The 115,343-nt window shown below is 55.4% G+C and carries 108 protein-coding genes and 1 pseudogene (1 of these 109 running past the window's edge); 94 read left to right on the top strand and 15 right to left on the bottom strand.

The features are described 5' to 3' along the window. From nusG to HMPREF3164_RS11185, 10 genes are all read left to right on the top strand, one after another. A protein-coding gene (nusG, locus tag HMPREF3164_RS04215) for a transcription termination/antitermination protein NusG (RefSeq protein ID WP_070449086.1) crosses the window boundary here: on the top strand, positions 1-469 show its 3' portion. Its footprint begins 260 nt before the window's first position; 469 of the gene's 729 nt are visible here — the last part of the coding sequence; its start codon lies off the left edge, out of view; the stop codon is at positions 467-469. Between the two features lie 233 nt (positions 470-702). Continuing rightward, the gene (locus HMPREF3164_RS04210) at positions 703-1,248 is read left to right on the top strand and encodes a peptidoglycan recognition protein family protein (protein ID WP_004005334.1); all 546 of its coding nucleotides are present in this window, start codon (positions 703-705) and stop codon (positions 1,246-1,248) included. Positions 1,249-1,644: 396 nt separating this feature from the next. Further along, a complete protein-coding gene (gene rplK, locus HMPREF3164_RS04205; protein WP_070449083.1) occupies positions 1,645-2,073 on the top strand; it encodes a 50S ribosomal protein L11 in 429 nt (142 codons plus the stop codon). Between the two features lie 122 nt (positions 2,074-2,195). Continuing rightward, positions 2,196-2,900, top strand: coding sequence for a 50S ribosomal protein L1 (rplA, locus tag HMPREF3164_RS04200; RefSeq protein ID WP_070449081.1), 705 nt, complete (start codon positions 2,196-2,198; stop codon positions 2,898-2,900). A gap of 358 nt (positions 2,901-3,258) precedes the next feature. Next, positions 3,259-4,242 carry a dicarboxylate transporter/tellurite-resistance protein TehA gene (gene tehA / locus HMPREF3164_RS04195; protein WP_070449078.1) on the top strand — a complete coding sequence of 328 codons (984 nt, stop codon included), beginning with the start codon at positions 3,259-3,261 and terminating at the stop codon, positions 4,240-4,242. An 82-nt stretch (positions 4,243-4,324) separates the two neighbouring features. Beyond that, positions 4,325-5,452 (top strand): ABC transporter ATP-binding protein, encoded by a 1,128-nt coding sequence (locus HMPREF3164_RS04190; protein WP_070449077.1) that lies wholly within the window; start codon positions 4,325-4,327, stop codon positions 5,450-5,452. Between the two features lie 438 nt (positions 5,453-5,890). Next, positions 5,891-6,421: a 50S ribosomal protein L10 gene (gene rplJ, locus HMPREF3164_RS04185; RefSeq protein WP_004005327.1), complete on the top strand. Its 531-nt coding sequence runs from the start codon at positions 5,891-5,893 to the stop codon at positions 6,419-6,421. Between the two features lie 116 nt (positions 6,422-6,537). Beyond that, the gene (rplL, locus tag HMPREF3164_RS04180; protein ID WP_004005325.1) at positions 6,538-6,915 is read left to right on the top strand and encodes a 50S ribosomal protein L7/L12; all 378 of its coding nucleotides are present in this window, start codon (positions 6,538-6,540) and stop codon (positions 6,913-6,915) included. 319 nt (positions 6,916-7,234) lie between these two features. Next, a complete protein-coding gene (locus HMPREF3164_RS04175) occupies positions 7,235-8,770 on the top strand; it encodes a glycoside hydrolase family 32 protein (protein ID WP_070449075.1) in 1,536 nt (511 codons plus the stop codon). A 189-nt stretch (positions 8,771-8,959) separates the two neighbouring features. Beyond that, the gene (locus HMPREF3164_RS11185; RefSeq protein WP_168160750.1) at positions 8,960-9,106 is read left to right on the top strand and encodes a hypothetical protein; all 147 of its coding nucleotides are present in this window, start codon (positions 8,960-8,962) and stop codon (positions 9,104-9,106) included. A gap of 94 nt (positions 9,107-9,200) precedes the next feature. On the opposite strand, the gene HMPREF3164_RS04170 is transcribed toward HMPREF3164_RS11185, so the two are convergent. Further along, positions 9,201-9,554 carry a hypothetical protein gene (locus HMPREF3164_RS04170; RefSeq protein WP_070449073.1) on the bottom strand — a complete coding sequence of 118 codons (354 nt, stop codon included), beginning with the start codon at positions 9,552-9,554 and terminating at the stop codon, positions 9,201-9,203. Positions 9,555-9,698: 144 nt separating this feature from the next. Here HMPREF3164_RS04170 and HMPREF3164_RS04165 point away from each other — a divergent pair, with 144 nt between their 5' ends. Then, on the top strand, positions 9,699-10,076 hold the full coding sequence (locus HMPREF3164_RS04165; RefSeq protein ID WP_256370665.1) for a PTS sugar transporter subunit IIA: 378 nt from the start codon (positions 9,699-9,701) through the stop codon (positions 10,074-10,076). 304 nt (positions 10,077-10,380) lie between these two features. Then, the gene (locus tag HMPREF3164_RS04160; RefSeq protein WP_070449071.1) at positions 10,381-11,088 is read left to right on the top strand and encodes a GNAT family N-acetyltransferase; all 708 of its coding nucleotides are present in this window, start codon (positions 10,381-10,383) and stop codon (positions 11,086-11,088) included. A 161-nt stretch (positions 11,089-11,249) separates the two neighbouring features. Here HMPREF3164_RS04160 and HMPREF3164_RS04155 read toward each other — a convergent pair whose 3' ends face one another. The 5 genes from HMPREF3164_RS04155 to moaA all read right to left on the bottom strand — a co-directional run bounded on the left by HMPREF3164_RS04155 (position 11,250) and on the right by moaA (position 16,043). Then, entirely contained in the window at positions 11,250-12,272 is a 1,023-nt protein-coding gene (locus HMPREF3164_RS04155; RefSeq protein ID WP_070449068.1) for a LacI family DNA-binding transcriptional regulator, read from the bottom strand. A gap of 183 nt (positions 12,273-12,455) precedes the next feature. Then, positions 12,456-13,724, bottom strand: a complete 1,269-nt coding sequence (locus tag HMPREF3164_RS04150; protein ID WP_070449066.1) for a molybdopterin molybdotransferase MoeA — start codon at positions 13,722-13,724, stop codon at positions 12,456-12,458. A 28-nt stretch (positions 13,725-13,752) separates the two neighbouring features. Next, positions 13,753-14,442, bottom strand: coding sequence for a molybdenum cofactor guanylyltransferase (locus HMPREF3164_RS04145; RefSeq protein ID WP_246822601.1), 690 nt, complete (start codon positions 14,440-14,442; stop codon positions 13,753-13,755). Between the two features lie 107 nt (positions 14,443-14,549). After that, a complete protein-coding gene (locus HMPREF3164_RS04140) occupies positions 14,550-14,816 on the bottom strand; it encodes a MoaD/ThiS family protein (RefSeq protein WP_004005316.1) in 267 nt (88 codons plus the stop codon). 3 nt (positions 14,817-14,819) lie between these two features. Continuing rightward, positions 14,820-16,043, bottom strand: coding sequence for a GTP 3',8-cyclase MoaA (gene moaA / locus HMPREF3164_RS04135; RefSeq protein WP_070449065.1), 1,224 nt, complete (start codon positions 16,041-16,043; stop codon positions 14,820-14,822). Positions 16,044-16,223: 180 nt separating this feature from the next. Here moaA and modA point away from each other — a divergent pair, with 180 nt between their 5' ends. From modA to tuf, 23 genes and pseudogenes are all read left to right on the top strand, one after another. Next, positions 16,224-17,045, top strand: coding sequence for a molybdate ABC transporter substrate-binding protein (gene modA / locus HMPREF3164_RS04130; protein ID WP_070449062.1), 822 nt, complete (start codon positions 16,224-16,226; stop codon positions 17,043-17,045). Positions 17,046-17,122: 77 nt separating this feature from the next. Next, positions 17,123-17,989: a molybdate ABC transporter permease subunit gene (locus tag HMPREF3164_RS04125; protein WP_048751145.1), complete on the top strand. Its 867-nt coding sequence runs from the start codon at positions 17,123-17,125 to the stop codon at positions 17,987-17,989. A gap of 30 nt (positions 17,990-18,019) precedes the next feature. Further along, positions 18,020-19,399: a molybdopterin molybdotransferase MoeA gene (locus tag HMPREF3164_RS04120; protein WP_070449060.1), complete on the top strand. Its 1,380-nt coding sequence runs from the start codon at positions 18,020-18,022 to the stop codon at positions 19,397-19,399. Positions 19,400-19,443: 44 nt separating this feature from the next. Continuing rightward, on the top strand, positions 19,444-19,950 hold the full coding sequence (gene moaC, locus HMPREF3164_RS04115) for a cyclic pyranopterin monophosphate synthase MoaC (RefSeq protein WP_070449058.1): 507 nt from the start codon (positions 19,444-19,446) through the stop codon (positions 19,948-19,950). A gap of 72 nt (positions 19,951-20,022) precedes the next feature. Further along, on the top strand, positions 20,023-20,541 hold the full coding sequence (locus HMPREF3164_RS04110) for a MogA/MoaB family molybdenum cofactor biosynthesis protein (RefSeq protein WP_070449056.1): 519 nt from the start codon (positions 20,023-20,025) through the stop codon (positions 20,539-20,541). Next, positions 20,531-21,019, top strand: coding sequence for a molybdenum cofactor biosynthesis protein MoaE (locus tag HMPREF3164_RS04105; RefSeq protein ID WP_070449054.1), 489 nt, complete (start codon positions 20,531-20,533; stop codon positions 21,017-21,019). Before HMPREF3164_RS04110 ends, HMPREF3164_RS04105 begins: the two co-directional genes overlap by 11 nt. Positions 21,020-21,056: 37 nt before the next feature. Further along, positions 21,057-22,265 (top strand): ThiF family adenylyltransferase, encoded by a 1,209-nt coding sequence (locus HMPREF3164_RS04100; protein ID WP_048754772.1) that lies wholly within the window; start codon positions 21,057-21,059, stop codon positions 22,263-22,265. Positions 22,266-22,344: 79 nt separating this feature from the next. Continuing rightward, positions 22,345-26,067: a nitrate reductase subunit alpha gene (locus tag HMPREF3164_RS04095; protein WP_070449052.1), complete on the top strand. Its 3,723-nt coding sequence runs from the start codon at positions 22,345-22,347 to the stop codon at positions 26,065-26,067. Further along, positions 26,067-27,680 (top strand): nitrate reductase subunit beta, encoded by a 1,614-nt coding sequence (gene narH / locus HMPREF3164_RS04090; protein ID WP_070449050.1) that lies wholly within the window; start codon positions 26,067-26,069, stop codon positions 27,678-27,680. Before HMPREF3164_RS04095 ends, narH begins: the two co-directional genes overlap by 1 nt. Positions 27,681-27,683: 3 nt before the next feature. Further along, positions 27,684-28,430, top strand: a complete 747-nt coding sequence (narJ, locus tag HMPREF3164_RS04085; RefSeq protein ID WP_041321532.1) for a nitrate reductase molybdenum cofactor assembly chaperone — start codon at positions 27,684-27,686, stop codon at positions 28,428-28,430. 23 nt (positions 28,431-28,453) lie between these two features. Continuing rightward, positions 28,454-29,287, top strand: coding sequence for a respiratory nitrate reductase subunit gamma (gene narI, locus HMPREF3164_RS04080; protein ID WP_048751151.1), 834 nt, complete (start codon positions 28,454-28,456; stop codon positions 29,285-29,287). Positions 29,288-29,322: 35 nt separating this feature from the next. After that, positions 29,323-30,567 carry an MFS transporter gene (locus HMPREF3164_RS04075; RefSeq protein ID WP_048751152.1) on the top strand — a complete coding sequence of 415 codons (1,245 nt, stop codon included), beginning with the start codon at positions 29,323-29,325 and terminating at the stop codon, positions 30,565-30,567. Between the two features lie 193 nt (positions 30,568-30,760). Further along, positions 30,761-30,886 (top strand): annotated as a pseudogene (locus HMPREF3164_RS11500) (MFS transporter); the annotation flags it as partial. 203 nt (positions 30,887-31,089) lie between these two features. After that, positions 31,090-33,942 carry an aminomethyl-transferring glycine dehydrogenase gene (gene gcvP / locus HMPREF3164_RS04065; protein ID WP_070449046.1) on the top strand — a complete coding sequence of 951 codons (2,853 nt, stop codon included), beginning with the start codon at positions 31,090-31,092 and terminating at the stop codon, positions 33,940-33,942. 195 nt (positions 33,943-34,137) lie between these two features. Beyond that, on the top strand, positions 34,138-35,256 hold the full coding sequence (gene gcvT, locus HMPREF3164_RS04060) for a glycine cleavage system aminomethyltransferase GcvT (RefSeq protein WP_070449044.1): 1,119 nt from the start codon (positions 34,138-34,140) through the stop codon (positions 35,254-35,256). A 359-nt stretch (positions 35,257-35,615) separates the two neighbouring features. Beyond that, positions 35,616-37,112 carry an L-serine ammonia-lyase gene (locus tag HMPREF3164_RS04055; RefSeq protein ID WP_053088938.1) on the top strand — a complete coding sequence of 499 codons (1,497 nt, stop codon included), beginning with the start codon at positions 35,616-35,618 and terminating at the stop codon, positions 37,110-37,112. 101 nt (positions 37,113-37,213) lie between these two features. Beyond that, complete coding sequence (locus tag HMPREF3164_RS04050; RefSeq protein ID WP_246822600.1) at positions 37,214-37,732, top strand: DUF6985 domain-containing protein; 519 nt, start codon at positions 37,214-37,216, stop codon at positions 37,730-37,732. Between the two features lie 346 nt (positions 37,733-38,078). After that, positions 38,079-41,588: a DNA-directed RNA polymerase subunit beta gene (gene rpoB, locus HMPREF3164_RS04045; protein WP_070449042.1), complete on the top strand. Its 3,510-nt coding sequence runs from the start codon at positions 38,079-38,081 to the stop codon at positions 41,586-41,588. 100 nt (positions 41,589-41,688) lie between these two features. Beyond that, complete coding sequence (locus HMPREF3164_RS04040; protein ID WP_070449040.1) at positions 41,689-45,594, top strand: DNA-directed RNA polymerase subunit beta'; 3,906 nt, start codon at positions 41,689-41,691, stop codon at positions 45,592-45,594. Between the two features lie 547 nt (positions 45,595-46,141). After that, complete coding sequence (gene rpsL, locus HMPREF3164_RS04035) at positions 46,142-46,516, top strand: 30S ribosomal protein S12 (RefSeq protein WP_004005292.1); 375 nt, start codon at positions 46,142-46,144, stop codon at positions 46,514-46,516. Further along, the gene (rpsG, locus tag HMPREF3164_RS04030) at positions 46,516-46,986 is read left to right on the top strand and encodes a 30S ribosomal protein S7 (RefSeq protein ID WP_004005291.1); all 471 of its coding nucleotides are present in this window, start codon (positions 46,516-46,518) and stop codon (positions 46,984-46,986) included. Before rpsL ends, rpsG begins: the two co-directional genes overlap by 1 nt. 72 nt (positions 46,987-47,058) lie before the next feature. After that, positions 47,059-49,173, top strand: coding sequence for an elongation factor G (gene fusA, locus HMPREF3164_RS04025; protein WP_048751161.1), 2,115 nt, complete (start codon positions 47,059-47,061; stop codon positions 49,171-49,173). 205 nt (positions 49,174-49,378) lie between these two features. Next, on the top strand, positions 49,379-50,569 hold the full coding sequence (gene tuf, locus HMPREF3164_RS04020) for an elongation factor Tu (protein ID WP_004005289.1): 1,191 nt from the start codon (positions 49,379-49,381) through the stop codon (positions 50,567-50,569). Positions 50,570-51,018: 449 nt separating this feature from the next. Here the strand turns inward: tuf and HMPREF3164_RS04015 are convergent, their stop codons facing one another. Next, positions 51,019-54,456 (bottom strand): hypothetical protein, encoded by a 3,438-nt coding sequence (locus HMPREF3164_RS04015; protein ID WP_246822599.1) that lies wholly within the window; start codon positions 54,454-54,456, stop codon positions 51,019-51,021. Between the two features lie 601 nt (positions 54,457-55,057). Here HMPREF3164_RS04015 and rpsJ point away from each other — a divergent pair. From rpsJ to glmM, 36 genes are all read left to right on the top strand, one after another. Further along, positions 55,058-55,366 (top strand): 30S ribosomal protein S10, encoded by a 309-nt coding sequence (gene rpsJ, locus HMPREF3164_RS04010; RefSeq protein ID WP_004005287.1) that lies wholly within the window; start codon positions 55,058-55,060, stop codon positions 55,364-55,366. 13 nt (positions 55,367-55,379) lie between these two features. After that, positions 55,380-56,036 carry a 50S ribosomal protein L3 gene (rplC, locus tag HMPREF3164_RS04005; protein WP_070449038.1) on the top strand — a complete coding sequence of 219 codons (657 nt, stop codon included), beginning with the start codon at positions 55,380-55,382 and terminating at the stop codon, positions 56,034-56,036. 6 nt (positions 56,037-56,042) lie between these two features. Further along, complete coding sequence (gene rplD / locus HMPREF3164_RS04000; protein WP_004005285.1) at positions 56,043-56,660, top strand: 50S ribosomal protein L4; 618 nt, start codon at positions 56,043-56,045, stop codon at positions 56,658-56,660. Beyond that, positions 56,660-56,962, top strand: a complete 303-nt coding sequence (gene rplW / locus HMPREF3164_RS03995) for a 50S ribosomal protein L23 (RefSeq protein WP_004005284.1) — start codon at positions 56,660-56,662, stop codon at positions 56,960-56,962. Before rplD ends, rplW begins: the two co-directional genes overlap by 1 nt. Before the next feature lie 42 nt (positions 56,963-57,004). Beyond that, positions 57,005-57,841, top strand: coding sequence for a 50S ribosomal protein L2 (gene rplB / locus HMPREF3164_RS03990; RefSeq protein ID WP_004005283.1), 837 nt, complete (start codon positions 57,005-57,007; stop codon positions 57,839-57,841). Positions 57,842-57,853: 12 nt separating this feature from the next. Then, positions 57,854-58,135: a 30S ribosomal protein S19 gene (rpsS, locus tag HMPREF3164_RS03985; RefSeq protein ID WP_004005282.1), complete on the top strand. Its 282-nt coding sequence runs from the start codon at positions 57,854-57,856 to the stop codon at positions 58,133-58,135. Positions 58,136-58,193: 58 nt separating this feature from the next. Beyond that, positions 58,194-58,559, top strand: a complete 366-nt coding sequence (gene rplV / locus HMPREF3164_RS03980) for a 50S ribosomal protein L22 (RefSeq protein WP_004005281.1) — start codon at positions 58,194-58,196, stop codon at positions 58,557-58,559. Then, positions 58,560-59,357, top strand: coding sequence for a 30S ribosomal protein S3 (gene rpsC / locus HMPREF3164_RS03975; protein WP_004005280.1), 798 nt, complete (start codon positions 58,560-58,562; stop codon positions 59,355-59,357). It begins immediately after the preceding gene. Further along, on the top strand, positions 59,358-59,774 hold the full coding sequence (gene rplP / locus HMPREF3164_RS03970) for a 50S ribosomal protein L16 (RefSeq protein WP_004005279.1): 417 nt from the start codon (positions 59,358-59,360) through the stop codon (positions 59,772-59,774). A gap of 5 nt (positions 59,775-59,779) precedes the next feature. Beyond that, on the top strand, positions 59,780-60,019 hold the full coding sequence (gene rpmC, locus HMPREF3164_RS03965) for a 50S ribosomal protein L29 (RefSeq protein WP_013397613.1): 240 nt from the start codon (positions 59,780-59,782) through the stop codon (positions 60,017-60,019). Further along, complete coding sequence (gene rpsQ, locus HMPREF3164_RS03960; RefSeq protein ID WP_004005278.1) at positions 60,016-60,288, top strand: 30S ribosomal protein S17; 273 nt, start codon at positions 60,016-60,018, stop codon at positions 60,286-60,288. The genes rpmC and rpsQ overlap by 4 nt, the downstream gene beginning before the upstream one ends. Before the next feature lie 307 nt (positions 60,289-60,595). Further along, entirely contained in the window at positions 60,596-62,593 is a 1,998-nt protein-coding gene (locus HMPREF3164_RS03955; RefSeq protein WP_070449036.1) for an S-layer homology domain-containing protein, read from the top strand. A gap of 999 nt (positions 62,594-63,592) precedes the next feature. After that, on the top strand, positions 63,593-63,964 hold the full coding sequence (rplN, locus tag HMPREF3164_RS03950; RefSeq protein WP_004005276.1) for a 50S ribosomal protein L14: 372 nt from the start codon (positions 63,593-63,595) through the stop codon (positions 63,962-63,964). Positions 63,965-63,967: 3 nt separating this feature from the next. Then, positions 63,968-64,303 carry a 50S ribosomal protein L24 gene (rplX, locus tag HMPREF3164_RS03945; protein WP_048754762.1) on the top strand — a complete coding sequence of 112 codons (336 nt, stop codon included), beginning with the start codon at positions 63,968-63,970 and terminating at the stop codon, positions 64,301-64,303. Further along, positions 64,303-64,863: a 50S ribosomal protein L5 gene (rplE, locus tag HMPREF3164_RS03940; protein WP_070449034.1), complete on the top strand. Its 561-nt coding sequence runs from the start codon at positions 64,303-64,305 to the stop codon at positions 64,861-64,863. The genes rplX and rplE overlap by 1 nt, the downstream gene beginning before the upstream one ends. Before the next feature lie 73 nt (positions 64,864-64,936). Then, positions 64,937-65,335, top strand: coding sequence for a 30S ribosomal protein S8 (gene rpsH, locus HMPREF3164_RS03935; RefSeq protein ID WP_004005273.1), 399 nt, complete (start codon positions 64,937-64,939; stop codon positions 65,333-65,335). Between the two features lie 27 nt (positions 65,336-65,362). Beyond that, the gene (rplF, locus tag HMPREF3164_RS03930; RefSeq protein WP_004005272.1) at positions 65,363-65,899 is read left to right on the top strand and encodes a 50S ribosomal protein L6; all 537 of its coding nucleotides are present in this window, start codon (positions 65,363-65,365) and stop codon (positions 65,897-65,899) included. A 2-nt stretch (positions 65,900-65,901) separates the two neighbouring features. Continuing rightward, positions 65,902-66,264, top strand: coding sequence for a 50S ribosomal protein L18 (rplR, locus tag HMPREF3164_RS03925; RefSeq protein ID WP_004005271.1), 363 nt, complete (start codon positions 65,902-65,904; stop codon positions 66,262-66,264). Between the two features lie 29 nt (positions 66,265-66,293). Then, entirely contained in the window at positions 66,294-66,935 is a 642-nt protein-coding gene (rpsE, locus tag HMPREF3164_RS03920) for a 30S ribosomal protein S5 (RefSeq protein WP_172461391.1), read from the top strand. Further along, positions 66,935-67,141 (top strand): 50S ribosomal protein L30, encoded by a 207-nt coding sequence (gene rpmD, locus HMPREF3164_RS03915; RefSeq protein WP_004005265.1) that lies wholly within the window; start codon positions 66,935-66,937, stop codon positions 67,139-67,141. The genes rpsE and rpmD overlap by 1 nt, the downstream gene beginning before the upstream one ends. A 1-nt stretch (position 67,142) precedes the next feature. Continuing rightward, on the top strand, positions 67,143-67,589 hold the full coding sequence (rplO, locus tag HMPREF3164_RS03910) for a 50S ribosomal protein L15 (RefSeq protein ID WP_013397609.1): 447 nt from the start codon (positions 67,143-67,145) through the stop codon (positions 67,587-67,589). A gap of 272 nt (positions 67,590-67,861) precedes the next feature. Continuing rightward, the gene (secY, locus tag HMPREF3164_RS03905) at positions 67,862-69,169 is read left to right on the top strand and encodes a preprotein translocase subunit SecY (RefSeq protein WP_013397608.1); all 1,308 of its coding nucleotides are present in this window, start codon (positions 67,862-67,864) and stop codon (positions 69,167-69,169) included. Continuing rightward, a complete protein-coding gene (locus HMPREF3164_RS03900) occupies positions 69,166-69,729 on the top strand; it encodes an adenylate kinase (protein ID WP_048779670.1) in 564 nt (187 codons plus the stop codon). The genes secY and HMPREF3164_RS03900 overlap by 4 nt, the downstream gene beginning before the upstream one ends. A 117-nt stretch (positions 69,730-69,846) precedes the next feature. Continuing rightward, positions 69,847-70,683, top strand: coding sequence for a type I methionyl aminopeptidase (gene map, locus HMPREF3164_RS03895; RefSeq protein WP_070449032.1), 837 nt, complete (start codon positions 69,847-69,849; stop codon positions 70,681-70,683). 67 nt (positions 70,684-70,750) lie between these two features. After that, positions 70,751-71,980 carry a 23S rRNA (adenine(2503)-C(2))-methyltransferase RlmN gene (rlmN, locus tag HMPREF3164_RS03890; protein WP_004005259.1) on the top strand — a complete coding sequence of 410 codons (1,230 nt, stop codon included), beginning with the start codon at positions 70,751-70,753 and terminating at the stop codon, positions 71,978-71,980. A gap of 207 nt (positions 71,981-72,187) precedes the next feature. Beyond that, positions 72,188-72,409: a translation initiation factor IF-1 gene (gene infA, locus HMPREF3164_RS03885; RefSeq protein ID WP_005505018.1), complete on the top strand. Its 222-nt coding sequence runs from the start codon at positions 72,188-72,190 to the stop codon at positions 72,407-72,409. Between the two features lie 126 nt (positions 72,410-72,535). Beyond that, positions 72,536-72,649, top strand: a complete 114-nt coding sequence (gene rpmJ, locus HMPREF3164_RS03880) for a 50S ribosomal protein L36 (RefSeq protein WP_004005257.1) — start codon at positions 72,536-72,538, stop codon at positions 72,647-72,649. 173 nt (positions 72,650-72,822) lie between these two features. After that, positions 72,823-73,191: a 30S ribosomal protein S13 gene (gene rpsM / locus HMPREF3164_RS03875; protein WP_005505026.1), complete on the top strand. Its 369-nt coding sequence runs from the start codon at positions 72,823-72,825 to the stop codon at positions 73,189-73,191. A gap of 68 nt (positions 73,192-73,259) precedes the next feature. After that, the gene (gene rpsK / locus HMPREF3164_RS03870) at positions 73,260-73,664 is read left to right on the top strand and encodes a 30S ribosomal protein S11 (RefSeq protein WP_004005255.1); all 405 of its coding nucleotides are present in this window, start codon (positions 73,260-73,262) and stop codon (positions 73,662-73,664) included. A 137-nt stretch (positions 73,665-73,801) separates the two neighbouring features. Beyond that, the gene (locus HMPREF3164_RS03865) at positions 73,802-74,794 is read left to right on the top strand and encodes a DNA-directed RNA polymerase subunit alpha (protein ID WP_070449030.1); all 993 of its coding nucleotides are present in this window, start codon (positions 73,802-73,804) and stop codon (positions 74,792-74,794) included. Positions 74,795-74,894: 100 nt separating this feature from the next. Next, positions 74,895-75,614: a 50S ribosomal protein L17, sunset domain variant gene (gene rplQ, locus HMPREF3164_RS03860; RefSeq protein WP_070449028.1), complete on the top strand. Its 720-nt coding sequence runs from the start codon at positions 74,895-74,897 to the stop codon at positions 75,612-75,614. A 221-nt stretch (positions 75,615-75,835) separates the two neighbouring features. After that, positions 75,836-76,786 carry a tRNA pseudouridine(38-40) synthase TruA gene (gene truA, locus HMPREF3164_RS03855; RefSeq protein WP_210398367.1) on the top strand — a complete coding sequence of 317 codons (951 nt, stop codon included), beginning with the start codon at positions 75,836-75,838 and terminating at the stop codon, positions 76,784-76,786. 210 nt (positions 76,787-76,996) lie between these two features. Then, entirely contained in the window at positions 76,997-77,440 is a 444-nt protein-coding gene (gene rplM, locus HMPREF3164_RS03850; RefSeq protein ID WP_004005251.1) for a 50S ribosomal protein L13, read from the top strand. Positions 77,441-77,473: 33 nt separating this feature from the next. Continuing rightward, positions 77,474-77,971, top strand: a complete 498-nt coding sequence (gene rpsI / locus HMPREF3164_RS03845; RefSeq protein ID WP_004005250.1) for a 30S ribosomal protein S9 — start codon at positions 77,474-77,476, stop codon at positions 77,969-77,971. Between the two features lie 169 nt (positions 77,972-78,140). Continuing rightward, complete coding sequence (gene ppk2, locus HMPREF3164_RS03840; RefSeq protein ID WP_070449026.1) at positions 78,141-79,196, top strand: polyphosphate kinase 2; 1,056 nt, start codon at positions 78,141-78,143, stop codon at positions 79,194-79,196. 101 nt (positions 79,197-79,297) lie between these two features. Beyond that, the gene (gene glmM / locus HMPREF3164_RS03835) at positions 79,298-80,656 is read left to right on the top strand and encodes a phosphoglucosamine mutase (RefSeq protein ID WP_070449024.1); all 1,359 of its coding nucleotides are present in this window, start codon (positions 79,298-79,300) and stop codon (positions 80,654-80,656) included. Between the two features lie 210 nt (positions 80,657-80,866). Here glmM and mscL read toward each other — a convergent pair whose 3' ends face one another. From mscL to coaA, 3 genes are all read right to left on the bottom strand, one after another. Then, on the bottom strand, positions 80,867-81,232 hold the full coding sequence (gene mscL, locus HMPREF3164_RS03830; protein ID WP_070449021.1) for a large conductance mechanosensitive channel protein MscL: 366 nt from the start codon (positions 81,230-81,232) through the stop codon (positions 80,867-80,869). A gap of 202 nt (positions 81,233-81,434) precedes the next feature. Then, positions 81,435-82,424, bottom strand: coding sequence for a D-alanyl-D-alanine carboxypeptidase family protein (locus HMPREF3164_RS11320; RefSeq protein ID WP_246822598.1), 990 nt, complete (start codon positions 82,422-82,424; stop codon positions 81,435-81,437). A gap of 55 nt (positions 82,425-82,479) precedes the next feature. Continuing rightward, complete coding sequence (gene coaA / locus HMPREF3164_RS03815) at positions 82,480-83,436, bottom strand: type I pantothenate kinase (RefSeq protein WP_070449018.1); 957 nt, start codon at positions 83,434-83,436, stop codon at positions 82,480-82,482. A gap of 185 nt (positions 83,437-83,621) precedes the next feature. Between coaA and glmS the strand changes: the two genes are divergently transcribed. The 3 genes from glmS (at position 83,622) to HMPREF3164_RS03800 (ending at position 87,782) form a co-directional block, all read left to right on the top strand. Next, a complete protein-coding gene (gene glmS / locus HMPREF3164_RS03810; RefSeq protein ID WP_048751174.1) occupies positions 83,622-85,505 on the top strand; it encodes a glutamine--fructose-6-phosphate transaminase (isomerizing) in 1,884 nt (627 codons plus the stop codon). Positions 85,506-85,705: 200 nt separating this feature from the next. Further along, on the top strand, positions 85,706-86,140 hold the full coding sequence (locus tag HMPREF3164_RS03805) for a holo-ACP synthase (RefSeq protein WP_004005243.1): 435 nt from the start codon (positions 85,706-85,708) through the stop codon (positions 86,138-86,140). A 40-nt stretch (positions 86,141-86,180) separates the two neighbouring features. Continuing rightward, on the top strand, positions 86,181-87,782 hold the full coding sequence (locus HMPREF3164_RS03800; RefSeq protein ID WP_070449016.1) for a bifunctional ADP-dependent NAD(P)H-hydrate dehydratase/NAD(P)H-hydrate epimerase: 1,602 nt from the start codon (positions 86,181-86,183) through the stop codon (positions 87,780-87,782). A 98-nt stretch (positions 87,783-87,880) separates the two neighbouring features. Here the strand turns inward: HMPREF3164_RS03800 and HMPREF3164_RS03795 are convergent, their stop codons facing one another. The 3 genes from HMPREF3164_RS03795 to HMPREF3164_RS03785 form a co-directional block, all read right to left on the bottom strand. Next, a complete protein-coding gene (locus HMPREF3164_RS03795) occupies positions 87,881-89,389 on the bottom strand; it encodes a sugar transferase (protein WP_037231129.1) in 1,509 nt (502 codons plus the stop codon). A 469-nt stretch (positions 89,390-89,858) separates the two neighbouring features. Further along, entirely contained in the window at positions 89,859-90,644 is a 786-nt protein-coding gene (locus HMPREF3164_RS03790; protein ID WP_048754752.1) for a phosphatase, read from the bottom strand. 93 nt (positions 90,645-90,737) lie between these two features. Then, positions 90,738-92,051 carry a glycosyltransferase gene (locus HMPREF3164_RS03785; RefSeq protein WP_141744103.1) on the bottom strand — a complete coding sequence of 438 codons (1,314 nt, stop codon included), beginning with the start codon at positions 92,049-92,051 and terminating at the stop codon, positions 90,738-90,740. 237 nt (positions 92,052-92,288) lie between these two features. Here HMPREF3164_RS03785 and alr point away from each other — a divergent pair, with 237 nt between their 5' ends. The 5 genes from alr (at position 92,289) to tsaD (ending at position 96,900) form a co-directional block, all read left to right on the top strand. Next, positions 92,289-93,602, top strand: coding sequence for an alanine racemase (gene alr / locus HMPREF3164_RS03780; protein WP_070449013.1), 1,314 nt, complete (start codon positions 92,289-92,291; stop codon positions 93,600-93,602). A gap of 64 nt (positions 93,603-93,666) precedes the next feature. Next, a complete protein-coding gene (gene tsaE / locus HMPREF3164_RS03775; RefSeq protein WP_070449011.1) occupies positions 93,667-94,293 on the top strand; it encodes a tRNA (adenosine(37)-N6)-threonylcarbamoyltransferase complex ATPase subunit type 1 TsaE in 627 nt (208 codons plus the stop codon). A gap of 119 nt (positions 94,294-94,412) precedes the next feature. Next, on the top strand, positions 94,413-95,198 hold the full coding sequence (gene tsaB / locus HMPREF3164_RS03770) for a tRNA (adenosine(37)-N6)-threonylcarbamoyltransferase complex dimerization subunit type 1 TsaB (RefSeq protein WP_070449009.1): 786 nt from the start codon (positions 94,413-94,415) through the stop codon (positions 95,196-95,198). Positions 95,199-95,211: 13 nt separating this feature from the next. Next, positions 95,212-95,775 carry a ribosomal protein S18-alanine N-acetyltransferase gene (gene rimI, locus HMPREF3164_RS03765; protein ID WP_070449007.1) on the top strand — a complete coding sequence of 188 codons (564 nt, stop codon included), beginning with the start codon at positions 95,212-95,214 and terminating at the stop codon, positions 95,773-95,775. Positions 95,776-95,778: 3 nt separating this feature from the next. Further along, positions 95,779-96,900 (top strand): tRNA (adenosine(37)-N6)-threonylcarbamoyltransferase complex transferase subunit TsaD, encoded by a 1,122-nt coding sequence (gene tsaD, locus HMPREF3164_RS03760; RefSeq protein WP_210398366.1) that lies wholly within the window; start codon positions 95,779-95,781, stop codon positions 96,898-96,900. 80 nt (positions 96,901-96,980) lie between these two features. Here the strand turns inward: tsaD and HMPREF3164_RS03755 are convergent, their stop codons facing one another. Both HMPREF3164_RS03755 and HMPREF3164_RS03750 read right to left on the bottom strand, forming a co-directional pair. Further along, positions 96,981-98,129 carry a glutamate--cysteine ligase gene (locus HMPREF3164_RS03755; RefSeq protein WP_070449003.1) on the bottom strand — a complete coding sequence of 383 codons (1,149 nt, stop codon included), beginning with the start codon at positions 98,127-98,129 and terminating at the stop codon, positions 96,981-96,983. A 167-nt stretch (positions 98,130-98,296) separates the two neighbouring features. Then, positions 98,297-99,745: a THUMP-like domain-containing protein gene (locus tag HMPREF3164_RS03750; RefSeq protein ID WP_070449115.1), complete on the bottom strand. Its 1,449-nt coding sequence runs from the start codon at positions 99,743-99,745 to the stop codon at positions 98,297-98,299. A 243-nt stretch (positions 99,746-99,988) separates the two neighbouring features. On the opposite strand from HMPREF3164_RS03750, the gene groES reads away from it, so the two are divergent. From groES to guaA, 15 genes are all read left to right on the top strand, one after another. After that, positions 99,989-100,276 carry a co-chaperone GroES gene (groES, locus tag HMPREF3164_RS03745; RefSeq protein ID WP_004005229.1) on the top strand — a complete coding sequence of 96 codons (288 nt, stop codon included), beginning with the start codon at positions 99,989-99,991 and terminating at the stop codon, positions 100,274-100,276. A gap of 129 nt (positions 100,277-100,405) precedes the next feature. Then, on the top strand, positions 100,406-101,995 hold the full coding sequence (gene groL / locus HMPREF3164_RS03740; RefSeq protein WP_070449001.1) for a chaperonin GroEL: 1,590 nt from the start codon (positions 100,406-100,408) through the stop codon (positions 101,993-101,995). A gap of 265 nt (positions 101,996-102,260) precedes the next feature. Continuing rightward, positions 102,261-103,778 (top strand): IMP dehydrogenase, encoded by a 1,518-nt coding sequence (guaB, locus tag HMPREF3164_RS03735; RefSeq protein WP_048751688.1) that lies wholly within the window; start codon positions 102,261-102,263, stop codon positions 103,776-103,778. A gap of 201 nt (positions 103,779-103,979) precedes the next feature. After that, a complete protein-coding gene (locus HMPREF3164_RS03730; protein WP_048754743.1) occupies positions 103,980-105,110 on the top strand; it encodes a GuaB3 family IMP dehydrogenase-related protein in 1,131 nt (376 codons plus the stop codon). 271 nt (positions 105,111-105,381) lie between these two features. Then, entirely contained in the window at positions 105,382-105,960 is a 579-nt protein-coding gene (locus HMPREF3164_RS03725) for a hypothetical protein (RefSeq protein WP_070448999.1), read from the top strand. A 93-nt stretch (positions 105,961-106,053) separates the two neighbouring features. Beyond that, positions 106,054-106,518, top strand: a complete 465-nt coding sequence (locus HMPREF3164_RS03720) for a hypothetical protein (protein WP_210398365.1) — start codon at positions 106,054-106,056, stop codon at positions 106,516-106,518. Positions 106,519-107,125: 607 nt separating this feature from the next. Then, complete coding sequence (locus HMPREF3164_RS03715) at positions 107,126-107,548, top strand: hypothetical protein (RefSeq protein WP_070448997.1); 423 nt, start codon at positions 107,126-107,128, stop codon at positions 107,546-107,548. 490 nt (positions 107,549-108,038) lie between these two features. Then, on the top strand, positions 108,039-108,365 hold the full coding sequence (locus tag HMPREF3164_RS03710) for an NTP pyrophosphohydrolase (RefSeq protein WP_202976109.1): 327 nt from the start codon (positions 108,039-108,041) through the stop codon (positions 108,363-108,365). Positions 108,366-108,566: 201 nt separating this feature from the next. Then, positions 108,567-109,115, top strand: a complete 549-nt coding sequence (locus HMPREF3164_RS03705) for a DUF6301 family protein (protein ID WP_070448996.1) — start codon at positions 108,567-108,569, stop codon at positions 109,113-109,115. A 217-nt stretch (positions 109,116-109,332) separates the two neighbouring features. Further along, positions 109,333-109,758: a hypothetical protein gene (locus HMPREF3164_RS03700; protein ID WP_070448994.1), complete on the top strand. Its 426-nt coding sequence runs from the start codon at positions 109,333-109,335 to the stop codon at positions 109,756-109,758. A 151-nt stretch (positions 109,759-109,909) separates the two neighbouring features. After that, positions 109,910-110,551 (top strand): SMI1/KNR4 family protein, encoded by a 642-nt coding sequence (locus HMPREF3164_RS03695; RefSeq protein ID WP_070448992.1) that lies wholly within the window; start codon positions 109,910-109,912, stop codon positions 110,549-110,551. Further along, positions 110,535-111,200 (top strand): DUF6301 family protein, encoded by a 666-nt coding sequence (locus HMPREF3164_RS03690; RefSeq protein ID WP_371440313.1) that lies wholly within the window; start codon positions 110,535-110,537, stop codon positions 111,198-111,200. The genes HMPREF3164_RS03695 and HMPREF3164_RS03690 overlap by 17 nt, the downstream gene beginning before the upstream one ends. 180 nt (positions 111,201-111,380) lie before the next feature. Beyond that, positions 111,381-112,403 carry an SURF1 family protein gene (locus HMPREF3164_RS03685; protein ID WP_070448990.1) on the top strand — a complete coding sequence of 341 codons (1,023 nt, stop codon included), beginning with the start codon at positions 111,381-111,383 and terminating at the stop codon, positions 112,401-112,403. Positions 112,404-112,441: 38 nt separating this feature from the next. Further along, positions 112,442-113,026: a DUF3817 domain-containing protein gene (locus HMPREF3164_RS03680; RefSeq protein WP_070448988.1), complete on the top strand. Its 585-nt coding sequence runs from the start codon at positions 112,442-112,444 to the stop codon at positions 113,024-113,026. Between the two features lie 136 nt (positions 113,027-113,162). Beyond that, positions 113,163-114,755, top strand: a complete 1,593-nt coding sequence (gene guaA, locus HMPREF3164_RS03675; RefSeq protein ID WP_048754737.1) for a glutamine-hydrolyzing GMP synthase — start codon at positions 113,163-113,165, stop codon at positions 114,753-114,755. Positions 114,756-115,343: the final 588 nt, after the last annotated feature.

Raw genomic sequence — 115,343 nt, 5'->3', positions numbered from 1 at the left:
GGCCGAGGACGAAATTTTCGAAGTTCAGGTTCCAATGGAGACCGTCGTCGAATACAAGAACACGGTCAAAAAGACTATTCGTCGCGTGCGTGTGCCCGGTTATGTGCTGGTGCGTATGGATCTGACCGACCACTCGTGGGGCGTGGTGCGCCACACTCCCGGCGTGACCGGTTTCGTGGGTCAGGATGCGTACAACCCGGTGCCGTTGCGCATGGATGAAGTTTTTGACATGCTCCTGCCCGTGTTCGAGGAAGACCAGCAGAGCAAGGGACTGCCGACCCCGCAGCCCGTGGTGGAATCCGATTACACGGTGGGCGAGAACGTGCGCGTGAAGTCCGGCCCGTTCGAGGGTATGGATGCTACTATCTCCGAGATCAAGCCGGAGTCGCAGCAGGTTGTAACCCTGATCTCGGTCTTCGAGCGCGATACCCCGGTGACCCTGGAATTCAACCAGATCGAAAAGATCTAATCTTTCATTTTTCACCACGAGAAAGGCTCTTTATTCAATATAAAGAGCCTTTCATATGTTTAAGAGAACTCTAAAAATTTAGGATACTCACCGAATAAACGTTACATATCAGCATGATAAATTCCTTGCATCTGGAAGGGTGAACTGGCAGGGTGGGTAGTGTCTGCCATAGAGAATACTCCCGCCTTGAAAATCGCTTCGCCATGTGAGCGGACAGAGATAAGGAGAAATAGATGAGTTATGAGCTTTTGACGAACCGTAAAACCGAGAATCGTCATAAAAATTACCGCCAGGTCAACGATATTTTCTTCCTTGTTGTTCACTGGTGGGACGATAAAAAAGGACTGTCTTTTGATAGCAATGTGAATTTTTTGTGTAAGAATAACAATAAAGTTTCCGCACACTATGTTTCGGAGGGCGGTCGCGTAGCGCAGATCGCAGAAAACGAGGATGTAGCGCTTCATGCGGGTAACTGGAATATGAACGTTGCCTCAATCGGAGTCGAGAACCGTCCTGAGGCCGACTCCGATGACTTTGCAACCCTTGCCGAACTTATCGTAGATATTGAAACCAAGATTGGGCATACGCTCTATATCATCGGGCATCGGGATGTTGTCAGCAGGTTATGCCCCGGTGTGTACTATCCACGCATTCCAGAGCTGATTAACCGTGTAAATACCATCAAGTCTCAGCGCGGAAACGCTCCCGCTCCTTTGACCGAAGAACAACGTGCAGATATGCTTTCTCGACTGCAGAACATTAAAAATAACCCCGGGTAGCTGTTATCGTGAGCGGTGGTGGAAGCCCCATTTTCAATGCTCACCGTGCTTTAGTCGTAACATCATGCTCATAGATACGAAGGTGTACCGTTGTCCGCAAAAACGGTACACCTTCGAGCTCTGTGATAACCAAGAGTTTTCCTGAACCTGCGTGCACTCCAAGCTAACCAGGTCAGGTGCGCACTTCGCCTCTGCACCCTAGAGAACGAGCCGTCGGCTAAAAGGCTCGTCACAAGAAAATCCAGTGGATTTAAAGCTGCTTTAACGCTAGAATATTCGTTTGTGTATGCGCATGCTCACGCTTTCATGCGCCCGCACGGGTGACCGCGCCACGGTCACCGTCTGCTGGCGTACGCTCCTGTACGTCAGTTTCCCAGCTAAGAAAAGGACCTAACATTGGCTCCCAAGAAGAAGGTCACCGGCCTTATTAAGCTGCAGATCCAGGCAGGCGCCGCTAACCCGGCTCCGCCCGTCGGCCCGGCACTGGGCTCGCACGGCGTGAACATCATGGAGTTCTGCAAGGCATACAACGCTGCTACCGAATCGCAGCGCGGTAACGTGATCCCCGTTGAAATTACCGTATACGAGGATCGTTCCTTCACCTTTATCACGAAGACCCCTCCGGCTGCTGAGCTTATCAAGAAGGCTGCTGGCGTTGCTAAGGGCTCGGCTGTTCCCCACACCACGAAGGTTGGTTCTATTACCGAGGCTCAGGCACGCGAAATTGCTGAGACCAAGATGCCCGACCTGAACGCGAACGACCTAGACGCCGCAACTAAAATCGTTGCCGGTACCGCTCGTTCCATGGGTATTAACGTCGAGTAATTAAGCCGTTTTCGGCACCGCGGTTTTCCGCATTTTAACTTGTAAATGCCCACGTTTGGACGTGGGATGTGGCAGAGTCGAGCGCGGCTCACGAGACCACAACTGCATAAGGAGATAAGCAGATGGCAAAGCGCAGCAAGGCGTACAAGGCGGCTGAAGCCAAGATTGAAGAGGGTAAACTTTACACCCCCGCTGAGGCAGTAGCCTTGGCGAAGGAGACTTCCTCCGCTAAAACTGATGCAACCGTTGAGGTGGCTCTGCGCCTCTCGGTTGACCCCCGTAAAGCCGATCAGATGGTTCGCGGCACCGTGAACCTGCCCAATGGCACCGGTAAGACCGCTCGCGTGGTTGTTATCGCAGCTGGCGATAAGGCTGCCGCAGCTGAGGCAGCGGGCGCTGACTTCGTGGGGTCGGACGAACTGATCGCTAAGATCGCTGGCGGCTGGACCGACTTCGATGCGGCAGTTGCAACCCCCGATATGATGGGCAAAGTTGGTCGCCTAGGTAAGGTTCTGGGTCCCCGTAACCTCATGCCGAACCCCAAGACCGGCACCGTGACCATGGACGTTGAGAAGGCTGTTGCAGACATCAAGGGCGGTAAGATCGACTTCCGCGTTGATCGCAACTCGAACCTGCACTTCATTATCGGCAAGGCTTCCTTCTCTGCTCAGCAGCTGGAAGAGAACTTCAACGCCGCTCTGGAAGAGATCAACCGTTTGAAGCCTTCCTCGGCTAAGGGGCGCTACATCTCGAAGGCTACCGTTGCGACCACCTTCGGCCCCGGTATTCCGGTTGATCCCGCATCCGTAGTTTCGGCTGCAGCCTAAGGCTGGGATTCTAGGAAGCCTGTGGGCTTCTCAGACGTGAAAGAACCCGTCGCCCATGCGTATTGCACGCACAGGCGGCGGGTTTTCTTTATTCTGGCACCGTATCCCACAAGATTTGTAGAAGAACCACCCAGCCTGAAGCAGGCTTAGAGGAACACGCTTCCGATCCATATTTCCGCTCCCATGGTATTTCCCAGCGGTTCTGCCGACATATCTATTCTGGATGAAGCCGCCGGGAATAAACGGAGCTTCTTTCCCCTTATGTTTCGTGGCGTTAAAACGCTGACACACGATCTTCGCATCGCTCTCGAAGGGGCGAGCGCCGCCGTATACTGTGCATATAACCCGGGAGGATTACATGAGTGCTGCCGCCGCGCATCCCGTACCTTTGGGTACGCCCACCACCACAAAACCGTTCCCTATTCCGACGAGCTATTTTTCGGTAGCGCTGGGAACGAGTGCGCTGGGGTTGTCGTGGCGGTACGGTGCCACCGCACACCTGGTACCGTCCTGGGTGGGGGAGAGTATACTGGCGCTTGCCTCGGCAACCTGGCTGGCGCTGATCGCGGCGTTTGCCGTCAAACTTATAACCCGTCGCGATGCGCTCCAGAACGAACTTCGCGACCTCGTGATGTGCTGCTTTCTGTCGCTGGTTCCGGTCACCACCATTGAGGTCGGGATATCCGCGTACCCCTATGCGGCACCGCTCGGGTATGCATTGATTCTTATCGGTGTGCTGGGGCAGCTGGCATTTTCGATGTACCGCACCGCCGGACTCTGGCGTGGAACGCATACAGTTGCGGCGACAACCCCGGTCATCTACCTACCAACGGTGGCCGCGAACTTTGCCTCCGCGTCCGGGTTAGGGGCGTTGGGGCACCGCGACTGGGCGATGCTGTTCTTCGGTATGGGTCTTCTCTCGTGGTTTAGCGTGGAGGCCGCAATCCTAGGCCGCCTGCGCACCGAACCTGCGTTGGATCCTGCAGTACGCGGCATTATAGGGGTTCAGCTGGCCCCTCCGTTTGTGGGCGGTAATGCCTATCTGGCAGCTAATGGCGGGCACGTGGACTGGGTTTTCCTAGTGCTCACGGGTTACGGTGTGCTTCAGCTGCTGTTCCTGCTTCGCTTAGTGCCGTGGATTCTCAAAGCCGGGTACACCATGAGCCTGTGGGGATTCTCCTTCGGGCTGGGCGCTATGGCGGGCACCGGAATGCACCTGGTCGCGGTTTCTCAGCTCGTGCAGCTCGGCTGGGCGCTGTGGATTCTTGGCACCGCACTGATCGCGGTGCTTTGGCTCGGGATGCTGATGCTGGCAATACGCGGCAGGCTTTTAGTGCGGTAGCTTCATCGAACACGGATCCTCAGGCACGTGCGGGCTATAGCGCTGCTTTTCGGGTAGAATGTCGGGACGTCATAATAGAAGCATGACAACTCAAGGTTCAACACCTCAGCCTTCCTCAACGACAACTCACGGCGGGCTTCAGATTCGTGGTGTCGCGAAGAGTTTTGGGACGGATACTCATGTTCTGCGTGAGATCGACCTTGAGGTGGAGCCGGGCGAGATGGTGTCGCTGGTGGGTGCATCCGGAACCGGTAAATCTACGCTTTTGCGCATTATTGCGGGGCTTGAGGAAGCCAACGCCGGGCGCATTACCTATGCGGGTCAGCCGTTGAGCGCCGGGCAGGTAGGGTTCGTTTTTCAGCACCCGATTCTGTACCCGCATCTGTCGGTTCGTAAGAATATTCTTTTTCCAACTACCCTGCGCGGCTACCGCCAAAAGGCCGATAAAAATTACTATACGGATCTTATGGATGCGCTCCAGATTGGCGAGCTTCAGCGCCGCAAACCCCAGGAACTCTCAGGCGGGCAGGCGCAGCGTGTGGGTATTGCGCGCGCCCTCATTCGCAAAGCACCTGTAATCCTTTTCGATGAGCCGCTGGCGAGTGTTGATGAGGAACTGAGCGCAAGTATTCGGGCGGATATTGCGCGTCTGCACGTCGAATACAAGTTCACGGGGCTGTACGTGACACATGATCAGAATGAGGCACTGCAGCTTGGGCAGCGCGTGGCGGTCATGGATGCCGGGTACCTGGTGCAGGTCGATACCCCCGAGCATTTGCTGGCAAATCCGCATACGCTGCAGGCGGCGCGGCTGACAGCATCGCCAGCCCTGAACGAACTGACTCTCACGGAAGGGCAGCATCTTCCGGAAGGGGCTTCGCTCTATGTGCGTGCAACCTCGCTGCGGCGTGTAGAGGGCATTGTTGAGAACCCCTTGGAGAATACGATACCGGTGCAGATTCAGGGCGTACTCCCGCAGGTGGGCGGCACACTCTACCGTGCTGTAACACTGGCAGAGGTGACTTTATATGCCGCGTCGCATGACGGTTCGGCGCGAGTTCCTCTGCAGGTTCCCGGTGGGCAGCCCCTCGAATTTTTTGAGCCGGATGCGCTCGCCCTGCCCGTCCTTACATCGGGGGAACGGGTACAGGTGCAGGTTCCCCCGCATCATTGCTTTATCTTTGCCGACGGCACGCGGCACTATCTGTAAAGCACAAAGTCCTAGAACTTCACCGGCCTCATGGACATAATGAGCTAAAGCAATCAGAACAGGCCTGGTCAGAAAATTGTTTTTATGGACGACAGGCCAAAGAATGATTTTTCGCATAGGTATGCTTTCTGGGAAGGAAGAACTTGCTTTTGCCGATTTAACCTGTCATGATGATTAGACCAAAGACCGCCGGTCTAGAGCTATGTGCTGTGCAAATTTCGGTATCTTACTGTCACGAAATACAGCATAATCTCTGATAAGAGCAGATTTCCTATCGGGAAATCGCCGCCCGCGCAGGTGCCCGATGTGACAGTTGCATCCTATATGGATGCATTTTCATGCTGTCTGCCTCGTACGTCTGCGCGTCGGGGCATTTTTTATTGCCCCAAATACTGCACTTATTCGGCGACCTTACAAGAATCGGAAGAAGGAACTACCATGGCGACTCAGGAAAAGATCGCTGCAGTATCCGAGCTGAAGGAACTCTTCGAAGCCTCGAACGCAGTCATCCTGACCGAATACCGCGGTCTCACGGTGGCACAGCTCAAGGAGCTGCGCCGCGCACTTGGTGCTGAGACCGAATACGCCGTGGTGAAGAACACGCTTGCTGCTATTGCAGCAAAGGAAGTTGGCATCAACTCGTTTGAGGGTCAGCTTCAGGGTCCTTCCGCGCTGGCATTCATCAAGGGTGACCTCGTTGATGCCGCTAAGGGACTGCGTGACTTTGCCAAGGCAAACCCCCAGCTTATCGTGAAGACCGGTTACTACGAGGGTGAAACCCTGACCGAGGACGATGTGAAGCGCTACGCTGACCTCGAATCTCGCGAGGTTCTGCTGTCCAAGGTTGCCGGTGGCGCAAAGGCTGCTATTGCCCGCGTTGCCCAGGCTGTGGACGCACTGCGCGTCAAGCTGGAAGAGCAGGAAGGCGCAGCCCCCGCTGCAGCCGAGGAGGCTTCGGAGGAAGCATAAGCTCCCCGCACCTCACCGCGTGAAAACGCACCAAAACTTCAACCCGCCCGCCCGGGCAGGGTACTAATAAACCAGACCGCGGGCAAGACCCGCACCTGATAGTGAAGGAGCCACACATGGCTAAGCTGTCCATCGAAGAACTCATTGCAGCTTTCAAGGAACTGTCCCTCGTAGAGGTTTCTGAGTTCGTTAAGGCATTTGAGGAAGAGTTCGACGTTACCGCTGCAGCTCCCGTTGCAGTTGTAGCAGGCGGCGCTGGCGGCGGCGACGCTGCTGAAGAGAAGTCCGAATTCGACGTTATCCTCGAATCCGCTGGCGACAAGAAGATCGCCGTGATTAAGGAAGTTCGTGCCCTGACCTCCCTCGGCCTGAAGGAAGCAAAGGACCTCGTTGACGGCGCACCCAAGCCCATCCTCGAAGGTGCTTCCAAGGAAGACGCTGAGAAGGCTAAGGAACAGCTTGAGGGCGCAGGCGCAACCGTTACCCTCAAGTAATCGATTTCTTCTCGATTCTTATTACGCTGGGCGGCGCATCCACCACGGATGCGCCGCCCAGCGGCTTTTAATCCTTAAACACGAAACGTGTTGTTCTTACAATACGCAGGAAGGAATCTAACCCCGGAGAAACCTTTAAGCTGTACGCCAGCTGTGGCGATGCTGAGTCTGCCTGTACATCAGACGATAAAAGGCGCATGACCCTAGGGAGGGCGCTCATGGGCTGGTATGATAAACGCTTGAACCCCCACTCAGAGGTATATTGCCAACAGTCGGGGGAGCAGAGCACAGATATCTGAGAGTTGGAAAGATCGAGACCATGAGCCCGAAGAAAACCAAGACCTCAAAGAAGGCATCGAAAGCACGCCCCGAACGAGACCTAGCCCTTGAGGCACAAGACGTTCTGGATACCTTCGGCGCTGCTGTTCGATCTGACCGCGACTATCCGGCGCTGCATTTAGCGCCTCCGGTAGGAAGACTGAATGACCCCAACGGACTGGTCTATGACGGGCACAACTACCACGCCTTCTACCAGTACTCGCCGCTTCACCCCGAACGCAAAGTGTACTGGCGCCACGCCGTGAGTACCAACCTCGTAGACTGGAAAGACGTGGGGACCGCGCTGGTTCCGAATACCCGCTACGACTCCCACGGATGCTACTCGGGTTCGGGTATTCGCGTGAAGGGCGGTTTCGAGTTCTTCTACACGGGCAACGTCAAAGACTCCAAGAATAAGCGTGAATCCTACCAGATTCTTGCCACCGCGGGTAAAGATGCGAGCCCCGTTCGCCAGCTTCCGCCGCTTATTTCTGGTCCTCACGATGGTTACACGGCTCATTATCGTGACCCTCACGTATTTGAGCGTGACGGAAAATGGTGGATGGTCATCGGCGCGCAGCGCAAAGATAAGACCGGTGCCGTGGTTGTGTACACCTCGAAAGATCGCCGCGACTGGAAATTCAAGGGCGAGCTGGGTATCAAGGCTAAAGAGCTTGAGAAATGCTACATGTTCGAGTGTCCTTCTCTGCTGCAGCTGCGTGACGAAGTCACCGGCGAGATACGGGATGTGCTCATCTTCAGCCCGCAGGGTTTAAAACCGATGGGAGAGAAGTACCTCAACATCTACCAGAGCGGTTATATTGTGGGTGAGTTCAACCCGAAACCCCTCAAGTTCAAGGTAGAAACCCCCTTTACCGAGCTGGATGCGGGCTTCGAATTCTACGCCCCGCAGACTATCTCGGGCACCGGAATCTCAGCGGCTCAGGATGCGCCCCACGAGGAGACCGTGATGATCGCCTGGTTCGGCAATGCCGAGCAGGACGACCAGCCGTCCTGGTCGAAACGCTGGGTGCATATGATGACCTTCCCCCGCGAACTGCACTTGCGCGATGGTAAGCTCTATCAGCATCCCGTGCCTCAGCTTGACGACGCCATGCCGCTTCAGCCAATCGAGCCAGACGAGAAAGGTAAGCTCAAAGAGCTTAAGGATGCGCGCGTCTTCCGCCTGCGTGGCCGCGTGAACGTTGCCGATGAACGCGTGAAAATCAAGATTAAGGATACGCACGGCGTGGCGCTGAGTATCGTACTGGATCAGGATTTCGTGCAGATGGATCGCGGCGGAACCCGCTACACCGAGGGAGGCAGCCTGCGCCGCCGTACCCTCAAACGTGCTAAGACCCGCCAGTTCGAGCTGCTCGTCGATGGCTCGGCTGCCGAACTCTTCGTGGGCGGTAAGCTTGCGGCTTCGCTGGGTGCAGAGGTATTTAGTGCCCGCACCTTCTTCAAAGGTGAGAAACGCCGTGTTCGTCTGACCGGCGGGAAGGTTCTTTCGCTTGAGTATGCCCGAAAAAACTAGCCCCATTAGGGAGTTTCATAAGTAGAAAAAATATATTGTGCAGGAGCCTGGGATTTCATGGTCCCAGGCTCCTATCTTCGGGTACACTGCATACTAACATGTCAAGCGATTGACATATCACGAAACGGTGATTTTTCACCGCCTTTAACACAGACAGCACCTTGGGGTGCCAATCCAAAGGAGAGTAGCGTGGACCACAAATTAGTGGCAGAGCGCGTGCTGCAGGATGTCGGAGGCGTGGACAACATCCGCGCGGCGGCTGCGGCGGCTCCTTTTGGGCTGCTAGCACTTTACTCCTGCGATCATCCTCAAAGCAAAGGTAGCAAAAACATGTGAATTGGATTTGGAACATCCAAAACAAGGAGGGTTAATGTATTAGGAAGTAACTTCCTAATACATTAACCCTCCTTTATTATCCGTATTCTAACTCTTACATGTGTCCAGAACCATCTCCTGCGAACACATACTCACACCTAAAATTAGTGGTGAAGCCAACATTGTCTACTTGGTTAGTCACGACATGCTGATCAAAGGTGATATTGTACACACCTAATCGATTAATGTTTCCGTATTTTTCTTCGCATGCTTTACGGCCAGGACCTATAATCTGTTGCCAATCTGGTCCTTCAAGAAGCTCCCGACCGCTATAGATTTCAGTAATGTCGGAGTAAATGCGCCATGGTGGAGTGTAAGTTACTGCATTAGCAGACGGTATGCCCCCTAAAATAGAGGCTACTGACAATCCAGCGATTAAAGTAAAACTCTTGAGATTTACGCGAGCCATGGTACCTCCTAAGGTGGAATATCCTTACCTAAAACCCAAGCTATATAAGATAAGTTCTTCGCGCAATATTTTTGATAGTATTACAAGATATTAATTGTGCTTGAAAAGTAAAATATTTAATTTACCTATGTATTTTGTCTATTTATAAATGACCAGAAATACCTTGTGGCGCCCGCCGACGGTAAGATTACTGTGGCATTTCCCACCGGTCACGCCTACGGCATGCGCACCGAAGACGGGCTGGATCTGCTCATGCACATCGGTATGGATACCGTCGAGCTGGACGGCAAGCACTTTACCCCCAAGGTTGCCAAGGGCGATACCGTCAAACGCGGCGATATTCTCGCCGAGTTCGATATTCCCGCCATCAAGGATGCCGGGTATGTGCTGGTGACCCCGCTGGTCATCACCAACGCGAAGAAACTCACCACCGCCGTACGTGATGCACAGACTTCGGGTGCCTCGGTTGCTGCCGGTGACAACCTGCTTCAAGTTGGCCTCAAAGAGAAAACTTCGGCATAGATTTCACTGAGCGAGACATAAATTTACGCTCAGAGGTGCATAAAGTGCGTGGCACCCCATCATGAAAATCTCTGATGGGGTGCCACGTTTTTCGTTGTGGTGACAATGGTTTCGCAGAATTCCGCGTTACATTGAACGGGGTGTGACGCTGTGCGGAAATGTGTCGTACCTCCTTGTTCGCCTCTGGTGAGTTAGATAACGTTATATATGTCAGTGTTTTCTGCATAAAAATGCAGAGATTGAGAGGGGATGAGAACCCAGCCCAGCCGATAGCTAGTACCCAACCACATGAAAGGTGATCATCATGAATACCACCCCATACACCGTCCGCCAAGCTCGTCCAGAAGAAATATCGCAGGTTCTTGATACGCTCACCGAGGCGTTCCTGAACGACCCCTATATGTACAAGGTCTTGGGCGAAAAACCGCAGGAAGATAAACTGCGCGCACGTTTTGAAGTCCAGCTCGAAGGCACTTATATGCCTCGCGGATGTGTAGACGTCGCCGTTGATCTCGACGGAAAGATTTTGGGTACTGCCCTGTGGCTTTCCCCCGAAAATCAGCAGACCGATGTCAAACAAGAGCTTCGAGATAACGCGAAGTTCATGAGGATCTTGGGACCGCGTACTATGCGGCATGTGATGGCTGAGAATCGTGAACTGCACAAGTACCGTCCGAAGTTTAAGCACTGGTATCTGCACACGATTGCGGTGCGGAAGGCCGCTCAGGGTCTTGGGGTTGGAACGGAGCTTCTGCGTCACGCGATTGACCGCTTTGACGGTACCGCCGCATATTTGGAGGCGTCCACCCCGCGTAGTGCCGCTCTGTACGAGCGTCTTGGTTTCATTCCTATGGGCACCTTCGCCTCGGGAGACCCCTATATGGGCATGCTGTACCCCATGAATCTTGAAACCGCTCAGGATGATGAGCACAGCGTATCTGTCCGTGAAGAAGACTCTCATCACGATGAGGGACATTTCATGATGCGGGAGCTCGTCGGCTCCTCCTCATAGAACGTACCCAATTCATCGCCGCGTGTCTTGAGCACTCGCAATTCTAACGTTGCGAGGGTTCAAGACACGTATTTTTATCTGAAATATTTGAGAGGAAATACCTTAAAGCTTGAGCGGTCGTTTGGGCATATTAGACACGTGATACGGCGTATGCACAACGCTCAATCTCGTGCAGACCGCACCGTGCCGCCCAACCGCAGGGTTACCGGCAGAATATCCTCACCGCCCCTAGCGTCTGCGGGTTCTGCATCTTCCTCGGTCTCGGCTGCGATCGCCTCCGTTAAACGCTGAACGGCACGCTCGGCAAGAGCATCAATCGGTTGCACCACGCTCGCAAGTTCGGGCAGAAGTGTGTGAACCGTATCCGTACCGTCAAAACCTATAACCTGAAATTCCTCGGGCACCTGCACCCGGCGGCTCTGAGCCCAAGCCAAGGCGAGCGACGCATAGGTATCATTCGATGCGAAAACCGCCTCAACGGGTTGGGTGCCGCGACGCGCATCAAGATATTTGTACAGCATGTTGCGCTGATGCTCCGCTGACTCGTGAAACCCAAGCTCCAGAAAATCCGGCGACAGCCCGGCGGCGGTGAGCGCATCCGCATAACCTCTCTGCCGTAAATTCTGTTCACCTAGGGTCGAGGTAATGTGCAGTATACGTCGCGCCCCAGTGCCGATCAGATGCTCGGTCGCTTGCCGTGCCCCCGCATAATTATCGGAACGAATATTGGGGTAAGGGCCGGTTTCGGGGCGATCGATAGCCACCAGCGGCGCCTGTACCTGAGGAAGCTGCGCGACGGCCTGCGAATGAGAGCCGGTAATAATTCCGTCCACCTGGTGGGCAAAAAGCATATCTAAATAACGGTGCTCAAGCTCTGGTTGCTCATCGCTATTGCACAGAATCACCCGGTAACCCGCGTTCGCCAAACGCGACTCCAAACGGTACACCATTTCGCCATAAAAAGGATGCGCCACGGTCGGAAAAATAAGCCCGATAATATGCGAACGCCGCTCCTGAAGCGAACGGGCAATGGCATTAGGACGGTAGCCTAGCTCGCGGATAGCCGCAAAAACCTTGTCACGAGTCTTCTGGCTCAAATAGCCGCGGTTATTCAACACTCGCGAGACTGTCGTGGGCGAAACCCCGGCACGGGCGGCGACATCGCCGAGTTTGGGCTGTGCCATAGCGCGTCCTTTCGCGTGTCAGATAATCTCCCAACACTATACAGCCTCCCGGATGCACCGAGAACCCTGTGCGAGCCCGTGTTTACAGTACGGCATATCTTCCCTCATGCGGCAAGTTTTTTTACTGAGCGGGGTTCCGGGGTACTTAGGTAATCCGGCCTGTACAGCAGAACGATGTGCGGGCTAGAAAACAGGCACGAGAATTGCGTGCGTGCCCGCCCTCTGTCCGGTCGCATCCACGAGAGCAAAGTGGGTCGCCTGAGCCAGCCCTGAAAGCATATGAGAGGCTAGAGCGTCCAGAGGATACGCCTTACCTTCAGAAACCCGCACCGGCATGAGACGATGCTGAGAACGCTTGCGCAGAGGCGGAATATCCGTAGCGAGTTCGGCCCGATCAAGCGCCGGAATCGGCAGACCGCGCAGCCCCGCCAGGATTACGGGAAGATACGAATATAACGCCGTATACGCTGCCAACGGGTTACCGGGAAGGCCCAGCACCAAACGCTCTTGTCCCGCATTCATGCCCTCTTCGGGGGCGGGAATCTTCGCCGCCAACGCTGGATGCCCCGGTCGCACCCGCACCGACTCGAAAATATACTCGGCACCAATATCGGTAAGCGTCTGCCGCACCATGTCTATCCCGGATGTGCTCGACCCACCCGTAAAAATCAGGATGCGTGCCGTCGAGGTCGTCACAAAGGTGTGGAATTCTTCGGCGATATCCGCAAGCCGCGCGGAAGGACGCACCTCGCACCCGGCCGCTGCGAGAGAGACCTCCAGAAAACCGCCGAACGCATCCCGAACCTGGCCGGGAGAGGGCATACCAAAGGTAATAACCTCGTTCCCCGTGAAGGCACACCGCACCGGAACGTTCTTAAGCACGGGAAGCTCGTCAAAACCGTTGACTCCCAAGAATGCCGCGCGCTGCGCCGTCATAAGATCGCCGCGAGAGCTTAGAATCGCGCCGGGAGAAAGCTCCGCGCCCGCATAGCGGATATCCGTTCCGGGCTTCGGGACGGTATAACCCTCCGCCATGTCAAGATAGTGAATTCCCGAACCGAGCGCACCAGCACCCTCGTACCGGTGGGAATGCTCCTCACGCACAATCGCCTCGGTTCCCTCGGGCAGAAGCCCGCCCGTGAGAATCGGGGTTGCCTCCCCAGCGGTAATGGGCACCGCCAGACGGTGAACGTTTGTGCGCGCATCTTCGGGGTAATCCGGCGATACGAGACGCCAGGGCGGTGCACCGGCGATAGCATACCCGTCCATCGCCGAAGAACTATAGTGCGGCACAGGCATACGCGCCGTCAGGTCTTCCGCCACATACCTGCCGATGGTCGCCTGCAGGGGGAGAGCCTCGGTGCTCAGCGTTGGGGTGAGCGCGCTCGCGGCGGTGTGAAGCAGTTCGCGTGCTTCATGCCAGGAAACGGCGGGTGGATGGTGGTGAGACATGGAATCCTCTGCTGAAGTTGATGGGTTATTAGTAGTCGAGCCAGCGTGGAGTGCTGTAGCCGAGTTCGTGTGCCTGTTCCCAGGTATCGACGTCGGCAGTATGCGCGGGATCGAGCTCGACGGCGACCGGCGCAAGACGCTTCACAAAAGAGCGCACGGAGGCGTTTGTGCTGCCCTCTGCAAAGACTTCGCGTAGGGGTGCGAACCGGTAGATGCCAACGAGCGGTTGGAAGACTCCCTCCGCTACGCCCCAGTACCCCAGAGTTTCGGTCGGTGCGTCTACTGTGTGCGCGAGAAGTTTCTGCACTGCGGGCGCTATCTGCGGGGTATCTACCCCCAAAATAAGGCACCACGCGGGAGGGGCCTTCTCGCGCGCCGCATAGGCTGCCGCTAGTTTTTCGAGTCCGGCATGAAGCGCCGCCGCAGGACCGGAATAGGGAGGGTCTTCGCGCGTATGCAGTGCGTCCGATGGCACCGGCAAGGTTTCGGGGCCTACGACTACGCGCAGCTGTGCCTGCCCGGCGGCATCAAGCGCGCGTTCCAAAAGAGTGTGGGAACCATTGGAAAGTCCGGCCTTCGGGGTGTGATTGAGACGCGAAGATTTACCGCCCGCCACAATAATGGCGCAGAACGCGGGAATCTGGGCGGTGCGGGTCACCGAATGCTGGGTTCGTGTACCGTTATCCGGCGCACGTAATGGGTCATGCGGTGTGTGCACAGAGGTGAGACCTTCCGGGATGATGGCAGCAAGGGTAGCGTGGTGCGCATCCTGGCGGAAAACATGAAGCAACCGTCAAAAGCGAACGACAGCCCATAAGTCTGAGTTTACCCGCCAGCAAAGGGCGGCAGAACGTCTACGCGCGCATTATCGGTGAGCACGGTATCGAGCTCGGAACGGGTACCGTCGATCAGGAACGAGCACTGGTGCATAACCTGCGCGAGCGTCATGCCGGAGGCAGTTTTCCCGGTAAACGCCTCACCCAATTTTTCGACGAGCGCACGCAGGGTCGGCTCGACCAAATCTGTAAGGCTCACCTGTGTCTCGGCAACGCCGGATGCGGCACGTGCGGCAGCGAAGAAATGTATCTGCACGTTTTAACCTCCGATAGCGCTCATTGAGCGGCTTGCTTGAGCGAACTCTTCAATATCGAAATCAGCGTCTTCTTTGCCGTGAGCGCGCGGTTTGAACCACATACCTTCGCGCCACCTCAAGGCAATCTCGCGGTCGCTGGCGCCCGAACGCAGCAGGTCGAGCAGGTCGGTTTCGGAATCCGAGAAGAGGCAGGAACGGATTTTGCCGTCGGCGGTCAGGCGGGTGCGGGTGCACGCTCCGCAGAATGATTCGGTGACTGAGGCGATAATACCCACACGCCCGAGCGAAGCGGTATCTTCGCGCGGGAACCCGGCACTGTCGAGGGCGGTACCCAGCGGGTAGACCTCCCAAAGCTGGGCGGGGGAGTCGCCGCGTTTTTCGGCGACTGTGCCCAGAACGAAGTGTTCGGAGAGCATCGTGCGAATCTGTGCCGCCGTAATCGTTCCTTCACGCGTCCATTTGTGATCGGCATCTAGCGGCATCTGCTCGATAAACCGCAGCTGGTAGCCGCCGTCAAGCGCCCATTGCAGAAGTTCGGGAGCCTGAGCGTCGTTGATACCGGGCATGAGCACAGCGTTAATTTTGATGGGTTTTAGACCCGCTGCTGCCGCGCCGTCAATACCTTTAAGAACCGACCCCAGCTTATCGCGGCGGGTCAACTCGGCGAAGGTTTCGGGGCAGATAGTGTCGAGTGAGACATTGATGCGGCTTAATCCAGCATCGGCGAGCGCCTGCGCACGTTTTTCAAGCCCTATGCCGTTGGTGGTGATCGCCAGCGGAATCGTGGGGTGTTCGCGGTGAATTCGCCCGATAATATCGACGAGGTCTGCGCGCACCAGGGGCTCCCCGCCGGTAAAACGAATTTCTTCGACTCCAAGTTCACGAATGGCGATGTCGGCAAGGCGTGCAATTTCAGCGGATGTTAGTAGATTATTTTTAGGCAGCCACTCCAGACCTTCGGCGGGCATGCAATAAATGCAACGAAGATTACATTTATCAATCAGCGAAATCCGCAAATCGGTGGCGATGCGCCCCCACCTATCTAAGAGCGGACCGCGGTTTGTAATATATGGGGTCTTGCGTGCGGGTTTATGTAAGGGCTTTTGGGCGTCACCAGAATTTTCGGGCGTAACAAAAGCCGTGTTCGCATCCTGCTCAGAAGCTAAGGTGCGTAACACGGGGCCCGCAATAAGCTGTGTCCGACCTGAACCGGCGGTGTATGCCATGGAATGACCTCAAAGAAAATTCGTATATTAGAGGTGACAATTAGATTATTCCATGTCTGCGGGTATGAGGATAGTGTGCGTACCTTAAGTTACATCGAGCGCAAACGTACGGCACATTATTATCGCGGCGGGAATGCACGTTATTGTGCGTCATCACACCACAGGAAAGAAACATACACTATGAAAACTTCGTTGAAGGTTGCCAGTGCCAGCGCGGCACTTTTTGCCTCTGTCGCCATGACCGGATGCGGCTCCAACTCCTCTAACACCGATGCGTCTGCCTCTGCTTCTTCGGCAGCATCCGGATCCGTGTCTGGCAAGGTTGAGGTCTATGCGGCTGCTTCCTTGCGCAATGCGGGTGTCGAGCTGAAGGAAGCGTTCGAGAAGGAAAACCCCGGCGTTGAGATCACCTACTCCTTCGAAGGTTCCTCCAAGCTGGTGCAGAAGATCGAGCAGGGCGCAAGCCCGGATCTCCTGATTACCGCCGATACCCAGAACATGGATAAGGCGGCTAAACTCGACGAATTCAAGGATGCCAAGCGCGAGGTTATCGCCACCAACAAGCTGGTACTGGTCACCGCCGAGGGTAACCCCGGCAAGATTAACTCGCTGGACGATTTGAAGAACACCGAAGGCGTTGTCGCCGTATGCAAGGTAAACGTACCCTGCGGTACCCTGGCGGATGAAGAGCTCAAGAAACACCATATTGAGCTTAAGAACGCGACCACCGAAGGCAACGTGAGCGAAGTGACCACCAAGGTCACTACCGGTAACGCGGATGCTGGCTTCATCTATACGACCGACCTTGCCGCCGCTAAGAAAGACGGCAAGAACCTGGGTTCGGTAGACCTGCCGGATGTTCCCAAGAACGAGTACCCCGCAGCACTGACCACCAAGGGTTCTTCCTCAGACGCAGCGAAGAAGTTCAACGAATGGCTCTCTTCGGATGAAGCCCAGAAGATTCTGACGAAGTACGACTTCGAGTCTCCTCAGGCAAACTAGAATCTTCAGCGCATAACAGCTGTCACGTAACGGTCGCCTCCTGAAAGAACCTTGCGAGATTCTTACAGGAGGCGGCTGTGTCGCCGCAGATTCCGAAAGACGTACCCGTGAAAAAACATACTGCTTTCACTGCCGTTCCCCGTTATTTTGCCGTTCCCGCGCTCCTGGGTTTCCTACTTATTCTGGGCCCGCTCGTGGGTTTGCTGTACAACATCCCCTGGATGCGCCTGCACGACATTATCGACAAAGAAGTTCTCGACGCCGCGCGTCTCTCGCTCACCACTGCCAGTATTTCGACGCTGATTTGCGGGCTTTTAGGTGCTCCCTTAGCGCTGGTGCTCTCTAAAGTGCTCAGCCGCTCTCGCCTGAAAAAATTTGGGGGAGTACTGTACGCGATTATTTATACGCCCGTGATCCTCTCCCCGGTGGTTTCGGGTTTGGGGCTGCTCTTCTTCTGGGGACGTAAGGGTATGATCGGTGAGCATCTGTACCACGCGGGCATTATGATTCCCTTTACACCCACCGCAGTTATTCTTGCCCAAACTTTCGTGGCTCTGCCTTTCTTCGTGGCGACCGCCGTAACAACCCTGCAGGTTATCCCTGAAGAATACGAACAGATAGCTCGGGTGGAAGGGGCAAAATCCTCCGAAATTACATATAGGGTGCTCCTTCCCTTAGCGGCACCGGGAATTGCTACCGCTTTCCTGCTTTCCTTCGCACGAGCGCTCGGCGAATTCGGTGCCACAGTCACCTTCGCGGGTAATGTGCAGGGCAAAACCGAAACTATTCCGCTCGGTATCGAATTGGCGATCGCTGGTGGAAGCATGAGCTCCGCATTGGGCAATGCTCTCATGCTCATAAGCCTGTACGTGTGCATCTTTGGTCTGCTCGGCCTATTTTCCGTGGTGAAGAAACTGCGTGCCAAAGCCTCTTACAATAGCTAGTAGATAATTCATCACCATTTGGGAGTACAGATGCACAAGCCCCAGTTCGATGGCACCCCCAGCACCGAAGAGTATCGCGCCTATCTGGCGCTTTTACTGCGTGATACTTTTATTGGTCGCGCCGAAAACCTGCCGCTGGCGCGTGCTACCGACCGTATCCTTGCGCAGGATGTGCTGGCCAGGCTTGATGTACCGAGTTTCGATAACTCCCAGATGGATGGTTACGCCCTAACCGCCGAGGGTGCCAGCCGTGAGAACCGCATCTTTACGGTGGGGCGTGAAATTCCGGCGGGACGGCCGCTGCAGCGTTCGCGCGCATCCGACGATTTAACCTACCCGATTATGACCGGTGCCCCCATTCCTAAGGGATATGTTGCGGTGGTGCCGGTTGAGCATTCTGAGCGCATCGAATATCCAGACCTACCCGAATCCTTCGGGCGTCCCAGCGAAAAAATTAGGCTCCCTCAGGCGCCCAAAGGGCAGTTTATACGTCGCCGTGGCGAAGACGTGGTGGCTGGGCAAATTATGGCGCGCTCTGGTGAGCGCGTGACCCCCGCACTGCTGGGTACACTCGCCGCGCAGGGGTATACCCGCGTGACGGTTGCCTGCGGGCCGCGCGTGCTGGTGTGCACCGGCGGCGACGAGATTCGCCCCACCCTCACCGAAGACGGTGACGATACGGCTACAGAGCTTGCCTATGGCCAGATTTATGATGCTAACGGTCCCATGCTCACCTCAATGCTGGTCGAGGACGGCGCCGTGGTGCGGCGCATCTCGATCGGAGACGATCCGGAGCTTCTGATCGAGCACTTGCGGGAAGAATATGAGACTTTCGCACCGGATATTATTATCACCTCCGGCGGGATCAGCCACGGCAAATACGAGGTTGTGCGCAATGCCATCGCTATGGCACCGTCTTTGGGGCTGCCAATTCCGCTTAGTTGGTTCGGACATGTGAGCCAGCAGCCCGGCGGACCGCAGGGCGTGAACGTGCTGGATTTCAACGGGCATCGCCTGCCCATGATTTCTTTCCCCGGCAACCCCGTCAGTACCCTTATTTCCTATGTGCTGATGCTTCGCCCCTACCTGCGTGCGGGCGGACCTTACGGCACCCCGCACGAGGTGGCCTCGCGCATGGCGACTCTCGAAAATGCCCCGCGCGGCGTGCTCGTCATTGATAAACCGCTGACGGCACCGGCCAATAAACGCCAATTTTTGCGCGGTAACCTGGCGATGGTTGAATCCGAACCGGGAACCTATCGGGTGGAGCTATACCCCGATGTTTTGCCCGGATCGCATTTGCTGCATCACGCTGCGACCGCCGATGTGCTCATCGAGCTGGCGCCGGGCACCACGTACACTGGGGGAGAAGCGGTGCGGTACCACCGCATCCGGCTTACGGATAACTGAACGTGGCTGAACCCTCACCCCAACACAGATCTTAAGGACATATCGTGACTGAGAAGAATCTTCACCCCGATGCGGCACAGCCAGCCCAAGACTTGACTCATGTGCGCGCCGACGGGTCGGCCCATATGGTTGATGTGACTTTGAAAGACGTCACCACACGCACGGCGCTCGCTGAGGGAACCGTGCACACTCGCGCCGATGTGATCGCCAAGATTTTTGATGCCGATTTGCCTAAGGGTGATGCCCTGCCGGTTGCACGTGTAGCGGGTATTATGGGCGCTAAACGCACCCCGGATATTATTCCGCTGTGCCACCCGTTGCCGCTGGGTAAAATTACCCTGGATTTTGAGCGTGGCGAGGACTATGTGCGCATCGTGGCGTCGGTGAAAACCCGGGGTGTTACCGGGGTTGAGATGGAGGCGCTAACCGCTGTTTCAACCGCAGCGCTGACGATTTTCGACATGATTAAGGCGGTCGATAAATACGCCGTGATCAGCAATATTCGGGTACTAGAGAAATCCGGCGGAAAATCCGGCGACTGGGCTGTTTAGCGTTCCCCACTTTGCTGCTTTGTGAAGCCCAGAAGGAAAACCTATGAACAACAGCACGAGAGGGAGCACATCGTGAGTGCAGAAGAAATCCAGCTTCCCGAGAATCTGACCGGGCTTGTTATCGTGGCCTCCACCCGAGCCGCCCGCGGTATCTATGAGGATAAATCGGGGCCTATTGCGGTCGAATGGCTGCGTTCGCGCGGGTTCAAGACCCCGGACGCCGTCGTGATCGAAGACCGGCAGATTATCGACTACTTCAACACCCTCATTGCCGAGGGGAAGAAGAATAATAACCTGCCCACATTTATTCTCACCAGCGGCGGTACCGGGCTGAACACGGACGATCAGACCGTGGAGGCGGTGCGCCCGCATTTGGATAAAGAAATCCCCGGAATCATGCACGCTTTCTGGGCGAACGGCCTGCAGAACGTATCTTCCGCAGTGCTCTCACGTGGGGTTGCGGGCGTGATCGATAAAACCTTCGTGATGACTCTGCCCGGGTCGCGCGGCGGGGTTAAAGATGGAGTGAAAACCCTAGACCCACTCGTGGAGCACATTTGCCGCCAGATGGAGGACTATCATGATCACTAAGCCGCAAGGGCTCGACCACAGCGGGGCGCATGGCGCTGAGCCCACCGGTTCGGTTGTCATTTTCACCGATATTACCGAGGAAGCCTTAGAGCCGCTTGCCAACGCCGCGAGGTCCGAGGTTATGACCGAAGCCATGGGCGCCCTTGTTGTGTTCGACGGCATTGTACGCAACCATGATCACGGCAGCGCGGTGCGCGGGCTTTCCTATAGTGCGCATCCGCAGGCAAAAGAATATATTGCGCGTGTTGTGCAGTCTGTAGCGGATGAGCTGGAGGGGGTTCGTCTGTGGGCAGTTCACCGCGTCGGTCCTATCGCTATAGGAGAGTCTGCGCTGACGGTGCTTGCCGCTGCGGCACATCGTGGGCGGGCCTTCGAGGCCTGCGAGGCGGTGGCTGACCGTGTGAAAGCCCAGGTTCCCATTTGGAAAGAACAGGAGCTGACAGACGGCAGCACCGAATGGGTGGGCATAGACACCTAGAGACTCAACACGTATTCCCGCGAAAGATACCATCAGGATGAGCTTTATCCCAGACCCCGAAACCGCGCCGGATCCCGTAACTCAGCTGAGCGCGGCCGAACGTGCCTTCTATGCACGTCAGCTGATTCTGCCCGAGATCGGCATGGCGGGGCAGCTGAAGCTGAAGGCGGCACGGGTTGCGGTGCTCGGTGCCGGCGGGCTTGGTGCCCCCGCCCTGCTCTATCTTGCGGGAGCCGGGGTGGGCGAGATTATCATCATCGACGATGATTCCATTGAGATCTCAAACCTGCACCGGCAGGTCATTCACAGCTACGCACGGGCGGGAAACTCGAAGGCAGAGTCGGCTGCCGAAACGATGCGCGCGCTCAACCCCTTCATCACGGTGACCGTTATCCGCGAACGCCTCACTGACAGTAATGCTTTGACGCTCCTTAGCGGTGCGGATGCGGTGCTTGACGGCAGCGATAATTTTGAGGCTCGCTATGCGGTTTCGGCTGCGGCACAACAGTTGGGCATCCCACATATTTGGGCGGCAATCCTGGGTTTCGACGCGCAGCTCAGCGTATTCTGGGCAGGTCATGGGCTGGTCTATGAGGACCTCTACCCGCAGGCCCCCGCACCGGGAAGCGTTCCTTCGTGCAGTACCGCCGGGATTATCGGGGCGCTCGCCGGGGTAGTGGGCTCAGCGATGGCAATGGAGGCTATTAAGGTCATCACGGGTTCCGGAAAGCCGCTGCTAGGTGAGGTTGGGCTATACTCCGCGTTAACAGGAAAATGGGAATATATACCTCTCTTAGCTTCGATGCAAGCAAAACCTAAGAAATCGGTAGAAACTCACCCTCAAGAGAGTCAAGACACTAAAAATCACTTAATATTTCGTCATAATTCAGGAAAATTGACGGGTAACCATCACACGCAAAAGTTAGAAGACATAACCCCTGTTCAAGCCCGGCAGCTTTCGCAGCACGAAAAAATGACCCTTATAGATGTTCGTGAAGCTATCGAGTTTTCTTCTTTTGCGATCGATGGGGCAATTAATCTGCCGCTGACAGAAATCTTGGAAGCTGCCCGTGAAGGCCGTCTTGCCGCGAAAATTCGCGAAAAAATTGACCCCGCATCGAAATATCTTGTGGTCTACTGCACGGGATATACACGGGCGTTGGAGGCAGCACGGGATATTGCTGCCGCTACAGATACTCCCGTGCGTGTTTTAGTGGGTGGAATTTCCGGATGGCTTACGGTCTGAATAACCCTATGAATTTCCTGGATTAGAGAATATTTTTATATCGTATTTGGCATACCAATTTTTGCGATATATTGGCTGTATGGAACAAGCATCACAGACCAAAGGTCCGGATGGACCCCTTACCGATCAGCTGATCAAATTCGGTAAGTTCTTCTCTCGCTGGGACGAGACTGATGACGGTCGTGCGGTTTTCCGTGAAGGTGGTCGCAAAGGCGATACCTTCTACCGCGACCGCTGGAGCCATGATAAAGAAGTTCGCTCAACCCACGGTGTGAACTGTACCGGCTCCTGCTCATGGAAGGTGTATGTCAAAGACGGCATTATCACCTGGGAAGCACAGCAGACCGACTATCCCACAGTCGGTCCCGACCGCCCCGAATACGAACCGCGCGGATGCCCCCGTGGCGCTGCATTCTCGTGGTACACCTACTCGCCGACCCGCGTGAAATACCCTTATGTGCGCGGTCTGCTCCTCGAAATGTACCGCGAAGCAAAAGCCCTGCACAGCGACCCGGTTGAAGCATTCCACTCCATCGTCTCCGACCCCGTCAAACGCAACCGCTACATCAGCGCGCGCGGTAAAGGCGGATTGGTGCGCTCCACCTGGGCAGAAGCACTCGAAATCGTAGCCGCCGCCCACGTGCACACCATTAAGTACTACGGACCCGACCGCTGCACCGGCTTCACCCCGATTCCCGCAATGTCGATGGTCTCCTTCAGTGCCGGTGTGCGCTTTATCCAGCTCATCGGCGGCGTGATGACCAGCTTCTACGACTGGTATGCCGACCTTCCCGTAGCATCGCCGCAGGTCTTCGGCGACCAGACTGACGTGCCCGAATCCGGTGACTGGTGGGATGCTTCCTACCTCATCATGTGGGGGTCAAACATCCCCGTCACCCGTACCCCGGATGCCCACTGGGTTGCCGAGGTGCGCTACCGCGGTACCAAGGTTGTCTCAGTCAGCCCTGACTATGCCGACAACACCAAATTCGCCGACGAATGGTTGCCCGCACAGGCAGGTACCGATGCTGCGCTCGCAATGGCTATGGGTCACGTGATTCTCAAGGAAAATTACGTGGATCAGCGCGTGGAGTTCTTCGAAGACTTTGCCCTGACCTACACCGACCTGCCCTTCTTGGTTACCCTCGAAACTCGTGAAGACGGCACGAAGGTTCCCTCGAAGTTCCTGACCGCCGCATCCCTGGCGGGGGAGCAGCACCAGGAAAACGCCGATTTCAAGACCGCCATGATGGATCGCGAAACCGGCGAGGTCTTTGTTCCCAACGGTACGATGGGTCACCGCTACTCCGAATCCGATCAGGGTAAATGGAACCTTGAATTGGACGGGCGCAAACCCATTCTCTCGATTCGCGATCTGCCGCAGGGCGAGTCCGCCGCTGTCGAGATCAAGATGCCGACCTTCGATAACCCCAAGGGCCACGGCGACATCATGACCCGCGGCGTGCCCGTCACCTACGTTGAGGGTCAGGAAGTTACCACCGTCTTCGACTTGATGCTTGCTACCTACGGTATCGGTCGCCCCGGCTTGCCCGGCGACTGGGCCAAGGATTACGAAGACTGGTCGATTCAGAACACCCCGGCATGGCAGGAGCAGATTACTTCAGTTCCGCCGGAGGCCGTTATTCGCGTGGCGCGCGAATTTGCGCAGAACGCTATTGACTCTCACGGTCGTTCTATGATTATCTTCGGTGCCGGTATTTGCCAGTGGTACCACGCGGATACAACCTACCGCGCTATCTTGGCTCTGCTGAACCTGACCGGCTGCCAGGGCCGCAACGGCGGCGGCTGGGCTCACTACGTGGGTCAGGAGAAGGCACGTCCGCTCACCGGTTTGACCAATATGGCAAACGCTTTGGACTGGAGCCGCCCGCCGCGTCATATGATCGGCACCGGTTTCTGGTACATGCATACCGACCAGTTCCGCCAGGACGGTTACTCCACCGATTACCTGCAGTCCCCGCTGGGCACCGGCGAGCTCAAGGGAGTACACACTGCGGATGTTGTCGCGCGCTCCACCCGTATGGGCTGGATGCCGTTCTACCCGCAGTTCCCCGAGAACTCGCTCGACCTCGCCGATAAGGCAGAGGCGGCAGTAGCGCGCGGAGAAGCCAAGGATAACGCCGATTATGTGGCACAGCGCCTGAACTCCGGCGACCTTGAATTCTCTGTTGAAGACGTCGATAATCCCGTGAACTGGCCGCGTACCCTGATGCTGTGGCGCTCAAACCTCTTCGGTTCCTCCGCTAAGGGTGAGAGCTACTTCCTCAAGCACCTTGTCGGCAGCATGGACAACGTGCAGGGCGCCGATCATGAGGAATCCATTCCGCGTGAGGTCACCTGGTACCAGGAAGCACCGCAAGGCAAGCTCGATCTGCTGGTCACCTCGGACTTCCGCATGACCACCACGACCCTGCTTTCGGATGTTGTGCTCCCCACCGCTACCTGGTACGAGAAGCACGATATTTCCTCGACCGATATGCCCCCCTTCCTGCACGCGTTCTCGCCTGCTATCGACCCGCCGTGGGAAGCACGAACCGATCACGATACCTTCAAGGCTCTCTCATACGAGTTCACACGCCAGGCCAAGAAACACCTGGGCACCCGCAAGGATATTGTTTCGGTTCCGCTCCTGCACGATACCCCCGGTCAGATCAAGCAACCCGGCGGTCATGCACCCGACTGGAAGAGCACTCCCGGCATGTTAGGTGTTCCCGGTAAGAACATGCCGAACTTCATGACTGTCGAACGCGACTACAGCGCGATGTACGATATGTACACCTCTGTAGGCCCGCTTTTCGACAAGGTTGGTGCCACCACCAAATACGTGACGTACGATCTGAAGGACGAAGTCGCTCAGATGGCGAAGGAATTTGGTGTAATGGACTCCGGTAAGGGCGCGGGTCGTCCTGCACTGGATACCGACACCAAGCTCGCCGAGTCGATTTTGCGCATCTCTGGTACTTCCAACGGTGAGGTGGCCCTTAAGGGCTTCAAGGAACTTGAGAAGCAGACCGGTCTGCACCTGATGGATCTTGCCGAGGGTAACGAGGAACGTAAGATTACCTTCCCCATGACCCAGGCAGCCCCACAGTCCGTGATGACCTCTCCCGAGTGGTCCGGTTCGGAAACCGGCGGCCGCCGTTATGCGCCGTTCACCGTGAACATTGAAAAGAAGAAGCCGTTCCATACCCTAACCGGTCGTATGCACTTCTTCTTGGATCACGACTGGATGCACGAAATGGGCGAGGCGCTGCCGATTTACCGTCCCCCGCTGGATATGACCGGGCTCTTCAAAGAACCCGAAATCGGTACTACCGACGGCGTTTCGGTTGCAGTGCGTTACCTAACCCCGCACAACAAGTGGGCTATCCACTCCCAGTACTTCGACAACCAGCATATGCTGACCCTCTTCCGCGGTGGTCAGACTGCCTGGATGAGCCCCCAGGATGCCGAGAAGATCGGCGTCAAGGACGGCGAATGGATCGAATGTGTGAACACCAATGGTGTGTTCGTGGGTCGTGCGGTTGTCTCGCACCGTATGCCTGAGGGCGTGTGCTACGTGCACCACGCTCAGGAGCGTATGATGACGCCGAAGACCGAGACCACCGGCAAACGCGGCGGTATTCACAACTCGATGACCCGCATCCTACTCAAGCCGACCCATATGATTGGCGGCTACGCACACCTGGCATTCGCTTTCAATTATCTCGGACCGACCGGCAACCAACGTGACATTGTCTCGTACATTCGCCGTCGCAAGTCGCAGGAGGTTACATTCTAATGCGTGTTATGGCACAAGTTGCAATGGTGATGGCGCTTGATAAGTGCATTGGCTGCCACACCTGCTCCGTGACCTGTAAACAGGCATGGACAAACCGTTCCGGTACCGAGTATGTGTGGTTCAACAACGTTGAGACCCGCCCCGGTCAGGGCTACCCGCGCCGCTACGAGGACCAAGAAAAGTGGAAGGGCGGCTGGGTGCTGAACAAGCGCGGTCGTCTGGAGCTCAAGAGCGGTAACCGCTTCCAGAAGCTCTTCTCCATTTTCGCCTCGCCGATTCAGCCCGAGCTCAGCGACTACTATGAGCCCTGGACTTACGATTATCAGAATCTCACCACCGCGCCCCTAGGCGATGACTTCCCCGTGGCTAAGCCGGTGTCGATGATTACCGGTCAGGACGCCAAGATTCAATGGGGTCTGAACTGGGATGATAGCCTGGGCGGAGCTCCCGAGTACGGTCACCTTGACCCGCTTGTGGAGAAGGTGCGCAAGAAGGCCGAGGACAAGATTAAATTCGAGTTCGAGCAGACCTTCATGTTCTACCTGCCGCGTATTTGTGAGCACTGCCTGAACCCGTCCTGTATGGCGGCATGCCCCTCCGGCGCTATCTACAAGCGAGCCGAGGACGGCATCGTGCTGGTCGATCAGGATCGCTGCCGTGGCTGGCGTCAGTGCATTACCGGCTGCCCCTACAAGAAGGTGTACTTCAACCACAAGACGGGTAAGGCAGAGAAATGTACGTTCTGCTACCCCCGTATCGAGGCCGGTATTCCGACCGTATGTGCCGAGACCTGCGTGGGTCGTATGCGCTATATCGGTATCTTCCTCTACGATGCAGACCGCGTGACTGAGGCAGCATCCGTTGCCGATGAGAAGGATCTGTACGAGTCGCAGCTTTCGCTTATGCTCGATCCTTCGGATCCCGAGATTATTCGTTTGGCACGCGAGAACGATATTCCCGAGGCGTGGATTACCGCAGCCCAGAAGTCGCCCGTGTACAAGCTGGCAAAGGAATGGAAGGTTGCACTTCCGCTGCACCCCGAATACCGCACCATGCCGATGGTCTGGTACGTTCCGCCGCTGTCGCCGATTGTGGATCTGCTCAAGGACCAGGGACACGATGCTGAGAACAGCCAGAACCTGTTCGGCGCGATCGAGGCGCTGCGCATCCCCGTTGAATACCTTGCTGAGCTGTTTACCGCTGGCGATACCGAGGTCGTAACCTTCGTGCTCAAGCGCCTAGCCGCAATGCGCGCCTACATGCGTGACATTAATTTGGGCGGCGAAGGCAATGAGGAGATCGCAAACTCGGTGGGTATGACCGGTGCACAGATGTACGAAATGTACCGTCTGATGGCGATTGCTAAGTACAACGAGCGTTATGTGATTCCTCCGGCTCATATGGAAGATGCGCATAACCTCGAAGAGATGGGATGCTCGCTGAGCGTTGATGGTGGTCCCGGCATGTACGGTGACGCATTCAACGACATGGAAGGTCGCCCGACCCCCGTCTCAACTGGCGTATATGAGAGCTCTAACAAGGTGAGCCTCTTTAGCTGGGATGGGAACTCGCGTCCGGATGGTCTGTTCCCGAATACCACCGGAAAGAAGTAAGTAGTGGCTGGATTCTTTTCCAAGCTTATGGGCAAAGCCGATTCCGGGAATACCCCGGAATCGGCGCAAGCCGCGCACGATAACATTGATCCGTTTGATCGTGACTATGGTGCAGGTGAAGACCGAGACTCGGTGATTTACCAGGTCAGCGGCATGCTGTTGAGCTATCCGACGGAAGAAACTCTTGATCTTCTGCCGGAGTTTACGCGCTTGGCGCAGGCAACTGAGAATCCCGATTTCGTGCAGGCCGTGCAAACCGTTGCGGATTGGCTTACGGCTCGCGAGCTTGAAGAAGTTCAGAGTGACTACGTGCAGGAATACGACCTCTCCCGCAGGCACGCTCTGCACCTTTCTTACTGGACGGATGGCGATACTCGCCGTCGCGGCGAAACCCTTCTTCGATTTAAGAAAATGTATCGCGATTCGGGGATGCTCACCCGCCTTAACGGGGAACTTCCCGACTATTTACCTCTCGTCTTGGAGTTTGCGGCGCTGGTGGATCGTCGCCAGGGTCGCGCAGCGCTTCAAGCATACCGTCCCTCATTAGAGCTGCTTCGTTTAGCGCTTCGGGACGGAGACCTCCCACACTACGGGTTATTACAGAGTATCTGCAATACCCTCCCCGGTGTCTCTCCCGAGACCCAGGAACAGGTGCAGCAGATGGCGGGTTATGGCCCGCCCGTTGAGACCGTTGGTCTGAGCGGGTATGCCGATCCGCGGCTGACCCAAGTTAACCCTAATAATATTTAGACCCCTCAAATTAGGAGTACATCGTGTACGCACTCGCATCCGAGCACGCAGCACATGCGGTGCCTGTCGGCGAGCCGGGGATTGTAGACACCCTCCTGTGGGGCGTGCTTCCCTATGTCACTATTCTTGTTCTGATCGGCGGCACTATTTGGCGTTACCGTACCGATCAGTTTAGCTGGACCACTCGATCATCACAGATTTATGAATCCAAGATGCTGCGTCTGGGATCACCTCTATTCCACTATGGTCTAGCCGCCGTGTTTATGGGACACGTGGGCGGTCTAGTGGTGCCTAAGATGCTAACAGACCTCGTGGTGGACGACCACACTTATCACATTGTCGCTTTGGTGGGCGGTTCCGCAGCCGCTGCAGCAACTATTCTTGGTTTGTTCCTGCTTCTGTGGCGTCGTCGTCGTAACGCACAGGTTTTCTCTGCAACGACGATGAACGATAAGTTTATGTACCTTGTGCTGGTCGCCGTCATTCTGGCGGGTACCGCCGCAACTTTGATTTCCGCTTTTGACCCCTCGGGCGGTCTGCCCCCGGTTAACGGGCATGAGGTGGAGTTCAACTACCGCACCTCCATTGCGGTGTGGTTCCGTTCTATCTTCTACTTCCACCCAGAGGTAGCGTTGATGGTGAATGTGCCTGTCGCCTTCAAGATTCACATCATTGTGGCTATGGTGCTGTTCATTATCTGGCCTTTCACTCGTTTGGTGCATGCACTGACCGTGCCGCTGCACTACCTGTTCCGTCCCTACACCATCTACCGTTCTCGCGGCAATGAGCGCGTGGGCGCACGTCGTGGTTGGGACAACCCGCAAGAGGCGCTCCCACGTGAGCGCGTCAATCGCTAACAATATACACACAACACATAACACAAAGAGGAATCATGAGTGCTCCCACTGCTGAGAGTTACGACCTAAAAAAGGGGCAGCTTTTTAACCTGCTGCTGGTTACCTTCGCCTCAACCGTTGGGTTCTGGGCATGGACGATTGTTGGTCCGCTTGCGAAGTATTACGCCAAGCCGGATCAGATGCATTTGAACCCGGGAACTACGAGTTTGCTGGTTGCTATGCCTATCTTTATTGGTGCGATTGGGCGTATTCCGGTTGGTGGTCTAACCGATAAGTACGGTGGGCGCATCATGATGAGTCTGGTACTTGCCGTCAGCACTCCGCTGGTGCTCTTGGTCGGTGTTGCCGGCTCGATGAAGTCGTTCCCCCTGATATTGGTCTTCTCGTTCCTGCTGGGTATCGCCGGTACCGTGTTCGCGGTGGGTATTCCGTTCAGCTCCGCTTGGTACCCGCCCGCTCGTAAGGGCTTTGCAACCGGTGTTTTCGGCGCTGGTATGGTCGGTACCGCTCTGTCAGCGTTCTTTACTCCGCGCCTGATGAACCTCGTGGGTTATATGAATACCCACTACATCATTGCGGCTCTGTGCGCGGTAACCGCCATTATCTCATTCTTGTTCCTGCGTGATTCACCGGCTACCGCTAACCGCGAGGTTACCCCGCTGATGCCGAAGATCATTAGGGCGTTCAAGGTGAAGTCAACCTGGCAGCTGTGCTTCCTGTACTCGGTAGTATTCGGTGGCTTTGTGGCGTTCTCGAACTACCTGCCGACCTACCTGAACAATATCTACAGTTTCAACCCTGAAGATGCTGGTGCTCGTGCCGCAGGCTTCGCGGCGGCTGCCGTGATCGCTCGTCCCTTCGGCGGTATCTTGGCTGATAAGTTTGGTCCGAAGATTATTACCTTCATTGCGTTGGGCGGTGTGTCGGTTTTGGCTCTGGTTACCGCATTTCAGCCGGATGCTGAGCATGTCTACGGTCCCATCTTCTTGGCGATGGCAGCTCTGCTGGGCTTGGGTTCCGGCTCGGTCTTCGGTTGGGTTGGCCGCGCGGCTGACCCGAAGAACGTGGGTGCGGTCTCCGGCGTGATCGCTGCTGCCGGCGCTTTTGGCGGCTTCTTCCCGCCGCTGGTGATGGGTGCAACCTACGATGCCGCACATCGTAACTACTTTATCGGTCTAACTCTGTTGGCTGTAACTGCAGCTGTGGCCTTTGCCTCGGCATTCTTGGTCAAGCATGGCGGTAAGCCGGAACATCATAAGGCTGATGCCGTAGCGAAGTAGTAGCTGAGTTTTTCACTCAATTGTTTGTTTCCATGGCTCTGGCCGTTCCCTACTCTGAGGGAGAGCGGCCAGAGCTTTTTACGTGAGTTTCGTACCCTAAAACCAATATGGGGTGGCGGTCACAAATTCGGAACAGATGGCTCTGAACGTAAATACCTCTAATTTATTGATTACAATGCAGGTTTTGGCTGACGCTGCCGGTGGTCTAGGCGGGTTCTTCCCGCCGCTGGTGATGGGTGCAGCCTATGACGCTGCCGCAAACAGCTATTTTAACGGGCAGATGCTCTTGTCTGTGACGGCTGCCGCCAGAGGGGGATGACGCTCCTGTATGTGGCGGTAAGAAATCGCTCGCCGTGCCGTAACAGGTGGTCGCATGTATGCCGATAAACCCTTATAACATACGTGTCACAGGGCATATGTAGCTAGAAGTTTGAGCCCACAATATGGGAAAATTAGTACTGTATATACACAACAGCACCGTTGTGAACCGCTAACGGTTTGCGCCGAATAGGAGAAGATATTATGTCTTTCATCGATCGTCATCTCGGCCCCCGTTCCGCAGACGCTGAGCAGATGCTCAAAGCCCTGGGATATGATTCCCTGGGAGCTCTGATGGACGACGCTGTCCCGCCTCAGATTCGCCTTCACGGCGAGCTTGATCTTCCCGATCCGTTGACAGAGCAGGATGCACTCGCCAAGATCGCCGAGTATGCCGCCGAGAACAAAGTTTATACACAGATGATTGGCGAAGGCTATTACGATGCCGTAACCCCCGCCGTTCTGCGCCGCAACATTCTTGAAAACCCCGGATTTTACACCTCGTACACCCCCTACCAGGCTGAAATTTCGCAGGGTCGTCTGGAGGCTCTGCTGAATTTCCAGAACGTGGTTATGGAACTCACCGGTCTGGATATTGCGAATGCTTCCCTACTCGATGAGGCAAGCGCGGTTGCGGAGGCGGTTGTGATGATGCACCGCGCCAACCGTAAGGTTAAGAACGGTTTCTTCGCGATTGATTCTCGGTGCCTACCGCAGGTTCTTGCCGTGGTACGCGGTCGTGCCGAACTTCTTGACATTCCGTTCGTGGTCACCGATTTCTCGGAGGGGCTGCCCGAGGGCGATCTGTACGGTGTGGTGCTCGCATACCCCGCATCCGACGGGGAAATTCGTGATATTGAGCCGCTTGTGAAGGCGGCTAAGGAACGTAACGCCCTAGTGACCGTGGATGCCGATCTTCTGGCGCTCACCCTGCTGAAGTCTCCGGGGGAACTCGGTGCTGATATTGCCGTGGGCAATACCCAGCGTTTCGGTTTGCCCTTCTTCTTTGGTGGTCCGCATGCCGCCTACATGGCCGTGCATAAGGGTATGGAACGCACTATGCCGGGCCGTCTGGTCGGTGTGTCGCAGGATTCCGCCGGTAAGCCTTCGTACCGTTTGTCTCTGCAGACCCGCGAACAGCACATTCGTCGCGAGAAGGCTACCAGTAACATCTGTACCGCCCAGGCTTTGCTGGCGATTGTTGCCGGTGCTTACGCTATGTATCACGGTCCCGAGGGGCTGCGCGCTATTGCCGAACGTCTGCATACTAACGCGGCTCGTGTAGCGACAGCCTTGGAAAGCGCCGGATACGGTATTGCCTATGAGCATTTCTTTGACACCGTGGTGGTTGAGACACCGGCTCGCGCAGACGATCTTGTAGCCAAGGCGCTTGAGGCTGGCATTAATATTCGCCGTATCAACGAGAACCGCGTGGGTATTTCGGTCGGTGAATCTCATGATGACCGAGTTCTGGAGCGTCTGGTAAAGGCATTTGGCGCAGAACTTCCCTCCGAGGCAGATGCCAAGTTCAGCATTCCCGCAAATCTGCTCCGTACCGATGAGTACATGCAGCACCCCGTCTTCCATAAGTACCGTTCCGAGACCGAGATGATGCGCTACCTGCGCCACCTCTCTGATAAGGATTTGGCTCTGGACCGCACGATGATTCCTCTGGGCTCGTGCACTATGAAGCTCAATGCCGCGGCGGAAATGGAGCCGATTTCCTGGCCCGAATTTGCGAATATTCACCCGCTCGCACCCGCCGATCAGGCTCAGGGCTGGCATAAGCTCATCAAGGAACTTTCCGACTGGCTGGTTGCTATCACCGGATACGATGTCGTGTCTTTGCAGCCGAACTCCGGTGCAACCGGTGAGTACGGTGGTCTGCGTGCTATTCGTGCCTACCACGAGGCTAACGGTGATCACGAGCGTGATACCGTGCTTATTCCGCTTTCGGCGCACGGCACGAATGCCGCATCCGCAGCGCTTGCTGGGCTCAAGGTTGCGGGTGTGGCGACCGCATCCGACGGCTCGATCGATGTTGAGGATCTGAAGGCGAAGATTGAGAAGTACGGCGATAAGATCGCTGGCATCATGATTACTTATCCCTCGACGCACGGCGTGTTTGAGCCTCAGGTATCTGAGGTTTGCGAGCTTGTGCATGCCGCGGGCGGTCAGGTTTACCTGGATGGTGCAAACCTGAACGCGCAGATGGGCTTCGCACAGCCGGGTAAGTTTGGCGGCGATATTTCCCATCTGAACCTGCACAAGACCTTCTCCATTCCACACGGCGGTGGCGGTCCCGGTGTTGGGCCTCTTGCTGCTCGTGAGCATCTGGCGAAGTACCTTCCCGGCGATGCCGCGACTGCGGATGCCGAAGGCAAGCTGCCTAGCGGCGCGGCACTTCCGATTGCGCAGGCGTTCTTTGGCTCTGCCGGTGTGCTTCCCATTAGCTGGATGTACATTGCTATGAGCGGTGCTGAGGGCTTGAAAAAGTCCTCGGAGTACGCAGTGCTGAACGCGAACTACGTGGCGAAGAAACTGAACGATAAGTTCCCCGTACTGTACACCGGCCCGGGCGGGCTGGTGGGTCACGAGTGCATCCTGGATGTGCGTGAGCTGACCGACCGTTCGCATGTGACCGCTGAGGACGTGTGCAAGCGCCTGATGGACTTCGGCTTCCACGCCCCCACCCTGGCGTTCCCGGTTCCGGGCACCCTGATGATGGAGCCGACCGAGTCGGAGTCGAAGGAGGAACTCGACCGTTTCATTGAGGCGATGGAGACCATCTACGACGAGATTCTTGAGGTCGCAGACGGCAAGGTCGCACTGGAGGATTCGGTACTTCGTAACGCCCCGCACACTGTGGAGGTCGTCTCTGCTGACGAGTGGGATCGCCCCTACACCCGCACGCAGGCGGCGTACCCGGTGAAGTCTTTGCGTCTGAATAAATACTTCACCCCGGTGGGCCGTATTGATGGTGCCGGTGGTGACCGCCACTTCGTCTGTGAATGCCCTCCGATGGAGGCATTCGATCTTGAAGCTCACGCCGAGTAGCTTCGATGATTCGATGAACTTCTGTGTGTCCCGCGTTTTTCGCCTGTTTGTTAGAAGGCGGGGGAGCGGGGCACTCGGAAGGCTTACCGTACACACATAAAATAGAATGAATGTTCTTAAAAACAAGAATAATCGTTCTAGTATAAAACCATTCTGGCACAAAGCAGTGTATCTGACTATGTACTAAGGAGAAACATGTCACCCAAGAAGACCGCACTCTACCCCGTCCACGAAAAGCTAGGAGCCGCATTCACCGACTTCGGCGGCTGGGATATGCCGCTCAAGTACGCCAACGATGTTGCCGAGCACGAGGCTGTGCGCACCCGCGCCGGTATTTTCGACCTCTCTCACATGGGCGAGTTCCGCATTACCGGCCCCGATGCCGCTGCATTCCTCGACTACGCTCTGGTCTCCAACATGTCCGTACTCAAGCCCGGTCGCGCCAAGTACTCGATTCTCGCCAACGACAAGGGCGGCGTGATTGACGACCTTATCACCTACCGCTTGGGTGACGAAGAATTCTTGGTTGTGCCCAATGCCGCCAACATTGATAACGATTTTGCGGCCATGAGCGAGCGTCTGGGCAATTTTGACGTGAAGTTCGTCAACGAATCTGACGACACCTCCCTAATTGCTGTGCAGGGACCGCGTGCCGAAGAAATTCTGCTTGCGGCTGGTGCCTCAGATGAGGATGCGGTACGTGAGCTCAAATACTACGCCTCCGTTCCGGTCACCATTGCCGGGGTAGATGTACTTCTGGCACGTACCGGCTACACCGGCGAGGACGGTTTTGAGCTCTTCGTACCGAATGCTAACGCTGTGAAACTGTGGGATGCGCTCTCCGCCGCAGGTGAGCCCTTCGGCTTGACCCCGGCAGGTTTGGCGGCACGCGATTCGCTGCGTCTGGAAGCTGGTATGCCGCTTTACGGTCATGAGCTGGGCCTGGATATTACCCCCTTCGAGTCCGGCTTGGGTCGCCTAGTTGAGATCGCTTTGGAGAAGAAGGCCGTCGATTTCGTGGGTCGTACCGCCCTGACCGAACTGGCGAAGTCCCCGTCGGAGCGTATCCTGGTTGGGCTGAAAGCTCAGGCAAAGCGCCCGGCACGTGCGGGTTCGTTCCTCGTCGATGCCGAGGGTAATCAAATCGGTGAGGTAACCTCCGGTATTCCTTCCCCGACCCTGGGTTACCCGATAGCAATGGCACTGGTGAAGCGTGAATTCTCTGAGGTCAGTTCCGAGGTGGATGTGGATATTCGCGGTAAGCGTGCAACTTTCGACGTGGTCTCGCTTCCGTTCTACAAGCGCGAGAAGTAAATACTGCTTCATCTCAGGTAACCCGAGCAAGAGGCATAGGGCGGGTGAATGTGCTGAGGTATATTTACCCGCCCTTCAGCATGCCTGTGTCGGTATATCGACTCGAAGTTTATCGCACAGGCAAGCCCGGGCGCGCACGCAAACATAATCTCGCCTTAGTTTATCCATGACTTGAAGTAAGCTAGGATGAACTCAGCAGGTTGCAAGATGCTCGGTGAGCATAAACCTCAGGGAAAATCAGCAGACAATGAAGGCTGCATACCGTCTTCGGGCGGTTACACCGTGAGAATATAAACGGACGAACCGCCGCATATAAAACCTGGCGGGTAAGCGCATACTCACATAGATGAAGGAATAATGTGGCACTAGATACTGGCGTTCCAAGTAGTGTGCAAAAACAGGCTGAAGCGCTCGAATACGATATCAGCGTGTTCGAGCTCTTTAGCATCGGCATAGGTCCTTCCAGCTCCCACACTGTAGGGCCGATGCGCGCCTCCAACCGTTTTATCGCCGAACTTATTGACACCAACCTGCTCTCGCGCATCACGAAAGTGCATATTGACCTGTATGGATCACTCGCCGCAACCGGGGCAGGGCACGGCACCATGAGCGCGGCGCTCAAAGGGTTGTGCGGGCATGTGCCCGAAACTATCTGCCTCACCGAGGCAGACGCCATGATCGAGCGTAATAGCGTGGACGGCACTCTGCCGCTCGCCGGGTATCCTTCCAGTATGTACGGTGCGACGGCTCCCTGTGGCGAGGAGGGCAAAGTTTACGGACCGGTTCTGAACTACCGAGAACTCGATATAACCCTGCGCCCCTTGACCGTGCTTCCGCGCCACACAAACGGTATTAAGATCTCCGCATTCGAGGGCGAGAAGATGCTTTTGGAGCGCACCTATTTTTCCATCGGTGGTGGATTTATTGTCGAAGGTGACGAGCCCGCAACCGGGGGAGCATCCCTGGAGCACCCACCCTACCCGTTCGGTTCCGGTGCCGAACTCCTAGATATGGCGAACGAGGCCGGGATGAGTATTGCCCAACTCAAAATGACGAACGAATGTTCGCTTCGCAGCGAGGCCGAGGTACGCCAAGGAATTCTGCACATCTACAAGGTTATGAAGGAATGCATTGGGTCTTCACTATCGCGTGTCGGTTACCTGCCTGGACCCCTCAAGGTACGCTGCCGCGCCGGGGCATGGCACCGCGACCTAATGACCGAAGACCCCAATAAATCACCCGAATACGCCATCGACTGGGTGAACCTAATCGCGCTCGCCGTGAACGAAGAGAATGCGTTTGGCGGCCGCGTAGTGACGGCGCCGACGAATGGTGCATCCGGCATTATTCCGGCGGTTTTGCACTATGCGATGAACTATACGCCCGGAATACGGCATTGCGGCCGGGGCAAGCGTGAGGATGCGGTGATCGACTTTTTCTTGGCCGCCGCCGCAATCGGGGTGCTGTATAAGAAGCGTGCCTCGATTTCCGGTGCCGAGGTGGGATGCCAAGGAGAGGTAGGCAGCGCCAGCTCGATGGCCGCTGCCGGTCTTGCTCAGGTTTTGGGCGGCACGAACGAGCAGATTGAAAACGCCGCAGAGATTGCGATGGAACATAACCTGGGGCTGACCTGTGACCCCGTGGGCGGGCTGGTGCAGATTCCGTGCATTGAACGCAACGCGATGGCCGCGTCGAACGCAGTCACGGCGGCACGCATGGCGCTGCGCGGTGATGGTGCGCATCGTGTTTCCCTAGACCAAGTGATCGAAACGATGCGCCAAACCGGCATGGATATGTCGCACCGTTACAAGGAAACCTCAATGGGTGGCCTGGCGGTTAACGTGGTGGAGTGTTAGCTCCAAAACGGTGGGGGAGCGCTCGCCCGGAAGCCGCAGGGGCATTCAGGGCGAGCGTTTTCTTGATCTTTTATTGTGCAGTCGGCTAGAACACCGGTCGAGTGGTTACTGGTACGGCGAAAGACTGGCGATCTCCCACCCAACCGTTTGTTGGTACCATGCTCTATGTGAGCGATCCGGTAGACGTGCCTGCGCTCAAGAAGGCATCGGTAACGTTTAGTTTCGATATGCAGACTATTGACTCTGCCGGGTGGCAGCGTATTCGTGCCGCGATTGATAACTTCCGCTCACCCGATACCGATATTTTTGCCCAGGCAACCCCTTACGTGTACCAGTTCTACCGTATGTATTTTGATATGGCGGATGAGTATGGCTGGGAACAATACTTGCCGGATATTCCCGAATCTCAGGTGTGGACTCTTGTGGATCCTATCTGGGATCGGTGCACGGTTGCCTGGGATAATAACAATGTGCTGATTGTGGTGGAAGCCGAGACTGAGTGGGATGTTGAGCACGGTATGATGATGGTGCTCCAAAACGGCACGAAACTGGTGAAAGTGGGTATGGCGGTTGAGTCTTACACCAACCCTAACGGCAGTATTTTCTTGCGCGAAGAATAGGATTAGCGGAGGAGCGTAAGAGGGCGCTCATACACGATGTCAAAAGCCTAGGAAATATACCGCGGAAGCTTCCGGAAGGGCTATAAAAAGCTCACTTAAACCCGGCGCTTGCATCTGCTGTACGGGTGTGGTAGACAAACGCGCGAGCATAGTGTATCGTTAATATTTACGCTTTCCCTGACCTTTGTGCCTTCATATAGCGGTGGGCACGGGCTGAAGGTGACGTTAAACCGTTCGACATCTACTAGCTTTGCACACCGTTTTCGGGGTCTTCATCATGATGTCTTACGGCTCTGTCGCCGGGAGGCAGATTGCTAACAGACATGTCTGTGGAAGGATCCCCATTTTGGTCGCTTCGAGCACCTCTAACCATGACGCCGCTAACGGTGCGGAAAACAATTCCGACCGTCGTATCTCATTCGCAAAAATTAGTGAACCGCTCAAGGTTCCCAACCTGCTGGCTATCCAGACCGACAGCTTCGACCGCCTCGTGGGTAACGAGCGCTGGGCAAAGCGTCTGGAAAATGCTCAGGCAACAGGTGACACCTCCGTACCTGAGAAATCCGGTCTTGCCGAAATCTTCGAGGAGATTTCCCCGATTCGTGATTTCCAGGAAACCATGCAGCTGTCCTTCTCGGATCCGGAATTCTCCGATCCCAAGTACACCATGGAAGAGTGCAAGGACCGTGACGCAACCTATGCGGCACCCCTGTACGTTAAAGCTGAATTCATGAACCTGACCACCGGTGAGGTTAAGCAGCAGACCCTCTTCATGGGCGACTTCCCGCTCATGACCGAATCCGGTACCTTCGTCATTAACGGTACCGAGCGTGTGGTCGTTTCCCAGCTGGTGCGTTCACCCGGTGCATACTTCGAGAAGGCACCCGACCGCACCTCCGATAAGGACATCTACTCAGCACGCGTTATTCCTTCGCGCGGTGCATGGTTTGAGCTTGAAATAGACAAGCGCGATCAGGTGGGTGTGCGCCTGGACCGCAAGCGTAAGCAGTCCGTGACCGTGCTGTTGAAGGCTCTGGGATGGACCGAGGCAAAGATTCTTGCCGAGTTCGGGAACTATGATTCTATTCGTGCAACCCTAGAGAAGGACTCCGTCTCAACCCGGGACGAGGCTCTGCTCGATATCTACCGTAAGCTCCGCCCGGGCGAGCCCCCGACGGTAGAGGCCGCACAGGCGTTGCTCGACAACATGTACTTCACCCCGCGCCGCTATGATCTGGCGAAGGTTGGCCGTTACAAGGTGAACCGTAAGCTCGGTGTAGATGTTCCTCTTGATTCTCCCGAGGCATCGGTACTCAGCCAGGACGACATCGCTCAGATGATCCACTACCTGTGCGCCCTGCACGCTCAGGAGAGCAGCATCCCCGGTAAGCGTGACGGCAAGGAAATTTCCGTTAAGATCGATATCGACGATATTGACCACTTCGGTAACCGCCGCATCCGCACTGTGGGCGAGCTGATTGAGAACCAGATTCGCACCGGTCTTTCTCGCATGGAGCGTGTGGTGCGTGAGCGCATGACCACTCAGGACGTTGATTCCATCACCCCGCAGTCCTTGGTGAACATCCGTCCCGTGGTTGCAGCGATTAAAGAGTTCTTCGGTACTTCGCAGCTTTCGCAGTTCATGGATCAGAACAACCCGCTGGCTGGGCTAACCCACAAGCGTCGTCTTTCGGCGCTGGGCCCCGGCGGTCTTTCCCGCGACCGCGCGGGCATGGAAGTGCGCGACGTGCACCCCTCGCACTACGGTCGTATGTGCCCCATCGAAACCCCTGAAGGTCCGAACATTGGTCTGATCGGTTCGTTGGCAACCTACGGGCGTATCAACTCTTACGGCTTTATCGAGACTCCCTACCGCGTGGTTGAAGATGGTAAGGTCACCGACAAGGTGCGTTACCTGACTGCCGACGACGAGAAGAGCGTTATTATTGCGCAGGCAAACGCCCCGCTGACTAACGAGCGTACCTTTGCTGAGGACGAGGTTCTCTGCCGTGCAGGCGATGGTTCTGGTGAGGCCGTGCTGGTTGCTCCTGGCGCTGTGCAGTACATGGACGTTTCCCCGCGTCAGATGGTGTCTGTGGCAACCGCTCTAATTCCCTACCTTGAGCACGATGACGCAAACCGTGCGTTGATGGGCGCTAACATGCAGCGCCAGGCTGTGCCGCTGTTGGAGTCTGAGGCTCCTGTCGTTGGTACCGGTATGGAGAAGTACGCTGCGCTTGACTCCGGCGATTCCGTGCTGGCGAAGAAGGCTGGCGTGGTATCCGAGGTATCGGCCGATCTGGTGTTGGTCCGCAACGATGACGGCACCACCAGCTCGTACCCGATCATGAAGTTCTCCCGTTCGAACCCGGGCAACTGCTACAACCAGCGTGTTGTGGTGAAGGTCGGTCAGCGTGTGGAGGAGCGTGACGTTATCGCGGACGGCCCTTCGACCGACGGCGGTGAGCTCGCTCTGGGTAAGAACCTGCTCGTGGCATACATGCCCTGGGAAGGTCTGAACTATGAGGATGCGATTATCCTCTCCCAGCGCATGGTTTCCGAGGACGTGCTGACCTCGATTCATATCGAAGAGCACGAAATCGACGCTCGTGACACCAAGCTGGGTCCCGAAGAAATTACCCGCGATATTCCCAACGTTTCTGAGGAAGTTCTCTCTGCACTGGATGACCGCGGTATTATCCACATTGGTGCCGAGGTTGAGGCTGGCGACATCCTGGTCGGTAAGGTAACCCCCAAGGGCGAGACCGAGCTGACCCCTGAAGAGCGCCTGCTGCGCGCAATCTTCGGCGAGAAGTCCCGCGAAGTTCGTGACACTTCTCTGAAGGTTCCCCACGGTGAATCCGGTACCGTGATCGGCGTTCGCATCTTCGACCGTGAAAGCGACGATGAAGACGATCTGCCCCCGGGCGTTAACAAGCTTGTGCGCGTGTACGTTGCGCAGAAGCGTAAGATTACCGACGGCGACAAGCTCGCAGGTCGCCACGGTAACAAGGGCGTTATTTCCAAGATCCTGCCGGTTGAAGACATGCCCTTCTTGGAAGACGGTACTCCCGTTGATGTCATTCTGAACCCGTTGGGCGTCCCCGGTCGTATGAACATCGGCCAGGTGCTTGAGGTTCACACCGGCTGGCTCGCTAAGCAGGGTTGGAAGATTGAGGGTGACCCGGCGTGGCTGAAGAATATGCCGAACTTCCCGAAGGAATCCGGACCCACCCGCCTGGCAACCCCTGTGTTCGACGGCGCTCATGAGGACGAGCTCTTCGACTTGATGGATCACGCGAACCCGAACCGTGACGGCGATCGTCTGATTACTCGCTCCGGCAAGGCACGTCTGATTGATGGTCGTTCGGGTGAGCCGTTCCCTGACCCGATTTCGGTGGGTTACCAGTACATCCTGAAGCTGCACCACCTGGTGGACGACAAGATTCACGCTCGCTCCACCGGTCCTTACTCGATGATTACCCAGCAGCCGTTGGGCGGTAAGGCACAGTTCGGTGGTCAGCGCTTCGGTGAGATGGAAGTGTGGGCGCTGGAAGCATACGGTGCCGCCTACACCCTGCAGGAAATCTTGACCGTCAAGTCTGACGATGTGGCCGGTCGTGTGAAGGTTTACGAGGCGATCGTCAAGGGCGAGAATATCCCCGAGCCGGGTATCCCCGAATCCTTCAAGGTTCTTATTAAAGAAATGCAGTCACTGTGCCTGAACGTCGAGGTACTTTCTACCGACGGGAAGACCATTGAAATGAGCGACTCGGAGGAAGAAGGCTTCCGGGCAGCAGAAGATATGGGCGTGAGCCTAACCCACGAGGAGCCCAGCTCTGTGGACGAGCTCTAATCACAGCCCCTCCTTCGCGGGCAGGGCGTAGTCACGCACGATTTTCGCCCCGCCCATCAACCCCAAGTCTTCGAAACTACAGAAAGAGATTAGGACCGATATGTCCAACGAATCTTCGCTTGGTTTGATGCGAATTGGTCTTGCCACCGCCGACGATATCCGTCGTTGGTCTTATGGCGAGGTCAAGAAACCCGAGACCATCAACTACCGTACCCTGAAGCCGGAGAAGGAAGGCCTCTTCGACGAGCGCATCTTTGGTCCCACCAAGGACTGGGAGTGCTACTGCGGTAAATACAAGCGCGTGCGCTTCAAGGGTATTGTGTGTGAGCGCTGCGGCGTTGAAGTGACCCGCTCTAAAGTGCGCCGTGAGCGCATGGGCCATATTGAACTGGCTGCACCCGTCACCCACATCTGGTACTTCAAGGGCGTTCCTTCACGCCTGGGCTACCTGCTTGATTTGGCACCGAAAGACCTGGAAAAGGTCATCTACTTCGCCGCCTACATGATCACGAGCGTGGATGAGGAAGCTCGTCACGAGGATCTGCCGAACCTGCAGGCGGCACACGACCGTGAAAAGCGTGAGCTGGAGTCTCAGCGTGACGCCGATATTGCCGCTATTTCCCGCGAAGTTGAGCAGGAATTGGCCCGTATTGAAGCCGAGGGCGGCAAGAAGACAGCCGAAAAGCGTAAGCTACGCGATAATGCAGAGCGTCAGATGGCTTCTGTTCGTAAGCGCGCCGACCGTGAAATTGAGCACCTGGAGAAGGTTTGGGATCGCTTTAAGAACCTGAAGGTTGCTGACCTTGAGGGTGATGAGGCGCTCTACCGCTCCATGATCGATAAGTACGGCCTGTACTTTGAGGGTGCAATGGGTGCTGAGGCTATCAAGAAGCGCCTGGAAACCTTCGATCTAGAGGCCGAAGCTGAGGCCCTGAAAGAGGTCATTCAGACCGGTAAGGGTCAGAAGAAGACCCGCGCGCTCAAGCGTCTGAAGGTTGTAAACGCCTTCCTGACCACTAATAACTCCCCGCTGGGTATGGTGCTGGATGTTGTTCCGGTTATTCCGCCGGAGCTGCGCCCGATGGTTCAGCTCGATGGCGGTCGCTTTGCGACTTCCGATCTGAACGACCTGTACCGTCGTGTGATCAACCGTAACAACCGCCTCAAGCGTCTGCTGGAGCTTGGCGCTCCCGAGATCATTGTGAATAACGAAAAGCGTATGCTGCAGGAAGCTGTGGATTCGCTCTTCGATAACGGTCGTCGTGGTCGCCCCGTGACCGGTCCCGGTAACCGCCCGCTGAAGTCGCTCTCCGATATGCTCAAGGGTAAGCAGGGTCGTTTCCGCCAGAACCTGCTCGGTAAGCGCGTGGACTACTCCGGCCGTTCCGTGATCGTGGTTGGTCCGCAGCTGGAAATGCATCAGTGCGGTCTGCCGAAGCAGATGGCGCTGGAGCTGTTCAAGCCCTTCGTCATGAAGCGCCTGGTGGAGCTTTCGCACGCGCAGAACATTAAGAGTGCTAAGCGTATGGTTGAGCGTTTCCGCCCGCAGGTGTGGGATGTTCTCGAAGAGATCATTACCGAGCATCCTGTGCTGCTGAACCGTGCACCTACCCTGCACCGTCTGGGTATTCAGGCGTTCGAGCCGAAGCTGGTTGAGGGTAAGGCTATTCAGCTGCATCCGCTCGTGTGTTCTGCGTTCAACGCTGACTTCGACGGCGACCAGATGGCGGTTCACCTGCCGCTCTCGCCCGAGGCTCAGGCTGAGGCACGCATCTTGATGCTCTCCTCGAACAACATCTTGAAGCCTTCGGACGGTCGTCCGGTAGCTGTGCCTTCGCAGGATATGATCATTGGCTTGTACCACTTGACCACCACACGCGAAGGTGAGAAGAACGAGGGTCACGCATTCTCGTCGATCGCTGAAGCTCTGATGGCGATGGATCGTCACGATATTGAGCTGTACACCAAGATTAAGGTGCGTCTCTCTGGTGATGAGTTTGTAGCGCCCGAGGGTTGGGAAGCCCCTGAGGTTTACACGCCTGGCGATCCGATTCTGCTGGAGTGCACTGTCGGTCAGATTCTGTTCAACCAGACTTTGCCGAAGGATTACCCGTGGTTCTCTGGCGTCGCAGATAAGAAGGGGCTGGGCAAGCTCATTAACGATCTTGCTGAGAAGTACCCGATGGATATCGTGGCGCGTACCCTGGATAACCTCAAGAACGCTGGCTTCTACTGGGCTTCGCGTTCGGGCGTGACCGTCGCCGTTTCTGATATCGCGACCCCGGCGACTAAGCCCGCGATTATGGAACGCTACGAAAAGCAGGCCTCCGCGATTGAGGATGAGTTTGATGTCGGTATGATTGGCGACGACGAGCGCCGTGAGGAACTCATCAAGATTTGGACCGAAGCTACCGATACGGTCGCTGAGGCTATGCGCGAGAATCTGAGCGACAACGGTGGTCTGAATACCATCTACCGCATGGTTACCTCTGGTGCACGTGGTAACTGGATGCAGGTTCGTCAGATTGCGGGTATCCGCGGTCTGGTGTCTAACCCGAAGGGCGAGATTATGCCCCGCCCGATTAAGTCCTCCTACCGTGAAGGGCTGTCGGTGTTGGAGTACTTCATCGCAACTCACGGTGCTCGTAAGGGTCTTGCCGATACCGCGCTGCGTACCGCTAACTCGGGTTACCTGACCCGCCGTCTGGTGGACGTTTCGCAGGATGTGATCGTGCGTGAACACGACTGCGGTACTCGCCGTGGTTTGGTACTTCCGCTGATCGATGCCGACGGCAACCTCCACCCGGATGTTGAGACTTCTATCCACGGTCGTACCTTGGCAATTGATGTCAAGGATTCTGACGGTAACGTCATCGCATCCGCTGGTGAAGATGTTTCGGATGTGCTGATCGAGAAGCTGTTCAAGGCTGGCGTGAAGGAACTGCGTGTTCGTTCTGTGCTGACCTGCGAGTCCAGCATCGGCGTATGCGCCCTGTGCTACGGACGCTCGATGGCATCGAACGTTCTGGTTGATATTGGCGAGGCTGTGGGCATTATCGCGGCTCAGTCCATTGGTGAGCCCGGTACTCAGCTGACTATGCGTACCTTCCACACCGGTGGTGTTGCATCGGCTGACGATATTACCCAGGGTCTGCCCCGTATTCAGGAGCTCTTCGAGGCTCGCACCCCTAAGGGCGTGGCACCGATTTCTGAGGTTTCCGGCCGTGTGACCATTGAGGACACCGAAAAGTCGTACAAGATCGTCGTTACCCCGGATGATGGTTCCGAACCGCAGTCTTACACGGTTCTTCGCCGTGCGGCTTCGAAGCTGCAGACCGGCGACCACGTTCAGGTGGGCGATCAGCTGGCTGCTGGTGCGGTTGATCCGAAGGAGGTTCTGCGTATTCGCGGTCCTCGTGAGGCGCAGAAGCACCTGGTGAGCGAGGTTCAGGGCGTGTACAAGTCTCAGGGTGTAGAGATCCACGATAAGCACGTTGAGGTTATTGTGCGTCAGATGCTCCGCCGTGTGACCGTCATTGAGTCTGGTGATACCGAGCTGCTGCCCGGTGAACTCGTGGACAACATTGTGTTCCAGAAGGCTAACCGTAAGGCGCTCGTTGAGGGCAAGAAGCCTGCCGCTGGCCGTCCTGAGATGATGGGTATTACCAAGGCGTCGCTGGCCACCGAGTCCTGGCTGTCTGCCGCATCCTTCCAGGAGACCACTCGCGTTCTCACCCAGGCTGCTATGGAGGCTAAGACCGATCCGCTGCTTGGTCTGAAGGAGAACGTCATCATCGGTAAGCTGGTTCCCGCCGGTACCGGTTTGGCTCGCTACAACGATATTGAGGTTGAGCCCAGCCAGAAGGCGCGTGAGGAGCAGATGCAGGCGTTCGATGGCTTCGGCTACCAGAGCGCGTTTACCCAGCTGGGTGAAGATCCGTACCCCTACGCCAACAGCGGCTACATGGCTGTTCCCTTGGATGAGTACGGTCGCGGTCTTGAGTAAGAATCACATGTGGGGTTCGTAAAGACTCGATCATGAATCGGGCCTAGTAGCCTAGATGATGGAGGCGGTTTCGGGAAGTTCCCGAGACCGCCTCCTGACGTTAGCTAGGGGAGAGGAGCATCCTATCCCAGTATTAAGTGATGAATACCATAATATATTTACTATGCTGGGCGGTGTTCTCTCCGAGTTCAGCTAGATTAACAGGATTTTAACCTGTATAGTCTTTATCCGAAGTACCTAGCCTCGGCGTGGAATTCACCACCGTGATTCCTTGTGATAGTTAATCGTGAGGTCTTGGGTCAACGAATCAATGGCAGTATGGATACCGTCCTTTGGTGTTGCCTGTGTGCTGACACCTAAATGCCATTTTTAAGTGTGCCCAAAAACTTTTTCATCAGAAATAAGTTTAAACTCGCTGAGAGCAAGAACCCGTATGCCTAGATGGGCTGAGGGCTTCTGTAACCGAGAGCATTTCGTGGTAACACAAAATGCCAGTAAGTTCCCAAGGACTTGAAGACAGATAAGTCCACATAGTAACGGAGAAAACGTGCCTACTATTCAGCAGCTGGTCCGTAAGGGCCGGACTCCCAAGGTCGTTAAGACCAAGGCGCCCGCACTGAAGGGCAATCCTATGAAGCGTGGCGTGTGCACCCGTGTGTACACCACCACCCCGAAGAAGCCGAACTCGGCACTGCGTAAAGTCGCTCGTGTCAAGCTTAACGGTGGTATCGAGGTTACCGCATACATTCCCGGTGAGGGTCACAACCTGCAGGAGCACTCGATTGTGCTCGTTCGCGGTGGCCGTGTGAAAGACCTCCCTGGTGTTCGTTACAAGATCGTTCGTGGTGCTCTGGATACCCAGGGTGTTAAGGGTCGCGGCCAGGCTCGCTCCCGCTACGGCGCTAAAAAGGAGAAGAAGTAATGCCTCGTAAGGGTCCCGCTCCCAAGCGTCCCCTCGTAAACGATCCTGTTTACGGTTCTGCGCTGGTTACCCAGCTCATTAACAAGGTTCTGTTGGACGGCAAGAAGTCCGTGGCAGAGCGCATCGTATACGGTGCTCTTGAGGGTGTTGAGAAGAAGACCGGCTCTGATCCGGTCGTCACCCTGAAGAAGGCTATGGACAATATCAAGCCCTCGCTTGAGGTTCGTTCCCGCCGTGTTGGTGGTGCAACCTACCAGGTGCCGGTCGAGGTCCGCCCCGGCCGTTCCACCGCTCTGGCTCTTCGCTGGTTGGTTGGCTTCTCGAAGCAGCGCCGCGAAAAGACTATGACTGAGCGTCTGATGAACGAGATCCTGGATGCCTCCAACGGTCTCGGCGCCGCTGTCAAGCGCCGCGAGGACACTCACAAGATGGCCGAGTCCAACAAGGCCTTCGCACACTACCGTTGGTAATTCTCTGTTCATAGCTTGTCGAGGTTATGGAGCCTGGCAGGCTTTCGGAGTATCTCATTTAGGGAGAAAAACGTGGCACTTGATGTGTACACTGACCTGAACAAGGTCCGCAACATCGGTATTATGGCGCATATTGACGCCGGTAAGACCACTACTACTGAGCGCATCCTGTTCTACACCGGTATTAACCACAAAATCGGTGAGACTCACGATGGTGCGTCAACTATGGACTGGATGGCTCAGGAGCAGGAGCGAGGTATTACTATTACCTCCGCAGCTACTACCTGCTTCTGGAAAGGCAACCAGATCAATATTATCGACACCCCCGGTCACGTTGACTTCACCGTTGAGGTGGAGCGTTCGCTGCGCGTGCTTGACGGCGCGGTAGCGGTATTTGACGGTAAGGAAGGTGTTGAGCCTCAGTCTGAAACCGTGTGGCGTCAGGCTGATAAGTACGACGTTCCTCGCATCTGCTTCGTTAACAAGATGGACAAGATGGGTGCGGACTTCTACTTCACCGTTCAGACTATTATTGATCGTCTGGGCGCTAAGCCGATCGTTATTCAGCTACCCATTGGTGCTGAGAGCGATTTCGTTGGCGTGGTTGACCTGCTCGAAATGAAGGCATACGTATGGCCCGGCGACTCTAAGGGCGACGTGACCATGGGGGCAGAGTACGAGACTCGGGAGATCCCTGCTGACCTGCAGGCTAAGGCTGAAGAGTACCGCGCAGAGCTGATCGAGGCTGTTGCCGAGTCCAGCGAGGAACTTATGGAGAAGTACCTCGAAGGTGAAGAACTCACGATTGATGAGCTCAAGGCTGGTATTCGCCAGCTGACCATCAACGGCGAGGCATTCCCCGTGCTCTGCGGTTCCGCATTCAAGAACCGTGGTGTTCAGCCCATGCTGGATGCTGTGATCGACTACCTGCCTTCCCCGCTGGATGTTCCCGACGTTGAGGGGTCCAACCCCGCCGATGAGGAAGAGAAACTGTCTCGTAAGGCTTCCGTTGATGAGCCTTTCGCGGCCCTGGCTTTCAAGGTTGCAGCTCACCCGTTCTACGGTCAGCTCACCTATACCCGCGTGTACTCTGGGCACGCGTCTCAGGGTCAGCAGGTTCTTAACTCGACTAAGGGTAAGAAGGAACGTCTCGGTAAGCTCTTCCAGATGCACTCCAACAAGGAGAACCCGGTTGAGGAAATCACCGCGGGTCACATTTATGCGGCAATCGGTCTGAAAGATACGACTACCGGTGATACTCTGTGCGATCCTGCAAACCCGATCGTGCTTGAGTCGATGACCTTCCCCGCTCCCGTGATCTTCGTGGCTATTGAGCCTAAGACCAAGGGCGACCAGGAGAAGATGTCGACCGCAATTCAGAAGCTCTCCGCTGAGGATCCCACCTTCACCGTGTCGCTGAACGAAGAGACCGGTCAGACCGAAATCGGTGGTATGGGCGAGCTTCACTTGGACATCATCGTTGACCGTATGAAGCGTGAGTTCAAGGTTGAGGCTAACGTTGGTAAGCCTCAGGTTGCATACCGCGAGACCATTAAGAAGACCGTTGAGAAGGTCGACTACACCCACAAGAAGCAGACCGGTGGTTCCGGTCAGTTCGCGAAGGTGCAGGTTTCCTTCGAGCCGCTGCCTCTGGATGGCGAGGAACTGTACGAGTTTGAGGATAAGGTGACCGGTGGTCGCGTGCCTCGCGAGTACATTCCTTCTGTCGATGCTGGTATTCAGGACGCTATGAAGTTTGGTGTTCTGGCCGGTTATCCGATGGTCGGCGTGAAAGCAACCCTGATCGACGGCGCCTACCACGATGTCGACTCCTCTGAAATGGCGTTCAAGATCGCTGGTTCTATGGTCTTCAAGGAAGGCGCTAAGCGCGCTAACCCTGTTCTGCTGGAACCACTGATGGACGTTGAGGTGCGTACCCCCGAGGAATACATGGGCGACGTTATCGGCGACCTAAACTCTCGTCGTGGTCACGTGCGTTCCATGGAGGATGCATCCGGCGTCAAGATCGTCAAGGCTCTCGTACCGTTGACCGAGATGTTCGGTTACATTGGCGACCTGCGTGGTAAGACCCAGGGTCGTGCAGTGTTCTCGATGGCATTCGACAGCTACGGCGAGGTTCCCAAGAACGTCGCTGACGAGATCATTCAGAAGAGCCGCGGCGAGTAATTTCCCGTCTCTTCTCTGAGGGTCGCGGGTTGAGATGCCCGTGACCCCTCACTAAAATTTTTAAATAAAAATCCACCATTGAAGGCATGGACAGTTTCATCTCTGCCGCGTAATCCGCTATTCTAGACGCTAGACCGTTTTTTGCGGGTTGCGCCGGAGCGAAGATCCGGGTGCATGTTTTCAATACGTTCTAGGAGGAACACTCTTGGCTAAGGCTAAGTTCGAGCGCTCCAAGCCTCACGTTAACGTCGGTACCATTGGTCACGTTGACCACGGTAAGACCACCCTGACCGCTGCTATCTCCAAGGTTCTGGCTGACAAGTACCCGGACCTGAACGAACAGCGCGACTTCGGTATGATCGACAGCGCTCCTGAGGAGCGCCAGCGCGGTATTACCATTAACATCGCTCACATTGAGTACCAGACTGAGAAGCGTCACTACGCACACGTTGACGCTCCCGGTCACGCTGACTACGTCAAGAACATGATTACCGGTGCTGCACAGATGGACGGCGCAATCCTCGTGGTTGCTGCTACCGACGGTCCCATGGCGCAGACCCGTGAGCACGTGCTGCTCGCTCGCCAGGTTGGCGTTCCCACCCTGCTGGTGGCACTGAACAAGGCTGACATGGTTGATGACGAAGAGCTTCTCGACCTCGTCGAGATGGAGGTTCGTGACCTCCTCTCCTCGCAGGAGTTCGACGGTGATGACGCTCCCGTGATCCGCGTGTCTGCTCTGAAGGCTCTCGAAGGTGACCCCGAGTGGGTTGCTAAGGTCGAGGAGCTTATGGAAGCAGTTGACACCTACATTCCGGATCCGGTTCGTGAGACCGACAAGCCCTTCCTTATGCCCATTGAGGACGTCTTCACCATTACCGGTCGCGGTACCGTTGTGACCGGTCGTGCAGAGCGCGGTACCCTGAAGATCAACTCTGAGGTTGAGATCGTTGGTATCCGCCCCATCCAGAAGACCACCGTGACCGGTATCGAGATGTTCCACAAGCAGCTCGACGAAGCATGGGCAGGCGAGAACTGTGGTCTGCTTCTGCGTGGTCTCAAGCGTGACGATGTTGAGCGTGGTCAGGTTGTTGTGGAGCCGGGTTCCATCACCCCCCACACCGAGTTCGAGGCAAACGTCTACATCCTCTCCAAGGATGAGGGCGGCCGTCACAACCCGTTCTACTCGAACTACCGTCCTCAGTTCTACTTCCGTACCACTGACGTGACCGGTGTTATTAAGCTGCCCGAGGGCACCGAGATGGTTATGCCCGGTGACAACACCGAGATGACCGTTGAGCTGATCCAGCCCATCGCTATGGAAGAGGGCCTCGGCTTCGCTATCCGTGAGGGTGGCCGCACCGTTGGTTCGGGCCGCGTTACCAAGATCATCAAGTAATTGCCGTAGCAACGACAATTCGCTGATGATGCGTTGAACAGTTTGATCTTTCAACGCTAGCGATTTTAGAAGTCCCCCTGCATCATTGAATGCAGGGGGACTTCTACGTTTAACACTCCGCAGTCCTGGAGAGAGGGTGCTTCTATGAGCGATAGTTTATGTTTGGCATCTAACCCCAGTGGCAGTACACCCCCTGACCATAAGCACGGCTGGGGAGGGCGTGCCAGGGTGGATTGGGCACCTTCTTTTAGCGTGTCCTGCTTGGGCAGGCTTTTCTAGAACACGCTAAAAGGCAACGGGGTAAATAGTCCGGGATTGCATTACTTCACTTTACCCGTGCCTCCCTTATCCTCTCCATAAAAAGAGTCTTGATAGTGAATGAAGCAAAGTTTCCAATGCTTTGTTCACCATCACGGCTCTTTTGTAGGAGCTAGAACATCAGGAATATTCTAGGCTTGACTATTTCCGTTCGGATTGTTGTGCTGTTGTGAATATCCAGGATACTGTGCCTGACTATTGGGCTGGTTATAGCCTTGGTAAGGTTGCTGCCCTGCCCATGGAGCCTGTCCGTAAGGTGCGGATGCGCCATTCGGAGGAACGAATCCGGCAGGCGCGCCCTGATACGGGTTCTGCGGAAGAATGGGAGCCTGCTTATCCGCTGAAGGCCCCTGATCGCGAGCCAGCAAACGCCATACAACACCAGCAATGAGAAGTACCGAGATAATCATAAGCGTGAGCGGGTTGAGCCCGTTAAGTAGAAGCGCAAGATCTACCGTAACAAGAGCCGCGCTGACAAATACCCAGATACGGTCAAGAACAACGCTGACGAGTGCAGTCAGGAGAATGCCCAAGAGCATGATGACCGCACCTTGCTGAAGGTAACCAGTGCCCCATGCCATGATGGTGAGGAGCCCCTGTAATCCTATAGCCGTGTAGAGCAACGCCGCAGAGATACCCTGCTGAGCGGGGCGTTTCTCGATGAGGTTTCGGAGTATCTTAGAAGCCACGACAGCAAGCAGAATGAGGATCGCAGCTTCCAAAAGGCTCTGGAAGAACCCTGTCACCGAGAAATCCAGAAGAATTCGTGTAGTAAATGCCACCGGCGCGGCAACGATGGCTGTTGGCAGCATGCGCTTAGTGCTGACGGAAGCAAAGCTCAAAGCTGTAAGACCCCACAGCAGAGCGCTCTGTACCATATCTTCGGAAGCAATCGAAGCAAAAGTCCAGAAGGCGATAGCTATGATCGCCGGAACCATCAAAAAGGTGTTGTGCGGGCCGTAGAATCGGGTGCTGTCATTGCGCTGAGAAACCAAATAGTTTTTCGAGGATCGGGTAGGCCCGTGGAGCGGAAGTTGAATAACCTTTGCTGAGTTCTCCAACTGCACGTTGAGAGGCTGAAGCGAATCATACTTGCCGGGGATCTCGCGCTTCAGCAGGGTTGTTAGACCGTAGAGGACCGCACCGCATAGGGTAGCGGCAAGACCCTGGTAGATAACATATTCAGAGAACCGTGCATGATTGAGGTTCAGCATATGATTGGTAACGGTATAACCTGTCAAAAGCAACGCGATAGAGGCGCATACTCGGAGCATAGCCAGGTTTGCTGCTTCCCCGAGCCCCCACAGCACTAGAACAGCAAGGGGGCAGAAGATGGCGGTGAACAGAGCGTTGTCTGAGTACACAAAGGGAGCAATGAAACCGGGCAGGCACGCTGTGTAGAAGATAATGTAAAACACAGTTCGTTCGCGTGGCTGGCGGCGAGTCATGTACAGAATTCCACTCAGCAGACCTTGAATAAGGAGCAGCCCAGAGGCAGTGAGGAACACCTGATCAGAGGCAATGCTATTGGAAGCCCACAGCACAATGACTGACCACAACATCGGGAACCTAGACGTCATAAACATAATATGACGTTCCGAGGTTTCTTGAGGAATAATGTAAGACATTCCAAACATATAGATGCTGGTCAGAACCAGAACCCCGACTGCCCACCAGTCCCCAGTGGGGAAGAGGTAGTTCATCGATGTTGCTGCAACGCCTAAACCGCATAACGTGAGATAGATGCAGATGAGAGGCACAATCTTTTGATCTTTATACGCACTCGATGCTCGGAGCGTCAAGAAGCCAAGAGCCAGAACCGCGAGAAGAGCGACAACATAGAGCGAGGTATCAAGGGTTGGGTCAACAATCTCGCGGGGAGTCCACGTGAAGATCGAACGCAGCAGAAAGAATACAACTGCCATGACAAGGTACACCAGAATTTCCCAGAAGGCCGTCTGAGAACGTTTCTGGGGCAGCATCTCGTAACGGAGCGCAGCGAACAACCCAAGAGCGGTAATGGTGAGAGCACCTGCTAGGAGGATACCTCGTACGCCCCATCCGAGCTGAAGCGTGAAGAGCAGGTGCATGGTACCTAGAAAGAGGAATATCTTCGTTGTACTCGATACAAGGAGTTGAGGCAGCTGAAGCTTGCGGGCGGTAAGCATGAGAATGCCCGCTGTTACGAAGTACAGGTAGAAAGCGGATTCGTGCTGGCCTAGCAACATCAGGCTTAACCCACTGCTTATTCCAGCGATCAGGTATACGTATTCTTGCGCGGAGAGGTATTTACGGTATGCAGTAATAATACCCACGCAAAGCACAGCAAATACCCATGCACGCGGAAAGGTAACACCGTCTAGATGTACAAGCAGCATAAATTCTAGCCCAGTTGGGAAAGAATCTATATTGGTCAGAAGTGCATGTGGCATTTCGATAAAAGTGACGAATGCAGCAAAAATAATGCTTATATAGGTATCAATCCGAACATCCCAGCGCATGATGGGATGCTTAGGTAGATTCGCCTTCATTTCACGCTGCATAAGGGGGTACCCTACCAAGACTGCGAGAAGGTGCAGCGCATATAGGCCCATAAGGACTATTGTGACGGTAATAGGCCTCTCTAAACCCCAGCCGAAACTGATCAGGGCGATGAATGGGTAGAGGCGAGCCTGAATGTAGTAGTCAAGCTTGCGTTCCAGAGCGGTAAAGACGAAAGCATGAGCCGACATAACGGAGAAGACTATGCCCATATCAGAGCTACTCATCTGCGGTATAAAGAAGAGCACCACGATCGCTGTGACGGGAACGAAAATACGGGAGGATTCTAAAAGACCCTCACGCAAACCAATAGGTACAAGGCGCGAATTCAGGCGTATGAGCAGGCCCAGGATAATGGCGAGTACTGTGAGCGCGACGAAGTACCACACAAAGGGGAGAGCAGCCACGTTCGTGGCGGCAAGCGCATCCGAGACGAAGAATGAAATAAGAACATAAGCCATCACCCTGTTGCGCATAAAAGAGCAGGCCAGAATAATTGCGGCTGTACCTATGAGTGAGACCAGCAGCCAGATGAGGCTTCCATCATTCCAAAGCCCCAGAACATAGGTTGCGATACCGGTAAGAGGTAAAAGTGCTAAACCTGTGGCGGTGAATGAGTAGGATGCGATGCGCAAACGTGCCACGGTTTTGTAGGTAATAAGACCTGCGCTGTAGAAAAGTAAACTACCTAATCCTAGACCAGCTACACGAAGAATAACGCTGGTCCTATCCTGCGAGGTGATCGAAGTGATGAACAGCGCCGCAGAACCGATGAGGAGCAATGAGCCCAAGTAAAGCAGAACATTAAGGAAAAGGTCTTCGGCACGGCGGCGTGTCAAAGAACGGGTGGTCTGCTGGGGAGCCTGCATCGTTGCCTGTGATGGATCAGAATACCACGTTGTTTGTGGGTTTTGGCCCTGCCAAGGCATCTGTGCCTGAGGGTATGAATACCCGGCTGGTGTCTGAGGAGACTGCCCTGAACCCTGTGGCTGAGTGCCGGAGGGGAATTCGTGGTTGGGGGTAGACATGATATTTACTCCTTTAATGATTTACCTATTTTCACCATAGACGAATGCGGAGCATAGATTCTTTGATTTGATGCTTTATTCGGCATAGAGGTTTCTGGAAAAAGAATGAGAGAATCCTGAATGTGAAATAACCGCATTTTTAAGGAGTAATTCTGGTTTTCGAGATTTCCTCTTGATAAATTCTCTGGACACTCAAACGATATGAAAAAATAAAATAATGAACCTCAGCATGAGAGTCAGGCAGGACTGCGAAGCAAAGGCATGTATCCTTGCCAGTAATTGTGTTTTTAACAACAACCTTTGAATCTGCTTGCGTGAGATGGTGAGTTTTGAGAGAATGGACGACGTTGTAAAAGCGTTTATCTGTTCTAGATAAGCCCACATATGACCCGGTCCGAGGAATGAAGGGACGAGTCTGTCTTACGGCAGGCGACACGCCCGAGTTCGGGGGTCGGTGCCCATGCGGGGGGAGGAACCCGGTTTCACCGGATTCAGTCCGTGGTGGGCGGCGCACGTGATGAATATATCGCGTTCCTTAAGCGCCATGATAAGGGGCACAAGCTCCGATACAGGGAATACATCAAGAAAGAGAGTCCGACAGATGGCGGGACAGAAAATCCGCATCCGTCTGAAGTCCTATGATCACGAGGTCATTGATTCTTCGGCACGGAAAATCGTCGAAACGGTAAAGGGTGCAGGCGCAACTGTGGTTGGCCCCGTGCCGTTGCCGACCGAGAAGAACGTATACTGCGTTATTCGTTCTCCCCATAAGTACAAGGACAGCCGCGAGCACTTCGAGATGCGTACGCACAAGCGTCTGATCGACGTTGTTGATCCGACCCCTAAGGCTGTTGATGCCCTCATGCGTCTTGACCTGCCGGCAGACGTGAACATCGAGATCAAGCTGTAGAGGATCGCATCTCATGACTAACAAATTCGAGCGCCAGGTGAAGGGTCTGCTGGGTACTAAACTTGGCATGACTCAGGTCTGGGACGAGGACGGCAAAGTTGTGCCGGTGACCGTCGTCAAGGCCGATTCTAACGTTATTACTCAGATCCGTAACCAGGAAACTGACGGCTACCACGCTGTGCAGATCGGTTTCGGTTCCATCGATTCTCGCAAGGTTACCAAGCCTCTGGCTGGTCACTTCGAGAAGGCCGGTGTTACTCCCCGTCGTCACCTCGTCGAACTGCGCACCGCAGACGCTGCTGAGTATTCCCTCGGTCAGGAATTGACCGTTGAGATGTTCGAGCCCGGTCAGAAGGTAGACGTCGTTGGCAAGACCAAGGGTAAGGGTTTCGCAGGTGTTATGAAGCGTCACGGCTTCAAGGGTGTTGGCGCATCGCACGGTCAGCACAAGAACCACCGTAAGCCCGGTTCCATTGGTGGTGCATCCTATCCCGCACGCGTGTTCAAGGGTATGAGCATGGCTGGCCGTATGGGCGCAGCTCGTCACACCACTTTGAACCTGACTATCCAGGGTGTGGACGCAGAGAACAATGTCCTGCTGATCAAGGGTGCAATCCCCGGTCCTAAGGGCGGCGTTGTTCTGGTTCGTACCGCTGTGAAGGGAGCCTAGTACATCATGGCTGTCAAAACCCTTAAGGTAGATCTGCCCGCAGAGATTTTCGACGCGCAGGCATCCGTACCCCTGCTGCACCAGGTTGTCGTTGCACAGCTTGCTGCCGCACGTCAGGGTACCCACAAAACCAAGAACCGTGGTGAAGTTTCCGGTGCAGGCCGCAAGCCCTTCAAACAGAAGGGTACCGGTAATGCACGTCAGGGCTCCATCCGCGCTCCGCATATGACCGGTGGTGGCGTGGTGCACGGTCCGACCCCGCGTAACTACGCACAGCGCACCCCCAAGAAGATGATCGCCGCAGCACTGCGTGGCGCTCTCTCTGACCGCGCTCGTCACGACCGCATCCACGTGGTGGAGAACTTCATCTCTGGTGAGACTCCCTCAACTAAGGCTGCTAAGGCTGCATTCGCAGAGCTTACCGATCGCAAGAATGTTCTGTTCGTTATCGATCGTGCAGAGGATGTGCTGGCACTGTCCGCACGTAACCTGCAGAAAGTTCACGTGCTCTACGCAGATCAGCTCAACACCTACGATGTGCTGGTTTCGGATGACGTAGTCTTCACCAAGGCGGCATACGACGCATTCGTAGCTGCTAATCAGAAGAAGGAGGGCGCTAAGTAATGAGCGTTTCCACCAAGTCTGTGTACGACGTAATTATCGCTCCTGTTGTTTCTGAAAAGAGCTATGGACAGATCGACGAAGACAAATACACTTTCGAGGTCGCTCCGGACTCAAATAAGCTTGAAATCAAGCAGGCTATCGAAACAATCTGGGACGTCAAGGTTGCTTCCATCAATACTATGAACCGTAAGGGCAAGCGGAAGCGCACCCGTTTCGGTTGGGGCTCTCGTAAGGACACCAAGCGTGCCATCGTGACCCTCAAGGAAGGCCGTATCGACATCTTCGGCGGTCCGCAGGCATAAGGCTTGCGGAGACCACTTTAACGAAGGAAAGAAATATCTCACATGGGTATTCGTAAGTATAAGCCGACGACCCCGGGTCGCCGCGGTTCGAGCGTTGCTGATTTCGTTGAAATCACCCGCTCCACCCCGGAAAAGTCCCTGCTTCGTCCGCTTCACAAGACCGGCGGCCGTAACAACACCGGTCGTATCACCACTCGTCATAAGGGTGGCGGACACAAGCGTCAGTACCGTCTGATCGACTTCCGCCGTCACGATAAAGACGGGGTGAATGCACGCGTTGCGCACATCGAGTACGATCCAAACCGTACCGCACGCATCGCACTTCTGCACTACTTCGATGGTTCTAAGCGCTACATTATCGCTCCGAACAGGCTCTCTCAGGGCGACATCGTCGAGTCTGGCCCTTCAGCCGACATCAAGCCCGGCAACAACCTGCCCCTGCGTAACATCCCCGTAGGTACCGTGCTCCACTGTGTTGAGCTCCGTCCCGGTGGTGGCGCAAAGCTGGCACGTTCCGCTGGTGCTTCGGTTCAGCTGGTTGCTAAGGAAGGCAAGTACGGTCAGCTCCGTCTGCCCTCCGGCGAAATCCGTAACGTGGATGTTCGCTGCCGTGCAACCGTGGGCGAGGTTGGCAACGCAGAGCAGTCCAACATCAACTGGGGTAAGGCAGGCCGCAACCGCTGGAAGGGCATCCGTCCGACCGTTCGCGGTGTGGTTATGAACCCGGTTGACCACCCGCATGGTGGTGGTGAGGGTAAGACCTCCGGTGGTCGTCACCCGGTTAACCCCAATGGTAAGCCCGAGGGTCGTACTCGTCGTCCCAATAAGGAAAGCGACAAGCTCATCGTTCGTCGCCGTCGTACTGGCAAGAAGCGCTAAGGAGCCTGACACATGCCTCGTAGTTTGAAGAAGGGCCCTTTCGTTGATCAGCACCTCTACCTGAAGGTAGCGGCTCAGAACGAGAAGGGCACCAAGAATGTTATTAAGACTTGGTCCCGTCGCTCGATGATTATTCCCGATATGCTCGGGCACACCATCGCAGTGTACGACGGACGCAAGCACGTACCGGTATTCATTACCGAGTCGATGGTTGGGCACAAGCTCGGCGAGTTTGCACCCACCCGCACTTTCCGCAGCCATGTGAAGGACGACCGTAAGGGTAAGCGTCGCTAATCGGATAATCCGATCAGTTACGTTTCCTTTTCGGCATAAGACGAAAGAGAGATAGGCAATGGAAGCCAAGGCATCAGCGCGTTTTGTTCGCGTTACGCCTATGAAGGCCCGCCGTGTCGTCAACCTGATCCGTGGTAAGCAAGCGGAAGAGGCTCTGGCGATTCTGAAATTCGCACCCCAGGGTGCTTCAGAACCGGTATATAAAATCGTTGCTTCGGCAGTAGCAAACGCTCGCCAGAAGGCGACCCAGGAAGGTCTGCCGTTCCGCGAGGAAGAGCTGTTCATCAGCGAAGCATTCGTGAATGAAGGTCCGACCATGAAGCGCATTCAGCCCCGCGCGCAGGGTCGTGCATACCGTATCAATAAGCGCACCAGCCACATCACCGTGGTAGTTGCTACCCCGGAGAAGGAGGAGGACCGCTAAATGGGTCAGAAAATTCACCCGAACGGTTTCCGACTGGGCATTACCACCGAGCACGTCTCCAAGTGGTTCGCTGATTCCAACAAGCCCGGCGAGCGTTACGCAGACTTCGTTCGCGAAGATGTGAAGATCCGCGAGCTTTTGGCAAAGAACCTGGATCGTGCGGGCGTTGCAAAGGTTGAGATTGAGCGTACTCGTGACCGTGTGCGTGTGGATATCCACACCGCTCGTCCCGGTATCGTCATCGGCCGCCGTGGCGCTGAAGCAGACCGCATCCGTGGCGAGCTTGAGAAACTGACCGGCAAGCAGATTCAGCTGAACATTCTTGAGGTTTCTAACCCCGATCTGTCAGCTCAGCTGGTTGCCCAGAGTATTGCAGAACAGCTTGCAGCGCGTGTTGCATTCCGCCGTGCTATGAAGAAGGCAATTCAGTCCGCACAGCGTGCAGGCGCAAAGGGTATTCGTATCCAGTGCTCCGGTCGCTTGGGCGGCGCTGAAATGTCCCGTTCCGAGTTCTACCGTGAAGGTCGTGTGCCCCTGCACACCCTGCGTGCGAACATCGATTACGGTTTCTTCGAAGCCAAGACTACCTTCGGTCGTATTGGTGTGAAGGTCTGGATCTACAAGGGCGATTTGACCGACAAGGAACTGGCAGCTCAGCAGGCAGCCAACAACCGTCGCGGCAACCGCCGTGATGGTGATCGCCGCCGCTCCGGTGGCCGTGGTCCCCGTCGTGAACGCCGCAACGAGAATGCTTCGGCAAACACCGAAGCCAAGACTGCAGAGAACGGTGAGGCATAAATGCTTATTCCCCGTCGAGTAAAGTTCCGTAAGCAGCACCACCCCAAGCGTCATGGTCTCGCAAAGGGCGGCACCGAGGTTAGCTTCGGTGAATGGGGCATTCAGGCTCTTTCGCCCGCATATGTGACCAACCGTCAGATTGAGGCTGCACGTATCGCAATGACCCGTCACATCAAGCGTGGCGGTAAGGTCTGGATCAACATTTACCCGGACCGTCCGTTGACCAAGAAGCCTGCCGAAACTCGTATGGGTTCCGGTAAGGGTTCACCCGAGTGGTGGGTCGCTAATGTTAAGCCCGGTCGAGTCATGTTTGAGATCGCCGGTGTATCCGAAGAGGTGGCTCGCGAGGCGCTGCGCCTGGCAATCCACAAACTCCCGATGAAGGCACGTGTTGTGCGTCGCGAAGGTGGTGAATAAGCGAGATGGCAGTTGGATCCAAGGATCTGAGCATCGATAAGCTCGCAGAGCTCTCCAACGAAGAGCTGGCTGCAAAGCTGAGCGAATCGAAGAAGGAACTCTTCAACATCCGTTTCCAGGAAGTCACCGGTCAGGCTAACGCTGGTCGTCGCCGCACCATCAAGCGTGATATCGCACGTATCTACACCGTGCTGCGTGAGCGCGAGCTCGGTATTCGTCCCGCAACCGAAGGTGAGTCCAAGTGAGTGAAGTAAAGAACGAAGAGCGCGGCTACCGTAAGTCCCGCCGCGGCTACGTTGTCTCCGACAAGATGGACAAGACCGTTGTCGTCGAGGTCGAGGATCGCGTGAAGCACGCACTCTACGGCAAGGTTATGCGCCGTAGCTCTAAGATCAAGGCACACGACGAGCAGAATGTCTGCGGTGTTGGTGACTATGTTCTGTTGGCAGAGACCCGTCCGCTGTCCGCTACCAAGCGTTGGCGTGTCGTGGAGATCCTAGAGAAAGCTAAGTAAGCACCTGGGACTCTGCTTGAGCACTATATGAGGTAGGGCCTCTTCCCCATAATTCCGTGGGGGAGAGGCCCTACCTCTATGTTCTATACGTCTCTTATATGAAAGATGTACAGATGATGAAACGAAATATGTTCACAGTACTTTATGAAAACTTTACTTTTTGAATATGGTTGAAAATCCGCTCTAGTATTGCTTACTATCTAAGGTACGCTTACTAAGTAAAACCTATATTTGACGTGGTTTCGCTGATTAGTGAGCCTCTAGGGCGTTATGCCCTCCGACACACTGCATACTGAGGAACACAGACATGACTCCTTCATCTAATCACGGCGTATCTCGACCCACGCAGAGAGCACTAGCATCTGCTGGAACCGTATCGCTTGTGGTGGCATCGTTAAGCGCGATACCTGCATCGTTTGCTAATGAGCAACAGCCCGCTCCCCACGACACCAGTTCTGGTTGCCGTAATATTGCGATCACCGCTGATCGATACCAGGGGCTTCCGGGCGAATATCAGCTGGCATATTCCAACTACACCCGGAACCTTTATACAACATTCTCAAATGGACGTCCGCCCGTTTACACCGGCGGCGTTGGGGTGTGGACAACCTACGGCGAAATCCCAACCCTCGATGAAGTTATGCTGCCGGGAACCGTAGATTTTGTACCCAGCGGGCAGACCGAAGCGACAAGTAAGCAGCTTGCTTCTCCTGACGGTATTGCGATTGATGATGCACACGGCACCATCTGGGTAACCCAGACTCGTACCAACTCGGTAACCGTGTACGATCTGTACACCAAGAAGGAACTGTGGACCAGCTACGATGCGCAGAATCCGGAAAACGGGGCTGTATCGCGTCCTCGTGAGGTTAAGGTTGATGCGAAGTCAGGGAAAGCATTCGTATCTGGTTCTGGCGGCGTTACTGTGTTTGACCTGAAGAGCCACCAGGTTATTCAGAAGATTAACTTTACTAGGTCCGATGGCTCTGCTGATACGGGTATGAATATGGAGCTGGATTCCGAAGGCGGTCGCCTCTACGTACCTTCGCTGAATTCGGGAACGTTGAAGGTTATTAATACCGAAACTCTCGCCGTAGAGCAGACTATCGAGCTGCATAAAGAAGTGGCGGACGCGCAGCTGCGTCCCTCCGACGTAACGATTGATAAGTCTCTGGGTGAAATCTATGTGTCGTCCCAGGGGGATATGGACCGTGAGACGAAAGTTTCTAAGGGAAACTCCGGTGTCACGGTTTACGATTTGAAGACGGGCGAATATAAGAAGAGCATTAACTTCGGGAAGCAGACGCTTGCGGTTACTGCCGACGAAGAGCATGACGTGGTTTACGCTACCGATTTTGCCACCGGAAAGATTGGAGTTATTGACGGCCGTACTGGTTCCATCACGCATGAAGTGAGCACGGGTGCAGAAGGTGGAGCTAACGACGTTCTCGTAACCCCCGAAGGCGAAGTCTACGCGGTTGTCAGAGACAAGTTTGCCGATAACGTGACGACCGGGTACACGCTGGATCCCACCACGGGTAAATTTAAAGAGGCGGCAAGCACTGAACCCAAGGGTGAGAACGGGGCAGATACTCCGATCGTGGTAAATTCCCTTGTCAAGATTACTCCGACGTTTACTCCTGTTCCAAACATCCCTCAGTGTGATCCCGTGCAGACTCAGCAGGTTGTCGCCACGACTTCAACAGCAGGCGTTGTATATCCTAGGGGCACCAGCACTGCTCCCTCACAAACCTCTAATGGTGATACCCCCGTTTTCTCGGATGTTCCTGAAGGGTATCCCTTTTACGCCGATATTCAGTGGTTGGCGCATCAGCGGCTTTCTTTTGGGTGGGCTGATGGTACCTATCACCCCCAGCAGCCGGTAGATCGTGGGGCTATGGCAGCATATTTTTACCGCATGGCGGGCTCTCCTGAGGTAGCACTTCCTGAGACCTCACCTTTTAAAGATGTCGATTCGTCACATCCTTTCTATAAAGAGATTGTGTGGATGTCTCAACAGGGCATTACAACCGGATATGAGGATGGATCCTACCGTCCCAATGCATCGGTAAATCGTGGAGCGATGGCGGCTTTCTTCTTCCGTTATGCGAAGGTGACAAACTATGAGGCACCGCAGACTCCTCAGTTCAAGGATGTCGATCGCAATAATCCGTTCTACCGCGAGATTTCCTGGTTTAAAGACCAGCACATCACGACTGGCTGGGGTGACGGCACTTTCCGTCCGAACGAGCCTATCCAGCGTGCTGCGATGGCAGCTTTCATCCACCGATTCGCCGTCAAATAAATAAGAGGCGACACAAGCGAATACGTGGTTACTGAGGCGGTGCTTACCCCATGGTCGTGGGGTGGGCGCCGTCTTGTTACTGTTATTTGGAGTACTTGAGATGGATTCATTGCTTAAGTGAATGTGGGCATGAGAAAACCATGATCTTGAGTGAGTACCGCTGCTATTTTGCCTAAATAGTAGAGAATAACGCCGCGACCTTCGACGGTGGCGGCGTTATTTGACAGTTAAAAGCGGTTCGGCTCCTGCAGACGGACTAGCAAGGAATATGGGACCCAAGAAATCTGTCTGATAAGAGCCGAACCTGTAAAATGACGCAAGCGTCTTAACCATTATGATGCAAACTGTTAGATTTTGCATCATGTTCGCGAGTAAAAGAGAAAAAATCTTGTTAATTCATGAAGTTATCTACCTTTATATCCGTAATGTGTCTAATATGCAGGTACACGAGTCTTAAGCGTCATGAGCCAGTTTCATTCAGGAAGTACAGAGCTGCGGGTGTTTTATAGATTATGTTGCGTTATGGTGCTGGTAGGAACTTACCTAAGGGGAACCTGAAGGGTCTGACAGTGATACTCTCGCTGCGACGGTTGCGGTAACCCGCAAGATGGTGCCATGCAGCGGATGCCCCCGCACTGTTTTTTCTAATAATCTGAGAATGTGTGCATTGAAGCCCGGTATGATGCGCTATGCCTCACGATAAATCCTTTGAAATATCAGGAAAATTCCGGTAAAGTTTTAAGACTGTGTGGCTATACCCAGATATAGTCTCATAACCACGGGTTTCTCGTGCCAGTGCATAATGCCGCTATAACGGGTGGATACGCCCGCTTACGCGGGTCCAAATGCTCCTGGCATGGGTTACCCCAGGCGTTTCCGCTAACCCGCACATTTTTATGATGCTGTGGGCCCGGGGCGTCAATCAATCCCGTAAAAATGTTCCGCAAGGCTGGCTCGCGCCTGAAGGCGAGTCGGAACCGGCGAGACGACAGGAGAAATATGATTCAGCAGGAGTCGCGACTGAAGGTCGCCGATAACACTGGTGCGAAGGAAATCCTGACCATCCGTGTGCTTGGTGGTTCCTCGCGTCGCTACGCAGGCATCGGCGATATTATCGTCGCAACCGTCAAGGATGCAATTCCTGGCGGCACTGTTAAAAAGGGTGACGTTGTGAAAGCAGTCGTCGTCCGTACCAAGAAGGCAACCCGTCGCGCAGACGGATCCTACATCAAGTTCGACGAGAACTCAGCAGTTATTCTGAAGAACACTGATGGTGATCCCCGTGGTACCCGTATCTTTGGTCCCGTTGGTCGTGAACTTCGCGATAAGAAGTTCATGAAGATTGTTTCGCTGGCTCCGGAGGTGCTCTAACTCATGGCTAAGATCAAGTCCGGCGACCTGGTTCAGGTTATTTCCGGTGCAGACAAGGGTAAGCAGGGTAAAGTTCTGAAGGTTATCCCCAGGGAAAACCGCGTGATTGTTGAGGGCGTTAAGGTCGTCACCAAGCACACCAAGGCAAACCCCGTAACCGGCGCAGCAGGCGGTATTCAGAAGGTGGAGGCACCGATTCACGTTTCGAACGTGGCAATCGTTGATCCTGAGACCGAGAAGCCGACCCGTGTTGGTTTCCGCGAAGAGACTGTAGAGCGTAATGGCAAGCAGCGTACCGTTCGCGTGCGCGTTGCTAAGCGTTCGGGGAAGGATATCTAATGAGCGAGACCAAGATTACCCCCCGCTTTAAGACCAAGTACGCTGAGGTTGTCGTCCCCGCGCTGCAGGAAGAGTTCAAATACCAGAACGTCATGCAGACCCCGAAGTTCGTTAAGGTCGTTGTAAACATGGGTGTTGGCGAGGCAGCTCGCGATGCAAAGCTCATGGACGGCGCTATCCGCGATCTCACCGCTATTACCGGTCAGAAGCCGGTTGTAACCCGTGCCAAGAAATCCATCGCACAGTTCAAACTGCGTGAAGGCATGCCAATCGGCGCACACGTTACCCTGCGTGGCGACCGCATGTGGGAGTTCCTGGACCGCCTGGTTACCCTGGCCCTGCCCCGTATCCGCGATTTCCGCGGTCTTTCCGATCGCCAGTTCGACGGTAACGGCAACTACACCTTCGGCCTCACCGAGCAGTCCATGTTCCACGAAATCGATCAGGATTCGATTGACCGCGTGCGTGGTATGGACATCACCGTGGTGACCAGCGCCGAGACCGACGATGAAGGCCGTGCCATGCTGAAGGCACTGGGCTTCCCGTTCAAGACCAACTAACGACTACGTTGCAGGTCCAGAGTCTGTTACCGCAGATTAGGGAAACCACAACGAGGAAGGGCTACAGCCCAAAATGACTATGACTGATCCGGTCGCAGATATGCTGACCCGTTTGCGCAACGCAAACTCCGCATACCACGACACCGTATCTATGCCCTACTCGAAGCTCAAGGCTCGCATCGCCGAGATCCTGAAGGCTGAGGGCTACATTGCCGATGTTAAGGAAGAGGAAGCAAAGGTTGGCAAGACCCTGACCCTCGTTCTTAAGTACGGTCCGTCCCGCGAGCGTTCCATCGCTGGCGTGCGTCGTATTTCCAAGCCGGGCCTGCGTACCTACGCAAAGTCCACGAACCTGCCTCGGGTTCTGGGTGGTCTCGGTACCGCTATTCTGTCCACCTCCTCGGGCCTGCTCACTGATAAGCAGGCTGCGAAGAAGGGTGTGGGCGGCGAAGTTCTCGCCTACATCTGGTAGTCGGTTAGAAGAGAAAGGAAGAGAAGAATGTCACGTATTGGACGTCTCCCCATCTCGGTTCCAGCCGGCGTTGAGGTAAAGGTCGATGGCAACCTGGTGACCGTTAAAGGTTCCAAGGGTGAGCTGAGCCACCAGGTGGCTTCCCCCATTACTGTTGCTCTAAACGACAATGAAATCGCGGTATCGCGCCCGAACGACGAGCGTGTTTCTCGCTCGCTGCATGGTCTGACTCGTACCCTGATTCAGAACATGATTATCGGTGTGACCAACGGCTATGAGAAGAAGCTGGAAATTGTTGGTACCGGTTACCGTGTGACCGCGAAGGGTAACGACCTGGAATTCGCTCTAGGTTACTCCCACCCGATTAGCGTTTCTGCACCCGAAGGTGTTTCCTTCGCCGTGGAAGGCGCTAACAAGCTGACCATTTCGGGTATCGATAAGCAGCTCGTCGGTCAGGTTGCAGCAAACATTCGTGGTCTGCGTAAGCCCGATCCCTATAAGGGCAAGGGTGTTCGCTACGCAGGTGAGCACATCCGCCGCAAGGTCGGAAAGGCTGGTAAGTAAACATGGCTATCAAGTCGAAGGCATCGCAGCGTGCACGCCGTCACGCTCGCATCCGCAAGTATGTTTCGGGTACCGCTGCGCGTCCGCGCCTGTGCGTCACCCGTTCGAGCCGTCACATGTTCGTTCAGGTTATCGACGATGTCAAGGGCGTAACCCTGGCATCCGCCTCCACTATGGAAGCAGAGCTTCGTGCCGCAACCGATCTGGACAAGACCGCTAAAGCAAAGCGCGTTGGTGAGCTTGTAGCAGAGCGCGCTAAGGCAGCCGGTATTGAAACTGTCGTGTTTGACCGCGGCGGCAACAAATACCACGGTCGTGTTGCAGCAGTTGCTGATGGCGCACGTGAAGGAGGTCTGGCACTCTAATGAGCGAACAGAACGTAAAGGAAACTCAGGTGAGCGAAGCAGTAGCAGCTGAAACCGCTGAGACTTCCAAGCAGCGCGAAGAGCGCCGCAACAACCGCGGCGAGCGTCGCGGTCGCGGTGATCGTAAGAACCGCGCACGCGAGGAGGAAAAAGACAAGTACATCGAGCGCGTGGTAACCATCAACCGCGTGTCCAAGGTCGTCAAGGGCGGTCGTCGCTTCAGCTTCACCGCTCTGGTCGTTGTTGGTGACGGCAATGGTATGGTCGGCGTTGGCTATGGCAAGGCTAAGGAAGTTCCAGCAGCTATTGCCAAAGGTGTTGAGGAAGCTAAGAAGAACTTCTTCCGTGTACCCCGCATCGAGAACCGCACCATTCCCCACCGCGTACAGGGTGAGGAAGCAGCAGGCGTTGTGATGCTCCGCCCGGCAACCGCTGGTACCGGTGTGATCGCTGGTGGCCCCGTGCGTGCAGTGCTCGAAGCAGCAGGTATCCATGATGTGCTGTCGAAGTCTCTCGGTTCCTCGAACCAGATCAACATTGTTCACGCAACCGTTGCAGCACTCAAGCAACTGGAAGAGCCTCTGGCAGTTGCAGCCCGTCGTGGTCTGCCCAACGATGAGGTTATCCCCAGCTACCTGCGCAACACCAAGTCCGATAAGGCAGGTGCGTAATGGCTAAGCGTATTCAGCCCAGCGACGCAAAGCTGGAAATTACCCAGGTTAAATCCTATGTTGGTCAGAAGCAGAACATGCGCGACACCCTACGTTCCCTCGGCCTTAAGCGCCCGGGCAACAAGGTAGTGCGCACTGCCGACCCCGTCACCGTTGGCATGGTTAACACCGTTGCTCACCTGGTGAAGGTTGAGGAGGTCAAGTAAGATGGCAGACGCTATCAAGATTCACGATCTGCGCCCGGCACCGGGTGCCCACAAGGCAAAGACCCGCGTAGGCCGCGGTGAAGGCTCCAAGGGTAAGACCGCAGGTCGCGGTACCAAAGGTACCAAGGCTCGTTACCAGGTTCGTCCCGGCTTCGAGGGCGGTCAGCTTCCGTTGCACATGCGCCTGCCGAAGCTGCGCGGATTCAAGAACCCGTTCCGTACCGAGTACCAGGTTGTTAACCTGAAGCGCATTCAGGAACTGTTCCCCGAAGGTGGCGAGGTCACCGTCGAGGCCCTAGTCGCTAAGGGCGCCGTTCGTAAGAACGAGCTTGTGAAGGTTCTGGGCGACGGCGACATCACCGTCAAGGTGAACGTTGTGGTTGATAAGGCTTCTGCATCCGCAATCTCTAAGATTGAGGCGGCAGGCGGTTCTGTAACCGTTAAGTAGTCTTCAGACTCACTAGATGGCTCCCGCACATGAGGCGGGGGCCATCTTCTTTGAGCAGCAAGAGTCTGCATTAAAGCTTTTATGATGTATTTAACGTCTCAGAAATTCTAGAAAATTCATCTTAAATAACGCTCACAGAATACAAAATACACATATCTCGCGCCGTGGTTATCGACAACACCGGTGAACAGGCTAGACTGGAAGGTATGTGTTTAGCGTGTTCCTAACATCTGTGTTAGCGAATACATACCCCAAGATCTTCAGGAGGACATGTGCTTAGCGCGTTCGGGCGAGTCATTAAGACCGCCGACCTGCGACGTAAGCTGCTGTTTACCCTAGGCATGATTGTGCTGTACCGTATGGGCACCTTCATTCCCGCCCCTGGTATTTCCTACGGCACGGTTCAGCAGTGTCTTAACGCCAACCAAACTCACGGTGGCGCCTACGACATCATCAACCTGTTCAGCGGTGGTGCACTCCTACAGCTTTCTATCTTCGCGCTGGGTGTGATGCCCTACATTACGGCAAGCATTATTATTCAGCTGTTGCGCGTGGTCATTCCTCGTTTCCAAGAGCTGCACGATGAAGGGGCTCAGGGACAGGCCAAACTCACTCAATACACCCGTTATCTCACTATCGCTCTTGCGCTTCTCAACGCTACCACGATTGTGTCTATGGCACGCTCTGGCGTGCTTCTGGGGAACTGCCCCGGTATTATCCCGCAAGACGATGTGCTGCACATCCTGGTTATTATCATTACTCTGTGTGCCGGTACCGGCGTCATCATGTGGATGGGAGAGCAAATTACTGAGCGCGGCGTGGGCAATGGCATGTCTTTGCTTATCTTCACCTCAATTGCTTCCTCATTCCCGAATGCTCTGGGCTCAATCCTGGAACAGCAGGGTCCGTTCGTCTTCTGGTCCGTGTGCCTTGTGGGCCTTGCCGTGATGCTTGCTGTGGTCTACGTGGAGCAGTCTGTACGCCGCGTTCCCGTGCAATACGCTAAACGCATGATTGGTCGCCGTACTATTGGCGGTACCAGCACCTATATTCCGCTCAAAGTCAATATGGCGGGCGTTATTCCCATCATCTTTGCCTCCTCACTGCTGACTTTGCCTGGTATTATCGCGCAGTTCAATACACCACAGGGCGGTGCAGCACCCCCCGAATGGGTGAACTGGGTAAATACTTACCTTACGAGGGGCGATCATCCGCTGTACATCGCTCTGTACTTCCTGCTGATTCTTGGATTCACGTATTTCTATGTTGCGGTGACTTTCGATCCGGTCGAGGTTGCAGACAATATGAAGAAATATGGCGGCTTTATTCCGGGTGTTCGCGCGGGTAAGCCCACTGAACGTTACCTCAGCTATGTGCTAACCCGCATTACACTGCCGGGTTCGCTTTACCTCGCTGTGGTTTCCATGATTCCGCTTGTTGCGTTGGTTCTCTTCAACGCAAACCAGAACTTCCCGTTCGGCGGTGCATCGCTGCTGATCGTGGTGGGTGTTGGTCTTGATACTCTCAAGCAGGTCAGCGCCCAGCTTCAACAACGAAACTATGAAGGATTGCTTCGATGAACCGTCTTCTGATCATAGGCCCTCCCGGTGCCGGTAAAGGCACTCAGGCCGTCAAGATTGCTGAGGAGCTGAAGATTCCCGCGATTTCGACCGGCGATATTTTCCGGAAGAACATTAAGGAAGAGACCGAGCTCGGTAAGGAAGCGAAGTCGTATATTGACTCCGGCAACCTCGTGCCCGATTCTGTTACGAACAATATGGTGCGTGCTCGCCTTGACGAAGCCGATGCGGCACACGGTTTCCTTCTCGACGGATACCCCCGCAACATCGCTCAGGTTCACGAGCTTGATGCTATCCTTGCGGATAAAAACCAGCAGATTGATCGTGTACTTTTGCTCGTTGCAGATAATGATGAGCTTGTTGCCCGACTGCTCAACCGAGCTGCCGAGCAGGGGCGCACCGACGATAATGAAGAGGTCATTCGCCATCGCTTGAAGGTGTATGAAGAAGAAACCGCACCGCTGATCGCGATTTATCGTGAACGCGGTATCGTCAAAGAGGTTAACGGTTTAGGCGAGATTGCCGACGTGACCGAACGTATTCTTAAAGCCCTATCTTAGGGATATACATTATAAGCTGCGCCTCCGTCATCGTGCGGGGGCGCAGCTGCATGAACGCACTGCCGCAGTAATGGTGATACGGCAATGCTCTTAGGACTCAGAACGAGAAGGAACCCTATGGCACGTGTAGAGGTCAAAACTAATACCGAATTACACCACATGTCGCGCGCAGGCATTATAACCAGCCGTGCGTTGGATGAGGCAGTTGCGGCTGCAAAGCCCGGAGTGAGTACCGCAGAGCTCAATAAAGTTTTCGAGCGCAGTCTAGAAGAACAAGGCGGAACCTCGAACTTTTATGGTTATTATGACTACCCTGCAAGTATCTGCACCTCTGTGAATCATGAGGTGGTACATGGCATACCCGGTGACTGTATCCTTCAAGACGGCGATATTATCTCCATTGATGGAGGCGCCTATATTATTGACCCGGCTACTAAGAAGCAGTGGCACGGCGATTCTGCACGAACTGTATTGGTTGGAAATACTTCACAGGCCCGCCGAGACCTATCCGATATAACCCGGGAAGCCCTCTGGCACGGTATCGCAGCACTGGCACACGCAAAGAAAATCGGCGAGGTTGGGATTGCAATCGAAGAATTCGTGCGCAGCGAAACCGGGAATACATACGGTATCATCGAAGACTATGTAGGCCACGGCATCGGTACCCACATGCATATGGCGCCCGACGTGCTGAACTACGCCGCCCGTGATCTCGGCCCAAAAATTAAACCTGGCATGGCATTTGCAATCGAACCCATGCTTGTAACGGGGAATACCGATACCACCGTACTTGAGGATGACTGGACAGTCATTACAACCGATGGATCGGATGCCTGCCAATGGGAGCACTCGGTTGCCGTGCATCGAGATGGCCTGTGGGTTCTAACCGCAGAAGATGGGGGAGCCTCTGAACTGGCACGCTTCGGCATTATCCCCGTACCGATTCCTAAGTAGCATCTGCCCATTTTGGGGTGTGCATCCTTGACAATCATCGAGCATCTATAACGCCCGAAGGAAAAATATGAGCGAAACTCTGACAGGCTGCGCCGCAGCTTCAACCGATTCCACGTCGCGCTCCACCAAAGTACCCGTGGAGATTTCAAGCGTGCGCCCTGAACCGGGAAAAATTGCGCTCAAAGCACCCCGGCGAACAAAACCGCCCAAGCATATTGCCGATTTTGATATGGCAGGGCGCCGTGAATTCCTCAAGGAACTGGGATACCAGCCCTTCCGTGCATCGCAGCTCTCAAAGCACTATTTCGAACGACTGGTTAACGATCCGGCGCAGATGACAGACCTGCCTGCTCAGGATCGTGACGAGATAGTATCCCGTGCAATGCCGCAGCTGCTAACTCCCGTGCGAACCCTAGAAGCTGACGGCGGGGATACCCTCAAAGTCGTACATCGTCTTTTCGATGGGGCGCTTATTGAATCGGTCATTATGCGGTATGACAACCGCGTCACCATGTGTATTTCCTCGCAGGCTGGATGCGGTATGAACTGCCCCTTTTGTGCCACCGGGCAGCAGGGGCTCACCCGCAATCTCTCGACCGCAGAAATCGTGGAGCAAGTAGTTGCTGGGGCACGATATCTGAAACAGATGAAGGGTCTTGACAAGGCCGATGGAGGGTCGGAAGATACCCGCCCGCTACGCGTCTCCAATATTGTATTTATGGGAATGGGCGAGGCGCTCGCAAACTATAAATCAACGATGGGCGCGGTGCACCGTCTGATCGATCCCGCTCCCGAGGGACTGGGTATCTCCGCGCGCGGACTTACGATGTCTACCGTGGGTTTGGTGCCCGGTATCCGCAAGTTTGAGCTGGAGAAACTGCCGATTACGCTTGCCCTATCGCTGCACGCGCCGGATGATGAACTGCGCGATGAGCTTATTCCCATCAACCAGCGGTGGAAGGTTGATGAGACTCTGGATGCCGCATACGATTATTACCGCACGACCGGGCGGCGCATCTCAATTGAATATGCGCTTATTCGCGATATTAACGACCAGGGATGGCGCGCCGATTTGCTGGGGAAAAAGCTCGCGCAGCGCGGTCGCGGATGGGTGCATGTAAACCCTATTCCGTTGAATCCGACTCCTGGCTCAAAATGGACAGCATCGCGTAAGGGCGTGGAGCAGAATTTTGTGGAGCGTCTGCGGGCACACGGTATCCCAACGACAATTCGCGATACTCGCGGTTCTGATATTGATGGTGCATGTGGCCAGCTCGCTGCCAAAGAAGAAGAGTAGGGGCGCCTCATACCGGATAATAGTCCTTATTCTGCAGTTGTTTAAAAGGCAACTATGTCGTATAGTTGATAGTTGGCTGTTTGTACCAGCGTTAAGTGCGCCCTTTTGCAGGTGTAAAACGCTCTTCACCAGTGTGTGAAGATATACAGCATCAGAAGATAGAACTGTTCAGAGCGTAAACTCTGGGCACCGACGTTAGCGGAGGATATGGCAAAGAAAGACGGCGTCATCGAGATCGAGGGCTCTGTGGTTGAGGCTTTGCCCAATGCGATGTTCCGTGTTGAGCTAGACAATGGTCACAAGGTTCTCGCGCACATCTCGGGTAAGATGCGTCAGCACTACATTCGAATCCTGCCTGAGGATCGCGTGGTAGTGGAACTGAGCCCCTACGACCTGTCCCGTGGTCGTATCGTCTACCGTTATAAGTAAAACCCGATCATTAAACGTCGCTTCGGCGGCGTTTAAGTCGTGTTCATAGGGATAAATAGTTCTTCTGGTTGCCCAGTAAGAACCTCTTATCTCGCCAGTTATCAAGTTGCAATCAAAAGGAATGCGATGAAGGTCAAGCCGAGCGTTAAGCCGATCTGCGATAAGTGCAAAGTGATTCGCCGTCATGGCGTAGTCATGGTGATCTGCGAAAACCCGCGCCACAAACAGCGCCAGGGCTAAGCCCACGGTAGCTGCGTAACACCGCCTGCGGGCGGAATCGTCATAGGCACCGCTCCGCATTTTTTATCGAGTGATAAAGGATGTGGATACCTCCGGACTCAGAGGCCGGGGACCGGGCAAATACCCGGGCAGTGATGCTACAGACCTCTGGAAAACAACAAGGAGAAGCCAGTATGGCACGTCTCGCTGGAGTTGATATTCCCCGCGAAAAGCGCGTGGAAGTTGCTCTCACTTACATTTACGGCGTGGGCAAGACCCGTGCTCACGAAACCCTCGCTGCTACCGGCGTGAACCCTGACACCCGCGTCAAGGATCTCACCGACCAGGAGCTCGTGGCACTTCGTGACTTCATCGAAGGCAACTACAAGGTTGAAGGTGATCTTCGCCGCGAGGTTGCAGCCGATATTCGCCGCAAGGTTGAAATCGGCAGCTACCAGGGTCTGCGTCACCGTCGCGGCCTGCCGGTTCACGGTCAGCGCACCAAGACCAACGCACGTACCCGTAAGGGCCCAAAGCGTACCGTCGCAGGTAAGAAGAAGTAAGCAACGTTGCTCTGTCGAACTATCAGTATCGACCAACGTATTAGAAAACCTTTGTAGGAGAATCAATAATGCCTCCCAAGACTCGCGCCGCGGCTGCTCGCAAGACCCGCCGCAAGGTCAGCAAGAATATCGTTGCTGGTCAGGCTCACATCAAGTCGACCTTCAACAACACTATCGTCTCCATTACCGATCCCACTGGTGCAGTAATCTCGTGGTCCTCTGCAGGCGACATGGGTTTCAAGGGCTCTCGTAAGTCCACCCCCTACGCCGCACAGCTAGCTGCTGAGACTGCCGCAAACCGTGCTAAGGAACACGGCGTCCGTAAGGTTGATGTTTTCGTAAAGGGCCCCGGTTCTGGCCGTGAGACCGCAATCCGCTCTCTGCAGGCAGCAGGCCTAGAGGTTGGTTCGATTCAGGACGTAACCCCCGTAGCTCACAACGGTTGCCGTCCGCCGAAGCGCCGCCGCGTCTAATTAGGCGAATGCCTAATCCCTCTGCGGCTGTCGTCTTCACAGATAACACCAAAGAGTCCAGACACCCGTCTGCTTCCTAAAATCTGTTTTCCCAAACTTGTGGGCTCATATAGCGGAGCTCACCGAAAGGAAACAAAGTGCTTATTGCACAGCGCCCCACTCTGACTGAAGAGGTCGTAGCGCCGAACCGTTCGCGCTTCACCATCGAGCCCCTTGAGCCGGGCTTCGGCTACACCATGGGTAACTCCCTCCGCCGCACCCTGCTGTCCTCCATTCCCGGCGCCGCTGTTACCAGCGTTCGTATCGACGGTGTTTTGCACGAGTTCAGCACTGTTCCCGGAGTTACCGAAGATGTCACCGAGATTATCTTGAACGTCAAGAAGCTCTCGATTTCTTCGGAAAATGACGAGCCCGTAGTTGCATACCTGCGTAAGCAGGGCGAGGGTGAACTTACTGCAGCCGACATTGAAGTACCTGCCGGTGTTGAGATTCACAACCCGGAACTGCACATCGCAACCCTCAATGCGAAGGCAAACTTCAATGCCGAACTGATTATTGAGCGCGGTCGCGGTTATGTGTCTGCAGCTCAGAACAAGACCGGTGATGCAGAGATCGGCCGTATTCCGGTTGATTCTATTTACTCCCCGGTTCTGAAGGTTACCTTCAGCGTTAACGCAACCCGTGTTGAACAGCGCACCGACTTCGACAGCCTGACTTTGGACGTCGAAACCAAGGAAGCCATTGCACCGCGCGATGCCGTCGCATCCGCAGGCAGCACCCTGGTTGAGCTCTTCGGACTTGCACGTGAGCTCAACGTTGCTGCCGAGGGTATCGAGGTTGGTCCGTCGCCTGCCGACGAGTCCATGGCTGCCGATTTGGCTCTGCCGATTGAGGACCTTAACATGTCCGTTCGATCCTACAACTGCCTCAAGCGCGAGGGCATCCACACCGTGGGCGAGCTCGTGACTCGTAGCGAGGCGGATCTGATGGATATTCGTAACTTCGGTGCTAAATCCATTGATGAGGTCAAGGATAAGCTGCATGAGCTTGGTCTGGCTCTCAAGGATTCCCCTCCGGGCTTTGAACCCGTTGCTCGTGCATACGATGACGAAGACGGTTCCGGCGAATAAATTTCGATCGAATAGTTCACCCGGTTGTTCCGGGATCAGTAATCGTGGTTCCTAAGTCCCGTTGTTGGGGCGGTGGAACGTAAATCATGGAGAAATAACTATGCCTACTCCCACTAAGGGTCCCCGCCTCGGCGGTTCCCCGACCCATGAGCGCCTAATGCTCAATAACCTGTCGGCGCAGCTCTTCCAGCACAAGCGCATCACCACCACCTTGACTAAGGCAAAGCGTATGCGCCCGGTGGCTGAACGTTTCATCACCTTCGGTAAGAAGGGCGATTTGGCGGCTCGCCGTCGCGTGCTGCGATCCATTACCGACAAGTCCGTAGTACACGAGCTTTTTACTGTAATCGCACCGGCAATGGCCGAGCGTCCCGGTGGCTACACTCGCATCACCAAGATCGGTAACCGTAAGGGCGATAACGCACCTATGGCCGTTATCGAACTCGTAATGGAGCCTGTAGAAACTAAGGGTGCTGTTGCAGAAGCTACCAAGGTTACTGAGAAGGCTGCCGAAGCTCCCAAGGCTGAAGCAAAGAAGACAAAAGCTGAAAAGGCTGAACCTAAGGAAGAAGCTAAGCCCGCTAAGTCTGAAGGTACCGAGGGTCTGCCCGCAGGTGCACACGCTCCGTTAGAATCTGGTGAGGCTCCCGAAGGCTTCGAGGTCAAGGGTAACGCTGACTCGATGAAGTACCACGTGCCTGGCTCCCGCTGGTATGCAAACACCATCGCCGAAATCTGGTTTGCCTCCGCTGAGTCGGCTGAGGCGGCAGGTTACGCACCCGCCGGTGGTGCAGCAGCTCAGAAGGTTTCTGCTGAGTAAGCACAGCTAACACGCGCGTTAGTGTATCGTCAAAATCCGTCGCCTAGGTTCATAGGCGACGGATTTTGCGTGTTTCAGACGTACATTCTTGGGCAATTCACCAGGTATTGTTGAAGGGCGAAAGGGGGAAAGCTACTGTGTCTGATCAGTTACAAGAACCTGGTCCTCAGGCATCACAGATCAACCTGGACTCACAGTCATCATCTGGCGATGGGGACGTGCTGGGCACGCAGCGGGTACGTATCGACTGCGCCTATGACGGCACGTTGTTTAGCGGGTGGGCAAGGCAGCCTAATCTGGTAACTGTGCAGGGTGTATTAGAGGATGCGCTGGAGCTGGTGCTTCGCACGCATCACCGAGTGACGGTCGCCGGTCGTACCGATGCCGGAGTACATGCACAGGCGCAAACTATTCACCTTGATATTGCCGCCGAAACCTGGCAGAAACTTACCGGGCGTGACGGGCTGGCAGATCCAGCTGAGTCGCTCAAGCGTAAGGTTTCTGGTGCCCTGAAACGAACCCTGGCGCAGGCAGAACATACGCTAGGAATCCCTGAGCGTATGCGCGGGCTTCTTCAAGGATCTCTTGTGCTTCACCAGGTACAGCCCGTGCCGCAGGACTTTGATGCGCGGTTTTCAGCGACCGGCAGGCGGTATACGTACCGCATCCTGGATGGACAGGGGAGTAGCCCCGATCCGCTGCGCCGCGCGTATGCCTGGTGCATTCCCGAAAGCCTAGACCTTGAAGATCTTAACAAGGCAGCTCATGAACTTACGGGGCTACATGATTTTCTCTCGTTCTGTAAGCCGCGTGAGGGAGCTACGACGATTCGTGAACTCCGCCGTATATACCTAACACGCCATGATGACGGAGTTATTGAAGCGACAGTTGAGGCAGACGCTTTTTGTCACCATATGGTGCGCTCGCTTATAGGGGCACTAGTTCTCTACGGCACCGGAAAACGGACCCAAGCATGGCTGCGGGAACGCCTAGAAAACCCGCAGCGGGATGCCTCACTCATTATGGCACCCCCGCATGGATTAGCTCTTGCACACATTGATTATCCAGCGCCTGAAGAGTACGGTCTGCAGGCACGAGCTACTCGGGCGATGCGGCAGAGCAACATTTTTAACGGGGAATCCGCGCCATTTAAGGGTTTTGGTGTGGATTAAGCACCTAAATTGCTGTATAGTTTTGCTAGTTGTGCGTGTTCTGCCCGAGCACGCTCTCGGCACTGTCTAGTTGCAGGACGTCAAGGTGCCGCAGAGTACGGGTCAGAACGGGCGAGCATTCGGTCCTCACCCGGATTCGTCATGCACGTAGTAATAGGCGTGATACCCAACTAAGCGCCGAATGTACATTTCGAGACAAAGGCCAATATTTTGCGCACTTATACTCCTAAGCCCGGCGAAGTTGAGCGCCAGTGGCACATCATTGATGCCACCGATGTGGTGCTCGGTCGCCTCGCAAGCCAGACCGCTATCCTGCTGCGCGGTAAGCACAAGCCGACTTTTACCCCGAACGTGGACACCGGCGATTTCGTGATCATCGTGAATGCCGAGAAGGTCGCTCTGACCGGTGCAAAGCTTGAGCAGAAGCGTGCATACCGCCACTCGGGTTACCCTGGCGGTCTGAAGTCCGTCAATTATGCAGAGCTTCTTGAAACCAACCCTGTTCGTGCAGTTGAGAAGGCTGTGAAGGGCATGCTGCCTAAGAACAAGCTAGCTGCACAGCAGATCAAGAAGCTGAAGGTCTACGCTGGTCCCGAGCACCCGCACGCGGCACAGCAGCCCAAGACCTACGAATTCAACCAGGTCGCCCAGTAATTCGGGCCTACGAAGAAACTATTAGGAGAAATCGTGGCTCAGAACGAAGAGCAGATCGTAGTCGAGGAAGAGCTCACTAGCTACACCTCGGAATCCGCAGCCCCCGTCGCGGCGGCTGCACAGACAAGCCGTCCGGCACTGACTGTTGCAGGTGCTGCAGTCGGTCGTCGTAAGGAAGCAGTGGCACGTGTTCGCGTGGTTCCCGGTTCCGGTAACTGGACCATTAACGGCCGTAGCCTGGATAGCTACTTCCCCAATAAATTGCATCAGCAGGATGTGAACCAGCCGTTCAAGATCCTGGAACTTGAAGGTGCTTACGATGTGATTGCACGCATCAGCGGTGGTGGTCCCTCCGGTCAGGCAGGCGCGCTGCGCCTCGGTATCGCTCGTGCCCTCAACGAGATTGATCGTGAGAACAATCGTCCCGCGCTGAAGAAGGCAGGCTTCTTGACTCGCGACGCACGTGTTATCGAGCGTAAGAAGGCCGGTCTCAAGAAAGCACGCAAGGCTTCGCAGTTCTCCAAGCGTTAATCGCTGGTTCTGCTGCACAAAGCCCCCGCACTTCCCAAAGAAGCGCGGGGGCTTTGTGCGTTATAAGGGGTTTACCTGCATAAGGTTGCGATAACTGTTACATTTGTCACTCATTCTCACTCTCGGTACAGTTAAAGTGTCAAAGCAGACACGAACGGAAAGAGAATTCATGACAGAAAAGAACCTTCAGCCCGCAACGGAGCAGGTCGAGAGCACCGTACCCGAAACCGCTCCTCAGTCTTCCGATGTTGCAGATCCAGCTGTATCAGAGAAAAAGCACGCGATTAAAGAAGCTCTCAAGCCTCAAGTTCGTCGCACCTCGGTGGTTGAAGACTATGCGGCAGAACTGGATGAAATGGCATCTCTCACCCATGCTCTGAGCGGAAATAAGAAAAGCTCAAGGAGCGATGCCTGGAAGATTGGCTACCCCTACGATGAAAAACTCGGTCGTAAAGCATACGAAAAAGAAAAACGCGCATTGCAGATTGAGCTTCTGAAGCTCCAGCTATGGGCAAAATCGACCGGGCAGAAAATCCTCATTATTTTTGAGGGACGCGATGCTGCGGGTAAGGGTGGTTCCATCAAACGCTTTACGGAACACCTGAACCCCCGTGGGGCTCGCGTGGTGGCTCTTGAAAAGCCAACCGATATTGAACAGACTCAGTGGTATTTCCAGCGCTATATCAAGCACTTACCCTCTGGTGGCGAGATCGTCATGATGGACCGTTCCTGGTACAACCGCGCCGGGGTTGAGCGTGTGATGGGCTATTGCACGCAGGCCCAGTACTTCGAGTTTATGCGCGAAGTACCCGACCTGGAGCGTATGCTCGTGAACTCGGGCATTAAGCTCATTAAGTTCTGGTTCTCAGTCACCAAGCAGGAGCAGCTGGCACGCTTTACCTCACGCCGCACCGATCCTGTTCGTCAGTGGAAGCTATCACCTACTGACCTAGCTTCGCTCGATAAGTGGGATGATTACACTGCTGCGAAAGAAGCCATGTTCTTCTACACCCATACCGGCGATGCTCCGTGGACCGTTATCAAGTCAAATGATAAGAAGCGTGCTCGTCTGGAAGCCATGCGTTACGTGCTCTCACAGTTCGAGTACACCTCAAAAGACCGTGAAGTCGTGGGAACTTGCGATCCTTTGATTGTACGTTCTGCAACGGATGTTTTTGAAGAAGAAGGCGGCAGTGACCCCGAAGGTTTCCCTGTCATCCAATAAATAAAACTTTTGGTTGGTTTATTCAATAAACCTGCTAAGAAAATAACTAAGAACCGCCCCTGCCTACCAAAGCGGGGGCGGTTCCGGCGTAAGATAGTAAGGTGACTGAACGACTTTTTGGAACTGATGGCGTGCGCGGCCTCGCGAATGAGATTATCACTCCGGCACTCGCTCTTGAGCTCGCGCAGGCAGCCGCCCTTGTACTTGGACACGAGCAGGTCGCCGAAGGCACCCGCCCCCGCGCCGTAATCGCTAACGATTCACGCGCATCCGCAGATTTTATTGTCTCTGCCATGAAAGCCGGGTTTACCAGCGCTGGTGTGGACGTGTTGGACGCGGGAATCGTCCCCACTCCGGCCGCCGCCTACTTAGTGGCTTACACGGATGCAGACTTTGGTGTGATGATCTCAGCATCGCATAACCCCGCCGCCGATAACGGCATTAAATTCTTGGCGCGTGGTGGACAAAAGCTTGAAGACGCCACCGAAGATGCCATTGAGCGCGTGTACCGGGAAAAGAACTTTAGGTACCCTACCGGGGGTGAGGTCGGCTCTATCTGCGCCCTAGAGAACGGTACCGAGGCATACGTTAAGCACCTAGTTTCCACGCTAGAAGACGAGAAGCCTCTCGCAGGTCTTAAGGTTGTGCTGGACTGCGCAAATGGTGCGGCTTATGCAGCTTCTCCTGCGGCCTTCACCCGGCTAGGAGCCGAGGTTATAGCGCTTGCTGCTGAACCGAACGGCACCAATATCAACGATGGCGTAGGTTCTACGCATCCACAGTCCCTTCAAGCTGCCGTCGTTGAACACGGCGCAACCTTGGGGATTGCACACGATGGTGACTCCGACCGATGTCAGGCAGTTGATGAGCAGGGGAACCTGGTAGACGGCGATCAGATTATGGCTATTCTTGCCTTGGCGGCGCATCGTGCTGGGCACCTGAGCCAGAACACTCTGGTGGCAACCGTGATGAGCAGCCTAGGGCTTGAACTCTATCTGCGTGAGCATGGCATTTCGCTGGTGCGCACCGCCGTGGGAGATCGTTATGTACTCGAAGAGATGCGTGAGCACGGGTATAACCTAGGCGGTGAGCAGTCCGGGCATGTGATTATGAGTGACTATGCGACCACGGGTGACGGTGTGCTCACCGGGATTCAGCTTGCCGCTGAGGTGGCGCGTAGCGGAGAGAAACTTTCTGTGCTGGCCTCACGGATGCAACCCACCCCGCAGCGTTTGATCAACGTGAAGGGCGTAGATCGTGCCGGAGTTTCAACCAATGCTGCTCTAAATGCTGCTGTGGCCGATGCTGAGAAGGGGCTGGGGGAGAGCGGGCGTGTTCTTCTGCGTGCTTCTGGAACCGAACCGCTGGTACGCGTTATGGTTGAGGCCGCTACGCAGGAGCAAGCCGATTCTGTTGCTCAGCATCTTGCGGATGTGGTGGCGAAAGAACTGGCTCTCTAGTCTTACAAGCTTTCTAGAAAATTGTGATGCGTATCGTTGGCGGAATAGAAATATTTCGCCAACGATACGCATTTTGTTTATAGCGCAGGTTCAGCTCATATCGGCAGATTTATTCGAGTTGAAAAATACCGTGGGGCACATCCAAAATCGGATGCGCCCCACGGCTTTTGTTGAATGACTAGTTATGTTTGAATCGGAGTGATCCGTAGATTACTTCTTAGCGAGGGAATCGCGGATTTCCTTGAGAAGAGTAAGTTCAGTTTCTTCTATTTCTTCAACCTTGTTGCGGGTAACCCTTTCGTTGAGCTTTTGAACTGGAAGAACAACGGCGAAGTACACGGCAGCCGCAATAAGCAGGAAGTTTACGACAGCGGTCAGAAAGACACCGATTTTAATCTGACCGAAGACGAGGAAAGAATCAAAGTTCGGAAACTGGAAGAGCATGGAAATTGCGGGCATGAGCACCGACTGAACCAGTGCAGTCACAACTGCGGTGAACGCAGTACCCATGATGATACCGACTGCAAGGTCGATAACGTTGCCACGAATCAAGAAATCTTTAAAACCTTTAAGCATGTACCCAGGGTATCGTGTTTCCCAGCAAATTTTCAGGGAAAACCAACAAAAACCGTTCCAAATAAAGTGACTTTCTTCACTATCACATCGTATATCAATCTTTAAAGGTTGATTTTAGATATTTGTTTCTGTGGTTTTAGAACCCTGTCTAAAGAACAGTTAGGGTGTAAGCTGTTGATAAACCTATGAGAGGTAGCTGAGTCTACCCAAGATAATCCGGTGCCGCACCGGTGCCAAAAAACTCCTCCAAAGTCTTTGCTCCGGATGCTCGATACTCCTGAGTCAGACCAACACCTAAATAACGGTAATGCCAGGGCTCAAAGATATAGCCCGTCACATGCTGCTGGTTCTTCGGGAAACGCAGGATAAAACCAAAGTCGGGAGCGTTTTTCGCCAACCATTGACCTGCACGAGTATCTTGGTAGCATTCTTGTAGAAGGCACCCTTCGGGGGAACCGAAATCGATAGCCAGCCCGGTCTGATGCTCCGAATATCCGGGTCGTGCAGAAAGCGTATCTGCGGTCTTCTGCCCGTTAACCTTCACCCAATGCTGGTAGGTCTGTTTCTGCGCCGCGAAGGAACGGTAAGCGCTACTGACCGTGAGGGTTACCCCATCCCGTGCTGCCGCATCCATCATGGACTGTGCCGCCGCAGCCGCCTCAGCACGTAACTGCTGCCCATAAAACGGCACCAAATCCTGCGGGGCCCAATCTTGCGGTGAGAATGGGCGAGTTTTATTGACGATGCACCGTAACGATTCCGGGTGCGACTCGACCGATGTGTGCTCAGCAGGTTTTTTGCTCTCGGGCGCGGAAGGTTCTTCTGTAGGGCCGCCTTCTGGTTGTGACTTCTGGTCTTTGGGCTGTGAAGACTCTGAGGCCGTAATCTCTGGGGTAGCTTTTTCAGACGGTTTCGTCTCTGGGATTTTCTCGTTTGCCGTCGGGGACGCACTAGGTTTTATCGTAGGGTTCGATGGGGTGGAACTCTTCGTAACCTTCGGGGTGGCGGTGGGTGAAGATGACACACTTGCCGGGGAAGTCGTGCCTGTCGCGCTTGGTGTAGTGGAAGCAGTAGCTGATGTATTCCCGCTAGTCTGAGGTTCCTGAGAGCCGCATGCAGACAAGACCCAAGACCCAGATGCTGCAGAGGCTGCAGTCAGCAGCGCTCGGCGTGAAAAAACTGATGTACCCATAGGGAACCTCCTTGGGAAACTGGTCTTTATTCTGGAATATGTCAACGGCAATGCGCTAATTTTTGCGCAAGAGAACCTGCGCCACCTTATGGTCGGAACCTTTCTGCAAGATCAGGTGCGCGCGAGCGCGAGTAGGAAGAACGTTCTGTACGAGGTTAGGCTCGTTGACGGTTTTCCAGATACCGGTGGCAAGCTCAATCGCTTGGGCATCGCTTAACTCAGCATAGCGCTTAAAGTAAGAATCCGGGTTCGTGAACGCGGAGGAGCGCAGGGTGAGGAACCGGTTAACGTACCATCGCTGAATATCTTTGGTATTTGCATCGACGTAGATGGAGAAATCAAAAAAGTCACTGAGCGTCAGGTCTGAGGTTTCGGGGCCTTCAGTGCCAGCAGGAGCGAGTACGTTAAGTCCCTCAAGAATCAGCACATCAGGGGTCGTGACCTCAATCTGTTCATCGGGAAGAATGTCATAGTACAGATGCGAGTATTTGGGAGCTCTGACCACAGGGACCCCCGATTTTATATCGGAGACAAATTGCAGCAGTGCCCGCCTGTCGTATGATTCGGGAAAGCCTTTGCGGTGCATAATGCCGCGGCGTTGTAACTCAGCATTTGGGTACAGAAAACCATCGGTGGTGACAAGCTGAACCTTCGGGGTTGAGGGCCAGCGCCTCAGGAGTGCCTGAAGCAGGCGTGCCGTCGTCGATTTGCCGACCGCTACGGACCCGGCTACACCGATAATAAAGGGAACTCGCCGGTGGGATGCCTGAAGGAAGTCATTCGTCATGTGGTTGAGTGAGGATGCCGCGTTGACATACAGATTTAAAAGTCGGGAGATTGGCAAATAGATCTGGCGCACCTCATCGAAGTCTACCGGTTCTCCTAAGCCGCGGAGCGCTTCGAGTTCCTCTTCGCTGAGGGGTACCGAAATTTCAGTCGCTAGACGCGACCATCGTGAGCGTTCCAGCTCGACAAAACGCGAGCTGGCGGCAGAAAAATTTGAGGAGCTCATTCCCCTAAGTGTACGAATTTTGCGCGTCAGATGCGAACAAGGCGTGGCATCCTTTAGGTTAAGAATGCACAAAGGCTGGGGCTATACCTTGAAAGAAATGCCTTTTGACTAGGGGTTATTCTGCCCACAGGTGTAAAGGGCGCCGGGTTAGCTGCCCTGGGGCGTGAATAAGATAAACTTGAGCTATGTGTGGAATTGTAGGATATGTAGGTCTGGACGCAGCTCCGGACGGTAATAAATTCGACCACGATGCATACAAAGTGGTCATTGAAGGTCTGCGCCGCCAGGAGTACCGCGGCTATGACTCGGCCGGTGTTGCGCTCGTATGCCCTGACGGCATCGAATTCCGCAAGAAGGCGGGCAAACTTATCAACCTAGAACATGAGGTCGAGGACGCGCCGCTCACCGAATCACAGATTGGTATTGGCCATACCCGTTGGGCTACCCACGGTGGCCCCACCGATAATAACGCGCATCCGCACGTGGTCGATCACGGTCGTCTAGCGGTTGTGCACAACGGTATTATTGAGAACTTCGCCGAGCTACGCGCCGAGCTGCTTGCCGAAGGGGTGGGGTTTCAGTCTCAGACCGATACCGAGGTAGCTGCGGCACTTATCGCAAGTATCTATAACAAACTGGGTACTAAAGACCTGACCGAGGCTGTGCGTGAAGCATCAAACCGTATGGAAGGTGCTTTCACGATTCTTGCGGTTCACGCAGACCACCCTGACCGTGTGGTGGCAACCCGCCGCAACTCTCCGCTGGTGATTGGACTGGGAGAGAACGAGAATTTCTTAGGATCCGACGTTTCGGCGTTTATCGACCACACCAAAGAAGCCGTAGAGATGGGGCAGGACCAGATTGTCACCATCACCGGTACTGACTATTCCATTATTGATTTTGCGGGCAACCCCGCCGAAGGCAAGCCCTTCCACATCGAATGGGATGCCGCAGCGGCGGAAAAGGGCGGCTACAACTCGTTCATGGAGAAGGAAATCCACGAGCAGCCCACCGCTGTTGAGCAGACCCTCATGGGACGCATGGATGAAAAAGGTAACCTCGTTCTGGACGAGCTTAATATTGATGATTCCGTGCTGCGCTCGATCGATAAGATCATCGTGGTGGCCTGCGGTACCGCAGCGTACGCGGGTCAGGTTGCACGCTACGCTATCGAGCACTGGTGCCGTATCCCCACCGAGGTCGAGCTTGCCCATGAGTTCCGATACCGCGACCCCATCGTGAACGAGAAGACCCTGATTGTGGCTCTTTCGCAGTCCGGTGAGACCATGGATACCCTCATGGCGGTGCGTCACGCCCGCGAGCAGGGCGCTAAGGTCATATCCATCTGCAACACCCACGGTTCAACCCTGCCGCGTGAATCCGATGCGGCGCTGTACACCCACGCTGGTCCCGAGATTGCGGTCGCATCTACCAAGGCGTTTCTGGCGCAGATTACTGCAGCATATCTGCTGGGTCTGTATCTTGCGCAGCTTCGCGGCAACAAGTACAAGGATGAAATCTCTGCCATCCTCGGTGAGTTGCAGAAGATGCCCGCTAAGATCCAGAAGGTTATCGACAACGATACCCTTGTGAAAGAACTTGGCGCCGAGATGAAAGATACCTCTTCGGTGATCTTCCTAGGTCGCCACGTTGGGTTCCCTGTTGCCCTTGAAGGCGCGCTTAAACTCAAAGAGATTAGCTACATCCACGCCGAAGGTTTTGCCGCCGGCGAGCTGAAGCACGGTCCTATCGCCCTGATCGAAGAGGGTCAGCCCGTTATCATCATTGTGCCCTCCGCACACGGGCGTGAATCTTTGCACGGCAAGGTTGTTTCCAATATTCAGGAGGTGCGCGCTCGCGGCGCCTTCACCATTGTCATTGCCGAAGAGGGCGATGAGGCTGTCAAGGAATATGCGGATCGTCTGATCACCGTTCCTGCCGCGCCTTCTCTGCTGCAGCCTTTGCTTGCCACCGTGCCGCTGCAGATTTTCGCGTGCGCACTTGCTGAAGCGAAAGGACTGGACGTTGACCAGCCCCGTAACCTCGCCAAGTCGGTGACCGTGGAGTAATCCTTATCCCGCATATGCGTTCGCGTGGGCGGTGTCGTTACCCTTCAGGGGACGGCACCGTCCACGCCTCGTTAACCCGCACCACAGTGCGAGGCTGAGGAAGTTTCATGATGTGTTAACATTGTTCGCTGTGCTGTCTTCCCTGTACCAACCTCGCTAAACTTAAAACAAAACTCGCATTTTGGCAGGAAAGGCGAAAAATGATTATCGGAATCGGCGTAGATACCGTCAACATTGAGCGCTTTGAACGAATCGTCACCGAAACACCAGCTTTTGTGCGCAGGGTATTCACACCGAATGAGCGCACTCGTAATATCCGTTCTCAAGCCGTACGTTTTGCCGCCAAAGAAGCGGTCGCCAAAGTCTTAGGGGCACCCGATGGGCTCAACTGGCAAGATTGCGAAGTCGCCAGCAGCGAGAGTGGGCAGCCATACCTGATTCTTACGGGAACGATCGCCGAACGTGCCCGTACCCTCGGCATCAATCGTCTGCACCTGAGCCTAACCCATGATGAACCCGTAGCCGTTGCCATCGCCACGGCGGAATATCTGAGCGCTACAGAGCTTGCCCATCTGAAAAGGTTCGATCCTGAAAGCTACAGTATGACGGTTCTCGCCGAAGACCCCACCGACTAGCCCCTGCCGCATCGACGCGAGCATTTGATCAGGAGGAGTTATGAAGCTCGTCTACACGGGTACACAAATTCGCAACGCTGAACGTCCTTACCTTGAGGCACCGGACTACGACGGGTATTTGATGCAGCGCGCGGCGGATGCGCTCGCCGCCGAAGCTCACGATATGCTTGCTGATGCGGGGCAGCACAGCCAGTATACGCGCATCCTCTTATTGGTTGGGCCGGGGAATAACGGTGCGGATACCGTGTATGCAGGCACCCGGCTGCATCAGCAGGGGTACCGCATTGAGGCCGTTCTCTTCGACCCAACCGGTAATAACCTGGAGCTGCTCGCCCGCGAAAGCGGTGAAGGAACCCGCGTGCTTGACACCGCCCAAAGTCTGCGCGATATTGCCTCCTACTCCCTGATTATCGATGGTATTTTGGGAACCGGCGCGAAGGGAGCAGCACGTGGGGAAGCGGGGGAGTACCTGGCTAAACTCCGTGCCGTGCAGATGGACGGTAAATTACCCCCAGTGCTCGCTTGTGATGCCCCGACCGGGCTCGATAGTGAACGCGGCACCCTGCACGAACCCTCACTCGCGGCTGCGCGAACGGTCACGTTTATTGGGCGTAAACTACCGGCAGGAACCCATATTGCGGAGCACTGCGGAACTATTAAACTCTACGATTTAGGGGTTCCCGAAGCTCTCAAGGGGTATAAGCCGATGCTGCGCGTTATGGAACGTGAGGACTATCGGGATCTGCTCGAAAAGCCTTCGGTATTCTCACATAAGTACAATCGCGGTGTGCTTGGTATGCTCACGGGAAGTCGCGATTATCCCGGTGCTGCCCTGATGAGTGTGCGTGCTGCCCTCAATACCGGGGTGGGGATGGTGCGTTTCAATGGGAAAGATGATACCTTGCGCACTCTCATGCTTGGGCAAAACCCGGAAACGGTGTGTTTCACAGGACCTCCCGCCCACGAGCATGTGCACGCCTGGGCTGGTGGCAGCGGTACCGGTCCCGAAACTCTGGACCATAACAGGTACCTGCTCAATGCCCCTGAACCTGCAATTCTGGATGCTGGTGCAGTAGACCTTGCCGCAGATTATTTAATGGCGGGGCACAGCCTAGGCGAACATAAAATTCTGACTCCGCATGCGGGAGAATTGGAACGTTTTCTGCGGCGCATTCATGAGCATTCGCCGCAGCGTTGGGAAGAAATGCTTGACGGCGCTCTCGTGCCCAGCTGGGAAGATATTAACGCCGAGCCGTTCCGGTGGGTCCGTGCCGCATGCGAGCTCAGCGGTGCAACTGTGATGCTTAAGGGCTCGACGACGCTTATCGCCGCCCCCGTGGGTGCCACCTATAGCGTGCACGGGGCTACCGGGTGGCTTGCTACCGCCGGAAGCGGCGATACCCTCACCGGTATTCTGGGTGCTCTCTTGGCACAATATATGGCGGTTGCGCAGGAACGTCATGAGCAGGTCGAGGGATGCACGTATGCAAGTATTGCGGCACTGGCGGTTTACCTGCATAATCGTGCGGCGCTGGCATCGTTGGAAGGACGCAAAGGGCCGGTTCCTCCCAGCCGAGTGGCCGCGTATTTACCGCAGGCGATTGCGGGACTTCTTGATGAGAAAGCCGTTCTCGACGATTAAAACCTGAACGAGACACATAGTATGGTGGGGCGCGACATCATGTCACGCCCCACCGCTGTATTGGACTATACCGACCTTGGCATAGTCGGGCACGAAAATTAGTAGGCGCCTTCCTTGGCGAAGACTGCTCGTACCGTGCGCAGCAGGATAATAAAGTCGGTTGTCATAGACCAGTTTTCGACGTAGTACAGGTCAAGACGTACCGATTCATCCCAGGAGAGATCGCTTCTGCCAGAGACCTGCCAGAGCCCGGTAATCCCGGGTTTGACGAGCAGGCGGCGGTACATAATATCCTCATATAGGTCTACCTCTTCCGCCAGCGGGGGCCGAGGGCCCACCAGGGACATGTCGCCAATAAAAACATTCCAGAGCTGCGGTAGCTCATCAATGGAGAACTTGCGAATAAACCGGCCGATTGGGGTGATGCGTGGGTCATTCACCATCTTAAAGAGCACCCCGTTGCCTTCGTTCTGTTCCATAAGCTGTGCTTTTATCTCTTCGGCGTCGGTGCGCATCGACCGGAATTTGACCATGCGAAAAACATCGCCGTTCATTCCTACGCGCTCTTGGAAGAAGAATGCAGGTCCGCCGTCGCGTCTGATAAGGATACCCACCACCAAGAAAACAGGGGAAAGCACGAGAAGTCCCAGTCCGGAGGCGAGCACATCCAGGGCGCGTTTTGCCAGCGCGGCAATACCCGTGATATGCGGGGTAGAAACATGCACAAGCGGTAGCCCGTTGAGCGGCTGAATATGCATGCGAGGCCCTGCAATATCGGTGGTTGCGGGAGCCATAATAAGGGCGATATGCGCATCCGCGAGACGCCAGCCGAGCATCCGCATCTGTTCCGGGGTCAGCTGATGTCCGTTCGAGATGGCGACCATCTGAATATTGTTTTCCTGCACGGCCTGCATAATATCGTCAGGGTTCGTGGAGTAACCCAGAATGGGCAGATCGACATCTGCAATCGTGGTACCGGCGTAGATTCCCGGCAGGTAAAACGCAGCTGGTGAAAGCCCCGATGCGACGGCGCCGGAGAGGCTCTTATACAGATGTTTACCGGTGGGAACGTCGGAAATAATCATGACGCGGGTTAGCGAATACCCTTGCAAACGTTTCTGTACTAGTCTTTGGCGTAGTAGCCATCGCTCTATCATGATGAGTCCTAAACCCAACGGGTAGGCGATGAGCAGGTACATGCGGGTCAGGTCGATTTTGAGAAAGAACGCCACTATCACGAGTGTGCAGAAAAAGTAAGTGCTGCCGCGTGTGACCATACGGTATTCGTCGGTTCCCATTCCTAGAACGCGAATATTCCGTGAGCCGTTGACTTGCAGAGTCAGCCACCAGATTATGATCATGCCGATATCGAGGAAGATATAGTCGATGGGTGCGACGGAAGGATCGAGCAGGTTAAGCGGCCAGACATTCACAGGTGGTAAATCCGCGTTTACGAAGCCGAAGCGAATAAAGTGCGCAGCAAAAATAGAGATGGCAATGGCAATCAAGTCGCCCAGGTAAAGAGATTTCAAAACCTGTGGATGCCACTCACGTTTGGCGACATATGTGGTGCCCCAAACTTTTTTGAGTCTTTCTTTTGCTTTCAATGAAGTTATCTTCCCCGGTCGTGGTGAGCGCGCATATCGGCGTATGCGCGGAATGCTCGAGTTTGAGACCCGCAGCCCGGTGGTCAGTCGGAATACAGATGAATGATGTGTGCAGTGTGTGAGCGAGAAGTAGAGAGAACGAGAACCAGATTTGAGGCCCCGAGGTAGTCCGGAAGAGAAACCTGGCCTTTAACTGATTCTCACGATAGTTCTTCAAAACTACTCAGTCCTTATATTTTACGGTTAAACCAGGAGTTCAGTCCTTCTGAATGGTGGTCTAAACTTCAAGGATAAAGAGTGAATTCAATCACCTTAATGTGCTATAAAGGTGCTGAAGACACGATTATTAAAGGCTATTGTGGATGTTTACTTTTGTAAATAGCTTTAATAAATATCCTAGTCAGAGAGCTTCAATACCCGTAAACTAATAAAATACCTTGAAAGAATAAAAAACTATAGCCTAAAAGTTTTACCGAAATTGTTTCAATGAGGCGCGATTCACCAAAAAATCAATCAGCGGTTCGTAACGATTCGGCGGAACATTATCATCCATCGGAACACACACCGGTAAATCACCCTGCTCTGCGGCAATAAACAATCCCGGGTCGTTACAGTCGGCAATACCGAGCGTCAGCAGCTTCTGTTGCGATGCCGCATACCCCGCCATCCCGTGATCGGAAACCACAAGATCGGGTATCTCACCGCGCTCACGAAGCTGGGCGAGGGCGATGCGCATCGGCCCCGGGAAATGCGTATGCTGCAGATTCCCGTACTGCTCAAACATCACCACACCCATGATCTGGCGAATATCGCCATCCAAGAACCGCTCGCCCTGCTCAATACGCAGCACCGTGGCTCCGGCGCGTTCGGCGATGCGCGCCAGCTCAGCATAAATGGGGAAAAGTCCGGCAGGGTGACCGGTGGCGAACAGGATCTTTTGGTGGGCGCGCACCGCATCGCCAAAAATACGGGCATACTCTTCGAGAGCATCAATGCACTGGGCGGCACCAATCGTATCTTGCCCCTGGACATGCGAACGGTCAGGGTTCAGACCAGCACGGCGTACCATGACCTCAAAAACTTCGTCATAGGTCCAATCCTTCGACCATGTAACCCCGAACTCGAGGTGCTCATTATGATCGAGAAACCCTTGAATATGCGAAAGGTTATTCTCGCGCGGTGTAGCAATATCACCCGTGATGCGGGCAGAATCAAGATAAGCGGCAAACTCGTCGCGCGTCATTGCAAAACTCATACGTCAAGTGTAGCCGCTTGAACAACTTTCGAGACCGTGCTGTGGTGCGTTCTACAGGTTTTTGAGTGAGCAGAGCATTCGTAAAGTAAAGAACTATGCGGAGCCCTCGGTCCGCTCTTGTGCTAAATGACGACCGGTTATCGCCTCGGAATAGACGCACAAGGTTTTTCGGGCGGTCGCTTCCCAACTGAAAGAAAGTGCACGAGCTGCCGCATTCGCCCCCAGTGTTAAGCGCAGACGTGGGGCACGCACCAGCCGCTCGATCGCAACTGCCCAACGCTGCGGGGTGCGTGGCGCCACAAGCAACCCCGTTTTATGGTTCTCGATAGCGAAACGCAGCCCATCTGCATCGGTGGCAAGTACCGCAGCCCCCGAAGCCTGCGCCTCCAAAGCCACGAGCCCAAAAGATTCAGACGAGGAAGGAGAAGCCACAATATCGGCGCGGCGAAAAATATCGGCAAGAATATCGGCAGGAACCGGACTGCGCAGATGCACCCGATCGGCGATGCCTAAATCGCGGGCACGGGCAAGAAGATCTAATTCGTACCCGGAAGAAGACTTGCCGATAATATCCAGTTCAACATGCAGATCCGCGGGAAGAAGCGCAAGGGCCTCTACCAAAATATGGGGTCCCTTTAACGGCTGAGGACGCCCAGCAAAAACCACCCGAGCGTGCGTATCCGAACCCTCATGTTCGGCGTGCACCCCCGGCAGTGGGTGAAAAATACCGGTATCAACCCCCGGCGCAATCACACGCATGCGTGCGGGATCTGCCCCATAGTAGTCCTGCAGCTGCTGCCCTTCAAGAGAAGTATTGACGATCGTCAAAGCGGCATGTTCAAGAACTCGATGCTCGCTTTCATAACGTGCGTGTGGTTCTTCGGGCTCGTCGGGGGAGCGGCGCGCATCCTTCGCAGCGGCAGTCGTATGAGGGGTAAATACTACGGGAACAGCCGTTCCTTCGGCAGCATAAGTTTGGGCAGCCCCCAGCGCAGCAACGCCCGAAAGCCAATAATGTGCATGAATAACCTGCGGATGCCAGCACGCTAATGAGACGCATTGCGCCGCAAATTCGGCTGTAAACTCGGCAAGCTGATTTTTACGGGCACCTAAAGCCTGCGGAATCAATACCTGATGCACCCGCACCCGATCACGATACGAATTGAGAAGAGCTGGAACCTGCACGCTGGGTTTTGCATGCTCACAATCGGGATCGGTAAGAAGTGTGAAAACCTCGACGCGCAAAGTATCGTCTGCCGCCAGCATAGCCGCAATCGAACGCGCAATATAAACGTTCATGCCCCCGGCATCGCCGCGACCGGGCTGCGCAAAAGGATCGGTATGCAGAGAATAGACATGCACAACAGGCTGGGGCAAGCGGGACTGCGAGCTCTCGGGAATCTTCACCTTCCTAGTCTAACGCGCGGTTTTATGAGACAGCGCGTTCTGCAAGCTGAGTGAGTCTAAGGGTGAACGTGTAAGCCTCGACGGCATCGAAGGGGCGCATTCGCACAGTAAGAACATGAACTGTTGATGAACGCTCCCTAAATCGGGATAAGAAGAGCGAAAATACATGAAAAGACGGGCTAGAATGAGTGTAACTAGACGCTCCCCGCGTTCACCGAGTACCGGAGGTATATAGAAATGACTGTTCCCACACGTCCCCTCTACACCCCGAACCTGCAGCCCGGTGAGGCGGAGCGAACCGCTATCATCGACCTTAATGCTCTTGAGCACAATACGCGCGTGCTCAAAGATATGATCGGTGAACGTAAACTCATTGCCGTGGTGAAAGCGGATGCCTACGGTCACGGCGCCTACCCCGTGGCACGGTCAGTACTCGAAGCCGGTGCAGATATTCTGGGTGTTGTGCATGTGACCGAAGCCCTGGAATTGCGCTCAGAGGGTATTACCGCCCCGATTATAGCTTGGCTGCACACCCCGCAGACGGACTTCGACGAAGCACTCGAAGCAGATATTATCCTGGGTGCCTCCGGCTGGGACTTAGAAGCAATAGCAGAAGCCGCTAATCGCACCAAGAAGCGTGCTCGTGTACATCTGAAAGTAGACACGGGGCTTGGGCGTAACGGTTCTACCTTTGAGGATTGGCCCGCGCTAGTGGCGCGCGCCCTTGAACTTGAAGCCGCAGGGCTGGTGCGCATTGAGGGCATTTTCTCGCATCTGGCGGTTGCCGATGAACCCGAACGCCCCGAGACCGCACGGCAGATCGCCCGACTCAATGAATTTGTGACCGTTGCCCGCAGTGCGGGTCTTACCCCCGAGCTTGTTCACCTGGCGAACTCCCCGGGAACGATCACCGGTGCGAGCCCCCGGTATAACACGAACGAGGCGGTTCTCGCCGATGCAGTACGCTGCGGAATCGCCCTTTACGGTCTGTCCCCGCTCGCGGGTGTGAGCTCCAAAGACCTTAATCTGCGACCCGTTATGACCCTGGGAACCCATGTGTGCAATGTCAAAGAGGTACCCGCCGGGCAGGGGGTCTCATACGGGTTGCGGTACAGCACCGATAAGCCCACCACGCTGGCCCTTATTCCACTCGGATACGCCGATGGCGTGCCGCGCATCGCTGATGGGGCTCCGGTGCGTATTTACCCGCGAGCTGATGCCGCGAACCCCGTGGAACCGCGCACGTACCGTGCCGTGGGTAGGATTGCTATGGACCAGTTTGTAGTTGATCTGGAAGAGCCCGGACTCGCCGATCCTGCGCGCGGTGTTCTCGGTGGTTCTGCCGTGCTTTTCGGCTCGGGAGATAACCCTCCCGTTGAAGAATGGGCCGCTGCAGCGCAGACCATTAACTACGAGATTGTGACTCGTATTTCCCCGCGCGTGATACGCATCTACCGCGGTGGCGCCTGGGTGGAACGCGAAGTAGATGGTCTGCACGCTCTGGGATCCCTCTTCGGTCTCGACGAGGAACAGACACCGGAAACCGTCTAATCGATATATGAGGTCGAGTCTTCGCACCCCTGTTTAACCCGTACCGTTCCCCGGAAAGAAGCCCATGCACGCACATCCCGTTTTAGAAGTTGATCTTGCCGATCTTGCGCATACACGCGCGGCGGCCCATGCGCTTGCGCCGTTGCTCATCGCTGGGGACCTGCTCTTGCTCTCGGGAGAGCTTGGTGCCGGGAAGACCACCTTCACCCGCGCCCTAGGCGAGGGGCTTGGAGTACGTGAAGGTGTTATTTCGCCAACTTTTGTGCTCTCGCGGGTGCATCCTAATCTACTGGACGGCACCCGCCCAGGCGGGCCCGATCTCGTGCACGTGGACGCATACCGGCTCTCTAGCGCCGAAGAATTAGACGACCTCGATCTAGAATTCTCGCTGGAAAAATCCGTGACCGTCATCGAATGGGGACGCGGTAAAGCCGAGCATCTGAGCGATTCCCGCCTGGAACTAGACTTCACGCGACTCACCGGCGCGGACGCCTCCATCGCCTACGCCGCCGAGAATTACTCGCCCACAGGGGAGGGGGAATTCGACTGGGATGCGCTTGACGATCGTGAGGAGGAGAGCGCTGATGCCTCAGAACCGCGGCTGCTGCGCATTACCGCTTACGGCCCACGATGGGAAGGCGAAGCGTATCGAAGTCTTGAAGCCGCCATGCTCAAACTCGGCGTCGAGTAACCTGTTCTAAGAGTTTCCGGAAGTGAACGGAAGCGCACCTCATGAGCTTGCCTTGGGGCATTTATGAAGCGAGAACCCGTCACAATAACGGGTATACGGCAGCACGTTAGAATGATAGGGTGCTCATACTTGCTCTAGATTCATCAGCCACCGCATCCGTGGCTTTGGCGCGCCTCGACGGCGAAAATCCCGGTTCGACCGCAACTATTCTCGCTGCCCGCGAAAGCGCCGATACACGTTCACACGCCGAAGTGATGTCGCCCTTCGTATCCCAGGTACTCGACGAAGCACAGGTAAATGGGCGGAACGTGGATGCGATTCTCACCGGAACCGGGCCGGGCCCTTTCACCGGGCTGCGCGCCGGAATCGTCACCGCCCGAACTCTTGGATTTGCCTGGAACAAACCTGTCTATGGACTTATGAGTCTAACAGCCTTGGCAGAACGAGCATTCGTTCAGGATTTCCAGGGCAAAGCCGCGCAGAAGACCGATATTCTGGTAGCCTCCGATGCGCGCCGCCGCGAAATCTACTCCGCGATCTTCACCGTCACCGAGAACGGATACACGATAAAAACCGGTCCGCAGGTGGCACCCGCAAGCGAAAGTACGCCTGCACCCGGCAGCGTTTCTGGACAGAATACCGCAGGTTACCGTGCCTACGGTTACGGTGCCGAGCTTTACCGCGAACAGCTGGAACAGTTGGGAGTGCAAATTTCTCCCGAGTTATCGCAGCTGCACCCCAACGCAAGCGACCTCGTGCGCGCCGCCGCGCGCTTGGGCGTAAAAAATCTTAGCACCGACACCCGCGCCCTCTACCTGCGTGACTCGGACGCGAAGGTTCCAGCCGCTATGCTTGCGCGGCAGAGCCAGAGCGCTCCGAGCGATCCCGCATCGTCTAAGGGATAGGGGGGGCGTAAATATGCACTCGAAACTTCAGCATCCAGAACTTCCCGGTGCGCTCGCCCACGGTGCCCGCCTGCGCCGCGCCGATATCGACGATGTACCGCATCTGTTCACCCTCGAACAAGAGCTCTTCCCCCTCGATGCCTGGAACCTTGATATGTTCCTCGCCGAAATAACCCACCCCACCCGCACCTATTACGTACTTGAGCGGGCGCATGCCAGCGAAAATTTCCAGGAAAACCCCGATAAAAAGAACGCCCCGAATATTATCGGGTACTGCGGGGTTATGACGGTAGCAGACACCGCCGACGTGCAGACCATCGCTGTGCTGCCCGAGTACGAAGGCAACGGATACGGAAGAGCCATGCTCGCCACAATGCACCGCCGGGCACAGGATTTAGGGGCGCAGCGCATCCTTCTGGAGGTGCGGGCCGATAATCCCCGAGCCCAGAACCTCTACCTGCGCACCGGATACACGCGTATTCACACACGGCCCGGCTATTATGACGACGGCACGGATGCGCTGATCATGCTCAAGGACTTCGCCGCCGATGCCTCCATAACAACGGAAACTACCTAAGAAATGATGACTGAACAAACACTTTCTGCCGCAGCCGAACCGCTTGTATTAGGTATCGAATCATCCTGCGATGAGACCGGGATCGGCATTGTACGCGGCACCCGTCTGCTCACCAACACGGTTTCATCCTCTATGGAAGAGCACGTGCGGTTCGGTGGGGTGATCCCCGAAATTGCTTCGCGGGCGCATCTTGATGCCATGATTCCGGCTCTCGAAGCCGCACTCGCTGATGCTCACGTGACCCTCGACGATATAGATGCGATTGCCGTCACCGCCGGCCCTGGGCTCGCCGGGGCACTCATGGTCGGTGTTTCTGCCGCGAAGGCGCTAGCTACCGCTACCGGAAAGCCGCTCTACGGCATTAACCACCTGGTGGCGCATGTGGGCGTGGGGCTACTCGACGATAACGGTACCGAGGATGGGGCGCAGTTGCTTGAACACGCACGAGATGGCGGGCTCGGGGCACTGCTGGTTTCTGGTGGTCACACCGAAATTCTGCAGGTGCGCGATATTACTCAGGACGTGCGCCTGCTCGGAGCCACCCTTGATGATGCCGCCGGTGAGGCCTACGATAAAGTCGCTCGCTTACTGGGACTCGATTACCCGGGAGGCCCCGCTATTGACCGCGCCGCGCGCACGGGGAATGCTAAGGCGTTTGTTTTCCCGCGCGGGTTGTCAAACCGTAAGTTCATGGGTACTGCCGAAGCCCCGGGGGCACACCGGTATAATTTCTCGTTTTCAGGGCTCAAGACCGCCGTAGCGCGCGTGATTGAAGGCTTTGAAGCACGCGGTGAAGAGGTTCCGGTCGCCGATATTGCGGCATCTTTCCAGGAAGCGGTTGTCGATGTTATCACGAAGAAGGCCGTGCTGGCCTGCCAGGAACAGGGACTGCACACCCTCTTACTCGGCGGGGGTGTTGCGGCAAATTCGCGTCTGCGTGAGCTGCTTTCGGCACGATGCACTTCAGCTGGGGTGCGCCTCATTATCCCGAAATTTACGCTGTGCACCGATAATGGCGCAATGGTGGCAGCGCTCGGGGCACGCCTTGTCGATGCTGGGTATGAACCTTCGGGAATCGATTTTACGACCGACTCTTCGCTACCGGTCACGACGGTGTGTTTCTAGAGCATTTGCTTAGACTAGAAGGATCCGTCAGCCCGCCTCCTGAGAAAACTCGGGGGAGCGGGCTGGAACTTTATCGGCCCCTAGCGGATGGGACGCGCCCGTGACTGGAGCGCGACATCCCGAATAACCTCGTGGAAAGAGCCAGTTTTCTCATAGATAGCGCGCTGCCGGTCGGCACCGGTGCCCTCCGCCAGCATATTCCTTACATGCTGCAGCTCCGGCAAACAATCCAAATCCCGGGCAACATCCTCTAGCTGAGTAACAAGAAGCTCAATGTCCTCGCGCAGCGGGCGCACCTGCGGCTCGTTAGACACAATGATCTCGGTGTCTAAACCATAGCGGGCAGCACGCCATTTATTCTCCTGCGCATGCCAAGGGTTTAACACCTCAATCTTCTCGCCAGCCTCAATTTTGCGCGAGAAAAACTCCACTAAACACTGGGTGAGCGCCGTAACCGCCGCAACATCCCGAATCGACGGAAGACCATCGCAATAACGCATCTCTAAGGTGCCATAGCGGGGAACCGGGCGCACATCCCAACGGTCCTCGCTGACCTCTAAAATAGCGCCCGTCTTCACCAAAGCATGCAAATAGTCACTGTACTCCTGCCAGTTTTCAAAATGAAAAGGCAGACCATTTGAAGGCAGTTGCTGATACAGCATCGTGCGGTGCGAACCATAACCGGTATCCACGCTGTCCCAGTAGGGCGAAGACACCGAAAGCCCCAGCAGATGCGCGCAATAGTTGGTGAGCGCATCCACAAGCGGTAATACCTTATCGCGTGAATCGACACCCACATGCACATGCACGCCAAAAATAACCATGTGCCTGCCCCAGTACTGGCCGCGACCTACCACACGCTGGTACCGCTTCTTTGCGGAAACCTGCTGATCCTGCCAGTGCGCCGTAGGGTGCGTGCCCGCCGCATAGAAATCAAGCCCCAGCTCATCAGTAACCTCACGGATTTTATCGGTCACCGAGATCAACTGCTGGCACGCCTGCGGCACCGTAGTACACACGCCGGTAATAATCTCAAGCGTATTCTCCAAAAATTCGCCCGTCACATGAGCATGATCCAGGGAAGGTTCCAAAAGCTCGGGGTAACGTTCGCCCACACGGGCAAGTACCTCTTGAGCACGCGCTACCAGCTCTCCGGTATGCTGGTCAATCAGCGCGATCTCCCACTCTACGCCAAGAGTGGATTGCGCCGAGGAAGCGAACGGAATCAAAACTCTCTCCTTCTTAGGGTGACTGCATTTATTTTACGGTGTTGGTGACCACAACAGCGCTTTTCAGAGTGTGTATGAACTAAATACGACACGAACATGAAGTATCTGACATAAAACGTCACACACCGGCATTACAATTTTGCAGATGCGCCACCCACATAAACCCGCTAGACCACAGAAATCTTAGTGTCCGAGCTAGAGACGTGCGCTGAATCAGAAAAATCTACAGGCCGCACATGCCACCCGATGCGCCGTGCCTGCTGCCCAGACCCCACTCGCGTAAACACTAAAGTCGCCGGGTTATAGCCCTGATTCTTCGCGGCCTTCTTACCTGATTTCTTGCCCGCACCGCCTGCCAGCAGGGTCGCACGCATTTTCTCGGGCACCAGATCAACGCCGCGTTTCTTGATCGTCAAAGCCGTAAAACCGCGCTCGCGCACCCACTTTTTGAGCTGTTTCTCATGCACCGGGATTTCCTCAAGAACCTCATAACACTGTGCCAGCGGACTCTGAACAGCTTTTGCCGCCGTGAGGTACGCCAGGTGCGGATCAATCAGGTTCGCCCCAAGCTCTTGGGCTAACTCCTGCACCAGATGCGCCCGCACTACCGCGCCGGAAGGCTCATAGAGGTACTCACCGGGGGAGGGGAGCCGGGTTTGCTTTTCATCAACAGGGGTTACTTGTCCCGCGGGATAGGGACTACTCAGCGTGGTTTTGTGAATGCGCAGGCCTTCGTCTTCAGCTTGTCCCGTCGCCCCCTGCCGCAGCACCGTGACCGTGCGTGCAACGCCCTCCTGAGCCAAAGCATTAAACCAAAGCACCAACTCCACGAGAGAACCCTCATGCTCAACCCACTGCGCCGTGACACGCGGATGCGGGTTCGCCTCACTACGAATATCCTCAGGGCGCGCAATAGCCTCATGCGGCATCCCCGGACCAAGTTTGACACCCATCGGCATGCCAGTTCTGGCCAGATCCACTACGAACGAAAGCGGTGGAGAATAGGCTTCTGGATCAAAAATACGTTCTGTACGGGATTTTATAACTCCGGTCAGATCACGTCTGGCCGGATCAAGCCATATGCCCTGCACCGCCTCGCCGGTGCTATCACGAAAACTCTCCGGATCAAAGTTCGTCACATCACCGACCACAACCCGTGAACCCGAAAAATCCGCCAGATTTGCGGCAGCAAAAGATGCCGTCAACGGGTCAAGCTCCACAGAAACAGTCGCTAAGGATGCGCGCGCGAACTCCAACGAATCCGCGCCAATACCGCATCCCAGATCGGCAACCGAGCGAACCCCGGCACGGGCAAACACGGCCGCGTGCTCGGCAGCAACAACCGGTCGAGTCGCCTGCTGCGCGCCGTGCTCGGTCAAAAACATAGTGCGCGCCCTATCGCCGAACTTTGACAGCGCCCGAGTGCGCGCCTTAACAAGGCCGAGAATATTGGCGGTCTCATCGGGCGTAAACCCCTGCGCCCGCAGCTGCGTAACCTGTTCGAGCGAGTGCTCTTGACTATAGGGGAAAAGCGCATCCGCGGCATCTAACGCCTGCCGGGTAAAAGGCAGCTCGGGCGGCAAGGCAAACGGCGGCGGGGGCACAAAATCAACCATAGGCTTAAGTGTAGTGGCATGAGCATATGCAGAAGGCTTGGAGGCTGCAGCAGGTTCACGAGGCGCTCGCGTATTATCCTGTGCGCGAAACGCCGCCCTCGAAACGGCGCGCATTCTTGACCGGGTGCCGCTGGGATTCTAAAGTTGAATTTAGCACTCGAAGCGGTGCAGTGCTAAATGCCCAGGCACTAGGGCTAAACCGCTTCACAAATTCTTAAAAACTGACTAACAAGGAGCATACCTATGGCTATTAAGCCCCTCGAAGACCGAGTAGTTGTCAAACTAGAGCAGGCTGAGCAGACCACCGCATCCGGTCTGGTTATTCCCGAAACTGCAAAGGAGAAGCCGCAGGAGGCCCGCGTAGTAGCTGTGGGACCCGGTCGCGTGGATGATAAGGGCAACCGTGTTCCCGTCGATATCGCTGAAGGCGACGTAGTCGTGTTCTCCCGCTACGGCGGCACCGAGGTCAAATACCAGGGCGAGGAATACCTGATTCTCTCCGCTCGTGACGTTCTGGCGATCGTCGACTAATTTCGCATATATGCAGGATGCGCCGCCGGTTTCTCGCGCGGCGCATCCGCTATACCTGACCTGGATTTGGCGCACGTGCGCCTTCTACGATATCGAACGCTCACAACCCTCAAGGAGTAGCGAATATTCATGGCTAAACAGCTTGAATTCAACGATGCCGCCCGTAAGTCCCTGCAGGCTGGCGTCGATAAACTCGCCGATGCGGTCAAGGTTACCCTCGGCCCACGCGGGCGCAATGTTGTGCTCGATAAACAGTGGGGTGCACCGGTTATCACGAATGATGGTGTCTCGATCGCCCGCGAAGTTGAGCTTGAAGACCCCTATGAAAACTTGGGCGCGCAGCTCGCTAAAGAGGTAGCCACCAAGACTAACGACGTTGCTGGTGACGGTACGACTACCGCAACCGTGCTGGCGCAGGCACTCGTGAATGAGGGGCTGCGCAACGTAACAAGCGGTGCGGCACCTGCGGAGGTGAAACGTGGCATTGAGGCCGCCGTTGAGAAGGTCTCCGAGCGTCTGCTTCACGATGCCCGCGAGGTACAGGGTCCGGAAGTTGCGCATGTTGCCGCTATTTCGGCTCAGTCCGACCAGATCGGCGAGCTTTTGGCATCTGCTTTTGAGAAGGTCGGTCAGGACGGCGTCATTACTATCGAGGACGGCTCCTCCACTGAGATTGAGCTTGACATTACCGAGGGTATGCAGTTCGACAAGGGCTACCTTTCGCCTTCGTTCGTGACCGATGCCGAGCGTGGCGAAGCGGTTCTTGAAGATAGCCTCATTCTGCTCTACCAGGGTAAGATCTCCACTGTTGCCGAGATTATGCCTCTGCTGGAGAAGGTCGTACAGGCGAAAAAACCGCTGACCATTATCGCCGAAGACGTTGATGGTGAAGCACTGTCCACCCTCGTGGTGAATAAGCTCCGCGGAACTCTCGACGTTGTGGCGCTTAAGGCTCCCGGGTTCGGCGATCGCCGCAAGGCTATTATGCAGGATCTCGCCATTCTGACCGGCAGCATCGTGATTACCCCCGAACTGGGTATCGACCTGGCTCAGGCAACTCTCGAAGAAACCGGTTCGGCGCGCCGCGTGACCGTCACCAAGAACACCACCACGATTGTGGACGGCGGTGGCAGCAAGGAAGCGGTTGAAGACCGTGTGCAGCAGTTGCGCCGAGAGATCGAGGCCGTCGATTCCGAGTGGGATCGCGAAAAGCTCAAGGAACGCCTGGCGAAGCTCGCCGGTGGCGTGGGCGTGATCAAGGTGGGTGCGGCAACCGAGGTTGAGGCTAAGGAACGTAAGCACCGCATCGAAGACGCTGTGTCTTCTACCCGCGCGGCTCTTGAAGAAGGCATCGTATCCGGTGGCGGTTCGGCACTGATCCACGCCAGCAAGGCGCTCGACGGTTTTGAACTCGATAGCCACGACGCAAACGTAGGTGTGCAGATTGTACGCCGCGCCCTGGTACAGCCGCTGCGCTGGATTGCCGAAAACGCTGGCGACGACGGCTATGTGGTGGCGGCAAAGGTCGCCGAACAGCCCGTTGGTCACGGTTACAACGCCAAAACCGGTGAGTATGTTGATCTGTTCGAAGCGGGCGTAATTGACCCCGTGAAGGTCACCCGCTCTGCGCTGCAGAATGCATCATCTATCGCGGCTTTGGTACTCACGACCGAGACTCTGGTGGTTACCAAGCCCGAAGAAGAGGACGAAGACGAATAATTGATGGGTTGCCCGGTTCGAGGAGAGAAAATCTCGTTGAACCGGGCAACAACTATCTGTAGGGGCTTGATGCAGACTGGCCTGAAATAAACGCAAGCGCAGCCTTGAACCGGATACTGCTTACAGGAAAGGCGCGCATCCAAACCACTCCGTGTACCCCGAAGCAGACGTAAGCGTTTACCATAGAGGTACGACGTTTTACACCCGGTGGCACCACTCGCTACACAACATCTATACATCCGGTACAGCATTTGAAAGGCTAAACATGACTGTCCCCACCGCCCTGACCGACGATCCCTTCGGTTTCACTGGTCTGACCTATGATGACGTGTTGCTTCTACCCGGCAACACCGATGTTATTCCCTCCGATGCCGATACCAGCACTCGACTTTCCAAGCGTATTACCCTGGGCACCCCCATTATCTCCGCGGCGATGGATACCGTCACCGACTCTCAAATGGCGATCGCAATGGCGCGTCTAGGCGGTATGGGTGTGATTCACCGCAACCTTTCGATCGAGGACCAGGCGGCGCATGTTGATCGCGTGAAACGCTCCGAATCGGGTATGATTATCAATCCCGTCACTATCGGGGCTGGTGCGACTATCAGCGAATACGATAATCTGTGCGGCTACTACAAGGTTTCGGGTCTGCCGGTGGTCACCGAAGACGGCAAACTTGAAGGTATTATTACCAACCGCGATATTCGCTACCTCTCGCGCTCGGACTACGAAAGCACTCTCGTGCGCGATGTCATGACCCCGATGCCGCTCATTACCGGTTCGCCGAACCTCACGAAGGATGAAGCCTTCGCCCTGCTCTCGAAGAACAAAATCGAGCGTTTGCCCCTTATTGACGAGGCCGGTAAACTTGCCGGGCTGATTACCCTCAAAGACTTTGTGAAGACCGAACAGTACCCGCGTGCCACCAAGGATGACGATGGTCGCCTGCGCGTTGGCGCTGCTATCGGTTTCTTCGGCGACGGCTACGAACGCGCTATGGCCCTGGTCGAGGCCGGGGTGGATGCGCTCTTCGTCGATACCGCCAACGGACATTCCCAGGGCGTGCTCGATATGATTTCCCGCTTGAAGAAAGATTCCGCAGCCGCACATGTCGATGTGATCGGCGGTCAGGCGGCAACCCGTGAAGGTGCTCAGGCCATTATTGATGCGGGCGCAGATGCCGTGAAAGTCGGCGTGGGTCCCGGATCAATTTGCACCACTCGTATTATCGCGGGTGTGGGCGTACCTCAGGTAACCGCGATTAACGAATCCGCGAAGGCAGCTATTCCCGCCGGTGTTCCGCTCATCGCCGATGGTGGTATGCAGCACTCCGGTGAGATCGGCAAGGCTCTGGTTGCTGGCGCCGATTCCGTGATGCTTGGCTCGCTTCTAGCGGGAACCGCCGAGGCTCCCGGCGATCTGATTTTCATGAACGGTAAGCAGTTCAAAGCCTACCGCGGCATGGGTTCGCTGGGCGCTATGCAGACCCGCGGTCGCCACAAGTCCTACTCGAAAGACCGTTATTTCCAGGCAGACGTTTCCAGCGAAGAGAAGCTGATTCCCGAGGGAATTGAAGGGCAGGTTCCGTTCCGCGGACCGCTTTCTGCCGTGCTGCATCAGCTTGAGGGCGGTCTGCGTCAGACCATGTTCTACGTGGGTTCACGCACCATTGAGGAGCTTAAGACCAAGGGTAAGTTTGTGCGCATCACCCCGGCGGGTCTGAAAGAATCTCACCCGCACGATATTACGATGACTGTCGAGGCACCTAACTACCGCCGTTAACCACCGCTGACCGGCTTAGTGGTGTGTATGGCTCGAACATTAGAGAATCTATTCCGTCGTGCATTTTGTGATATTTCTAAATAATCTGCGGCTGAACGGGCTATACACCGAGTAGAGTAGATACTGCATCAGGCGCGTAGTCTTGCGGGGCAGCCGTGCGCCAAGAAACACCGGTCAGATACCTTCCGAAGGGAAACATACATGTCCGATATTCAGATTGGGCTCTCTAAGAGTGCCCGCCGCACCTATGCGCTTGACGATGTGGCGCTGGTACCAACGCGCCGCACCCGTGACCGTCGCGATGTCGATACGTCATGGCAGATTGACGCCTTCAAATTTGACACCCCAATTGTGGGCGCACCGATGGACTCTGTGATGTCTCCAGCGACCGCGATTGCGCTCGGAAAGCTCGGTGGGCTAGGCGTGCTCAACCTAGAAGGCTTGTGGACTCGCTATGAGGACCCGCAGCCGCTTCTAGACGAAATTACTGAGCTTCCCGAAGCTGATCCCGCCTCTGCTACCACGCGCATGCAGCAGATTTACGCTGAGCCGATTAAGCCCGAGCTGATTACCGCGCGCCTGGAAGAAATTCGTGATTCGGGTGTTATTGTGGCGGGCTCGCTTACCCCGCAGAACACCCAAGAACATTACGAGACCGTGGTGCAGGCCGGGGCCGATCTTTTCGTGATTCGCGGCGCGTCGGTCTCTGCGGAGCATATCTCAACTTCGCATGAACCGCTGAACCTCAAGAAATTCATTTACGAGCTGGATGTACCTGTTATGGTCGGCGGCGTGGCAGGGTATACCCAGGCGAAGCACTTGATGCGCACCGGTGCCGCCGGTGTTCTGGTGGGCTTCGGCGGCGGTTCCGCGATGACCACCCGTAAGGGGCTGGGCATTTCTGCGCCGATGGCAACCGCTATTGCCGATGTTGCTGCGGCTCGTTCGGACTACCTGGACGAATCCGGTGGACGGTATGTTCATGTGATTGCCGACGGCGGGCTTAGCCGTTCCGGTGACCTGGTGAAGGCACTGGCTCTGGGCGCGGATGCGGTAATGATCGGCGCTCCTCTGGCACGCGCATCCGAGGCGCCGGGTCAGGGCTGGTACTGGGGTAATGAGGCGCATTCGGTGGATTTCCCGCGCGGCGTGCGTACCCCGCTGGGTGTCGTTGGAACCCTCGAAGAAGTGCTGTATGGGCCTTCACACCATGTGGACGGCACGAGCAATATTGTGGGGGCGCTCAAACGCGCTATGGCAACCTGCGGTTATCTGGACTTGAAGAAGTTCCAGAAGGCAGAGATGACGCTTGTGCCTGAATATCGGGGATAATTGCGGTCAGTCTCGCGTTCTGTTGAGTGCGCAGGAACCGAGTGAACATTCTCTTTGCCGAAACGTATTGCGCCCTCACCGGTGAAAATATCCGGTGGGGGCGCATTGTGCTATTCCGAGTCAGGCGCGGAAGCTGGGTATATGATCATACGCGGGGCACAAGCGAGCAGAATCCCGTAGCATGAATAGGGTTAGGTGGGTAATGCGTGGGTGAGCGTGGTGCTGCACCGAAGAAACCGGTCGGGCGAGTTGATATGGGGAATGCATAGTTATGAGTGCGCAAGAGATGGACGCAGAGAAGGCCTTCGAGCGGTTCGAGTCCATGCTGCGGGACTGGCTGCGTGACAGCGGCGGGACTCGCATCGACATCGACTATCACGCCATCCACCGCACCGGGCATGTCATCAACTGGCTGACCATTGACGGTCAGCGCAAGGGCGTCCTGTTTCCCGCGAAGCTGGACTTCACCATGGATGACCTTCGTCCGGCGCAGGTGGATCCTCGTCGGGGTGCGTGGACATACTCGCACCTGTGGATGGAGGCCTCGGACGGTGTGCTGCATCAGGAGTCGGACTGGATGCGTGAGCCAGTCATTAACGGCGAGCCGGTGTCGGAGCAGGGCGCGGCGGTGGAGCTGAGGTTGCACCCCAGGGATCCTGAGTTCATCCCGGAGTGGATGGCGACCAAGGCAGCCGCCTTCCACAAGAAGGAGGAGGCCCGAGCAGGACGTCGCGAACGCGACCGAGCCCGCCGGGAACGCAAGAAGGCTGAAGCTGCCCAGGCTGCGCAGGAGGCCGAGACGAATACGTCGAGTACTGCCAGTGAGGCGGCGGAGAAGGCGAGTAGCTGACTCGGTCGAAGCAGACCGATAGCATAGGAGATTTGTTTATTGTGCGCCCGGTCTTTGTGGGGTGGAGCTCTTGGATGATGAAGGAGAATGACAATGATGGAGTGGTCTTTTGAAGGTCAGATGGAGGTCGCGCAGGCGATCGCGAACCAGTGGGGTGCGTGGATGCGTGCTAACGGCGTTCAGGAGGTCGTCGTTGAGGTTGAGGGTGTCGGTACCCGTGCGGCTGTGAGCAGTCAGGTGCAGCATCAGGGCCATTGGGTGAACAATGCCCTGCCGATGGAGCTAGTGCGCTTGGGTGTGGATCTGCGTGTGGCTATGGGGCGCCCTGGAGGCGGGGCGTGGACCTGGGCACGGCTGTCCATGAGCAGCACAAGCTCGTCTCCGACTTCAACTACGACCGTGAACCCGTTCTGGACCCACCCTACACAGCTCAGGATGTGGCCCAAGAACTGGAGGCTTTCCCGCGGGAACCGAATGCTATTCCTGACTGGATGCGTATCGGCGGCTAGGCTGCCTTCCGTGCCCGTTGTTGGTTTCCTGGCTGAGGCACCTTACTGACCAACCCACTCAGCGGTGGGGCCACGTCCTTCCCACTTGGCCCCACCGCTTTGCCCTCACTGGAATAACACTTCCCCTACCCTGAACTGGCCCCGCATGGTGGGCGACCGACTCGATGCTCTTCATATGGCCACCGAATTGTCCTCAGTGAGTTTCGGCCCTAGGAGGGGGACAGGATGACGTTGTCCAGTAGGGGCTAAACCGACGGAACCCGTCATCAAGGAGGCCCGCCGCGACGACCTGTAACCCATGGCGCGAGCAGCGAAGTAGAGACCTTGGTTTGGCGTTTGCCGTCACACGCGGGTGTCGGTTTAGGAGTTGGTAAAAGATTCGTGTCCGCAACAATTGAATCACCAGCAATGACTGATCTTACTGAAGCTGAAGAGAAGTATTTCGCAGAGGGAGGGGAATTCTAGCTCTCGTAATGAGACTTAAAGTAGCTTCAATTGCCGAGTTTTCTCGCATTGAGTCCACGATGAGTGACCTGATTACTGAAGCAGGGGGTGTGGTAAGGCAGGGGCGAGCATAACCGAACCCGAGAGATTCTCGGCCCGGACGTTGAGCTGCACATACAACTGAAACCATAAACTTAGAAGGAGGACATAGAATGGGCGTCAGATACCTCTATACCACTCTCAATTCAGGACGCATTATCGCCGACACTGACACGTTCCTCAGCGAGGGAAAGCGGCATTGGCCAGACTCCAAGGGTACACGCTGGAACGACGATGAAGACGATACCGATGCAGACATTCTGCTTACTCCAGATGGAGCATCGACGGTTATCAGTCACTTCAGCGACAATCGACTCATATCTGTGAGCGGGGCAGAATTTGAGGAGGCGGCCGACATTGCCGTTTGGGTGCGATCTCTTAACCCGGACCCCAATTTGGTGTTATGGTTCACTACGAACGTCTTCGACGGGCACACCGTTCTGACTCCGGGCATCACACCCCAGCAGGTTATTGATCAGTGGGTGGACCATCGTGAGCATGACCCCTATGCGGAGTACCCCGAATACTTCTCCTGACAACTCCGCCAACACCGCCAAGAGCACCAAGGAAGAGAAGTATCTTCTCAATTAAGAGAAGAGGCTGGCAAATCTCTTCAGCGGATGGTTGGTTTAAGTAAACGGGGTCAAACATGGGTGGTTCTATGACAGGCTGGCTCAGAAGGTGAACCGGGATCGAGAACATTCACGGCACAGCCTCTCTTAGATAAGGGCAGAGAGAATTCAATCGGGCCGTCTCCTCTGACAACCCAGCATGAGTTAACCTCAGTGGCAACGAAGTCATAGAAGTTGTCAGAGCGATATATATGAGCAGCCTTGAGGGGGAGTACAAATGGAAAGGCATTTTACAACGTGGACCGTCAGTCCAAGGTTCGGCCTAAGGAACAATTTCCTCACCCCACAGACACCAAACATAATTTTCAACGAGATAAAAGACCAGCTGGGGTCTCCAAAATTCCTACGACTTGGTGGTTTCTTTTCGTTTGGTGTGCGTGCGCTTCCGGAGGAGGTGTTGTGGCCGGAGGACGTTCCCAAGAACGACCCCTCCCTCAACAGCTACATGCAGGCCGCAGGTGTTCATGAGGCGATGACTATTGAGGTGCGGGTTTCCGACGGAAGTGACTCCTACACTCACTACACGGTGGCTCGTGAACCTGTGGCCGATCCCGAGGCGTGGACCACGGTGTCCTGGGACAACGGGAACCCCGAACCCTTCACCATCCAGGTTCACCCCGAGGAGGTCTTCACCGGTGAGCAGGCAGTCCCCATCTTCCAAACCTATATCGAGGACAACGCCCTACCACCGGCCAACTTGCTGCGCCGAATCGACGTCTAACCACCAACCTACCACCATGGCTCCGCACCCCACCCGGTGCGGGGCAGATGTTCGGAACGGGTACATAAAGATGGCAATCAGGGGGAGAGCGAGACGCGAAATTGGTAGAGTAGAAGCTACTGGCGCACCTTCCGAGATCACACCTAAAGTCGCTCAGATCTTCAATCTATCGACAAGCCTTAGAAAGCCTAGGAAAGTACCATGAACCCTAGTAAGTCAAATGATGCAGGCTCGGAAACGTCAGGCTTTCGTTCGTACCCAGTCGATCAGGCATTGAATATCATTCGAGCAATAGCCGAGCATCGGTGGCCCATGACTGTTGAAGAGGCATTCTCGTTGCGAGATCAGTTCGGCTGGATACCCGCTCCCGACGACGGGAGATTTTTCGTTACCCCCGTTAGCAATGGCGAGGAAGATGGAACTATAAGCATTGACCGAGAGAACAGAATTTACATATCAGGAATTGACTTCAACTTAACCTCCCAACTTCCTAAAGATGCAAACCCTGACATTCAGTCAGAAATGCGGTCAGTATATTCGAGGTACGTCGAAGCCCTCACTATGAGATATGGTGCAGGTGAAGCCAGATCCAGCAGTGACGTAGATGGTGTTTTGTGGTACCTGCCATCGCGCGCAAGCGTTGACATAGGGATTACTCGCCGATCTATTTCTGTAGCAATTGAATCACCAGCAATGACTGATCTTACTGAAGCTGAAGAGAAGTATTTCGCAGAGGGAGGGGAATTCTAGCTCTCGTAATGAGACTTAAAGTAGCTTCTCGTGAATTATCATGAGCAGGGGTATCTGTGAATGTCGAATACGGTAAATATGCAATGATGCTGTGGCGGCAAGAACCACAATGACCATACGCGGGGCACGGGAGCATTAAACCCCGTAGCATGAATAGGGCAGGCGGGTAGCGTGCAGTGGTTTACGGTATTTCGCAGGTAAGGTGAGAGGAAAAATTGTGGGCGTTAATTACCTATATCCCGTTCTCAGTTCAGAGGATACCCTCATTGATGTCGAAGCTTTCTTACGCGAAGGGCAGCGAAAATGGCCCGGGTGTAAGACGGCGCAGTGGACCGCTGAGGAAGACCGCTTGACGGATGCCGACATCATTATTACCCCTGATGGGGCATCGACGATTATTAGTCATTTCACTGATGGTCGGCTCATATCTGTTGATGGGGCAGATTTTGAGGAGGCCGTAGAGATCGCCGCATGGGTGCGGTCTTTGAACCCAGACCCTGACGTGGTGCTATGGTTTACATCCAGTGCTTTCGATGGTCACACAGTCTTGACTCCGGGAATTACACCCCAGCAGGTGCTTGAGCAATGGGTAGATCACCGTGAACACGACCCTTATGTGGAGTACCCTCAGTACTTCTCGTGAATGATGTAGTCATAGTGAAAGGGGGCGAGGCTGATATGGGCACGGTAAATCCTGAGAGTATGGCGATACCGGCAAGCTAGTAGTGATTGGTTGCTGCGGCAGCAGAGCTGGTTTTTAGAGCCGGATAGGAGATAGGAAGAGGCTAAGGCGCATGACAGATGAGGCTATGGGTGTACCCAGCGGGACAAATCGGGCTATGTCGGAATGGACGTGGCAGGACTACCTGAACTGGGGGCAGGAGATTAACCAAGAGCGAATGGAGGCCGACTGGAAGGGCCTGTGGGACTACGCACCGCCCAATGCAGGAGCCTCTGAAGAAACACTGGCACGTACTGAGGCTCAGCTGGGTTTTCGTTTGCCAAAGTCCTATCGTGATTTTCTCAAGGTAGCCGACGGCTGGCCCTGTTTCTACCAGGACATGACGATCTTCTCCACTAGTGACCTTCTTGGCGGCGAACTGCGTAGGCTGGGCGGGGTTCAGCTGGAGCTGGAGGAGTGCATTGAGGCTATGGCTTCAGACGGTGTTATCGCTGCTGACCATTTCATGGTTGCCGCCGCACAGGGGTCGATTGACATCGTTCTGATGGGGCGGCCCGGTACCCCGGCGGAGGGGACTGCCTCGTGGGTGCGCGGTGAAGTACTAGGACGCTACGACGATCTTCTGGACTATTACCTGTCTATGATGGAGTACAACAAGCTCGAAACCGCCGATCTCAGAAAGGACTTCGGCCCCAAGCCCGACGGCGTTCCCCACGCTGTCCTCGATATACGCTCCAATGAAGGGGAAGACTGACGCAGTTCGCATAGCTAGGTGGGCTATGGCGTTCTCACGCCCGAGGCTGCTCAGCATCTTAAGAATCTATCGACAAGCTCTAAAAATCCCAGAAGAGAGACCGAATTCTCATATGTTATATGAAGCAAACTCTAATCCGTCAGGCTTTCGCGCGTATCCGGTCGAGCAAGCGGTGGCTATCATCCAAGCAATAGCTGAGCACCGGTGGCCTATGACTGTTGAAGAGGCATTCTCGCTACGAGATCAGTTCGACTGGATACCCGCTCCCGACGACGGGAAATTTTTCGTTACACCCGTCAGTAACGGAGAGGAAGATGGCCACATAAGCCTAGATGTCAGCAACAATAAATTTGTATCCGGGATTTCTTTCCGCTTGACCAGTCTCGCATCCCCGGACCCAACCCCAGAAATTAAGGCATTGATACAGTCGGCACGCTCAGGCTACGTTGCTGGACTTACATCACTGTACGGGGCTGCAACCCCTGGCCCTAGCAGCGAAGTAGAAACTTTGTCTTGGTATTTGCCGTCGCGCGCGAGTGTTGGTTTAGGAGTTGGTACAAGACTCGTGTCCGCGACAATTGAATCGCCTGCGATGACTGATCTTACTGAAGCTGAAGAGAAGTATTTTGCGGAGGGCGGGGAGCTTTAACGCTGTGCGCCGCTGGTTTGCTGCCAGCTAGTTTTTGGTTCTGGGTCCTTACCGTACCGGCTAGACTGCGTTCTACACTGGGAAACGACGCATCTCTGCCAACTATTCACCGGGACTTTTCCCCGCGTAGGTTACCAACGGCGTTAGGGGCACATCACGCAGACGCGCTACCCTAGATATGTGTGGAAATTGGCGTTTACTCCCCGCTGGCTGGGTGGGCTTTTGCTGGCTCTCGTCTTCGTGACGGGGTTTGTTGCGCTCTCCAGCTGGCAGTTCAACGCCTCCACCTCACAGCAGGTACATTCCGATCCTGCGAAAGATCGGGTGCGACCTTACACCGAGATTCTGCAGGCGCATCAGCCCGTGACGAACTTGACGGTTGATACCGTAGTGCAGGCGAAGGGGGAGTACGTTCTCGGATCCTCCATGCTGGTAGCGGGTCGCCTCAATAACGGTGACCACGGGTACTGGGTTCTGAGTGAATTCATTCCCGAAGGAACCGATAAAGCCGCCGCTTTGGGAAGCACCAAGCCCCGTGCCATCACAGTGGCACGAGCCTGGATAGCGGGCGAGGATGATCATGCGCCGAGCATACCCGCCGAACCGACAGGGACAGTTGAGGTTGCCGGTCGTGTAGTAAATGCCCAGGGCGCCGCCCCGTACACGCGCACGACCGAGAAGGTGCTGGAAAGCGCATCCCCGGCACAGCTGACAAACCTGTGGGATGCGCCCCTCTATGACGGCGTGCTCACGCTTTCCGCCGAAGTACCCGAGAACAAAAAAGTACCCCTCACCGAACAGTACACAATCGCGGAAAACGCCACTATTATTGGACAGTCTGAGAATCTGCGCCCTATTCGCGCAGCCCAGGCTACCAATGATGCCAACATCAACTGGCTCAACATCTTCTACTCGCTCGAATGGTTGATTTTCGCGGCTTTCGCCCTCTACCTGTGGGGACGCATGCTTAAGGATGCGGCGCATCGTGCCGCCGAACCCGCCGAATACACCCAGTATTTCGAGTACGAGGGCGAATACTTTGTGGACGAAGCCACCGGACGCCCCTACTATTGGGACCCCGCCGACGAGCAGTACTATTTCTTTGATGAAGCTCCCGAAGAAGCATCCGTGCGTATGGAAGATACACCATGCAACGCTCCGGAGAGCGTTAATCCTCAGAAACCTGCAGATACAAAAGACTAACGCAAGCTAAACTCATCAGCACACACGAGAGGCACAGCATGTCAGAGAATTCCGAGAAGAACACAAAAATTACCCCGGTAGAACGTACCGACGGGCGCAAAGTCACCCTATCGCAGAATGCCTCAAAAGCATCAGCAGACGGGGCAGAACACGCGCCCCAGGGCGGATTTACGGTGCGCAAAAAATTTGGCGGTACCGAAACGCAGATTCGTTCCGCACTCACCTTCTATAAATGGTGCGCCTGGATATCCGGTACCTTCCTGCTGCTGCTGGTGGTTGAGATGATTACCCACCACGGGATGGGCTATGACCTGGTGGCGGGTGCAAAAGACGCCGCAACCGGTTCCGATGTGTCGCTCGGCATCCTTAACCGCGAAACCGGAAACCTTACCGGCGGAGTAAACATTTCCACGTGGGTGCTTATCATTCACGGCTGGTTCTACATTATTTATCTGTTCTCCTGCATTCGTATTTGGCTGCTCATGCGCTGGGGCATCGCCCAGCTCATCGTCATGGCGCTCGGCGGCGTGGTGCCGTTCCTCTCATTCATCGTTGAGAAGCGCATTCACGCAGAAACCTTGGCGCAGCTTGACGCTAACCCGCAGGCGACTAAGCGGTACTAGCCCCAGCATCGGCGAAAGCCTAACGGCGAGTACCCCTGAATGGGTGCCACATAAAACTTTTGTCTCTCCCGTAGAATAGAAATACAAGACTTCGCGCGCTCGCGCGGAATTTCGACCTGACACGTGAGGAAAATCCGTGACCGACTCTGTACACCCGGATCAGCTTGAAGAGCGTCCGGTTCTGGTGGTAGATTACGGTGCCCAGTATGCGCAGCTTATTGCTCGTCGCGTGCGTGAGGCGGGTATCTACTCTGAAATCGTTCCCCACTCTATGAGCACCGAAAAGATGCTTGCTAAAAACCCTGCCGCGATTGTGCTTTCGGGCGGGCCTTCATCGGTGTATGCCGATGGCGCCCCCCGCGGCGATAGGGCACTATTTGAGGCTGGCGTGCCGGTCTTCGGCATCTGCTACGGTTTTCAGGTGATGGCGCAAACCTTGGGCGGTACCGTGGCGCAGACCGGTTCCCGCGAATACGGCGCAACCGATGCAACTTTGTGTGCAGTTGATTCTTCGTTCCTCACCGGCACCCCGCAGACGCAGAACGTGTGGATGTCGCACGGCGATTCTGTGACCGAAGCCCCCGCCGGGTTTGAGGTTCTGGCGCAGACCCCGGGTGCGTCCGTGGCGGCGTTCGTGGATGAGCACCGCAAGCTGGGCGGCGTGCAGTGGCACCCCGAGGTGAAGCACTCCGACTACGGTCAGGTTGCGCTTGAGAACTTCCTGTATAACATCGCCGGACTTAAACCCACCTGGTCAACTGACAATATCATTGAGGAACAGGTTGCGAAGATTCGTGAGCAGGTTGGCGAAGACCGCGTGATTTGTGCGCTTTCTGGCGGCGTGGATTCTTCTGTTGCTGCGGCTCTCGTGCATAAGGCCGTGGGCGATCAGCTGACTTGCTTCTTTATTGACCACGGGCTGCTGCGCGCGGGTGAGCGTGAACAGGTTGAGCAGGATTACGCCGCGTCAATGGGTATCCGTGTGATTACCATTGATGAGTCAGAGCGTTTCCTCACCGCACTGGCTGGTGTGAGTGATCCCGAGCAGAAGCGTAAGATTATTGGCCGCGAGTTCATCCGCTCCTTCGAGCAGGCCGAGCGCAAGCTCATTGAGGAAGCGGGCGAAGAGGGCGCACAGATCAAGTTCCTGGTGCAGGGCACCCTGTACCCGGATGTGGTTGAATCCGGTGGTGGCGAGGGCGCAGCGAATATTAAATCGCACCACAATGTGGGCGGTTTGCCTGAGGATTTGGCGTTTGAGCTGGTCGAGCCGTTGCGTACCCTGTTTAAGGATGAGGTTCGCGCGATTGGCCGTCAGCTGGGTGTTCCCGAGAAGATCGTGGCGCGCCAGCCGTTCCCCGGCCCAGGTCTGGGTATTCGTATTGTGGGTGAGGTGACCCGCGAGAACCTTGAGACCCTGCGCGCGGCGGATGCGATTGTGCGTGAAGAGCTGACTGCCGCCGGTCAGGACGAGCATATTTGGCAGTGCCCCGTAGTACTTCTTTCCGGTGTGCGTTCGGTGGGTGTTCAGGGCGATGGCCGCACTTATGGGCATCCGATTGTGCTGCGCCCGGTTTCTTCGGAGGACGCGATGACAGCCGACTGGTCGCGTCTGCCCTATGATCTGCTAGCAAAAATCTCGAACCGGATTACGAACGAAGTCAAAGACGTAAACCGCGTGGTGCTGGATGTAACCTCCAAACCTCCGGGAACCATTGAGTGGGAGTAGCCCTGCGGGGGAGTAGCCCCTAGGATTCAACCCAGTTTTGTGTAGATAAGCCGCCCGGTGTGTTCTGAGCTTTCAGGATGCACCGGGCGGCTTTGCTGTGGTCATAAAGGTATAGAAGCTGCGCCATGATCCTCTTGAAACGGAATATTTCATCAAGTCCTTCTGCAGCAGAATACGGTTTCGGACGCCCATGATGGGAATGTGAAAGTCTGGAGCGTACTCGATAACAGGTGCAGGCTTGGTTTTCAGAAAATCTTGCTGGTGTTCTCGGTATTGTTCCGCTTGTGGTTTTACCAAGGCTCAAACCCACAAAGTGAATAAACCTTAGAATAAGTGTGACCAGCGTAATGAGAAAAGCAGTACAAATAACTCTAAATTGGCTTAGCCACTGTGAGAACTGGGGGACAGCGTTGTAGACAAGAGTCACGAACCAGCAGGGGTAAGAGCCATTGTTTTTACTGTCATCTGGGAGGTACCCCTAATGAATGACCCTCAGTGTTTTTGTCCTGAAAGTTGGGTGGTCTTCTTAATACTATTCGTCATGATGATAATCGTTAAGATGCCCAAAATAACCTCGTAAAGGGCTAC

Source organism: Rothia sp. HMSC08A08, assembly GCF_001808385.1.
In the GTDB taxonomy this organism is placed as follows: domain Bacteria; phylum Actinomycetota; class Actinomycetes; order Actinomycetales; family Micrococcaceae; genus Rothia; species Rothia dentocariosa.
This window is presented reverse-complemented; position numbering and strand designations above follow the sequence as displayed.

What these genes read in the sequence shown, in the direction of transcription:
- ppk2 (WP_070449026.1), top strand. Translation starts at nt 78,141, where the DNA reads ATGACAGAAAAGAACCTTCAGCCCGCAACGGAGCAGGTCGAGAGCACC.
- HMPREF3164_RS04105 (WP_070449054.1), top strand. Translation starts at nt 20,531, where the DNA reads ATGATCACTAAGCCGCAAGGGCTCGACCACAGCGGGGCGCATGGCGCT.
- modA (WP_070449062.1), top strand. Translation starts at nt 16,224, where the DNA reads ATGAAAACTTCGTTGAAGGTTGCCAGTGCCAGCGCGGCACTTTTTGCC.
- map (WP_070449032.1), top strand. Translation starts at nt 69,847, where the DNA reads ATGGCACGTGTAGAGGTCAAAACTAATACCGAATTACACCACATGTCG.
- gcvP (WP_070449046.1), top strand. Translation starts at nt 31,090, where the DNA reads ATGTCTTTCATCGATCGTCATCTCGGCCCCCGTTCCGCAGACGCTGAG.
- rpsS (WP_004005282.1), top strand. Translation starts at nt 57,854, where the DNA reads ATGCCTCGTAGTTTGAAGAAGGGCCCTTTCGTTGATCAGCACCTCTAC.
- narH (WP_070449050.1), top strand. Translation starts at nt 26,067, where the DNA reads ATGCGTGTTATGGCACAAGTTGCAATGGTGATGGCGCTTGATAAGTGC.
- rplO (WP_013397609.1), top strand. Translation starts at nt 67,143, where the DNA reads ATGGCAGACGCTATCAAGATTCACGATCTGCGCCCGGCACCGGGTGCC.
- rplB (WP_004005283.1), top strand. Translation starts at nt 57,005, where the DNA reads ATGGGTATTCGTAAGTATAAGCCGACGACCCCGGGTCGCCGCGGTTCG.
- rlmN (WP_004005259.1), top strand. Translation starts at nt 70,751, where the DNA reads ATGAGCGAAACTCTGACAGGCTGCGCCGCAGCTTCAACCGATTCCACG.
- HMPREF3164_RS04100 (WP_048754772.1), top strand. Translation starts at nt 21,057, where the DNA reads ATGAGCTTTATCCCAGACCCCGAAACCGCGCCGGATCCCGTAACTCAG.
- rplR (WP_004005271.1), top strand. Translation starts at nt 65,902, where the DNA reads ATGGCTATCAAGTCGAAGGCATCGCAGCGTGCACGCCGTCACGCTCGC.
- rpsK (WP_004005255.1), top strand. Translation starts at nt 73,260, where the DNA reads ATGCCTCCCAAGACTCGCGCCGCGGCTGCTCGCAAGACCCGCCGCAAG.
- rplJ (WP_004005327.1), top strand. Translation starts at nt 5,891, where the DNA reads ATGGCGACTCAGGAAAAGATCGCTGCAGTATCCGAGCTGAAGGAACTC.
- HMPREF3164_RS03680 (WP_070448988.1), top strand. Translation starts at nt 112,442, where the DNA reads ATGTCAGAGAATTCCGAGAAGAACACAAAAATTACCCCGGTAGAACGT.
- HMPREF3164_RS04190 (WP_070449077.1), top strand. Translation starts at nt 4,325, where the DNA reads ATGACAACTCAAGGTTCAACACCTCAGCCTTCCTCAACGACAACTCAC.
- HMPREF3164_RS03800 (WP_070449016.1), top strand. Translation starts at nt 86,181, where the DNA reads ATGAAGCTCGTCTACACGGGTACACAAATTCGCAACGCTGAACGTCCT.
- rpmC (WP_013397613.1), top strand. Translation starts at nt 59,780, where the DNA reads ATGGCAGTTGGATCCAAGGATCTGAGCATCGATAAGCTCGCAGAGCTC.
- HMPREF3164_RS11320 (WP_246822598.1), bottom strand. Translation starts at nt 82,424, where the DNA reads ATGGGTACATCAGTTTTTTCACGCCGAGCGCTGCTGACTGCAGCCTCT.
- HMPREF3164_RS03805 (WP_004005243.1), top strand. Translation starts at nt 85,706, where the DNA reads ATGATTATCGGAATCGGCGTAGATACCGTCAACATTGAGCGCTTTGAA.
- rplL (WP_004005325.1), top strand. Translation starts at nt 6,538, where the DNA reads ATGGCTAAGCTGTCCATCGAAGAACTCATTGCAGCTTTCAAGGAACTG.
- glmS (WP_048751174.1), top strand. Translation starts at nt 83,622, where the DNA reads ATGTGTGGAATTGTAGGATATGTAGGTCTGGACGCAGCTCCGGACGGT.
- groL (WP_070449001.1), top strand. Translation starts at nt 100,406, where the DNA reads ATGGCTAAACAGCTTGAATTCAACGATGCCGCCCGTAAGTCCCTGCAG.
- HMPREF3164_RS04095 (WP_070449052.1), top strand. Translation starts at nt 22,345, where the DNA reads ATGGAACAAGCATCACAGACCAAAGGTCCGGATGGACCCCTTACCGAT.
- HMPREF3164_RS03715 (WP_070448997.1), top strand. Translation starts at nt 107,126, where the DNA reads ATGGGCGTCAGATACCTCTATACCACTCTCAATTCAGGACGCATTATC.
- rpsH (WP_004005273.1), top strand. Translation starts at nt 64,937, where the DNA reads ATGACTATGACTGATCCGGTCGCAGATATGCTGACCCGTTTGCGCAAC.
- rplE (WP_070449034.1), top strand. Translation starts at nt 64,303, where the DNA reads ATGAGCGAGACCAAGATTACCCCCCGCTTTAAGACCAAGTACGCTGAG.
- HMPREF3164_RS04040 (WP_070449040.1), top strand. Translation starts at nt 41,689, where the DNA reads ATGTCCAACGAATCTTCGCTTGGTTTGATGCGAATTGGTCTTGCCACC.
- groES (WP_004005229.1), top strand. Translation starts at nt 99,989, where the DNA reads ATGGCTATTAAGCCCCTCGAAGACCGAGTAGTTGTCAAACTAGAGCAG.
- rplA (WP_070449081.1), top strand. Translation starts at nt 2,196, where the DNA reads ATGGCAAAGCGCAGCAAGGCGTACAAGGCGGCTGAAGCCAAGATTGAA.
- moaA (WP_070449065.1), bottom strand. Translation starts at nt 16,043, where the DNA reads ATGGCATACACCGCCGGTTCAGGTCGGACACAGCTTATTGCGGGCCCC.
- HMPREF3164_RS03730 (WP_048754743.1), top strand. Translation starts at nt 103,980, where the DNA reads ATGTCCGATATTCAGATTGGGCTCTCTAAGAGTGCCCGCCGCACCTAT.
- guaB (WP_048751688.1), top strand. Translation starts at nt 102,261, where the DNA reads ATGACTGTCCCCACCGCCCTGACCGACGATCCCTTCGGTTTCACTGGT.
- HMPREF3164_RS03690 (WP_371440313.1), top strand. Translation starts at nt 110,535, where the DNA reads ATGAAGGGGAAGACTGACGCAGTTCGCATAGCTAGGTGGGCTATGGCG.
- HMPREF3164_RS04075 (WP_048751152.1), top strand. Translation starts at nt 29,323, where the DNA reads ATGAGTGCTCCCACTGCTGAGAGTTACGACCTAAAAAAGGGGCAGCTT.
- rpmJ (WP_004005257.1), top strand. Translation starts at nt 72,536, where the DNA reads ATGAAGGTCAAGCCGAGCGTTAAGCCGATCTGCGATAAGTGCAAAGTG.
- tehA (WP_070449078.1), top strand. Translation starts at nt 3,259, where the DNA reads ATGAGTGCTGCCGCCGCGCATCCCGTACCTTTGGGTACGCCCACCACC.
- HMPREF3164_RS03750 (WP_070449115.1), bottom strand. Translation starts at nt 99,745, where the DNA reads ATGGTTGATTTTGTGCCCCCGCCGCCGTTTGCCTTGCCGCCCGAGCTG.
- HMPREF3164_RS03900 (WP_048779670.1), top strand. Translation starts at nt 69,166, where the DNA reads ATGAACCGTCTTCTGATCATAGGCCCTCCCGGTGCCGGTAAAGGCACT.
- coaA (WP_070449018.1), bottom strand. Translation starts at nt 83,436, where the DNA reads ATGAGCTCCTCAAATTTTTCTGCCGCCAGCTCGCGTTTTGTCGAGCTG.
- alr (WP_070449013.1), top strand. Translation starts at nt 92,289, where the DNA reads ATGACTGTTCCCACACGTCCCCTCTACACCCCGAACCTGCAGCCCGGT.
- rplV (WP_004005281.1), top strand. Translation starts at nt 58,194, where the DNA reads ATGGAAGCCAAGGCATCAGCGCGTTTTGTTCGCGTTACGCCTATGAAG.
- mscL (WP_070449021.1), bottom strand. Translation starts at nt 81,232, where the DNA reads ATGCTTAAAGGTTTTAAAGATTTCTTGATTCGTGGCAACGTTATCGAC.
- rplP (WP_004005279.1), top strand. Translation starts at nt 59,358, where the DNA reads ATGCTTATTCCCCGTCGAGTAAAGTTCCGTAAGCAGCACCACCCCAAG.
- HMPREF3164_RS04015 (WP_246822599.1), bottom strand. Translation starts at nt 54,456, where the DNA reads ATGTCTACCCCCAACCACGAATTCCCCTCCGGCACTCAGCCACAGGGT.
- HMPREF3164_RS03705 (WP_070448996.1), top strand. Translation starts at nt 108,567, where the DNA reads ATGAACCCTAGTAAGTCAAATGATGCAGGCTCGGAAACGTCAGGCTTT.
- tsaD (WP_210398366.1), top strand. Translation starts at nt 95,779, where the DNA reads ATGATGACTGAACAAACACTTTCTGCCGCAGCCGAACCGCTTGTATTA.
- rplC (WP_070449038.1), top strand. Translation starts at nt 55,380, where the DNA reads ATGACTAACAAATTCGAGCGCCAGGTGAAGGGTCTGCTGGGTACTAAA.
- HMPREF3164_RS04170 (WP_070449073.1), bottom strand. Translation starts at nt 9,554, where the DNA reads ATGGCTCGCGTAAATCTCAAGAGTTTTACTTTAATCGCTGGATTGTCA.
- HMPREF3164_RS03790 (WP_048754752.1), bottom strand. Translation starts at nt 90,644, where the DNA reads ATGAGTTTTGCAATGACGCGCGACGAGTTTGCCGCTTATCTTGATTCT.
- infA (WP_005505018.1), top strand. Translation starts at nt 72,188, where the DNA reads ATGGCAAAGAAAGACGGCGTCATCGAGATCGAGGGCTCTGTGGTTGAG.
- HMPREF3164_RS04210 (WP_004005334.1), top strand. Translation starts at nt 703, where the DNA reads ATGAGTTATGAGCTTTTGACGAACCGTAAAACCGAGAATCGTCATAAA.
- rpsC (WP_004005280.1), top strand. Translation starts at nt 58,560, where the DNA reads ATGGGTCAGAAAATTCACCCGAACGGTTTCCGACTGGGCATTACCACC.
- rpsG (WP_004005291.1), top strand. Translation starts at nt 46,516, where the DNA reads ATGCCTCGTAAGGGTCCCGCTCCCAAGCGTCCCCTCGTAAACGATCCT.
- gcvT (WP_070449044.1), top strand. Translation starts at nt 34,138, where the DNA reads ATGTCACCCAAGAAGACCGCACTCTACCCCGTCCACGAAAAGCTAGGA.
- HMPREF3164_RS03955 (WP_070449036.1), top strand. Translation starts at nt 60,596, where the DNA reads ATGACTCCTTCATCTAATCACGGCGTATCTCGACCCACGCAGAGAGCA.
- rplX (WP_048754762.1), top strand. Translation starts at nt 63,968, where the DNA reads ATGGCTAAGATCAAGTCCGGCGACCTGGTTCAGGTTATTTCCGGTGCA.
- rpsM (WP_005505026.1), top strand. Translation starts at nt 72,823, where the DNA reads ATGGCACGTCTCGCTGGAGTTGATATTCCCCGCGAAAAGCGCGTGGAA.
- HMPREF3164_RS04150 (WP_070449066.1), bottom strand. Translation starts at nt 13,724, where the DNA reads ATGTCTCACCACCATCCACCCGCCGTTTCCTGGCATGAAGCACGCGAA.
- HMPREF3164_RS03725 (WP_070448999.1), top strand. Translation starts at nt 105,382, where the DNA reads ATGAGTGCGCAAGAGATGGACGCAGAGAAGGCCTTCGAGCGGTTCGAG.
- rplN (WP_004005276.1), top strand. Translation starts at nt 63,593, where the DNA reads ATGATTCAGCAGGAGTCGCGACTGAAGGTCGCCGATAACACTGGTGCG.
- rpmD (WP_004005265.1), top strand. Translation starts at nt 66,935, where the DNA reads ATGGCTAAGCGTATTCAGCCCAGCGACGCAAAGCTGGAAATTACCCAG.
- HMPREF3164_RS03720 (WP_210398365.1), top strand. Translation starts at nt 106,054, where the DNA reads ATGATGGAGTGGTCTTTTGAAGGTCAGATGGAGGTCGCGCAGGCGATC.
- HMPREF3164_RS04175 (WP_070449075.1), top strand. Translation starts at nt 7,235, where the DNA reads ATGAGCCCGAAGAAAACCAAGACCTCAAAGAAGGCATCGAAAGCACGC.
- rplQ (WP_070449028.1), top strand. Translation starts at nt 74,895, where the DNA reads ATGCCTACTCCCACTAAGGGTCCCCGCCTCGGCGGTTCCCCGACCCAT.
- HMPREF3164_RS04155 (WP_070449068.1), bottom strand. Translation starts at nt 12,272, where the DNA reads ATGGCACAGCCCAAACTCGGCGATGTCGCCGCCCGTGCCGGGGTTTCG.
- rplW (WP_004005284.1), top strand. Translation starts at nt 56,660, where the DNA reads ATGAGCGTTTCCACCAAGTCTGTGTACGACGTAATTATCGCTCCTGTT.
- HMPREF3164_RS04120 (WP_070449060.1), top strand. Translation starts at nt 18,020, where the DNA reads ATGCACAAGCCCCAGTTCGATGGCACCCCCAGCACCGAAGAGTATCGC.
- rpsJ (WP_004005287.1), top strand. Translation starts at nt 55,058, where the DNA reads ATGGCGGGACAGAAAATCCGCATCCGTCTGAAGTCCTATGATCACGAG.
- rimI (WP_070449007.1), top strand. Translation starts at nt 95,212, where the DNA reads ATGCACTCGAAACTTCAGCATCCAGAACTTCCCGGTGCGCTCGCCCAC.
- HMPREF3164_RS04160 (WP_070449071.1), top strand. Translation starts at nt 10,381, where the DNA reads ATGAATACCACCCCATACACCGTCCGCCAAGCTCGTCCAGAAGAAATA.
- HMPREF3164_RS03695 (WP_070448992.1), top strand. Translation starts at nt 109,910, where the DNA reads ATGACAGATGAGGCTATGGGTGTACCCAGCGGGACAAATCGGGCTATG.
- tsaE (WP_070449011.1), top strand. Translation starts at nt 93,667, where the DNA reads ATGCACGCACATCCCGTTTTAGAAGTTGATCTTGCCGATCTTGCGCAT.
- rplF (WP_004005272.1), top strand. Translation starts at nt 65,363, where the DNA reads ATGTCACGTATTGGACGTCTCCCCATCTCGGTTCCAGCCGGCGTTGAG.
- rplD (WP_004005285.1), top strand. Translation starts at nt 56,043, where the DNA reads ATGGCTGTCAAAACCCTTAAGGTAGATCTGCCCGCAGAGATTTTCGAC.